Origin of the sequence: Aromatoleum aromaticum EbN1 (genome assembly GCF_000025965.1) — a bacterium.
Lineage (GTDB): Bacteria > Pseudomonadota > Gammaproteobacteria > Burkholderiales > Rhodocyclaceae > Aromatoleum > Aromatoleum aromaticum.
In genome coordinates, this window is record NC_006513.1 from 2,040,738 (window position 1) to 2,153,679 (window position 112,942).

107 protein-coding genes and 2 pseudogenes (2 of these 109 only partly in view) are annotated in these 112,942 nt (G+C 67.1%); 59 read left to right on the top strand and 50 right to left on the bottom strand.

What is annotated here, in order from left to right; genetic code table 11:
- The 8 genes from EBN1_RS09635 to EBN1_RS09670 form a co-directional block, all read left to right on the top strand.
- On the top strand, positions 1-114 hold the 3' portion of the coding sequence (locus tag EBN1_RS09635) for a hypothetical protein (RefSeq protein ID WP_041646136.1). It extends 87 nt beyond the left edge of the window; the window shows 114 of its 201 coding nt (coding positions 88-201); its start codon lies beyond the left edge, outside the window; it ends in the stop codon at positions 112-114.
- A 70-nt stretch (positions 115-184) separates the two neighbouring features.
- Positions 185-895, top strand: a complete 711-nt coding sequence (locus EBN1_RS09640; protein ID WP_011237760.1) for a CAP domain-containing protein — start codon at positions 185-187, stop codon at positions 893-895.
- Between the two features lie 184 nt (positions 896-1,079).
- Positions 1,080-1,571 carry a MarR family winged helix-turn-helix transcriptional regulator gene (locus tag EBN1_RS09645; protein WP_011237761.1) on the top strand — a complete coding sequence of 164 codons (492 nt, stop codon included), beginning with the start codon at positions 1,080-1,082 and terminating at the stop codon, positions 1,569-1,571.
- Positions 1,572-1,595: 24 nt separating this feature from the next.
- On the top strand, positions 1,596-3,023 hold the full coding sequence (locus EBN1_RS09650) for an efflux transporter outer membrane subunit (RefSeq protein ID WP_011237762.1): 1,428 nt from the start codon (positions 1,596-1,598) through the stop codon (positions 3,021-3,023).
- 22 nt (positions 3,024-3,045) lie between these two features.
- Positions 3,046-4,347, top strand: a complete 1,302-nt coding sequence (locus EBN1_RS09655) for an HlyD/EmrA/EmrK family protein (RefSeq protein ID WP_011237763.1) — start codon at positions 3,046-3,048, stop codon at positions 4,345-4,347.
- A 17-nt stretch (positions 4,348-4,364) separates the two neighbouring features.
- A complete protein-coding gene (locus EBN1_RS09660) occupies positions 4,365-5,909 on the top strand; it encodes a DHA2 family efflux MFS transporter permease subunit (protein ID WP_011237764.1) in 1,545 nt (514 codons plus the stop codon).
- Positions 5,910-6,037: 128 nt separating this feature from the next.
- A complete protein-coding gene (locus tag EBN1_RS09665; protein ID WP_041646138.1) occupies positions 6,038-6,328 on the top strand; it encodes a CopG family ribbon-helix-helix protein in 291 nt (96 codons plus the stop codon).
- Positions 6,316-6,609: a type II toxin-antitoxin system RelE/ParE family toxin gene (locus tag EBN1_RS09670; RefSeq protein WP_011237766.1), complete on the top strand. Its 294-nt coding sequence runs from the start codon at positions 6,316-6,318 to the stop codon at positions 6,607-6,609. Before EBN1_RS09665 ends, EBN1_RS09670 begins: the two co-directional genes overlap by 13 nt.
- 610 nt (positions 6,610-7,219) lie before the next feature.
- On the opposite strand, the pseudogene EBN1_RS09675 reads toward EBN1_RS09670, so the two are convergent.
- The 6 genes and pseudogenes from EBN1_RS09675 to EBN1_RS09695 form a co-directional block, all read right to left on the bottom strand.
- Positions 7,220-8,439, bottom strand: a pseudogene (locus EBN1_RS09675) (IS110 family RNA-guided transposase).
- Between the two features lie 352 nt (positions 8,440-8,791).
- A complete protein-coding gene (locus EBN1_RS09680) occupies positions 8,792-8,971 on the bottom strand; it encodes a hypothetical protein (RefSeq protein WP_049780243.1) in 180 nt (59 codons plus the stop codon).
- A gap of 35 nt (positions 8,972-9,006) precedes the next feature.
- Positions 9,007-9,207, bottom strand: a pseudogene (locus EBN1_RS22910) (PIN domain-containing protein); the annotation flags it as partial.
- Positions 9,194-9,469, bottom strand: coding sequence for a type II toxin-antitoxin system Phd/YefM family antitoxin (locus EBN1_RS09685; protein WP_041646140.1), 276 nt, complete (start codon positions 9,467-9,469; stop codon positions 9,194-9,196). The pseudogene EBN1_RS22910 and the gene EBN1_RS09685, both read right to left, overlap by 14 nt.
- A gap of 160 nt (positions 9,470-9,629) precedes the next feature.
- Positions 9,630-10,025, bottom strand: a complete 396-nt coding sequence (locus EBN1_RS09690) for a type II toxin-antitoxin system VapC family toxin (protein WP_011237771.1) — start codon at positions 10,023-10,025, stop codon at positions 9,630-9,632.
- Positions 10,022-10,264 carry a FitA-like ribbon-helix-helix domain-containing protein gene (locus tag EBN1_RS09695; RefSeq protein WP_041646142.1) on the bottom strand — a complete coding sequence of 81 codons (243 nt, stop codon included), beginning with the start codon at positions 10,262-10,264 and terminating at the stop codon, positions 10,022-10,024. Before EBN1_RS09695 ends, EBN1_RS09690 begins: the two co-directional genes overlap by 4 nt.
- A 422-nt stretch (positions 10,265-10,686) precedes the next feature.
- Between EBN1_RS09695 and ilvA the strand changes: the two genes are divergently transcribed.
- From ilvA to EBN1_RS09715, 4 genes are all read left to right on the top strand, one after another.
- Positions 10,687-11,928: a threonine ammonia-lyase gene (gene ilvA, locus EBN1_RS09700; RefSeq protein WP_011237774.1), complete on the top strand. Its 1,242-nt coding sequence runs from the start codon at positions 10,687-10,689 to the stop codon at positions 11,926-11,928.
- Positions 11,929-12,003: 75 nt separating this feature from the next.
- A complete protein-coding gene (thrH, locus tag EBN1_RS09705; RefSeq protein ID WP_011237775.1) occupies positions 12,004-12,615 on the top strand; it encodes a bifunctional phosphoserine phosphatase/homoserine phosphotransferase ThrH in 612 nt (203 codons plus the stop codon).
- Positions 12,616-12,628: 13 nt separating this feature from the next.
- Complete coding sequence (purU, locus tag EBN1_RS09710) at positions 12,629-13,504, top strand: formyltetrahydrofolate deformylase (protein ID WP_011237776.1); 876 nt, start codon at positions 12,629-12,631, stop codon at positions 13,502-13,504.
- A 98-nt stretch (positions 13,505-13,602) separates the two neighbouring features.
- Positions 13,603-14,865: an Hsp70 family protein gene (locus EBN1_RS09715; RefSeq protein ID WP_011237777.1), complete on the top strand. Its 1,263-nt coding sequence runs from the start codon at positions 13,603-13,605 to the stop codon at positions 14,863-14,865.
- Between the two features lie 111 nt (positions 14,866-14,976).
- Here EBN1_RS09715 and EBN1_RS09720 read toward each other — a convergent pair whose 3' ends face one another.
- Positions 14,977-15,180 (bottom strand): cold-shock protein, encoded by a 204-nt coding sequence (locus tag EBN1_RS09720; protein WP_011237778.1) that lies wholly within the window; start codon positions 15,178-15,180, stop codon positions 14,977-14,979.
- A 367-nt stretch (positions 15,181-15,547) separates the two neighbouring features.
- On the opposite strand from EBN1_RS09720, the gene EBN1_RS09725 reads away from it, so the two are divergent.
- Positions 15,548-16,885: an MFS transporter gene (locus EBN1_RS09725; protein ID WP_049780364.1), complete on the top strand. Its 1,338-nt coding sequence runs from the start codon at positions 15,548-15,550 to the stop codon at positions 16,883-16,885.
- Positions 16,886-16,897: 12 nt separating this feature from the next.
- On the opposite strand, the gene EBN1_RS09730 is transcribed toward EBN1_RS09725, so the two are convergent.
- From EBN1_RS09730 to EBN1_RS09760, 7 genes are all read right to left on the bottom strand, one after another.
- Positions 16,898-17,776: an alpha/beta fold hydrolase gene (locus EBN1_RS09730; protein WP_011237780.1), complete on the bottom strand. Its 879-nt coding sequence runs from the start codon at positions 17,774-17,776 to the stop codon at positions 16,898-16,900.
- Between the two features lie 64 nt (positions 17,777-17,840).
- The gene (locus EBN1_RS09735; protein ID WP_011237781.1) at positions 17,841-18,953 is read right to left on the bottom strand and encodes a transglutaminase-like domain-containing protein; all 1,113 of its coding nucleotides are present in this window, start codon (positions 18,951-18,953) and stop codon (positions 17,841-17,843) included.
- A gap of 14 nt (positions 18,954-18,967) precedes the next feature.
- The gene (locus tag EBN1_RS09740; protein WP_011237782.1) at positions 18,968-19,522 is read right to left on the bottom strand and encodes a TlpA family protein disulfide reductase; all 555 of its coding nucleotides are present in this window, start codon (positions 19,520-19,522) and stop codon (positions 18,968-18,970) included.
- Between the two features lie 260 nt (positions 19,523-19,782).
- Positions 19,783-20,289: a CreA family protein gene (locus EBN1_RS09745; RefSeq protein ID WP_011237783.1), complete on the bottom strand. Its 507-nt coding sequence runs from the start codon at positions 20,287-20,289 to the stop codon at positions 19,783-19,785.
- A gap of 37 nt (positions 20,290-20,326) precedes the next feature.
- Positions 20,327-20,752: an alternative ribosome rescue aminoacyl-tRNA hydrolase ArfB gene (arfB, locus tag EBN1_RS09750; protein WP_041646144.1), complete on the bottom strand. Its 426-nt coding sequence runs from the start codon at positions 20,750-20,752 to the stop codon at positions 20,327-20,329.
- 86 nt (positions 20,753-20,838) lie between these two features.
- On the bottom strand, positions 20,839-21,501 hold the full coding sequence (locus EBN1_RS09755; protein WP_011237785.1) for a DsbA family oxidoreductase: 663 nt from the start codon (positions 21,499-21,501) through the stop codon (positions 20,839-20,841).
- Positions 21,502-21,544: 43 nt separating this feature from the next.
- Entirely contained in the window at positions 21,545-22,588 is a 1,044-nt protein-coding gene (locus EBN1_RS09760; RefSeq protein ID WP_011237786.1) for a DnaJ C-terminal domain-containing protein, read from the bottom strand.
- A 264-nt stretch (positions 22,589-22,852) separates the two neighbouring features.
- Here EBN1_RS09760 and gmk point away from each other — a divergent pair, with 264 nt between their 5' ends.
- From gmk to EBN1_RS09785, 5 genes are all read left to right on the top strand, one after another.
- A complete protein-coding gene (gene gmk / locus EBN1_RS09765; protein ID WP_041647120.1) occupies positions 22,853-23,467 on the top strand; it encodes a guanylate kinase in 615 nt (204 codons plus the stop codon).
- 3 nt (positions 23,468-23,470) lie between these two features.
- Complete coding sequence (rpoZ, locus tag EBN1_RS09770; protein WP_011237788.1) at positions 23,471-23,686, top strand: DNA-directed RNA polymerase subunit omega; 216 nt, start codon at positions 23,471-23,473, stop codon at positions 23,684-23,686.
- 25 nt (positions 23,687-23,711) lie between these two features.
- On the top strand, positions 23,712-25,910 hold the full coding sequence (locus EBN1_RS09775; protein ID WP_011237789.1) for a RelA/SpoT family protein: 2,199 nt from the start codon (positions 23,712-23,714) through the stop codon (positions 25,908-25,910).
- Between the two features lie 102 nt (positions 25,911-26,012).
- Positions 26,013-26,201: a DUF3460 family protein gene (locus tag EBN1_RS09780; RefSeq protein WP_011237790.1), complete on the top strand. Its 189-nt coding sequence runs from the start codon at positions 26,013-26,015 to the stop codon at positions 26,199-26,201.
- 72 nt (positions 26,202-26,273) lie between these two features.
- A complete protein-coding gene (locus EBN1_RS09785) occupies positions 26,274-27,683 on the top strand; it encodes an exonuclease domain-containing protein (RefSeq protein ID WP_011237791.1) in 1,410 nt (469 codons plus the stop codon).
- A 37-nt stretch (positions 27,684-27,720) separates the two neighbouring features.
- On the opposite strand, the gene EBN1_RS09790 is transcribed toward EBN1_RS09785, so the two are convergent.
- On the bottom strand, positions 27,721-28,410 hold the full coding sequence (locus EBN1_RS09790; RefSeq protein WP_011237792.1) for a Crp/Fnr family transcriptional regulator: 690 nt from the start codon (positions 28,408-28,410) through the stop codon (positions 27,721-27,723).
- Between the two features lie 204 nt (positions 28,411-28,614).
- Here EBN1_RS09790 and EBN1_RS09795 point away from each other — a divergent pair, with 204 nt between their 5' ends.
- The 12 genes from EBN1_RS09795 (at position 28,615) to ccmI (ending at position 40,459) form a co-directional block, all read left to right on the top strand.
- A complete protein-coding gene (locus EBN1_RS09795) occupies positions 28,615-30,567 on the top strand; it encodes a histidine kinase (RefSeq protein WP_049780244.1) in 1,953 nt (650 codons plus the stop codon).
- A complete protein-coding gene (gene narL / locus EBN1_RS09800; protein WP_011237795.1) occupies positions 30,564-31,226 on the top strand; it encodes a two-component system response regulator NarL in 663 nt (220 codons plus the stop codon). Before EBN1_RS09795 ends, narL begins: the two co-directional genes overlap by 4 nt.
- Before the next feature lie 190 nt (positions 31,227-31,416).
- A complete protein-coding gene (locus EBN1_RS09805) occupies positions 31,417-33,255 on the top strand; it encodes a tetratricopeptide repeat protein (protein ID WP_011237796.1) in 1,839 nt (612 codons plus the stop codon).
- A gap of 176 nt (positions 33,256-33,431) precedes the next feature.
- Positions 33,432-34,058, top strand: a complete 627-nt coding sequence (ccmA, locus tag EBN1_RS09810; protein WP_041646146.1) for a cytochrome c biogenesis heme-transporting ATPase CcmA — start codon at positions 33,432-33,434, stop codon at positions 34,056-34,058.
- Entirely contained in the window at positions 34,055-34,732 is a 678-nt protein-coding gene (ccmB, locus tag EBN1_RS09815) for a heme exporter protein CcmB (RefSeq protein ID WP_011237798.1), read from the top strand. Before ccmA ends, ccmB begins: the two co-directional genes overlap by 4 nt.
- Positions 34,733-34,740: 8 nt before the next feature.
- On the top strand, positions 34,741-35,505 hold the full coding sequence (gene ccmC, locus EBN1_RS09820) for a heme ABC transporter permease CcmC (RefSeq protein WP_041647124.1): 765 nt from the start codon (positions 34,741-34,743) through the stop codon (positions 35,503-35,505).
- Entirely contained in the window at positions 35,505-35,714 is a 210-nt protein-coding gene (ccmD, locus tag EBN1_RS09825; RefSeq protein ID WP_011237800.1) for a heme exporter protein CcmD, read from the top strand. Before ccmC ends, ccmD begins: the two co-directional genes overlap by 1 nt.
- Positions 35,711-36,157, top strand: a complete 447-nt coding sequence (gene ccmE / locus EBN1_RS09830) for a cytochrome c maturation protein CcmE (RefSeq protein WP_011237801.1) — start codon at positions 35,711-35,713, stop codon at positions 36,155-36,157. Before ccmD ends, ccmE begins: the two co-directional genes overlap by 4 nt.
- A complete protein-coding gene (locus tag EBN1_RS09835) occupies positions 36,154-38,127 on the top strand; it encodes a heme lyase CcmF/NrfE family subunit (RefSeq protein WP_011237802.1) in 1,974 nt (657 codons plus the stop codon). The genes ccmE and EBN1_RS09835 overlap by 4 nt, the downstream gene beginning before the upstream one ends.
- Positions 38,128-38,137: 10 nt before the next feature.
- Complete coding sequence (locus EBN1_RS09840) at positions 38,138-38,671, top strand: DsbE family thiol:disulfide interchange protein (RefSeq protein WP_011237803.1); 534 nt, start codon at positions 38,138-38,140, stop codon at positions 38,669-38,671.
- Entirely contained in the window at positions 38,661-39,188 is a 528-nt protein-coding gene (locus EBN1_RS09845) for a cytochrome c-type biogenesis protein (RefSeq protein WP_011237804.1), read from the top strand. Before EBN1_RS09840 ends, EBN1_RS09845 begins: the two co-directional genes overlap by 11 nt.
- Complete coding sequence (ccmI, locus tag EBN1_RS09850; protein ID WP_011237805.1) at positions 39,185-40,459, top strand: c-type cytochrome biogenesis protein CcmI; 1,275 nt, start codon at positions 39,185-39,187, stop codon at positions 40,457-40,459. Before EBN1_RS09845 ends, ccmI begins: the two co-directional genes overlap by 4 nt.
- Before the next feature lie 138 nt (positions 40,460-40,597).
- Here ccmI and EBN1_RS09855 read toward each other — a convergent pair whose 3' ends face one another.
- Both EBN1_RS09855 and alr read right to left on the bottom strand, forming a co-directional pair.
- Positions 40,598-40,942 carry a DUF2249 domain-containing protein gene (locus EBN1_RS09855; protein ID WP_041646148.1) on the bottom strand — a complete coding sequence of 115 codons (345 nt, stop codon included), beginning with the start codon at positions 40,940-40,942 and terminating at the stop codon, positions 40,598-40,600.
- A gap of 289 nt (positions 40,943-41,231) precedes the next feature.
- Positions 41,232-42,293, bottom strand: a complete 1,062-nt coding sequence (gene alr, locus EBN1_RS09860; protein ID WP_011237807.1) for an alanine racemase — start codon at positions 42,291-42,293, stop codon at positions 41,232-41,234.
- A 229-nt stretch (positions 42,294-42,522) separates the two neighbouring features.
- Here alr and EBN1_RS09865 point away from each other — a divergent pair, with 229 nt between their 5' ends.
- The 3 genes from EBN1_RS09865 (at position 42,523) to EBN1_RS09875 (ending at position 46,347) form a co-directional block, all read left to right on the top strand.
- Positions 42,523-44,133 (top strand): sulfatase-like hydrolase/transferase, encoded by a 1,611-nt coding sequence (locus EBN1_RS09865; protein WP_011237808.1) that lies wholly within the window; start codon positions 42,523-42,525, stop codon positions 44,131-44,133.
- 190 nt (positions 44,134-44,323) lie between these two features.
- The gene (locus EBN1_RS09870) at positions 44,324-44,632 is read left to right on the top strand and encodes a DUF485 domain-containing protein (RefSeq protein WP_011237809.1); all 309 of its coding nucleotides are present in this window, start codon (positions 44,324-44,326) and stop codon (positions 44,630-44,632) included.
- Positions 44,629-46,347 carry a cation acetate symporter gene (locus tag EBN1_RS09875; protein WP_011237810.1) on the top strand — a complete coding sequence of 573 codons (1,719 nt, stop codon included), beginning with the start codon at positions 44,629-44,631 and terminating at the stop codon, positions 46,345-46,347. Before EBN1_RS09870 ends, EBN1_RS09875 begins: the two co-directional genes overlap by 4 nt.
- A 115-nt stretch (positions 46,348-46,462) precedes the next feature.
- On the opposite strand, the gene EBN1_RS09880 is transcribed toward EBN1_RS09875, so the two are convergent.
- From EBN1_RS09880 to paaN, 3 genes are all read right to left on the bottom strand, one after another.
- Positions 46,463-46,798 (bottom strand): cupin domain-containing protein, encoded by a 336-nt coding sequence (locus tag EBN1_RS09880; RefSeq protein WP_011237811.1) that lies wholly within the window; start codon positions 46,796-46,798, stop codon positions 46,463-46,465.
- Positions 46,799-46,804: 6 nt separating this feature from the next.
- Positions 46,805-47,413, bottom strand: coding sequence for a phenylacetic acid degradation protein PaaY (gene paaY / locus EBN1_RS09885; protein ID WP_011237812.1), 609 nt, complete (start codon positions 47,411-47,413; stop codon positions 46,805-46,807).
- A gap of 139 nt (positions 47,414-47,552) precedes the next feature.
- Positions 47,553-49,217 (bottom strand): phenylacetic acid degradation protein PaaN, encoded by a 1,665-nt coding sequence (paaN, locus tag EBN1_RS09890; RefSeq protein ID WP_011237813.1) that lies wholly within the window; start codon positions 49,215-49,217, stop codon positions 47,553-47,555.
- A 243-nt stretch (positions 49,218-49,460) separates the two neighbouring features.
- Here paaN and paaG point away from each other — a divergent pair, with 243 nt between their 5' ends.
- The 17 genes from paaG (at position 49,461) to EBN1_RS09975 (ending at position 66,912) form a co-directional block, all read left to right on the top strand.
- On the top strand, positions 49,461-50,279 hold the full coding sequence (gene paaG / locus EBN1_RS09895) for a 2-(1,2-epoxy-1,2-dihydrophenyl)acetyl-CoA isomerase PaaG (RefSeq protein WP_011237814.1): 819 nt from the start codon (positions 49,461-49,463) through the stop codon (positions 50,277-50,279).
- A gap of 38 nt (positions 50,280-50,317) precedes the next feature.
- Positions 50,318-51,847, top strand: a complete 1,530-nt coding sequence (paaH, locus tag EBN1_RS09900; RefSeq protein WP_011237815.1) for a 3-hydroxyacyl-CoA dehydrogenase PaaH — start codon at positions 50,318-50,320, stop codon at positions 51,845-51,847.
- On the top strand, positions 51,840-52,304 hold the full coding sequence (gene paaI, locus EBN1_RS09905; protein WP_011237816.1) for a hydroxyphenylacetyl-CoA thioesterase PaaI: 465 nt from the start codon (positions 51,840-51,842) through the stop codon (positions 52,302-52,304). Before paaH ends, paaI begins: the two co-directional genes overlap by 8 nt.
- 101 nt (positions 52,305-52,405) lie before the next feature.
- Complete coding sequence (gene paaK, locus EBN1_RS09910) at positions 52,406-53,728, top strand: phenylacetate--CoA ligase PaaK (protein WP_011237817.1); 1,323 nt, start codon at positions 52,406-52,408, stop codon at positions 53,726-53,728.
- An 81-nt stretch (positions 53,729-53,809) separates the two neighbouring features.
- Positions 53,810-54,814 carry a 1,2-phenylacetyl-CoA epoxidase subunit PaaA gene (paaA, locus tag EBN1_RS09915; protein WP_011237818.1) on the top strand — a complete coding sequence of 335 codons (1,005 nt, stop codon included), beginning with the start codon at positions 53,810-53,812 and terminating at the stop codon, positions 54,812-54,814.
- A gap of 59 nt (positions 54,815-54,873) precedes the next feature.
- The gene (gene paaB / locus EBN1_RS09920; protein ID WP_011237819.1) at positions 54,874-55,161 is read left to right on the top strand and encodes a 1,2-phenylacetyl-CoA epoxidase subunit PaaB; all 288 of its coding nucleotides are present in this window, start codon (positions 54,874-54,876) and stop codon (positions 55,159-55,161) included.
- Between the two features lie 13 nt (positions 55,162-55,174).
- On the top strand, positions 55,175-55,942 hold the full coding sequence (gene paaC, locus EBN1_RS09925) for a 1,2-phenylacetyl-CoA epoxidase subunit PaaC (protein WP_011237820.1): 768 nt from the start codon (positions 55,175-55,177) through the stop codon (positions 55,940-55,942).
- A gap of 17 nt (positions 55,943-55,959) precedes the next feature.
- A complete protein-coding gene (gene paaD / locus EBN1_RS09930; protein WP_011237821.1) occupies positions 55,960-56,448 on the top strand; it encodes a 1,2-phenylacetyl-CoA epoxidase subunit PaaD in 489 nt (162 codons plus the stop codon).
- A 30-nt stretch (positions 56,449-56,478) separates the two neighbouring features.
- Positions 56,479-57,558, top strand: coding sequence for a 1,2-phenylacetyl-CoA epoxidase subunit PaaE (gene paaE, locus EBN1_RS09935; protein ID WP_011237822.1), 1,080 nt, complete (start codon positions 56,479-56,481; stop codon positions 57,556-57,558).
- Positions 57,559-57,603: 45 nt separating this feature from the next.
- Positions 57,604-58,221, top strand: a complete 618-nt coding sequence (locus EBN1_RS09940) for a TetR/AcrR family transcriptional regulator (protein ID WP_011237823.1) — start codon at positions 57,604-57,606, stop codon at positions 58,219-58,221.
- A 272-nt stretch (positions 58,222-58,493) separates the two neighbouring features.
- Complete coding sequence (locus EBN1_RS09945) at positions 58,494-59,642, top strand: ABC transporter substrate-binding protein (RefSeq protein WP_011237825.1); 1,149 nt, start codon at positions 58,494-58,496, stop codon at positions 59,640-59,642.
- Between the two features lie 129 nt (positions 59,643-59,771).
- On the top strand, positions 59,772-60,809 hold the full coding sequence (locus EBN1_RS09950) for a branched-chain amino acid ABC transporter permease (RefSeq protein WP_011237826.1): 1,038 nt from the start codon (positions 59,772-59,774) through the stop codon (positions 60,807-60,809).
- Positions 60,810-60,814: 5 nt separating this feature from the next.
- On the top strand, positions 60,815-62,608 hold the full coding sequence (locus EBN1_RS09955) for a branched-chain amino acid ABC transporter ATP-binding protein/permease (protein ID WP_083783024.1): 1,794 nt from the start codon (positions 60,815-60,817) through the stop codon (positions 62,606-62,608).
- The gene (locus tag EBN1_RS09960) at positions 62,605-63,384 is read left to right on the top strand and encodes an ABC transporter ATP-binding protein (RefSeq protein ID WP_011237828.1); all 780 of its coding nucleotides are present in this window, start codon (positions 62,605-62,607) and stop codon (positions 63,382-63,384) included. Before EBN1_RS09955 ends, EBN1_RS09960 begins: the two co-directional genes overlap by 4 nt.
- Positions 63,385-63,563: 179 nt before the next feature.
- Positions 63,564-64,661, top strand: a complete 1,098-nt coding sequence (locus EBN1_RS09965; protein WP_011237829.1) for an alkene reductase — start codon at positions 63,564-63,566, stop codon at positions 64,659-64,661.
- A 137-nt stretch (positions 64,662-64,798) separates the two neighbouring features.
- Positions 64,799-65,077, top strand: coding sequence for an HU family DNA-binding protein (locus EBN1_RS09970; RefSeq protein ID WP_011237830.1), 279 nt, complete (start codon positions 64,799-64,801; stop codon positions 65,075-65,077).
- Between the two features lie 443 nt (positions 65,078-65,520).
- The gene (locus EBN1_RS09975) at positions 65,521-66,912 is read left to right on the top strand and encodes a DEAD/DEAH box helicase (protein WP_011237832.1); all 1,392 of its coding nucleotides are present in this window, start codon (positions 65,521-65,523) and stop codon (positions 66,910-66,912) included.
- Between the two features lie 240 nt (positions 66,913-67,152).
- Here EBN1_RS09975 and nusB read toward each other — a convergent pair whose 3' ends face one another.
- The 18 genes from nusB to EBN1_RS10065 all read right to left on the bottom strand — a co-directional run bounded on the left by nusB (position 67,153) and on the right by EBN1_RS10065 (position 81,828).
- On the bottom strand, positions 67,153-67,590 hold the full coding sequence (gene nusB / locus EBN1_RS09980) for a transcription antitermination factor NusB (RefSeq protein WP_011237833.1): 438 nt from the start codon (positions 67,588-67,590) through the stop codon (positions 67,153-67,155).
- On the bottom strand, positions 67,587-68,057 hold the full coding sequence (gene ribH / locus EBN1_RS09985; protein WP_011237834.1) for a 6,7-dimethyl-8-ribityllumazine synthase: 471 nt from the start codon (positions 68,055-68,057) through the stop codon (positions 67,587-67,589). The genes nusB and ribH overlap by 4 nt, the downstream gene beginning before the upstream one ends.
- A gap of 83 nt (positions 68,058-68,140) precedes the next feature.
- Positions 68,141-69,250: a bifunctional 3,4-dihydroxy-2-butanone-4-phosphate synthase/GTP cyclohydrolase II gene (gene ribBA, locus EBN1_RS09990; protein ID WP_011237835.1), complete on the bottom strand. Its 1,110-nt coding sequence runs from the start codon at positions 69,248-69,250 to the stop codon at positions 68,141-68,143.
- A gap of 62 nt (positions 69,251-69,312) precedes the next feature.
- Positions 69,313-69,918, bottom strand: coding sequence for a riboflavin synthase (locus EBN1_RS09995; RefSeq protein WP_011237836.1), 606 nt, complete (start codon positions 69,916-69,918; stop codon positions 69,313-69,315).
- A gap of 102 nt (positions 69,919-70,020) precedes the next feature.
- A complete protein-coding gene (gene dsbD / locus EBN1_RS10000; RefSeq protein ID WP_049780247.1) occupies positions 70,021-71,835 on the bottom strand; it encodes a protein-disulfide reductase DsbD in 1,815 nt (604 codons plus the stop codon).
- Between the two features lie 99 nt (positions 71,836-71,934).
- Complete coding sequence (gene cutA / locus EBN1_RS10005; RefSeq protein WP_041646154.1) at positions 71,935-72,282, bottom strand: divalent-cation tolerance protein CutA; 348 nt, start codon at positions 72,280-72,282, stop codon at positions 71,935-71,937.
- Between the two features lie 17 nt (positions 72,283-72,299).
- On the bottom strand, positions 72,300-72,746 hold the full coding sequence (locus EBN1_RS10010; RefSeq protein ID WP_241762841.1) for a universal stress protein: 447 nt from the start codon (positions 72,744-72,746) through the stop codon (positions 72,300-72,302).
- Between the two features lie 11 nt (positions 72,747-72,757).
- On the bottom strand, positions 72,758-73,501 hold the full coding sequence (locus EBN1_RS10015; protein ID WP_011237840.1) for a TerC family protein: 744 nt from the start codon (positions 73,499-73,501) through the stop codon (positions 72,758-72,760).
- A 228-nt stretch (positions 73,502-73,729) separates the two neighbouring features.
- Positions 73,730-74,521, bottom strand: a complete 792-nt coding sequence (locus tag EBN1_RS10020; protein ID WP_011237841.1) for an ABC transporter permease — start codon at positions 74,519-74,521, stop codon at positions 73,730-73,732.
- A gap of 13 nt (positions 74,522-74,534) precedes the next feature.
- Positions 74,535-75,512: an ATP-binding cassette domain-containing protein gene (locus EBN1_RS10025; RefSeq protein ID WP_011237842.1), complete on the bottom strand. Its 978-nt coding sequence runs from the start codon at positions 75,510-75,512 to the stop codon at positions 74,535-74,537.
- 43 nt (positions 75,513-75,555) lie between these two features.
- Positions 75,556-76,167 carry a glutathione S-transferase gene (locus EBN1_RS10030; RefSeq protein WP_011237843.1) on the bottom strand — a complete coding sequence of 204 codons (612 nt, stop codon included), beginning with the start codon at positions 76,165-76,167 and terminating at the stop codon, positions 75,556-75,558.
- 36 nt (positions 76,168-76,203) lie between these two features.
- Positions 76,204-76,851: an alpha/beta hydrolase gene (locus EBN1_RS10035; protein ID WP_011237844.1), complete on the bottom strand. Its 648-nt coding sequence runs from the start codon at positions 76,849-76,851 to the stop codon at positions 76,204-76,206.
- Positions 76,848-77,168, bottom strand: a complete 321-nt coding sequence (locus tag EBN1_RS10040; protein WP_011237845.1) for a (2Fe-2S) ferredoxin domain-containing protein — start codon at positions 77,166-77,168, stop codon at positions 76,848-76,850. Before EBN1_RS10040 ends, EBN1_RS10035 begins: the two co-directional genes overlap by 4 nt.
- Before the next feature lie 92 nt (positions 77,169-77,260).
- Positions 77,261-78,340 carry a VanZ family protein gene (locus EBN1_RS10045; protein WP_041646157.1) on the bottom strand — a complete coding sequence of 360 codons (1,080 nt, stop codon included), beginning with the start codon at positions 78,338-78,340 and terminating at the stop codon, positions 77,261-77,263.
- Positions 78,341-78,420: 80 nt separating this feature from the next.
- Positions 78,421-78,927, bottom strand: a complete 507-nt coding sequence (gene ubiT / locus EBN1_RS10050) for a ubiquinone anaerobic biosynthesis accessory factor UbiT (RefSeq protein WP_011237847.1) — start codon at positions 78,925-78,927, stop codon at positions 78,421-78,423.
- A gap of 25 nt (positions 78,928-78,952) precedes the next feature.
- Positions 78,953-79,849 (bottom strand): U32 family peptidase, encoded by an 897-nt coding sequence (locus EBN1_RS10055; RefSeq protein ID WP_041647133.1) that lies wholly within the window; start codon positions 79,847-79,849, stop codon positions 78,953-78,955.
- 14 nt (positions 79,850-79,863) lie between these two features.
- Entirely contained in the window at positions 79,864-80,877 is a 1,014-nt protein-coding gene (gene ubiU, locus EBN1_RS10060) for a ubiquinone anaerobic biosynthesis protein UbiU (RefSeq protein WP_173361274.1), read from the bottom strand.
- 129 nt (positions 80,878-81,006) lie between these two features.
- Entirely contained in the window at positions 81,007-81,828 is an 822-nt protein-coding gene (locus tag EBN1_RS10065; protein ID WP_011237850.1) for an ABC transporter substrate-binding protein, read from the bottom strand.
- Between the two features lie 354 nt (positions 81,829-82,182).
- On the opposite strand from EBN1_RS10065, the gene EBN1_RS10070 reads away from it, so the two are divergent.
- Positions 82,183-83,283, top strand: coding sequence for a substrate-binding domain-containing protein (locus tag EBN1_RS10070; RefSeq protein WP_011237851.1), 1,101 nt, complete (start codon positions 82,183-82,185; stop codon positions 83,281-83,283).
- A gap of 110 nt (positions 83,284-83,393) precedes the next feature.
- On the opposite strand, the gene EBN1_RS10075 is transcribed toward EBN1_RS10070, so the two are convergent.
- The 4 genes from EBN1_RS10075 to hcrC are packed head-to-tail and all read right to left on the bottom strand — an operon-like array spanning position 83,394 to position 88,238.
- Positions 83,394-84,389 (bottom strand): XdhC family protein, encoded by a 996-nt coding sequence (locus EBN1_RS10075; RefSeq protein WP_011237852.1) that lies wholly within the window; start codon positions 84,387-84,389, stop codon positions 83,394-83,396.
- A gap of 2 nt (positions 84,390-84,391) precedes the next feature.
- A complete protein-coding gene (hcrB, locus tag EBN1_RS10080; RefSeq protein ID WP_241762843.1) occupies positions 84,392-85,384 on the bottom strand; it encodes a 4-hydroxybenzoyl-CoA reductase subunit beta in 993 nt (330 codons plus the stop codon).
- A complete protein-coding gene (gene hcrA, locus EBN1_RS10085; protein ID WP_011237854.1) occupies positions 85,381-87,765 on the bottom strand; it encodes a 4-hydroxybenzoyl-CoA reductase subunit alpha in 2,385 nt (794 codons plus the stop codon). The genes hcrB and hcrA overlap by 4 nt, the downstream gene beginning before the upstream one ends.
- Positions 87,762-88,238 carry a 4-hydroxybenzoyl-CoA reductase subunit gamma gene (gene hcrC / locus EBN1_RS10090; protein ID WP_011237855.1) on the bottom strand — a complete coding sequence of 159 codons (477 nt, stop codon included), beginning with the start codon at positions 88,236-88,238 and terminating at the stop codon, positions 87,762-87,764. The genes hcrA and hcrC overlap by 4 nt, the downstream gene beginning before the upstream one ends.
- A 400-nt stretch (positions 88,239-88,638) precedes the next feature.
- Between hcrC and EBN1_RS10095 the strand changes: the two genes are divergently transcribed.
- Entirely contained in the window at positions 88,639-89,691 is a 1,053-nt protein-coding gene (locus EBN1_RS10095) for a type II asparaginase (protein ID WP_157866605.1), read from the top strand.
- A 24-nt stretch (positions 89,692-89,715) separates the two neighbouring features.
- On the opposite strand, the gene EBN1_RS10100 is transcribed toward EBN1_RS10095, so the two are convergent.
- From EBN1_RS10100 to ubiB, 3 genes are all read right to left on the bottom strand, one after another.
- Positions 89,716-91,182 (bottom strand): high affinity choline transporter 1, encoded by a 1,467-nt coding sequence (locus EBN1_RS10100; RefSeq protein ID WP_011237857.1) that lies wholly within the window; start codon positions 91,180-91,182, stop codon positions 89,716-89,718.
- 192 nt (positions 91,183-91,374) lie between these two features.
- Positions 91,375-93,531, bottom strand: coding sequence for an ornithine--oxo-acid transaminase (gene rocD, locus EBN1_RS10105; RefSeq protein ID WP_083782959.1), 2,157 nt, complete (start codon positions 93,529-93,531; stop codon positions 91,375-91,377).
- A 134-nt stretch (positions 93,532-93,665) separates the two neighbouring features.
- Positions 93,666-95,195 (bottom strand): ubiquinone biosynthesis regulatory protein kinase UbiB, encoded by a 1,530-nt coding sequence (gene ubiB / locus EBN1_RS10110; RefSeq protein ID WP_011237859.1) that lies wholly within the window; start codon positions 95,193-95,195, stop codon positions 93,666-93,668.
- A 155-nt stretch (positions 95,196-95,350) separates the two neighbouring features.
- Here ubiB and argS point away from each other — a divergent pair, with 155 nt between their 5' ends.
- The 4 genes from argS (at position 95,351) to EBN1_RS10130 (ending at position 103,433) form a co-directional block, all read left to right on the top strand.
- Positions 95,351-97,114 carry an arginine--tRNA ligase gene (gene argS / locus EBN1_RS10115; protein ID WP_011237860.1) on the top strand — a complete coding sequence of 588 codons (1,764 nt, stop codon included), beginning with the start codon at positions 95,351-95,353 and terminating at the stop codon, positions 97,112-97,114.
- A gap of 23 nt (positions 97,115-97,137) precedes the next feature.
- A complete protein-coding gene (locus tag EBN1_RS10120) occupies positions 97,138-97,710 on the top strand; it encodes an SPOR domain-containing protein (RefSeq protein WP_011237861.1) in 573 nt (190 codons plus the stop codon).
- 91 nt (positions 97,711-97,801) lie between these two features.
- Positions 97,802-98,446: a thiol:disulfide interchange protein DsbA/DsbL gene (locus EBN1_RS10125; RefSeq protein ID WP_011237862.1), complete on the top strand. Its 645-nt coding sequence runs from the start codon at positions 97,802-97,804 to the stop codon at positions 98,444-98,446.
- 169 nt (positions 98,447-98,615) lie between these two features.
- On the top strand, positions 98,616-103,433 hold the full coding sequence (locus EBN1_RS10130; RefSeq protein ID WP_011237863.1) for an NAD-glutamate dehydrogenase: 4,818 nt from the start codon (positions 98,616-98,618) through the stop codon (positions 103,431-103,433).
- A 25-nt stretch (positions 103,434-103,458) separates the two neighbouring features.
- Here the strand turns inward: EBN1_RS10130 and EBN1_RS10135 are convergent, their stop codons facing one another.
- Together EBN1_RS10135 and ald are read right to left on the bottom strand one after the other, a co-directional pair.
- A complete protein-coding gene (locus EBN1_RS10135; RefSeq protein ID WP_011237864.1) occupies positions 103,459-105,381 on the bottom strand; it encodes a potassium transporter Kup in 1,923 nt (640 codons plus the stop codon).
- 98 nt (positions 105,382-105,479) lie between these two features.
- Positions 105,480-106,613 carry an alanine dehydrogenase gene (gene ald / locus EBN1_RS10140; protein WP_011237865.1) on the bottom strand — a complete coding sequence of 378 codons (1,134 nt, stop codon included), beginning with the start codon at positions 106,611-106,613 and terminating at the stop codon, positions 105,480-105,482.
- A 111-nt stretch (positions 106,614-106,724) separates the two neighbouring features.
- On the opposite strand from ald, the gene EBN1_RS10145 reads away from it, so the two are divergent.
- A complete protein-coding gene (locus EBN1_RS10145) occupies positions 106,725-107,555 on the top strand; it encodes a helical backbone metal receptor (RefSeq protein WP_049780248.1) in 831 nt (276 codons plus the stop codon).
- A 35-nt stretch (positions 107,556-107,590) separates the two neighbouring features.
- Here the strand turns inward: EBN1_RS10145 and EBN1_RS10150 are convergent, their stop codons facing one another.
- The 3 genes from EBN1_RS10150 to EBN1_RS10160 form a co-directional block, all read right to left on the bottom strand.
- Positions 107,591-108,067, bottom strand: a complete 477-nt coding sequence (locus EBN1_RS10150) for a putative toxin-antitoxin system toxin component, PIN family (RefSeq protein ID WP_011237867.1) — start codon at positions 108,065-108,067, stop codon at positions 107,591-107,593.
- 76 nt (positions 108,068-108,143) lie between these two features.
- Entirely contained in the window at positions 108,144-109,967 is a 1,824-nt protein-coding gene (locus EBN1_RS10155; protein WP_011237868.1) for a PHA/PHB synthase family protein, read from the bottom strand.
- 21 nt (positions 109,968-109,988) lie between these two features.
- Positions 109,989-111,017: an MBL fold metallo-hydrolase gene (locus EBN1_RS10160; protein ID WP_011237869.1), complete on the bottom strand. Its 1,029-nt coding sequence runs from the start codon at positions 111,015-111,017 to the stop codon at positions 109,989-109,991.
- 136 nt (positions 111,018-111,153) lie between these two features.
- Here EBN1_RS10160 and EBN1_RS10165 point away from each other — a divergent pair, with 136 nt between their 5' ends.
- Together EBN1_RS10165 and can are read left to right on the top strand one after the other, a co-directional pair.
- Positions 111,154-111,591 carry a MerR family transcriptional regulator gene (locus EBN1_RS10165; protein ID WP_041646161.1) on the top strand — a complete coding sequence of 146 codons (438 nt, stop codon included), beginning with the start codon at positions 111,154-111,156 and terminating at the stop codon, positions 111,589-111,591.
- 313 nt (positions 111,592-111,904) lie between these two features.
- Positions 111,905-112,942 carry the 5' portion of a carbonate dehydratase gene (can, locus tag EBN1_RS10170; RefSeq protein WP_041647140.1) on the top strand. Its footprint extends 102 nt past the window's final position, so the window shows 1,038 of its 1,140 coding nt (coding positions 1-1,038); it begins with the start codon at positions 111,905-111,907; the stop codon falls past the right edge of the window.

Genomic DNA, 112,942 nt, shown 5'->3' on the forward strand with positions numbered 1-112,942 from the left:
GACGATGCCCGGAGCGACAAGGAAAAGCAGCGCGAGAATCAGCAGCGCATGGGCGTGACGCCCGAGCACAAGACCGAAGACATGGAGAAGAAGCACCGCGGCACGTTCCCGTGAGCGAAGACGGGGGATAGCGGGCGCCGCACGCATCCGGCATATATGGCAGCGCGCGCGAAGGCGTTGCGCAGTGAGACGGTTGCTGATAGCGATCCTCGTCGGCCCGGCGCTCTGCTTCGCTGCGGCGGACGCCCGCGAGACGGCGTCTGAGATCGTGTCGCACACGAACGTTTTTCGCCAGGAGCAGGGGCTCGCACCGGTCGAGCGTGACGCCGCGCTCGAGCGGGCCGCGCGCGACTTCGTCCGCTTCATGGCGAAGACCGGGCGCTACGGCCACACTGCTGACGGACGTCGGCCCTCGCAGCGAGCGCTGGCCGAAGGCTACGAGTACTGCATCGTCGCCGAGAACATCGGCTACCAGTACCGCTCCGACGGTTTCGGTTCGTCCGCGGAGCTTGCCGAGGCTTTCGTCGAAGGCTGGAAAAATTCGCCCGAGCACCGCAGGAACACGCTCGAGCCGGCGGTCACGCAGACCGGCGTCGGCCTCGCGCAGGGCGCAGACGGGCGCTTTTTTGGCGTGCAGATGTTCGGCCGGCCAAAAAGCGCGTCGATCCGCTTCGAGGTGCAGAACCGCAGCGGGGAACGCGTCGCTTACCGGACCGGCGAGCGCGATTTTTCGCTCCAGCCGCGCGAACTGCGAACGCACCGTGCATGCCGCCCGAGCCGACTCTCGATTGCGCGGCCGGCGGGCGACTCGCCGTTCACCACAGATATCGAGGACGGCAGGCGCTACACCGTGCGTGACGACGGGGTCGCCACGCAACCGGTTTCCGGGAACTGAGCCCGAACGGTGTTTGCTTGACCGGGTTGATAGCCCGCGAGCCGGCGGTGCCATGCGCCGACCGAAGCAATGCCGAAGTCGGTCAGCCGATCCCGGAAAAGTTTTGCCCGAATAATTGCCTTGGCAGTCATTGTCAGCGCATTCATATTGTTGCCTAAGCAATCACTTTTCAGGCGATCGATTCATGGGCGACAGCGCAAACCCCCGTTTCTACGACGGCAACAATTACCAGGTCAACGACAGCATCGGCTTCCTGATGCGCCAGATCGTCAGCATCTTCTCGACGGTGATCGACGACCGCATGGCCGCCCACGGACTCACCGACGCCCAGTGGAAGCCGCTGATCATGATCCAGCAGGGCCAGTGCCGGACGGCAGCCGAGCTGTCGCGCCTGGCCTGTTTCGATGCCGGCGCCATGACCCGGCTGATCGACCGGGTGGAGGCCAAGGGGCTGGTGCGCCGTGTCCGCTCGCAGGAGGACAGGCGGGTGGTCAACCTGGAATTGACGGACGAGGGCGAGCGCGCCACCGAGGTGGTCCCCCACGTCCTCGCCGACGTCCTCAACACCGCGCTGGACGGCTTCAGCGAGAACGAGGCGCGGCAGCTCAAGGCGCTCCTCCGGCGCATGCTCGACAACACCCGCAAACTGCGCGAAAGCGACGCGGCGCAGGCCTGACCTCACACCGCCAAGGAGCCCTCGATGGCCCTCCGCAAGCCCTTGCGTACCCGACTTGCCGTCCTCGCGGCCGCTGTGGCGCTGACCGGCTGCGCCAGCTTCGCCGGCATCGAGCCCGCTTCCAGGCCGCTGGCGCCCGCCGCTCTGGGGACGGCCTCCGACCCCGTCGACTGGCCGGCCGCCGCATGGTGGCAGGGCTTCGCCGACCCGGTCCTGGACGGCCTGATCGCGCAGGCCCTGGCCGGCAACCCCAGCCTCGCGCTCGCCGAATCCCGCCTGGCCAAGGCCCGGGCGCTGGCCGGGGTGGCCGAAAGCGCCCTGGGGCCGCAGCTGAACGCGGACATCGACAGCACGCGGCGCCGCTTCAGCGAACACGCCGACGTTCCGCCGCCGCTCGCCGGCAGCATGCAGACCATCAGCCACGCGCGCCTGAACGGCAGCTGGGAGCTGGACTTCTTCGGCCGCAACCGCGCCGCCCTCGATGCCGCCCTGGGCAGCGCCCGCGCCGCCGAAGCCGACGCCCAGGCGGCGCGGGTGCTGCTCGCGAGCGATGTCGCGCGCGCCTACTTCCGCCTCGCCGCGCTGCTCGAACAGCGCGGGGTCGCGCGGGCGACCCTGACCCAGCGCCGCGCCATCCTGCAACTGGTGGACAGCCGCGTGCAGGCGGGGCTCGATTCCAATGTCGAGGTGCGCCAGGCGGAAGGCGCGCTGCCCGAGATCCGCCGCGACCTGGAAGCCCTCGACGAGCAGATCGGCCTCGCCCGCCACGCCCTGGCGGCCCTCGCCGGCCAGGGGCCGGAGGCGGCCGCCGAGCTTGCCCCGACCCTCGCGACGGTGCGTCCGCAGGCGCTGCCCGCGACCTTGCCGGCCGACCTGGTCGGCCGCCGTGCCGATCTCGCCGCCGCGCGCTGGCGCGTGGAAGCGGCGACGCGCGGCATCGACGCTGCCAAGGCCGCCTTCTATCCCAACATCAACCTGGTCGCCCTCGCCGGCTTTTCCAGCATCGGCCTCGGCAACTGGCTCAAGAGCGGCAGCCGCGAACTGGGGCTGGGCGCCGCCGTCCACCTGCCCATCTTCGACGCCGGGCGGCTGCGCGCCGGCCTGCGCGGCACCACGGCGGACGCCGATGCAGCCGTGGACAGCTACAACGCCACCCTGCTCCAGGCGGTGCGCGAAGTCGCCGACCAGATCACCTCGCAGCAAGCCGTCGAACGCCAGGCGCGGGAGCAGCAGGCCGCTCTGGCGGCGGCGGAAAGCGCGCTCGACCTCGCGCTGCAGCGCTACCGCGCCGGGATCGGCGGCTATCTGACCGTCCTCAGCGCCGAAACCAACGTCCTGACCCAGCGGCGGACCGCCATCGACCTCAAGGCCCGCGGCATCGACACCCGCCTGCAACTGATCCGCGCCCTCGGCGGCGGCTACACGGCCGATTCGACGCCGGCCGCCGCCTGATCTGCACAAGAGAGGAAACTCCATGGACAAGCAAGACCACACCCCGGCCCCCGCACAAACGTCGAATCCGGCCCGCAAGCGCGCGCTTCTCGGCCTCACGGCCCTGTTCTCCGTGATCGGCCTGGCCTACGGCGGCTACTGGTACGGGGTGGAGCGCTTCCGCGTTGAAACCGACAACGCCTACGTCCAGGGCAACGTCGTCCAGATCACGCCGCAGGTCGCCGGCACGGTGCTGGCCATCAACGCCGACGACACCGACTACGTCGAGGCCGGCCAGTCGCTGGTCCGCCTCGACCCCGCCGACGCGCAGGTCGCCCTCGATCAGGCCGAGGCGCAGCTCGCCCAGACGGTGCGCGAAGTGCGCACGACCTACGCCAACAACAGCACGCTGACGGCCAACATCGCGATGCGCCAGGCCGAGCTCGCCCGCGTTCAGGCCGACGTCGCCCGCGCCGAGGACGATGTCGCCCGCCGCCGGCCGTTGGTGGCCACCGGCGCCGTCGGCAAGGAGGAGCTGCAGCACGCCGTCACCGCGCTGGCCAACGCCCGGGCCGCCGGTGCCGCCGCCACCGCGGCGCTGGCCGCGGCCCGGGAGCAGCTCACCAGCAACCAGTCGCTGACCGAAGGCACCACCGTCGAGAACCACCCCAACGTCCAGAAGGCCGCCGCCCGCGTGCGCGAAGCCTACCTCGCGCTCAAGCGCAGCGACCTCCCGGCGCCGGTGACCGGCTATGTCGCCAAGCGCAGCGCCCAGGTCGGCCAGCGGGTGCAGGCCGGGGCGCCGCTGATGGCCATCATTCCCCTCGAGCAGGTGTGGGTCGACGCCAATTTCAAGGAGTCCCAGCTCCAGGACATGCGCATCGGCCAGCCGGTGCGCCTGGCGGCCGACATGTACGGCAAGAAAGTGGAATACCACGGCACGGTCGCCGGCCTCGGCGCCGGCACCGGCGCCGTCTTCTCGCTGCTGCCGGCGCAGAACGCCACCGGCAACTGGATCAAGGTGGTGCAGCGGGTGCCGGTGCGGGTCGCCCTCGACGCCCGGGAACTGACTGAACACCCCCTGCGCGTCGGCCTGTCGATGACGGCCACGGTCGATGTCCACGACCAGAGCGGCAAGGCGCTCGCCGATGCGCCGCGCCACCGTCCGGTGGCCCAGACGCCCGTGTACGGCGGCCTGGAAGCGGACGCGGACGCCGCCGTGTCGGCCATCGTCGCCACCCACCTCGGCCGGAAGGCGGCCCCCGTCGCCCGGCCCGCCGCACAGGCGCCGGCATCGGATGCCGCCGTGGCGAAGAAGCCGCTGCACGTGGCCGCGGCCCGCTAGGCGACGGGAGCCGCGCCATGGCCTCCGCCCCCCCTTCACCGGCAGCCTTGCCGCCGCTCGCCGGACGGCCCCTCGTCCTCGGCACGGTGGCCCTGTCGCTGGCCACCTTCATGAACGTCCTCGACTCGTCCATCGCCAACGTGTCGATCCCCGCGATCGCCGGCGATTTCGGGGTCAGTCCCAACCAGGGGACGTGGGTCATCACCAGCTTCGCCGTGGCCAACGCCATTGCCGTGCCGCTCACCGGCTGGCTGACCCAGCGCTTCGGCACCGTGCGGCTGTTCGTCACGAGCGTGCTGCTCTTCGTCCTCACCTCGTGGCTGTGCGGCGCCGCGCCCAATCTCGAATCGCTGATCGCCTTGCGGGTGCTGCAGGGCCTCGTCGCCGGGCCGATGATTCCGCTGTCGCAGACGCTGCTGCTGCAGAGCTACCCGACGGCCAAGGCCGGCATGGCGCTGGCGATGTGGTCGATGACCACGCTGGTGGCGCCGGTGATGGGGCCGCTGCTGGGCGGCTGGATCACCGACAACATGAGCTGGCCGTGGATCTTCTACATCAACGTGCCGATCGGCGTGGCCGCGGCGGCGGTGACCTGGGGCATCTACCGCGAGCGCAACTCGCCGACCCGCAAGCTGCCCATCGACCGCATCGGCCTCGCCCTGCTGGTGCTGTGGGTCGGTGCGCTGCAGGTCATGCTCGACAAGGGCAAGGAGCTCGACTGGTTCGCCTCCGGGCAGATCGTCGCACTTGCAGTGGCGGCGGCGGTCGGGTTCGCCTTCTTCCTCGCGTGGGAATTGACCGAGAAGCACCCCATCGTGGACCTCTCGCTGTTCCGCCGCCGCAATTTCTGGACCGGCACCTTGGCGATGTCGCTCGGCTACGGCGCCTTTTTCGGCAACGTCGTGCTGCTGCCGCTGTGGCTGCAGCAGTACCTCGGCTACACCGCCACGCTGGCGGGCTTCGTGCTGGCGCCCGTCGGCCTGCTCGCGATCCTGCTTTTGCCGGTCGTCGGCAAGCAGGTGGGCCACCGGGACCCGCGCCAGCTCGCCACCCTCGCTTACCTGGTGTTCGCGCTGGTGCTGTGGATGCGCTCCGAATTCAACACCCAGGCCGACATGGCGACGCTCATGCTACCCACCCTCATCCAGGGCGCGGCCATGGCGTTCTTCTTCATCCCGCTGGTGTCCCTGACGCTCTCCGATCTCTCGCCGGACCGCGTACCGGCCGCCTCGGGCCTGTCCAATTTCGCCCGCATCACCGCCGGCGCCTTCGGCACCTCGATCGCCACCACGCTGTGGGAGGACCGCGCCGCGCTGCATCACGCCCAGCTCACCGAAGCCGTCACCGCCGGCAGCAACGCCACGGCCCAGGCGCTGGACGGCCTCGCGGCGAGCGGCTTCAGCACGCAGCAGGCGCTCGCGCAGGTGAATCGCCTCGTGGACCAGCAAGCGTTCATGCTCGGCGCCGACGACGTCTTCCGTGCCTCGGCGATACTCTTCCTGCTGCTCATCGGAGTGGTCTGGCTGGCACGGCCCGCCCGGAGTGGAGCGGCCGCCGGATGAGCGGTTCGTCGAGGCGTGCGCGGTGCTGAACCGGATCGTGCGCCTCGCGTAAGGTCGCGAGCGCGCAGTCTTGGTGAAGGGCCGCAGTGTGCTAAGGTGTTACCTGGTATCACACCTGAGAACGCGCCATGCCGACCACCGCTGCCAAGACGGTATCCGTAAAGCTCGACGACGAGATGCGGGACCGCATCAAGCATCTTGCCGAGACTCGTCATCGCACCACGCATTGGGTGATGCGGGAGGCGATCCAGCAGTACGTCGAGCGCGAGGAAAAGCGCGAGGCATTCCGGCAGGCGACCCTGGCAGCCTGGGAGGAATATCAGGAAACAGGCGTATCCGTAGCCGCGGACGAGGTCACCGCTTGGCTCGAAACCTGGGGTGAAAGCAACGAGCAAGCCGCGCCCAAATGCCGCAAGTGAGATTCGCGCCTGCGGCGCTGCGCGACCTGGAGCGGCTGCGCGACTTCCTGCGTCCGAAGAATCCCGCGGCCGCAAAGCGGGCTGCTGCGGCAATCATCAAGGCAGTTCAGGTTCTCGGACAACAACCGCACATCGGCCGCCCGGTGGCCGATCTGCCCGAGGAATTCCGGGAGTGGCCGATCGAATTCGGCGACAGCGGGTATGTGGCGAGGTATCGCTACGACGCGAACGAAGACGTGATCATCTTGGGGATTCGTCACCAGAAAGAGGCGGGTGAGTAGTGGATTTGTCGCGCCGTTTTCTCAAAGTGCGTCCGACGTTACACGTGTCGCGGCAATTCTTGTAACGGCCGGAACGGCCGTCTATACCACGCACAAGATCTGAGGGCGACAGCGGCCAGCGAACAACTGGCCGAACATCAATTCCAGCAATCCAACCGGTGGTAACAGGCCGGCCACCGGTTGGCAGCCTCAATGAAGGCACGGGGTTTGGCTTCGTACAGAAGCCGCGATTGCGTCGCGGACTTCCCGGATCTCGGGATCAGCAGCAGTATCGGCGGATCAACGGGCTCGCACCGTCACGCCGGACGAAACCGGCGGAGGCGTTCTCAGGACGCCGTTACCTGGATTGGCATTGATGTTGAGTTGCGTGGAATGATGCGTGAGTAGGGAACTGCTTTCCACTGCCGGTACCGTGCGGTCTTCGCCTGAAAGCGGGCTGCCCGGGGGTGTCAGGATTTCTGTGTGTGAGGCGTGAAGAGACTGTTCCAACGGGGCCGCCTGCAGGCGGCCCCGTTGGAACAGTCGGTAGTCATTTTAACGTGAAAGAACCTACTTCCAGGGCGGCCGACGCCCTGACCCCCGAAGATCATATTTTTGAGAAACGGGTGAATCAGGCTTCGGCGGGAATGAAACCGAAGCGAGTCAGAGCCTTGATCCAGCGAGGAGCGTTGCGTTGAACGGAGAGGGCTTCATAGTCGGTGGCGGAATCCCGATAAGGTTCGCGCCGTTTGAGCATGAAGAAGATGGTGCGCAAGATTTTGTGACCCAAAGCCACGACGGAACGTTTGTGGCCGCGTCGCACGATGAGGGACTGGAACTTCGACTGCAAGACCGACTTGGTACGGCTGGCGGCATGACGAACTCGCAGAGGAGGCGCCGGACATAGAGGTTGCCCTTGCGGAGGCGTCCGGATTTGCGTTTGCCCGCCGACTCGTTGTTGCCCGGGCAGATGCCGACCCAGGAGGCCAGGCGATCGGCGCTGCCGAAGGCCTCCATGTCGGTGCCGATTTCCACCAGCAGCATGGCCGCGCCGATCAGATCGACGCCGGGCAGGGTTTGCAGCAAGGCCAGCGCGTTTCGCTCGTCCTTGAGCCCCTCGAGAAGTCGCGCATCGAAGCGCGCAATGCGCGCTTCGATCTCCTCGACATGGTGCATCAGTTCGTCGAGCACGAAGCGATGGCTGTCGGTCAGTTCCCCCTGCAAGGCATCGAAGATTTCCTCGCGACTGGCCTTGAGTCGCCGACTGGCGAACTGGAGCACCTCGTTCGGCGAGTGCCCTTCGATGATGGCCTTGACCATGGCGCGTGCCGACTGACCATGCAGATCGCTCACCACCACGCCCAGGCGGATGCCGCCGTCGGTCAGCACCTTGTGCAGGCGGTTCTTCTCGGCGGCCAGTTGGCCCACCAGCTTCTGCCGCTGCCGCGAGATCAGGCGCAACTCGCGCAGTCTTGCCGGCGGCACGAACGAGCCGCGCAGCAATCCGGCACGCGAGAGCGTGGCCAGCCATTGGGCATCGCCGACGTCCGTCTTGCGCCCCGGGACATTCTTGACGTGACGGGCATTGACCACCTGCCCGCGAATGCCCACGGCTTCCAGGGCGGCATACGGACTCTTCCAGTAAATGCCCGTGCTCTCCATCACCACTTCGTCCGGCGAGAGGGCCGCCACCCAGTCGGCCAGTGCGCGCCGATCGCGTTTGAACGCACCGAATTGCCGCTGTTCGATACGCGTCGTGCCGTCGGCCTCTTCGAGGATCGCGCAGGCCGTAATTTGCGCCTGATGCACATCCAGTCCGATGACTCGTTTGTGTAGCGCTACCAGTTCCATGCCATCTCCCGTCGAATTACACTCAACAGTGGAAGGGGGCGGGTGCCAGAACTGAAAGTGCCTGAAGGCGACAAGTCGCCGACGGCCTGTTTAACGTGCGCTCTCTATGGAAGCAATCCGGGGTACGAGTCAGTTCGGCGGGTCACGTTAGCTTGCGGGGTCGAGCCGCCAAAAAATTGCGCGATCTCTTCCCGCCTCCTTCCACCCCGAATTCTCTTTCATCATCAGGGGTGGCGGCCATCGCAATCACCGTTAGCCGGAAGCATGCTTACCAGAACAGGCTTTCCAGTTCGTCCGTTTCCCCCAATGGCCGGCGGTGGGCGAGCGCGGCGAGGTCTTCCGCGCCCATGTGTCAGCGGATGGCGACGAAGATGGCGGCGGGCGGCAGGATGGGGATGCCGTGCCACGGGTGCAGACTGGTCAGGTGCGGGTCGCTGGCAACGATGAGTTCGGCTTCGGCGGCTTCGGCGAGGGCGAGAAATTTGTTGTCCTCAGGATCGATGCATTCGCTGACCGTATGCCTGATTTCCACCCGGATCGATCGCTCGTGAAGCCGGCCAGGAAGGCGCGGCGATCGTCGGGCGTGGCGTAGCGGTCGAATTTCGGCCGTGACAGAACCGTTTCCAGCTCGGCGAGGGTGGCTTCCGAGACGCAGACGTCGAAGTGCAGGAGCGCCTTTTCGAGCGTCAGTGCCGGGGTGGAGTCGGGCCGGATGGCGGCGCTGACCAGGACCCCAGTGTCGATGACGACGGGCCTAGCGAAGCTCATGCACGAGGCGGTTTACGTCGTCGTCGCTCAATTCCCCGGCCGTGTTGCCGGCACGTTGCGCAACTTGCTGGCGGTACTGCGCATACCAGCGCGCGGCGTCTTCCCGGCGCTTGCGCAGATCGAGCACTTCCTGCATGTCGTGCTCGGAGACGACGTAGGCGACCACGCGGCCGCGACGGGTGACCTGGACGGGTTCGCGCTGGGAGCGGTCGATCAACTCGCCGAACCGGTTCTGTGCCTCGACTGAGGTGTAGGTGATCATGGAGGACTCCATGAACTGGCTATGTCAGGTGAAACGAGCGTATCACGAAGCCGTCCGTGCCAGCACCCCGATGGTCGGCGCCCAGTCGTCGCCGGGCTTCTTCTTGCGCGTGACCAAGGGGAAATCGTGGCCTGTCCCCAATTCCCCTCCTACAACTTCGTCAGCCCGCAGTGAGCGCAACAGCGATGTCTGGGAACGCACGTAGTACTTTGCCGTCCATGGTCACAAGTTTTGTGTGCAGTCTCATCGCCAGCGCCACGAACTCGCAGTCGTATGCGGAGCATTCACTGCTGCGCACCAATTCCAGGACGCTGCGCGAGTCCACTTCGTACTCGGTCCCGCTGAGCAAGCCCTCGGCCTCGCTCTGGATATCGATCGCTTGATCGAAGCTGAGTGTTCCTCGCCTCAGATAGCCGGCCAGAATGTTTCGAAACTCGCTCCGCCAAAGGATTGGCGCAGCCCAATCCGGACTGCTTTCCAGCAACGCTTCTGCCTCTGACGTGTACTCCCCGGGAAGGTACAAGTACGCCAGAACGTTCGAGTCGACAACGATCATGGACGTCCTTGCCTCTTCAGGGCATCGATGTCGCGCGCTCGAAACGTCGCAGTGATCCCCGCCCGCAACTCGCGTGCTCGGGCAAGCCGCTCACTGGGAGCTATCCTGGTCGGCGTGAGCACCGTTTCAAGGCACACGATCGCCTCACTGTTGAGGCTGCGGCGATGCGCCTCGGCCGCCGCCTTCAGCCGCTCATATACTTGGTCCGGAATGTTCTTCAACGTCAGCGTCGTAGGCATGGCAGTCTCCAACCAGAATGGCACCGTAACGGTTACCGCAGTATATCGGGGCACCACGTGCAGGCCAATCTCGGGAACCGGGTCTTGCAACGCAACATCACCCTTCCCGGATTGTTAAACGCATCGGCAAAGCCCAGTCCCTTCCACTGCGCAGTCAGCAGCCAGCGAGCGTAGGACGGAAAAGCGCAGCGCCTTCCGCCGAATCCCGGCCGGGCACATACGGCGGATAACGCCTTCGGCTCATCCGCCCTACGCAATTCGAGGTGCCGGCACCAATCGACCCCCCCAGCAGAGCTATTCGCAGACTCTGAGCGTCACCCCGAGCGCGTTGCCAACGTCCCCGGCGTCTGCCCGCACCCCCGCTTTGCGCATACAGTAGCGATTCGAACGCCCCGTTCCAGGCGGATTGCGGAGGAATCGCCATGTCGTCCATCCCGGTGCCGCTCACATTGCCCGATCTCGTCGCCGCGCGCGAACGCATCCGCGATGCGGTCGTCCGTACCGGCCAGTGGCAGAATGACGCGCTGTCCGACGAACTCGGCGTGCCGCTGCAACTGAAGCTCGAAAACATGCAGCGCACCGGCTCGTTCAAGCTGCGCGGCGCGACGCACAAGATCGGCCGCCTGCTGGAAGCCGGTGCTCGGCCCGCCGGCGTCGTCGCGGCGTCGGCCGGCAACCACGCGCAGGGCGTTGCGCGCGCGGCTGCGCGGGTCGGCCTCGGGGCGGTCGTCGTGATGCCGGCGAACGCGCCGCTGACGAAGATCCAGGCGTGTCGCAAGCTCGGTGCCGACGTGCGCCTCGTCGGCGACACGCTCGAAGCCGCCAGCGACGAAGCGCGCCGGCTGGCCGACGGCGAAGGGCTCGCGCTGATCCATCCCTACGACGACTGGGACGTGATCGCCGGCCAGGCGAGCTGCGGCCTGGAGATGCTCGAAGACGCGCCGGACATGACCGTCGCGATCGTGCCGCTCGGCGGCGGCGGGCTGCTCTCCGGCGTCGCGCTGGCGCTGAAGCTGCAGAATCCGGCGATCCGCGTCATCGGCGTGCAGACCGACGCGGTCGCGCCGTGGCGGCATTTCTTGCGCGACGGCACCCTCGAGGCGGTGCGGCCGGACGCCCACACGATCGCCGACGGCATCAAGGTGAAACGGCCGGGAATGCTGACGCGGCAGGTGATCGCGCGCCACGTCGACGACATCGTCACCGTCGACGACAACGCGATCGCCGAGGCGATCGTCACGCTGCTCGAACGCACGCGCACGATCGGCGAAGGTGCGGGCGTGGTCGGGCTCGCGGCGCTGCTGCAGCGCAAGGTCCGCCTCGGGCCCGACGACCGCGCGGTGGTCGTGATTTCGGGCGGCAACGTCGATATGACGCTCGTCGGGCGTTCGATCGACTACGGCCTCGCGTCGAGCGGGCGGCTGATGAGCGTCGCGGTGATGATTTCCGATGCGCCGGGCCAGTTGCTCGCGCTGCTGGCGACAGTCGCCGAACTCGGCATGAACGTGCGCCATGTCGAGCACCGCCGCGGCGAACTGCACGTCGCGGTCGGCATGACCGAAGTGATCCTGCAGATCGAGACGCGCGATGCCGAGCACCAGCACGCGCTGCTGACGCACTTTGCCGCCCAGGGCCTTGCCGTGCGCAACCTGCTCGCGGGATGATCCGCATTCCCCGGCCAGGCCATCCGCGCCGCTGCTAGAATCGCGGCTTTCCCTTTGCCGCTACAGGATATTGCCGTGCAGATCGTCTGTCTCGACCTCGAAGGTGTGCTGGTCCCCGAAATCTGGATCGAATTCGCCGAGCGTACCGGCATCCCCGAGCTGCGTCGCACGACCCGCGACGAGCCGGACTACGACACGCTGATGAAGTACCGGCTGAACATTCTCGCCGAGCGCAAGCTCGGCCTGCCGGACATCCAGGAAGTCATCTCCAGCATGGGGCCGATGGCCGGCGCGCGCGAATTCCTCGACGCGCTGCGCGAGCGCTACCAGGTCGTGATCCTGTCCGACACCTTCCAGGAGTTCGCCAAGCCGCTGATGAAGCAGCTCGGCTGGCCGACGCTGCTGTGTCACCGCCTCGAAGCCGATGCGAACGGCGTGCTCGTGAACTACCACCTGCGCATGCCGGACCAGAAGCGCGAGGCGGTCAAGCGCTTCAAGGAGCTGAACCTGACGGTGGTCGCGGCCGGCGACTCGTACAACGACACCGCGATGCTGGGTGAAGCGCATGGCGGCATCCTGTTCCATCCGCCGGAGAGCGTTATCCGCGAATTCCCGCAGTTTCCGGTGACGTGCAGCTACGCCGAGCTGCGCCGCGAGATCGACAAGGCTTTCGCCCGCGTCGCCTGACCGGGGCCTCGTCATGCACCGCGATCGCCATTTCACGCTGTCCGCGTCCTGCCCCGACCGCGTCGGCATCGTCGCGCGGGTGTCGAGCTTCATCGCCGAGCATCGCGGCTGGATCCTCGAGACTTCGCTGCACGCCGAGCCTCCTGCCGAGGGCGAGGCGCTCGGGCGCTACTTCATGCGTATCGAGATCAGGACTTCGTCGCTGCCGTTTCACCTCGCCGAGTTCCGCGAGCGTTTCCGCCCGCTCGCGGACGAGCTCGAGATGGAATGGACGATCACCGATTCGGCAGTCAAGAAGCGTGTCGTCGTGCTGGTGTCGAAGCAGGAGCACTGCCTCTACGACCTGCTCGCGCGCTGGCAGTCGAAAGAGCTGGACATCGAGATCCCGTGCGTGATCTCGAACCACGACACGTTCCGCGGCCTCGTCGAGTGGCACGGCATCCCGTTCCACCACGTGCCGGTGAACGCCGACAACAAGGCGCAGGCCTACGCCGAAGTGGCGCGCATCTTCGAGGAAGTGCGCGGCGAGACGATGGTGCTCGCGCGCTACATGCAGGTGCTGTCGCCGCAGCTGTGCGCGGCCTACGCCGGGCGCATCATCAACATCCACCACAGCTTCCTGCCGAGCTTCGTCGGCGCGAAACCGTATCACCAGGCGTGGGCGAAAGGCGTCAAGCTGATCGGCGCGACCTGCCACTACGTGACCGCGGACCTCGACCAGGGGCCGATCATCGACCAGGACGTGATCCGCATCGACCATTCCGATTCGGTCGAGGACATGGTCCGCTACGGCAAGGACATCGAAAAGATGGTCCTTGCGCGCGGCCTGCGCTACCACCTCGAAGGCCGCGTGCTGGTGCATCGCAACAAGACGATCGTGTTCCGCTGACTGTTGACCACTGAACGTCGGCGGGCCGCCGTGAAGCTCGCACGGCGCGTCGCGGTGGCGTAGCATTGCGGCCCTTTTCCGACCGGCTGCATCCGCTTATGGACAAGACTTCCGCATGCGCCTGCGGCGTCGATTTCGGCACTTCCAACTCCACTGTTGGCTGGCTGCGGCCCGGTGTCCCGGCGCTGCTCGAACTCGAGGACGGCAAGCCGACGCTGCCGTCCGCGGTGTTCTTCAACGCCGACGAGGAGACGACGTGCTACGGCCGCGCCGCGCTCGCCGAATACCTCGAAGGCTACGAAGGCCGCCTGATGCGCTCGCTGAAGAGCCTCCTGGGCAGCAGCCTGATGGACGGCCAGACCGAAGTGCACGGGCGCGCGTTGCCGTTCCGCGACCTGCTCGCGAGCTTCATCGGTGAATTGAAGGCGCGCGCCGAAGCGGCAGCGGGACGAAGCTTCACGCAGGCCGTGTTCGGCCGGCCGGTGCATTTCGTCGACGATGACGAGCGCGCCGACCGCAAGGCGCAGGACACGCTCGAGGCGATCGCACGGCAGGCGGGTTTTCGCGACGTCAGCTTCCAGTTCGAGCCGATCGGCGCGGCGCTGCACTACGAGACCGGCCTCGAGCGCGAGGAGCTGGTGCTGATCGCCGACATCGGCGGGGGCACCGCGGACTTCTCGCTCGTGCGCCTGTCACCAGGGCGCGCCGGCCGCGACGATCGCCGCGAGGACCTGCTCGGCAACGCGGGGGTGCACGTCGGCGGCACCGATTTCGACCGCGCGCTGAGCCTGGAATGCGTGATGCCGCTGCTCGGCTATCGCGGCCGGATGAAGAACGGCGCGGAAGTGCCGTCGAGCCTGTTCTTCCAGCTCGCGACGTGGCATACGATCAATTTCGCCTACACGCGGCAGGCGTGGGCCGACCTGCAGCACATCTACCGCGATGCGAGCGCGCGCACGGAACTCGATCGCCTGTCGCGACTCGTCAGCCGGCGCGAAGGGCACTGGCTCGCGCTGCAGGTCGAGCAGGCGAAGATCGAGCTGTCGCAGGCGTCGGCCACGGCGCTGCAGCTCGACCGGCTCGAAGCCGGGCTCGTGCACGAGATCGGCCGCGAAGCTTTCGCCCGCGCGACGACGGCGCTCGTCGAGCGTGTCGCGGCCGCCGTGGCGGGTCTGCTGAACGATGCGGGGGTCGCGCGTGACCGGGTGGACACGATCTATTTCACGGGCGGCGCGAGCGGCGTCGCGCAGCTGCGCGCGCGCATCGCGGCTGAGCTGCCTGCCGCGCGCAGCGTCGAAGGGGACCTTTACGGCAGCATCGGCAGCGGGCTCGCGGTCGAGGCCGCACGCCGCTACGGGTGAGCGGCGGGGGTCCGGACCCGCAAAAGCAAAAAGCCCGGCAATGCCGGGCTTTGACTCGTTGCGCAGGCCGTGCGGTTTAGCGGACGGCTGCGCGCGAGATCGAATCGAGAATCAGAGCGGGCGGATGTTGCCTGCCTGCTTGCCCTTCGGGCCCGACGTCTCGTCGTACTGAACTTTCTGACCTTCGGTCAGGCTCTTGAAGCCCGAGCCCTGGATCGCGGAGAAGTGTGCGAACAGATCTTCGCCGCCGTTGTCCGGGGTGATGAAACCGAAGCCCTTGGAGTCATTGAACCACTTAACAGTACCAGTTGCCATTTCGAAAAATCCCAAATCAAAGTTAATGAAGGGCGTTTGCCCGGAAGTGCGGCAATCGAGATCGGGGAAAGACGAACTGAGTACCCAAAGGCCGTCGAGCACGAAAAACCACGCGATTGCAGATGCGCACGCGCAGTCTGGTGAAAAACGGACGCGCGGTCAAGGGGTGAAATGGATTGTCACGCTCATCCCGGGGTTTTATAGGGGATTGCCAGTATGTTCAGTGGCAATGTCATACTGTTCAGGCGGTAATTCTGCGGCGCATGAAGCTTTTCTCGGCGGCCGCCTGCGCCCCCGAAAGTTGCCGCGCCGAACGTCGCCGGTGGCAGAATCCGCCCACTCCGGATTCACGATGGTGCAGGGCGGCATGAGTTCCCAATTCAGACTGATGAGCGAACGGCGCTTCCTGCCGTTTTTCATCACGCAGTTTCTCGGCGCGTACAATGACAACCTGTACAAGAACGCCCTGGTCGTGCTGATGACGTTCGAAGCTGCGCGTTTCACGACGATTGCGCCGGGCGTGCTGGTGAACCTCGCTGCCGGGATTTTCATCCTGCCGTTCTTCCTGTTCTCGGCAACAGCGGGCCAATGCGCCGACAAGTTCGAGAAAAGCCGGCTCATCCGCTGGACGAAGCTGCTCGAAATCCTCGTCATGGCGCTCGCGGCGCTGGCGTTTGCGCTCGAATCGCTGCCGCTGATGCTCGGCGCGCTGTTCCTGATGGGCGCGCAGTCGGCACTGTTCGGGCCGGTGAAATACGCGATCCTGCCGGTGCATCTGCGCGAGGACGAACTGGTCGGCGGAAACGCGCTCGTCGAGGCGGGCACGTTCGTCGCGATCCTCGTCGGGACGATCGCCGGCGGAGTGACGATCAGCCTCCCCGGCGGCGCGCTGTGGGTGTCGGTCGCGGCGCTGTCGGTCGCAGTGCTCGGCTACGCGGCGAGCCGGGCGATTCCGACTGCGCCGGCGGCCGATCCCGGGCTGCGCATCAACTGGAACCCGCTGACCGAGACTTGGCGCAACCTCCGTTTCACCCGCGAAGACCGTACCGTGTTCCCCGCAGTGCTCGCGATCTCGTGGTTCTGGTTCTACGGCGCGCTGCTGCTGTCGCAGTTCCCCGGCTATGCGAAGGACGTCCTGGGCGGCGACGAACACGCGGTGACGCTGCTGCTCGCGGTGTTCTCGGTCGGCATCGGCATCGGTTCGCTGATGTGCGAGCGGCTCTCCGGCAAGCACCTCGAACCCGGCCTCGTGCCGCTCGGCTCGATCGGCCTGAGCCTGTTCGCGTTCGACCTGTGGTGGGCAAGCCCGATGTTTGCGGCGGGCAGTGCGCCGCTGCCGTTGACCATGGTGCTCGCCGGGGCTTCGACGTGGCGCGTGCTGTTCGATCTGCTGATGATCGCAGTGTTCGGCGGTTTTTTCATCGTGCCGCTCTACACGCTCGTCCAGGCCCGTTCCGCGGCCGCTCACCGCTCGCGCGTCATCGCCGGCCTCAATATCCTCAATGCGCTGTTCATGGTCGTCGCCGCCGGCATGGGCGCGGGGCTGCTCGCGGCCGGCCTGTCGGTGCCGCAGCTGATTCTCGTCGGCGCGCTGCTCAACGCGGCGGCGGGACTTTTTCTCTGCGTCCGGGCGCCGGAGTTCCCGCGGCGCTTCGCCGCCTGGCTGCGCGGCGCGACCGCCGATCGTCCCGGCGATGCCCGTTGACGGCCCTGCGGCTCAGTCCCGCAGCAGGAAGTTCTCGAGCGCCGCAGCGACCTGCTCCGGCTGGTCGTGCTGGAGATTGTGACCGGCGCCGGCCACGGTGGCGACGCGCAGGTCGGTGAAACACGCGAGCCGCTGCCGGTAGTCGTCCGAATCCGCGGGGAACCGGTCGACGACGTAGCCCTCCTCCGAGACCAGCAGCAGCACCGGCGCCGTGATCGCGCGCCAGCAGGCCAGCGTGTCGTCGAGGCGGTACGGCGCAGGCGCGGCGGTCTTGTGCCAGGGGTCGCAAGCCATTTCGACCTGTCCGTCAGGCAGGACGCGGCTGACGTTGCGCGCGAGGAATGCGGCACGATCTTCCGTCAGCCGCGGGTTGGCCTGCTGCAGGCGCCGCGCCAGCGCGTCGTGATCCGCATAGCGCCGCAACTGCGGGTCGGCCAGCACGGCGTCGAGCCACTGGTCGAGGCGCTTCGGCGCGTCGTCGGCGCTGCCGTCCTTGAGGCCGAGAACGTCGAGTATCGCCACCTGCGACACGCGTTGGGGCCGCGCCCCCGAATACACGCCGGCGATGTTGCCGCCCATGCTGTGGCCGACAAGGCGCGCCGGGCGGTGCGGCGAATAATGGGCGAGCAGGGCGTCGAGGTCGGCGTAGTAATCGGGAAACCAGTACGGCCTGCGCAGCCACTCGCTCGCGCCGTAACCCCGCCAGTCGGGCGCGATGACGTGCCAGTCCTGCGCGAGTGCGCCGACGACAAACTGGAACGTCGCCGAGTTGTCCATCCAGCCATGCAGGAAGAACACCGGTGGCGCGTCCGCAGCGCCCCAGTGCCGGACGTTGTAGCGCAGTCCGCGGACATCGAGCTGCTCGCATCGGGATTCGGGATTCGGTTTCATGACGGCAATGGTAGCAGCGCGCGGGCCGGGACTGGGGCAGCCCGGCGCGCTGCAGCGAGCGCCATCAGGCGAGAGCGACTTCCCGTGCCGTCAGCGAATAGCGGAAAGTCGCCGGGTCGAGGCCGTCGAAGCGCGTTTCGCCGCTTTCGCCCTGCGGATACATCAGGTACGGCGCCTGCGGTCCGCTGCTGCCCGGCAGGCGCACGTCGTGGGCGAAGTTGTAGCCGAGCCAGTTCATTTCCCACGCGCCGAACAGCACCCGGCGGGCGGCGGCGACTTTCGGGTCGTCGAGCGCGAGGCCGCCCGGCGGTTCCTCGAGCACGACCTTGCGCACGTCCGCCGGATCGACCGGCACCCAGCCGAACTGCTCGAGCCAGACTTCGGCACGACAATGCTGGGCTTTCGAGACGTCGCCGCTCTTGCCGAGGCTTTTGTAGCCGAAACGCGAGTCGGCGACGCGCACGCCATACACGTCGCGTGCCGGCAGGCCTGCGGCGCGCGCGAGCCCGACATACAGGGCGTTCAGATCCGCGCACTTGCCGGAAAGATCGCGGTTTTCGAGCATCGTGCGGATGTCGCCGAGGCCGCAGCCGCGGGTCTTTGGGTTGCGGAACGTGTTGTCGACGATCCACTCGTAGATTGCCCGCGCGCGCGCCTCGTCGCTGGTCGCGCCGCGCACGATCGACTCTGCGGTGTCGCGCACAATGCCGTCGGTCGGAATCAGCGCAGTGGGGCGGGTGTATAACGCCCGTTCGGCCGCCGGCAACTCGCGTGCGGGCCCCGGGTGGGTGAAGTCGACCGCCCGGTCGCAGGTCGCGAAGCGGCTGACGACTTCGAGCAGCGGGCTCGCGGCGCCCGGCGCCCATTCGGCCTGCAGCATCGCGGCGCCGTAATCCGTTTCGGTGACGACGCGCATCGTGTCGGCATTGCCCTGCCACAGGTTGCCCATCAGGCGCATCCATTCGGGATCGTCGATCGACGGCAACGGCACCCAGACGCGCGTCGGGTCGCCGCTCGCGGCGGGCTCGATGCGGCTCGTCAATTCGAAAACGCGCCAGCCGTTGGCGGGGTGGGGCGCGAAAGGCTGCGCTGTCGCGGACTCGGCGGCGCGGCTCCAGGCCGGGAGCGCGAAGCTGGCGGCGAGGGCGGAGGTTCTGAGGAAATTCCTGCGGTCCATGACAATCGTCCTGATCAGTGTGGTGTGGGGTCGTTCGGGGGCGCCACGAGCGTCATGACGCGCTCGCGCACGGCGGGGTCGTTCCAGTCGAGTTCGCCGCGTATGCGGTGGCGGGGCCGGTGGGAGGCGTCGAGGAGAAACGTCGTCGGGAGGAAGCGAACTGCCCAGGCGCGGGCGATCACTTGCTCGGGGTCGGCGACGACGAGCGGGTCGATGCGATGCGCGGCGAAGAAGCGGCGGACGTCACCGTCGCGGTCGGCGACTGCGACGGTGAGCAGCGCGAGGTCCGTTTCGATAGCGTCGAGATCTGCCAGAGCGGGCATTTCGGCGCGGCAGGGTTCGCACCAGGTCGCCCAGAAATTGACGAGTACCGCCCGATTTCGCAGCGGTTCCAGCGCCGCCCGCAAAGCCGCGGGCACTGCATTTGGCGCGTCCACCGCTTCGAAGCGGTCAGGCGCACCTGCGCCGCGGGTTGCGGCGACGAGCGTTTTCGGCGCGGCAGCCAGTGCGGCGACGCCCGCGAGCGACGCGAGCGTGCGCCTGCGCAAGGCGCGACGGATGTCGGACATTGTCGTCTCCCGATTCCTTTCAGCCGCTCCGGCGCGGAAGCCGCCGGAGCTTAAATCGGGCGTGCGCGTTCGCGACGCCCGTCGAAGATGGCGGTACACAGACCGCCGGCACCACGGACGCCGAAGCGTCCGCTGGCATTTTCCGGCCGATGCGCGACAACGCCCGGCCGGGCCGCGCATTATCGCTGCTGCGGCCGGATTTCAGAACCGCTCAGTGGCAGAACTTTCGAGGACGCCCGGCGGCGAGGGGAGCGTCGTCGTCAGCGACGCAGCGGAATCGGCGTCGCCCGATCGACTGCCACGGCGGTGACGCTGTTCTTCGGGCTGCCTTCGATGAGCTTGTCGGAATAGGTGAGATAAACCAGGACGTTGCGGCGCACATCGACCATGCGCACGACCTGCAGCCGCTTGAACAGCACCGACAGGCGCTCGGAGAATACTTCCTCCTGCTGGGGCAGCGGTCCGCGTGTGCGGATCGGCCCGACCTGCCGGCACGCGATCGACGCTTCCGCGAGGTCTTCGGCAAGACCCACTGCGCCCGACAGCCCGCCGGTCTTCGCGCGCGACACATAGCACGTCACGCCCTCGACGCGCGGGTCGTCGTACGCTTCGACGACGACCTTATGGTTCGGGCCGATCAGCTTCCACACCGTCGATACTTCGCCGACCGATTCCGCATGCAGCGGCAGCGGCACGGCCGCGAGCAGGACAAGGATGCCGGCGAGGCGGCGGGCGCGCAGGGCGGGGCGGGAACGGGAAGATCTCATCGGCTGCAGTCCTGTTCGGGAAAAGTAGGTTTTCGGGTCATTCGTCGATCGACGTGCGACGCGTCCGTTGCCGCTTGCGTTCGCCCTGCGTCCGCTTCGCTTCGAGCCGCCGGATCTTCGCTGCCCTGGTCGGACGCGTCGCGACCCGCGCGAGCGGTTTTTCATGGGCGCGGGCGATCAACTCCGCGAGCCGGGCGCGCGCGTCGGCGCGGTTGCGATCCTGCGTGCGGAAGCGCTGGGCGCAGATCACGATCACGCCTTCGGACGTCGCGCGGCGCCCTGCCAGTTTCAGCAGGCGGGCGCGGACATCGTCGGGCAGCGACGGCGAATGCGCGGCGTCGAAGCGCAGTTCCACTGCCGTCGAAACCTTGTTGACGTTCTGTCCGCCGGGGCCGGACGCGCGGATGAAGCGTTCTTCGAGTTCCTCTTCGGGCAGCGCCGGCAGGAGCGTGACATCGACCATGGGCGACAGTATAGACTGCGGGACCGGGCGCCCTGGGACGGCGCCCGGTCGTGCCGGTCCCCGCCCCCAGCCTCGCCCGGTTCGCCTTACGAGACGTGCAGCGACTGCAGGATCGCGGCGCCCAGCGTCGTCTGCGACTGCGCGCCCGACACCGCGAGTTTGCGGTTGAAGATGAAGAACGGAACGGCGGTGATGCCCTGCTTCTGGATCTGCTCCGCCATCCGCCTGACCGCTGCCGCATCGTCGTCGCTTTCGAGATAGGCGAAGACGGTTTCGCGATCGTCACCGGCTGCCGCAGCGATATCGGCGAGCGTGGCGTTGTCGCCGAGGTCGCGGCCGTCCTGGAAATGGGCGGCGAACAACGCGTGGCCGAGCGCGTTGACATGTTCCTGAGTGTGGCCGAGCGATTGCGCCCGGTAAGTGAGGCGATGCGCGTTCAGCGTGTTCGGACGGGTCGCGATGCGATCGAAGGCGAAAGTCACGCCATCGGGCGCGCCGGCTGCGACGATCCGGGCCAGGACTTCGTCGGCCTTGCGCCGCCCGCCGAACTTCGCGTCGAGGAACGGCCGATAAGGCACTCCGGCCACCGGGGTGTCCGGGTCGAGGAAAAACGGCAGCCGGTTCACGCGTATTTCTTCGAGATCGGCCACGCTGTGGCGGACTTCGTCAATGGCCTGGCGCAGACACTCGTTGCCGATGAAGCACCACGGGCAGACGAAGTCGGAAACGAAATCGATATCGAGAATCATGGAGGTTTTCTGTCGATTGGACCGTGCGCGACGGCCGGGGAACTCAGCGCGTTTCGGGGATGTCCGGAAGCCAGCGCTCTTCCCAGCTTGCCACATCCGGCAAGTGGCGGGACAGGGTGTTCTGCAGGCGGCTTTCGGCGATTTCGAGCAGGGCGAGGATTTCCGCGTCGGGCGCTTCGGGCAGCACCGGCACCAGGCGCACGATCAGCGCGCCGGCGCGCTGTTTGCCGCGTCCGGGAAAGCCGGCTCCCTTGACTCTCAGTTCGCGCGTCGTCGCCCGTCCGGATTCTAGCTTCAGGTGGCGAACGCCGTCCGGCAGCGGAATCGGCAATTCGCCTCCCAGCAACATCCTGAACGCGCTGACCGGTCGGCTCAGTATCAGGTCGCGACCGTCGAGCCGGTACAGCGCGTGCGGCGCCAGGACGACTCGCAGGATCAGGTCTCCCGGCTCGCCGCCGCTGCGATCGCAGTCTTCGTCGGCCCCGGCGACGCGCAGTTCGTCGCCGTCGAGCACCCCGGCCGGAATCCGGACATGGAGCTTGCGCGCTGCGCGCGCCTGTCCGCTGCCGTGACAGGCCCCGCAGGCCTGCCTGCTCAGATAGCCGCGGCCCGCGCAATCGGCGCACGCGGTAAGACTCCGGCCGTCGCGGACCCGCCCCGAGCCGTGGCAGGTGGCGCACAGCCGGGTGTGACGCAGCACTTCCTCGCCGCTGCCGCCGCAGGCGCCGCACGGGATTTCATCGGCGATCGTGAACGCTTTTTCGCCGCCGGCGAACGCTTCCTCCATGGTCAGCACAAGATCCTCGCGACGGTCGGCTCCGCGCGGCGGGGCCTCGGGAGGCGGCTCGGGCCGCGCATCGGCAGCCTGCGCATCGTGGGGTGCCGCCGCCGGCGCCGGGCAGCGCGAATATTCGGCGAGAAGATCCTCGTAAGCCGCGCGCAGGCGCTTGAAATGCTCGATCGCGGCCGGATCGGCGTTGCGGTCGGGGTGCCAGCGCATCGCGAGACGGCGAAAAGCGTGCTTGATCTCGCGTTCCCCGGCGCCCGGGGACAGGCCGAGCAGGCTATGGGGGTCGGTGGGCGACATTACACGCGAAAAAAGAGTTCATTGTCAGGATTCCGGCCCAGCAAAGTGGGACAGAGTAACGCCTGACTCGCGCTCCGTCGAATCCCGCTGCGGGCGAGGGATCGACGTCTTTGCCCGGACGCCGTCCGCCTGTGATGCGGGGACTCTTGGTGATCGGCGCCACGGGCTGGCACAATCGGCTGCGCGGATACTTTCATCCCGGTAAGCGAATCCTGCCAGAAACGACGGAGAGTGCGCCGCCTGCGGGTCGGCACGAACGAAGACATGCCCGGAACCCTGATCATCATCACTGCCCCGTCGGGTGCAGGCAAAACGACTCTCGTCAGCGGTCTGCTCGAACGCGATCCGCAGGTGAACCTGTCGGTGTCCTACACGACGCGCGAGCCGCGCCCCGGCGAGCGCGACGGACGTGAATACCACTTCGTCGATGTCGCGACGTTTCGCGCGCTGCGCGATCGCGGCGAGTTCCTCGAATGGGCCGAAGTGCATGGAAACTACTACGCCACTTCGAAGGTCTGGTTGAAGCAGCAGATCGCGACGGGGCGCGATATCCTGCTCGAAATCGACTGGCAGGGTGCGCAGCAGGTGCGCAAGAGCTTTCCCGACGCCGTCGGCGTGTTCATCCTGCCACCGTCGCTCGAGGAACTGGAAGCCCGCCTGCGCGGACGCGGCACCGACAGCGACGACGTGATCATGCGGCGGCTGCTCGGGGCACGCGGCGAGATGCGTCATGTCGGCGAATTCGACTACGTTATACTCAATAACGACTTGCAATGTGCGCTCGACGACCTCGTGGCGGTAGTGCGTGCTTCGCGCCTGCGTTATGCAAACCAGCACGAGCGCCATCTGCAGTATTTCGATTTTCTTGAACAGGACTGAACCATGGCTCGCATCACGATCGAAGATTGTCTGAAAAGGATCCCCAACCGCTTCCAGCTCACGCTGGCCGCGACCTACCGCGCGCGCCAGATCACGATCGGCTCCACGCCTCAGGTCGAGCTCGAAAAGAGCGACAAGGACAAGCCGACCGTGATCGCGCTGCGCGAAATCGCGGCCGGAAAAGTCGGCCTGGAAGTCCTCAACCGCGGGCAGGCCTGACTCTCGAGCGGGGAGGGAACAGCCGATGGACGCTGCAGCGATTCCCGCCCCGGGCCCTTTCGGTTCGCCGTCCGGTCTCCCCGTGTCTTCGGATTTCGCCGCACTCAGGCAGAAGCTCGAGACCTATCTGCGTCCCGAGGATGTGGAGAAGGTCGAAGCTGCCTACCATTTCTCCGCGAGCGCCCACGAAGGTCAGCTGCGCATCAGCGGCGACCCGTACATTTCGCATCCGGTCGCCGTCGCCGACATCGTCTCCGACTGGCACCTCGACGCCCAGGCGCTGATCGCCGCCCTCCTTCACGACGTGATGGAGGACACGCACATCTCGAAGCAGGAGATCGTCGACCGCTTCGGCCGCACCGCCGCCGAGCTCGTCGACGGCCTGTCGAAGCTCGACAAGATCGAGTTCCGCTCGCACGAGGAAGCGCAGGCGGAGAACTTTCGCAAGATGCTGCTGGCGATGGCGAGCGACCTGCGGGTGATCCTCATCAAGCTCGCCGACCGCCTGCACAACATGCGCACGCTGCAGTGCATACGGTCCGCGAAGCGACGCCGCATCGCAAGCGAGACACTGGAGATCTACGCCCCGATCGCAAACCGGCTGGGCCTCAACAATCTCTACCGCGAGCTGCAGGAACTCGCCTTCGAGCACAAGTACCCGTTGCGCTACCGCGTGCTGTCGCGCGCCATCAAGGCGGCGCGCGGCAATCGCCGCGAGGTCGTCGGCAAGGTGCTGCAGGGCATCGAGGAGCGCCTGCCGCAATGGGGCATCACGGCCGAAGTGCAGGGCCGCGAAAAGCACCTGTTCGGGATCTACCGCAAGATGGCCGAGAAGCGGTTGTCGTTTTCGCAGGTGCTCGACATCTACGGCTTTCGCGTCATCGTGCGCGACGTGCCGAGCTGTTACCTCGCGATCGGCGCGCTGCATTCGATGTACAAGCCGGTACCGGGCAAGTTCAAGGACTACCTCTCGATCCCGAAGGCCAACGGCTACCAGTCGCTGCACACGACGCTGATCGGGCCGTTCGGCACGCCGGTCGAAGTGCAGGTCCGCACTGCCGAGATGCATCACATCGCCGAAACCGGCGTCGCCTCGCACTGGCTGTACAAGGAAGACGAGAAGACGCTCACCGAGCTGCAGCAGAAGACGCACTCGTGGCTGCAGTCGCTGCTCGAACTGCAGTCGGCGTCGGGCGGCGCGACCGAGTTCCTCGAGCACGTCAAGATCGACCTGTTCCCCGGCGAGGTGTACGTGTTTACGCCGCAAGGCAGGATCCTGTCGCTGCCGAAAGGCTCGACGCCGGTCGATTTCGCCTACGCGGTGCACACCGACATCGGCAACCGCTGCGTCGCCTGCCGCGTCAACGGCGACCTGATGCCGCTGCGCACCGAACTGCACAACGGCGACCAGATCGAGATCATCACCGCCGCGCATGCGAATCCCAATCCCGCCTGGCTCGCGTACGTGCGTACCGGCAAGGCGCGCGCGCAGATCCGCCATTTCCTCAAGGGCGCGCAACAGGAAGAATCCGTCGTGCTCGGTGAGCGGCTGCTGAACCAGGCGCTGCGTCCGCACGGGCTGACGCTGGGACAGATCAGTACTTTCGCGTGGGAGCGCTTCCTGCGCGATCGCAGCATGCGCAGCAAGAAGGAAGTGTTTGCCGACATCGGCCTCGGCCGGCGCCTGCCGGTGATCGTCGCGCGCCGCGTCGCGCAGGCGCAGGACCTCGAATCGGGCCGGCCGAACGTCATCAAGCCCAAGCCCGCCGGCGCGATCCTGATCCGCGGCAGCGAAGGCATCGCGGTGCAGCTCGCGCGCTGCTGCCAGCCGATCCCGGGGGACCCGATCATCGGCATGATCCGCAAGGGCCAGGGCCTCGAAGTCCATCTGCACGACTGCGCAGTGGTGGCGAAGCTGCGCGGCGACCGCGGACGCTGGGTCGACGTCGAGTGGGAGACGGGCGAAGACCGCGTGTTCGACGTCACGATCCGCGTGTTGACGCGCAACACCCGCGGAGTCCTCGCGAAGGTCGCGAGCGCCATCTCGGAAGAGGACTGCAACATCCAGAACGTCAGCATGGACAACGAGCAGGGCATCTACACCGCGATCAACCTAGTGCTGCAGGTCCGCGACCGGATGCATCTGGCGAAGGTCATGCGCGGCGTGCGCCGGGTTCAGGAAGTCGTGCGGATCGGGCGGCTCAAGGGCGACGTGCGCAGCTGAGCGCGCGAGGAGGCAGTGCGGTGCAGCCGGCGCGATACACCGATCGCGATTGGCGCATTCGCGACGCTCGCCTACAATTGCCGATCTTTCCGGGAGCAAGGCATGGCGATCTACGAATCCGAACACACCAAATTCATGCGCGAGTGGCTGGCGAAGCATCCGCAGGAAATCGATGAGCAGCGCAAGGGCCGCGCCCTGTGGTGGGACAAGCCGCAGGACGTCGTCTCACAAGCGCGCCTCGATCAGTCGAAAGTGCCGGTCAAGGCTTATTACTACGATATCAACCACTGACGCGTACCGCACCACGCGACTTCCTGATCGTCGAGCGGGCCGGATGCACGAACGCGTCCGACCGATGCCGCCATGTCGCTTCCTGATTCGCTGGTCCTGATCGACGTCGAGACGACGGGGGCGAATCCCGTGTCCGACCGCGTCACGGAGATCGCCGTGCTGCGCATCGAGCGCGGTGAGATCGTCGGGCGCTGGGAAAGCCTCGTCAACCCGGAACGCCCGATCCCGGCGCTGATCCAGCGTCTGGTCGGCATCACCGACGAGATGGTCGCCGGGGCACCGACGTTCGCCGAACTCGCCGACAGCGTGCGCGGGCATCTCGACGGGGCGGTGTTCGTCGCCCACAACGCGCGCTTCGATTACGGTTTCATCCGCAACGAGTTCTCCCGCCTCGGCCAGCAGTTCGAGGCGTCGGTGCTGTGCACCGTCAAGCTTTCCCGCGCGCTGTACCCGGAACACCATCGTCACGGACTGGACGCGCTGATCGAGCGGCACGGTTTCACCTGCGGCGCGCGCCACCGGGCAATGGGCGATACCGACGTGCTGTGGCAGTTTGCGCGCCTGGTCTCCGGCTCCTTTTCCGCCGACGTGCTCGCGCTCGCATGCGCGCGGGCGATGAAGCTGCCGGCCCGGCCGCCCGGACTGCCCGAAGGGGCGCTCGAGGGCGTGCCGGATGCACCGGGCGTGTATTCGTTTTTCGGTGAAAACGACCGGCTGCTGTACATCGGGCGCAGCGCGAGCCTGCGGGCGCGCGTCATGGAGCATTTTTCGCCGGGCCGCGCGGACAGCGAGGCGGGACTCGCGCGCCAGGTGCGCCGCGTGGAATGGGAGGAGACTGCCGGCGAGTTTGCCGCGTCGCTGCGCGAAGCCGACCTGCTCAGGGCGCGCCGGCCGCTTCATGCCCGGCCGGCGGTAGGCGGCGAGGACGTGTTCGGCCTGCGTCTCGTGCCGCAGCGCAAGCGCGCGCCGATCTTCGAGCGCGTGCCGCTGCATGCGACCGATCCGGCAGCCTGGGAAGCGGTTCACGGCACTTTTCGCACCCGCAAGGAGGCCGACAGCCTGTTGCGGGAACTCGCCCAGCTCTACCAGCTGTGCCCGCGCCGGCTCGGTCTCGAAGGCGGCAGCGGCGCCTGCGGCGCGCACGAGGCGAGGCGCTGCGCCGGCGTGTGCACCGGCAAGGAAAGCATCGCCGCGCACGATGCGCGCCTCGCGGGAGCGCTCGGGTCGGTGACGCTGCGGGAATGGCCATGGGTGGGCGCAGTCGTGATCGAGGAGCGCTGTGCGCATTCGGGATGCGAAGCGTTCCATCTCGTCGATCACTGGTGTCATCTGGGCAGCGCGGACAGCGCCGAGGCGCTCGTGGCGCTGCTCCACAACCCGCCCGCACGGCGCTTCGACCTCGACACTTACCGCCTGCTGGTGCGCTGGTTCGCTGCAGAGGCGAACCTGGCCGCCGTGCGACCGGTCGAAGATCCCGGCTGAATCAATGCCTGGCGCTGCATGCCGGGCAGCCCCGAGGTCAGGCGGCGATCGATTGCAGGCTGCGCAAGTCGGTGAGCGTGATCGAACGCCGGCCGCGCGGCACGATGATGCCGTCGCGGGTGAGACGGTTGAGGACGCGCGAGAAAGTCTCCGGGGTCAGGTTGAGTTGCGAGGCGATCGTCTGCTTGTCGCACGACAGGCGCACTTCGGCATGCGGTGCGCTGCAGTCGGCATGCTGCACGAGGTAATGCGCGACGCGCTGGGTCGAGCTGCGCTGGATGCATTGCTCCATCCCTTCGACGAGCTCGCCCATCCGTTGCGACAGCCGCGCCATCAGCGCCTGCGTCAGTGACGGGTGCGCGGCCATCGCCGTCTGCAGTGCGGGACGCTGCAGATGCAGCACCACGCTGTCGCGCGTCGCCTGGGCGGCGAGCGTCTGCGGCGTGTCGGACAGGATGTTCTCCTCGCAGAACGACTCGCCCCGTCCGGCGAGGCGCACGATCTTCTCGGCGCCCGCGCTGGAGATCAGGAATAATTTGACTTCGCCTTCGACGACCGCGTACATGCCGGCCGGACGCGCGCCGCGGTGCATCAGCATTTCGCCGCGCGACGCACGGCAGACCCGCACTCCTCGCGAGAGGCGCTGCAGCGTTGCCGGATCGAGGCTGCTGAAAGGTTCAAGACAGGAAAGTGACTGGAACGCCGGGGGATGGATAGCGGTCGCCATATTGTCGTGCTCCTTCGGATGCTCGTGTTCAGGGATGCAGGACGCAGTCTAGACGTTCCACGTTACGATCGACCCATCCGGGGTCGGCCAGGCAAACAGGGGATACCTCCTTGGAGGTATAGGGAAATAAATGCAAATCATTGATGTAAATGGTTTACATAGGGTCATGGTAGGGATGGTCGGCAGCTCCGGGGAAAAAGGGGTATGGGGGTGAACAGTGCCGGCAATGCGGATGTCCTTGTCGGCGTCAGGGTCATGGGGCGTGTACGCGCCTCGCTCGCAGGTCGCGCGACGCAGCTGCTGCTGGTGCTGGCGTTCGTCGCCGTGGCGTTCATCAGCCTGGTCGGAATCGGCGCCTCGGTGGCCATCGTCGAAACTGTCCAGGACAGCGGCAGCGCGGTCAACGCGGCGGGTGGCCTGCGCCGTCTCGCTCATCGCGCAGCCAGCGTCGCGCTCGCAGCAGCCCTCGATGGCCGCACCGGACATGCCGACGTCGCAGCGGCGATCGGCGCGTTCGAGGCCGAGCTGGGCCATGCGACGCTGGAGAAGGTGCTCGAGCGCGAACCGGACAGCGTCGTCGCCTCGATCTACCGCGGCATCCATAGAGACTGGTATGTGAACCTCAAGCCGCGCCTGCTCGGAGCGCCGGAGCGCGCGAGCGAAAGCCCCGATGTGTTGTTCTACGAGAACCTGCTCGCCGATGTCGACGCCTTCACGGCGCAGATCGATGCGCTGGTGGCGGTGCTCGAGCGGGAAACCGAGACCGGCCTCGAGCAGCTCCGCATCACGCTGGCGGTTGCGCTGGGAATGGTGATGATCGTCATGATCGCGGCGCTTTGCGTCATCCGCCGGCGCGTGTTCAGGCCGCTGACCGAGCTGCACGCCTGTGCCGCACGCATCGCCGGCGGAGATTTCCGGGCCCACAGCCGCTACACCGGGCGCGACGAACTCGGCCGCGTGGGTTCGGCGTTCAACGCGATGGCCGACGAGCTGTCGACCGTCTATCGCGATCTCGAGCAGCGGGTCGAACAGAAGACCGCGGATCTGACGCGCAGCAACCGCGCGCTGGAGCTGCTGTATCACGTCATCGCGCGGCTCTATCACGCCCCGGCCTCCCCCGAGACGTATGTCGAGACACTCAAGGATCTCGAGCAGGTGCTCGGGCTCAAAGGCAGTTTCGTCTGCGTGCAGCCCAAGCACGGGGGCGTCGCGACAGTCCTGTCGACGACGATGGGCGACTGTCCGTCCCGCTCAGGCAGCGAGGAGGAGTGCACCCATTGCCCCGGGCGGGCGATGCCGTGGAGCTATCGCCGCGAAGATGGCTTCGATGTGTTCCTGGTGCCGCTGCGCGATGCCGATCACCTCTACGGCATGATGCGACTCGCGCTGCTACCGGGCGAGCGGCTGCGCGCGTGGCAGCACACGCTGGTCGAAGCAGTATCCCGCCACATGGGGATCGCGCTGGGCATTTCGCACCAGAGCGAGCGCGAGCGGCTCCTCGCGCTGCAGGAGGAGCGTTCGATCATCGCGCGCGAACTGCACGACTCGCTGGCGCAGTCGCTGTCGTACATGAAGATCCAGGCGAGCCTGCTGTCGTCGGCGCTGCAGCGGCCCGAGCGTCGCGACGACGCGTCCGACATCCTGGCCGACATGAAAGGCGGCATCAACGCCGCGTACCGGCAGCTGCGCGAGCTGCTGTCGACGTTCCGCCTGCAGATGGAAGGGGATTTTGCCCGTCTGCTCGGCAGCACCGTCGAGGAGTACGCCGGCCGCAGCGGCATGCCGATCGACCTGGAGATCCGCCTCGGCGGGCGTCATCTGAACCCGAACCAGGAAATCCACGTGCTGCACATCATCCGCGAGGCGTTGTCGAACGCGACACGCCATGCCCGTGCGAGCTCGATCCGCGTCGGGCTGTTCGGCCATCCGGACGGCGTCCGGGTGATCATCGAGGACGACGGCAAAGGCATCCGAGCGGCCGCTGCCACCGAACCCCACCATTACGGCCTGGCGATCATGGGCGAGCGGGCGCGCGGACTCGGCGGAGTGCTCGAGATCGTGCCCCGTCCCGACGGCGGCACGCGCGTAGCCGTGCGCTTCGATCCGGTCGCCCGGCACGAGGCTTCGTCACCCGCACCCACTCCCGAGGCGCAATGAACGACAGGAACGACACTCCCCAGTCGGTCGTCATCATCGACGACCACCCGCTATTCCGCAAAGGACTGATCCAGCTGCTGCGCACCGTGCCCGGCTTTCGCCTGGTCGCCGAAGCGGCTGACGGCAAGGAGGGCATCGCGCACATCCTGCATCTGCGCCCCGACCTGCTGTTGCTCGACCTGAACATGAAGGACATGTCCGGGCTCGAGGTGCTGAAATTCGTGCGCCAGGCCGACCTGGACACGCGCGTCGTGATGGTCACCGTCTCGGATGCCGCCGAGGACCTCGTCGCGGCGCTGCGCGCGGGCGCGGACGGTTATCTGCTCAAGGACATGGAGCCGGAGCAGATGGTCGAGGCGCTGCAGGCGGCGGCAGCGGGACGCATCGTCGTGTCCGACGCACTGACCCACCTGATGGCAGCGGCGCTGCGCCAGGAAAAGCGTCCCGACAGCGTGACCGATGCGGGCCTCACCGAGCAGGAGCAGCGCATCCTCGAGCGCATCGCGGCCGGCCTGTCGAACAAGCTGATCGCCCGCGAGCTGGGCATCGCCGAAGGCACCGTCAAGGTGCACGTCAAGCACGTGCTGCGCAAGCTCAACTTCCGTTCGCGCGTCGAGGCGGCCGTATGGGCGGTTGCCAACCAACGCGGCGAGCGCTGAGCGTCGATCGATCGCCGCATCCCGGCCGCACCTCGTGCAGCAATCTCCGGCCGACCCCCTCATTTTTCCAAGCCGTAGTCTATGTTGAAGTCAGATTGACGGCTGAGGACGCGACTCATTCAGAAGGATTCTTTTCGCCTACCGCAAGCAGGTGCTTGTCAGGTAGCGTTTTTCGCGGAGGAGCCTGACCATGTTGAAGCGCAAGCTACTCATCACTACCCTGATCGGCGCTGGCCTGATCGGTACGATGGCGTTCGACGAATACCAGGCTTGGCGTACAGCCGATGCTTCCGCGCTGCTGACGACGATCGGCGTGCCGTTTTGTGCGCCACAACGCAGCGGACCACAATACAAAACCTTCTTCCGGCTTGCCATGGCGCAAGCGGAAGGGGGCCGTGAGCCGGCGCGAACTGAAGTCGGTCCGTTCAGCAGAGCGATTCCGGAGGCGGAGTCGATCGCCGGCGCCGACGCCAACCCGCTGCTCATGAACAACCTGGGTACGCTGCACTACCCGATCACGACTTCCATACCCGCTGCGCAGCAGTTCTTCGACCAGGGCCTGCGTCTTGCCTACGCCTTCAACCACGGCGAGGCGCTGCGCGCATTTCGCAAGGCGCGCACGCTCGATCCTGAGTGCGCGATGTGTTACTGGGGCGAAGCGCTCGTGCTGGGGCCCAACATCAACGCTCCGATGGACCCTGCTGCTGCCGCGCCTGCCTTCGAGGCAGTGAACAAGGCGCAAGGGCTCTCAGCCAGGGCGAGCGCGAAAGAGCGCGCCTTGATCGAAGCGCTGACGGCGCGTTACGCGCGGGAGCCGCAGGCAGACCGCACGGCGCTCGATGCCGCCTATGCCGCCGCGATGCAGCGGGTCGCGGAGCGCTATCCCGACGACGACCAGATCACGCTGACTTACGCCGAATCGCTGATGGATCGGCAGCCTTGGGACTACTGGGAAGCGGGCGGCTTCCGACCCAAGGGGCGCACGGCCGAGATCGTCGGCCTGCTGGAGAAAGTGCTGCGCAGGACGCCGGATCATCCCGGCGCGATTCATTACTACATCCATGTCACCGAGAGCTCCAACAATCCTGCTCGCGCCGTGCCCTACGCGCAACGTCTGGGCCGGCTGATGCCGGGCGCCGGGCATGTCGTGCATATGCCGTTCCACACTTTCTTCCGTGTCGGCATGTACAAGGAGGCGATCGAGGCGAATCGGCAGGCGGTGCGTGCGGACGAAATCTACATCGCCCGTTCGGCGCCGGTCGGCATCTATCCGCAGGCCTACTATCCGCACAACGTTCACTCGCTGATGGTGTCCGCACAGATGGCCGGCGATGGCGCCACCGCCATCGAGTCCGCCGCCAAGCTGGTCCGGATCGTCTCCGATGCGGCGGCCAAGAACATCTCGTGGGTGCAGCCGATCATGGCCGCACCCTATTTTGCCCACGCGCAGTTCAGTGACGCGAAGACGATTCTCGGCCTGCCCGATCCGGGTGCGGACTTCCCGTATGTGCAGGCGATGTGGCACTACGCACGTGGTGTGGGGCTGGCCGGCGCCGGGGATGCGAGCGCGGCGCAGGCCGAAGTCGATGCGATCGTCCGCCTCGGGCAGCAAAACGGCTTTGCCGATCTGGTCGCCGGCGGCGTGCCGGCGAAGGACGTGCTGCGCCTCGCCGAACAGGTGCTGCGTGCGCGCATCGCCCAGGCGAACCGGGACCCGGTGCGCGCCGTCCGCCATTTCGAAGCGGCGGTCGCGCTCGAAGATGGGCTGGCCTACACCGAGCCGCCCTATTGGTACTATCCGACGCGCCAGTCCCTCGGGGCGGCACTGCTGCTCGCCGGGGACCTGGACAATGCGGAGAACGTGCTGCGTTCGAGCCTGGCACGCGCACCCAACAACGGCTGGGCGCTGTTCGGCTTGATGCGGCTTTACGAGCAGCGCGGCGATGCGCCGGGTGCCCGGGTTGTCAGAGGCATGCTGGACAAGGCGTGGATCGGCGACCCCCGTACCCTGGAACTTTCACGCCTGTGAGAGGCCGCGGTCGCGTGCTGTCGTGGTGGGGTGGGTCAGATGCCGGCCGCGACGAAACCGCAGTGAGCGAGTTCCGGTGATCCTGAAGCGCGGTTTCGCTTCCCGGGGCGAAACCGCGCTGTTCGACCTTCAAGCAGCCTCCCGGAGCGCTCCGCTCTGTGGTTAAATCCACGCCCATGCTTTATGCCGCCGATCTCGCCTGTCTGAAGGGTGACCGCCTGTTGTTCCGTGGCCTCTCCCTGCACGTGGCGCCCGGCGCCATGCTGCGGATCGCCGGTCCGAACGGCTTCGGCAAAACCAGCCTGCTGCGCATCCTGTGCGGGCTCGCGCATCCCGAAGCGGGCGAGATCCGCTGGAATGGCCGGCCGATCGCCGGCGACCGCGAATCCTTCCACCGCACGCTGCTCTATCTCGGCCACGCGCCGGCGCTGAACGATCTGCTCACGCCGCTCGAAAACCTGCGCTTCGCATGTGCCGCGGCGGGCGACGACGTCGATGAGGATGCTTGTGTCGACGCGCTCGTGCGCATCGGCCTCGCCGACCAGCTCGATCTGCCGGCGCGCGTGCTGTCGCAGGGCCAGCGCCGGCGTGTCGGGCTGGCGCGGCTTTTTCTCGGCATCCGCCGCAGCCTGTGGGTGCTCGACGAACCGTTCACCGCGCTCGACGCCGCAGCGGTCGCCGATCTCGCGACGACGCTGTCGGACCACTGCGCCGCGGGCGGCGTCGTGATCCTGACGACACACCAGGACGCCCCTTTTGCCGTGCCGCCGACGGTGCTCGATCTCTCCGAGGTGGCCGCTTGAGCCGTACGCTCGGTCCGTTTGCCGCAGTGCTGCGCCGCGATCTGCTGCTCGCATGGCGAGGCCGGGCCGACGTGCTGGTCACGCTCGCGTTCTTCGTCGTCGTGGTGTGCCTGTTTCCGTTCGGCGTCGGCGCCGAAACCAACCAGTTGCGTTCGATCGCGCCCGGCGTGCTGTGGGTCGCGGCGCTGCTCGCGACGCTGCTGTCGCTGCACCGCCTGTTCGCACAGGATCACGCCGACGGCACGCTCGAGCAGCTGCTGCTGTCGCCGGAGCCGACCGTGCTGTGGGTCGTCGCCAAGATCGTCGCGCACTGGATCGCCACCGGCCTGCCGCTCGTGCTCGTCGCCCCTGCGCTGGCCCTGCTGTTTGACGTGGAGCAAGGAGCGCTCGGAGTCCTCGTCCTATCGTTGGCGCTCGGCACCCCGATCCTGGCCCTGCTCGGCGCGGTCGGCGCGGCACTGACGCTCGGGCTGCGCGGCGGCGGCATGCTGCTCGCGCTGCTGGTTCTGCCGCTGTTCGTTCCGGTGCTCATTTTCGGCGCCGGCGCGGTGGATTCCCACCTTTCCGGCACCGGCGCTGACGCCCATATCCTGCTCCTCGGTGGCGGGCTGCTCGGGGCGCTGGCGCTGGCGCCGGTCGCATGCGCGGCGGCGCTCAGAATCGCAGTCGAATGATGAAAGAGATGAAAAGACCTGAACGCGGCAAGAGCCTGTTTCGCTTCGCGGCCCCCCAGCTGTTCTACCCGCTCGCGGGCGCGCTGGCGCCGTGGTTCGCCGGCGCCGCCGCGGTGCTCACGATCATCGGGCTGTGGCTCGCGTTCTTCGTTGCGCCGACCGATGCGCAGCAGGGCGAGGTGTATCGCGTGATCTTCATCCATGTACCGGCGGCGTGGATGTCGATGTTCGTGTATCTGATCATGGCGTTCTGGTCGGCGGTCGGACTGGTCATGAACACCCGCCTGTCGTTCATGATGGCCCGCGCGCTGGCGCCGACCGGGGCGATGTTCTGTGTCGTCGCGCTGGTGACCGGCGCGCTGTGGGGCAAGCCGACGTGGGGGGCGTACTGGGTGTGGGATGCGCGCCTGACGTCGCAACTGCTGCTGCTGTTCCTGTACTTCGGCTTCATGGCGCTGACCGAAGCGATCGAGGATCCACGCCGTGCCGACAAGGCGGGCGCGATCATCGCGCTGGTCGGCGCCGTCAATGTGCCGATCATCTATTTCTCCGTGAAGTGGTGGAACACGCTGCACCAGGGGGCGTCGGTGAGCCTGACGAAAGCACCTTCGATGGCCGCGACGATGCTCGCGGGCATGCTCGTGATGGCGCTGGCGTCATGGGCCTACACGATCGCCGTGACCTTGTGGCGGGTGCGCCCGCTGATTCTCGAGCGTGAACGCCACGCCGAATGGGTCGCGGCCGAACTCGACGCGCTGGAGGGCAGGATCTGATGCAGTGGGAGTCATGGAGCGCGTTCTGGCAGATGGGCGGTGCGGCGCCGTTCGTGTGGGGCAGCTACGGCATCACGGCGCTGCTGGTGGCAGGGGAACTGATCATGGTCATGCGCCGTCGTAAGGACGCCCTGCGGCGTCTGCTCAGGCTGCGTCGCGCGAGGGCGAGCGGCGGCGGGCGGCGGGCTTTTGAGGAGATCGTTGAATGAAACCCCGTAGCAAACGTCTGCTGCTCGTCGCCGGCGCTGTCGCGTTGCTGGTCGGTGCGGTGGCGCTGGTGCTGAACGCGTTCCAGCAGAACCTCGTGTTCTTCCACACGCCCACCGAAGTCGCGGAAGGCAAGGCGCCCGTCGGCCGGGCGTTTCGCATCGGCGGCATGGTCGAAACCGGCTCGATCCGCCGCGCTGCCGATGGCGTGACCGTGCAGTTCGCGATCACCGACACGGCGAAAGTGATTCCGGTTTCCTACAAAGGCTCCCTGCCCGACCTTTTCAGCGAAGGGAAGGGCGCGGTGGTGCAGGGCACGCTCGGCCCCGACGGCCAGTTCCAGGCGTCCGAAGTGCTCGCCAAGCACGACGAAAACTACATGCCGCCGGAGGCGCAGCACGCCGTCGACCAGGCCCAGAAAGCCGCACAGACGGTGCAACAATGATTCCCGAACTCGGCCATTTCTCGCTGATCCTGGCGCTGGTGCTCGCGCTCGTCCAGGCGGTCGTCCCGATGATCGGCGCCAACCGCAACCGCATCGCGCTGATGGCAGTCGGACGGCCGGCGGCGCAGGGGCAGTTCCTTGCCATCGCGTTCGCCTTCGGCTGCCTGACCTGGGCGTTCGTCACGAGCGATTTCTCGTTGCAGCTCGCGGCAGTCAACTCGCATACCGACACGCCGCTGATCTACAAGATCACCGGCGTGTGGGGCAACCACGAAGGGTCGCTGCTGCTGTGGGCGCTGTCGCTGTCGCTGTGGACGGTCGCAGTGACGGTGTTCAGCCGCAATTTGCCGGACGCCTTCATGGCGCGCGTCCTCGGCGTGCTCGGCTGGATCAGCGCGGGATTCCTGTCGTTCACGCTGGTCACGTCCAACCCTTTCGACCGCCTGCTGCCGGCGGTCGCGCAGGGACGCGACCTCAACCCGCTGCTCCAGGACGCCGGCATGATCATCCACCCGCCGCTGCTGTACATGGGCTACGTGGGCTTTTCGGTCGCGTTCGCGTTCGCGATCGCGGCGCTGCTCAGCGGCCGCATGGATGCCGCATGGGCGCGCTGGTCGCGACCATGGACGACGGTCGCGTGGGTGTTCCTCACTGCCGGCATCGCGGTCGGGTCGGGCTGGGCCTACTATGAGCTCGGTTGGGGCGGCTGGTGGTTCTGGGATCCGGTCGAAAACGCGTCCTTCATGCCGTGGCTGCTCGGCACCGCGCTGATCCATTCGCTCGCGGTCACGGAAAAACGCGGCGCGTTCCGCAGCTGGACGATCCTGCTCGCGATCAGTGCGTTCTCGCTGTCGCTGCTCGGCACTTTCCTGGTCCGCTCGGGCGTCATCACGTCGGTGCATGCGTTTGCGACCGACCCGCGCCGCGGTCTGTTCATCCTCGCGCTGCTGGTCGTCGTGATCGGCGTTTCGCTGACGCTGTTCGCATGGCGCGCGCCGAAGCTCGCCGGCGGCGGCAGCTTCGGCCTCGTGTCGCGCGACGCGACGCTGCTCGGCAACAACGTCCTGCTCGCAGTGGCGACGGGTTCGGTGCTGCTCGGAACGCTCTACCCGCTGTTCCTCGACGCGCTGAACCTCGGCAAGATCTCGGTCGGGCCGCCGTACTTCGAAGCGGTGTTCGTGCCGCTGATGACGCCGGTCGTGGTGCTGATGGTGCTCGGGCCGTTCGTCCGCTGGAAAGGGGACGGCCTCGGGCGCGTGCTGCGGCCGCTGCTGCCGGTGATGGTGGCGAGCATCGCGATCGGTCTCGGTGTCGCGTTCGCGGTCGGGCACGTCACGGTGCGCACGGTGCTCGGCCTGGTGCTGGCGTCGTGGGTGCTGCTCGGCAGCGCCCGGCTGCTGGCGAGCCGCTTCGCGGAGCGTCGCGGCGCGAGTACTGCGGCAGTGCTGCGGGGCATCCCGTTGGCGTGGTGGGGAATGTGGCTCGCGCACGCCGGCATCGGCATCTTCATCATCGGCGCGACGATGGCGGGCAGTCTCAACGAGCGCCTCGACGTCAAGATGCAGCCCGGCCAGACCGCACAACTCGCCGGCTACACGTTCACGTTCCGCGGTGTCGCCGACGCACCGGGGCCGAACTACGACGCCGCGCGGGCGACGATCGACGTGACGCGCAGCGGCATTCCGGTCGCGACGCTGCACCCGGAAAAGCGCTTCTACGTCGCGCAGCAGATGCCGATGACCGAGGCGTCGATCGACATCGGCCCGTTTCGCGATGTCTACGTCAACCTCGGCGACCGCCTCGACGACGGCAGCTGGGTTGTCGGCCTGTTCTACAAACCCTTCATCAGCTGGGTATGGCTCGGCTGCGTGCTGATGGCAATCGGGGGCGTTTTCGCGGCCTCGGATCGTCGCTACCGCCGCCTCGCCGAGCGTGAAGTCCCTGCCGGCGCGGCGCGCCGGACGACATGAGTAATCGACAATGAAAGCGAAATTTCTCGTCCCCCTCGCATTATTCCTCGTGCTGGCGGGCTTTCTCGGCTACGGGCTGCAGCTCAATCCGCGCGAAGTGCCGTCGCCGCTCGTCGACAAACCGGCGCCGCAGTTCCGCCTCGCGACACTGGCTGCCCCCGACGCCGCACTCGGCGCCGCCGACATGCGTGGCGAAGTGTGGCTGCTGAACGTCTGGGCGTCGTGGTGCGTATCGTGCCGCGAGGAGCATCCGGTGCTGATGGAACTCGCGCGCGACAAGGTCGTGCCGCTCGTCGGCCTCAATTACAAGGACACGCGCCCCGAAGCGATCGCCTGGCTCGAAGCGCACGGCGACCCCTACACCGCGTCGGTCGTCGACGCGGATGGCCGCGTCGGCATCGATTACGGCGTGTATGGCGTGCCCGAGACTTTCCTCATCGACCGGCAGGGCGTGATCCGCTACAAGCACATCGGACCGGTGACCCGGGAGGCGGTGCGCGACGTGCTGCTGCCGAAGATCGCGGAGCTGTCGCGTGCGAGCTAGGTCCTTCCGGCATCTGCTGCCTTCGGCCGTGTCGGCCCTGCTGTTCACGCTGATCCTCGCCGTCGCCGCGCCGCCGGCATTCGCCGCCGACGAAGCCGCGCCGCTCGTGACCGACCCGCAGCTCGAAGAGCGCGTCATGGATCTGTCGCACAAGCTGCGCTGCCTGGTGTGCCAGAACCAGTCGATCGCCGAATCGAACGCGCCGCTGGCGCTCGACCTGCGCAACCAGGTGCGCGAGCAGCTGGCGGCCGGCAAGAGCGAAGAGGCGGTGGTCGATTATCTCGTTGCCCGCTACGGCGATTTCGTGCTGTACCTTCCGCCGTTCAAGGGCATTACGCTGCTGCTGTGGCTGGGGCCGGCGCTGCTGCTCGTCGCCGGTGCGGGCTGGCTCGGATGGCGCCTGCGCCGCCGCGCCGAGGAAGTCCGCAGCGCGCCGCACCTGACGCGTGACGAGCGTGCCCGCGCCCGCGCCCTGCTCGACGGCACGTCCCCTTCCTCCGAGGAGCCTCGTTCGTGATTCCCTTCCTGATTCTGGCCACCGTGCTAGTGGCCGGTGCGTTGCTGCTTGTCGTTCCGCCGCTGCTCGGTGGCGGGAGCCGCGCGCGCGAACAGGCGCATCGGCAGCGCCAGGCCGAAACCGTGCTCGTCGTGCTGCGCGAGCAACTGGTTGAGCTGGAGGCCGAGCGTGCGGCCGGCCACATTGCCGAGGCCGATTATCAGCGCTCGCGCGAAGAGCTCGAACAGCGGGCGCTCGAAGAGGGGCGCGCGGCCGAAAGCGGCGCCGATCTGCGGCCGGCACGCCCATGGGCGGTTGCGATCGTCGTCGCGCTGCCGGCGCTCGCGGTGCTGTTCTACCTCGCTCTCGGCGAACCTCGCGGACTCGATCCGGCGCAGATCGCCGCGCAGCAGGAACACCAGATCACGCCCGAGCAGATGTCGGCGCTGGTCGCCCAGCTCGCGCAGCGCCTCGAACGCGAGCCGGACGATGCCGAGGGGTGGATGATGCTCGGCCGCTCCTACTCGATGACGAACGATCTCGACGGGGCCGCGGCGACCTGGCGCAAGCTCGGCGCGAAGATCCCGGACCAGGCGGACATCCTCGCCGACTGGGCCGACCTGCTCGCCGGCGCGGCGGGTGGCAGGTTCGACGGCGACCCGGATCGCCTCATCCGCCGGGCGCTCGAACTCGACCCGGCTCACCTCAAGGCGCTGGCGCTCGCCGGCACGGCGGCGTTCCAGCGCGAGGACTTCGCCGCCGCATCCGCTCACTGGGAACGCATCCTCGCGAACATGGACCCCGGCGAAGGCGTTTACGCGGCGGTCGTCGCAAGCATCAACGAGGCACGCGCGAAGGGTGGCATGCCGTTGCTGGAAGCGGCAGGCCCGGGTGCGGCGCCGACCGGCGGCAGTGCCGGGAAGGGGGCCGCGGAGGGGGCGGTGCAGGGGGCTGAAGAGGCGCTCAAGGTCAGCGGCCGGATCAGCATCTCCGCCGAGCTTGCCGCGCAGGTCGAAGCGGACGACACCGTGTTCGTCTTCGCCCGTCTGCTGGAAGGCGGGATGCCGGTGGCGGCCCTGCGCCTGCGCGCGGGCGACCTGCCCGCGTCATTCAGCTTCGAAAATGCACCGCGCATGTCGAAGGCACCCCTCCCGGCACAATTGAGCATCGGGGCGAGATTGTCGAAGCAGGGGGAGGCGACCGCCCAGGCAGGCGATCTCGAAGGGGAGCCGGTCAACGTCGCGCCGGATGCGGCGAACGTCGAGATCGTGATCGACCGGCTCCGCAACTAGCGCCGTCGTCCGCGAGAGGCGGGCGAACGGCGCTATTTCCGGGAGGACGTCACGGCGGGCGAGTGCCCGCGAGGCGGCCGCAACGGAGCGCATGGCACCCCGCGCGTCCGCTGCAATGGGACGAATTCAGGGACGAATTCAGGTCCCGGCGCAGCCGCAGCCGCCGCCACCGCCACCACATCCGCCGGCGCTGCGCGGAGCCGGTTCGACCGGTGCCGGTTCCTGCGCGTTCAGCTGGACGGTGAAATCGATGACGATATTGCCCGGTTCGCGGGCGACGTAATTGATCTTGATCTGCGAGCCATAACGCTGCTGGATCTGACCGAGCAGCGGCAGCGGGTCGTGGTCGTTCACGAAACGCATCGTTTCCCCTTCTTCGAGGGACTCGAGGGCGCCGAAGATGGCGGCGTGGCGAAAACGCTTGGCGACGCCGCGGGCGTCGAACGGGAATACGGAACGGTCGATGATCGGCAGTTCATTCATGAAAGCATCCTCCGGGGTGGGGGTGGGTGCGGCAAGTGTCCGCTGGTTGGAAATGCTAGGGAGGCGCAAGCGCTGCCGCCTTGAGCAAGAACAAGAATCGTCTGTCGTCGGTGCGTGGCGAAACCGTTGGGCAACATCGTTTTCGGTTGGTTTCTGCCCGGTCCATGAATGCCGGCCGCGGATTCGGCGCCTGAGGTGGCGGGCGCATGCGGACAGCGCGCTGCTCGCCGCGGTCAGCGCGGCGAGCGTTCGTCTCGTGCCAGTCGCCATGCAGCTCCCGGCCGTCCGTTCAGCCGGAATATTCGAAACGTACCCGCTTGACGTTGCACAGCAGCTCGTAGGAAATCGTCTTCGCGGCCTGGGCGATGCGGTTCACCGGGATGTTCGCGCCCCACAGCTCGACGCGGCTGCCGAGGCCGGCGTCGGGGAGATCGGTGAGGTCGATCGTCAGCAGGTCCATCGATACGCGCCCGATCAGGCGCGTGCGCAGGCCATCCACGGCGACCGGAGTGCCGTTGGGCACGCTGCGCGGATAGCCGTCGGCGTAGCCGAGTGCGACGAGGCCGGCGCGGGTCGCGCGCTCCGCGTGGAAGCGCGCGCCGTAGCCGAGCGGCGCGCCCGCCGGTATCTCGCGTACCGCGATCACCGCGCTCTCGAGCGTCATCACGGGGCGCAGGCCGTTCGGCTCGTCGGGCATCGGATCGGCGCCGTACAACAGGATGCCGGGGCGTGCCCAGTCGCGGTGCGCCGCAGGCCAGCCGAGGATCGCGCCGGAGTTCGCGAGGCTGCGCGGACCGGGCAGCTCGCGCGTCGCGGTGTCGAATGCTGTCAGCTGCTCGGTCGTCGCGAGGACTTGCGGCTCGTCGGCGCGCGCGAAGTGCGTCATCAGCGTGATGCCGCCGACCTTGCCGCTGTCCTTGAGGCGCTGCCAGGCCGGGCGCAGCTCGTGCGACAGGAAGCCGGCGCGGTTCATGCCGCTGTTCATCTTGAGCCAGACTTCGAGCGGCAGCGCCGGCCGTGCGTGGTCGATGATGCGCAGCTGCTCGGCATGATGGACGACGATCCAGAGGTCGTGGCGGACCACTTCATCGAGCTCGGCGGGAGCGAACACGCCTTCGAGCAGCAGGATCGGCTGATCGATGCCGGCGGCGCGCAGTTCGAGCGCCTCTTCGAGGAACCCGACTGCGAAACCGTCGGCGTCAGCGGCGAGCGCCCGTGCGCACTGCGCTGCGCCATGGCCGTACGCATTCGCCTTGACGACGGCCAGCGCGCGGCCCCCGTGCCGGCTGCGGGCGAGATGGTAGTTATGACGCAGGGCGTCGAGATCGATCAGCGCGCGGGCGGGTCTCATGCAGTGAAGGCGCGGAGCCTGGTAGGCGACAAGGCGCTACTTTGCCACAGCAGTGCCGCGTTCGGCGCTGCGCTGCGGAGTGACAGGCGCGAGCCTCTCGTCATGCCGATGGCGGCCTCCCGGCCGGCACTTCGGCCGTCGGTTCCGTGGTCGCTGCAACATTACGGTAATATTGCGCACCTTCCGGACCCTGCCTGCGCCCGGAAGCCGGCCTCCGGAGGGCCTGGTCATGCGTCTGCACCCACTCTTGAAGCCCCTCGCCTACCTTGCAGGCTGCCTCCTCTACGCTGTCCCCGGCTGGCTGACCGACGAGTTCGGGTCGGTCAGCATCGACCAGGTTCTCTATCATCTGAATCTCGGCACCGAAGGCCTGCTCTCGAGCGACCCGGAACTGCTCGTGCGCTTCCTGTGGCGCGGGGTTGCGCTGCCGGTCGCCCTCGCGCTCGTGCTGTGGACCCTCGACACGTACGTCCGTTACCTCCGCGCCCATCCCGAAGCCGTGCCGATGCGAGTGATCGGCCCGGTGATTCGCACGGCGCGCAGAGGCGGCGCGCGCGCCGGCGAGCTGTTGAAGAGGACCTTCCGGCGCGCGCTGCCGCATGCCCTGCCGCTGGTCGTGTTCGGCGCGGGGACGGCGTTCTTCATCGACAGCTTCTCGCTCGCGAGCTACGTTCGCACTTATTTCGGCGAGGATTATTTTTCCGGATCCTATGTCGACCCGCGCCACGTCACGCTGCGCAAGGAGAAGCCGAAAAGCCTGGTTCTGATCTACGTCGAAAGCCTCGAGAACACCTACTCGGATCCGGCGCTGTTCGGGCGCGACCTGCTCGAGCGCCTCAATGCCTACAAGTCGCGGGCGATCACGTTCGACGACTATCGCCAGATGCCCGGCGCCCATTTCACGATCGCGGGAATCGTCGCGACGCAGTGCGGGTTGCCGCTGAAGTCGGTGGCGCTGTTCGGCGGCAACACGCAGGGCGAGCAGATCGACCGCTTTCTGCCGCGGGCGCACTGCCTCGGCGACATCCTCGCCGGAGTGGGTTACACGAATGTGTTCCTGAACGGCTCGAGCCTCGTGTTCGGCGGGGTCGGCAACTTCTTCCGCGATCACCATTACGCGAAAGTGCTGGGCCGCGAAGAGTGGGTCGGCCTCGGCGAAAAACCCGAGACGATGAGCGGCTGGGGGCTGCACGACGACGACCTGTTTCGCCGCGCGCGCGAGGAACTGGGCATGCTGATGAAAGCGAAACGCCCGTTCAACCTGACGGTGCTGACGATCGACACCCATCACCCCTACGGGCATCTGTCGTCGCGCTGCGCGCGCGAAGGGCGGAGCGATTTCGACGGCATCGTCGAATGCACGGCCGGCCAGGTCGCCGACTTCATCGAGCATATCGCCGCGAAAGGTTGGATGGATCGTGTCGCGATCGTCGTGCAGGGTGACCACCTCGCTATGGGCAACACGTCGTACGACAAGCTGGTCCGCAACCCGCACCGCACGATCTTCAACCTGCTGATCGGCGGCGACCGGAAGCTCGTGAAGAATACCGACCAGGTCACGCATTTCGACATGCTGCCGACGATGCTCGACTTCGTCGGGCTGCGCGTCGAAGGGCAGCGCGCCGGGCTTGGCTACTCGGCGCTCGGTCCGGTCACCGTGCCCCGCCCGGCTGACCGCCTCGTGCGCATGGAAGAGCAGCTGATGAACTACAGCGCGGCCTACCGCGAACTGTGGGAACTCCCTCGGGTGCCCGACGGCGATCCGGTGCGGCTTGTCGCACCCGACCATTCGCCGGCATCGCCGCTGGCCGACCCGCGCCAGCTTGTGCGCGTCAACTGATTGCCGGGCAGGGGCAATGCCGGGCAGCGCGTGTCGCGCCACGCTCGCCTCCCGTCTCGAATCGAAAACCGGTTGATACGCATATAAAAGCAAGTTTTTGAGATGCGTAAGCCGGGCGTAAGTCTCCGGGACTACTTTTCGTCTGTCCGGATGAAAATCCGGCCTGACTACCGTACGAGTGGAGGGAGACATGCAAAACGACATGGTGGCAAGAGTCATTGCCAATCCGAAGTACCAGCGCCTGGTGAAAACGCGCACGTCATACGGCTGGCTGCTGACGGCGATCATGATGGTCGTCTACTACGGCTACATCGCGGTCATCGCGTTCGACAAGGAGCTGTTCGCGCAGCGGCTCGGCGACGGCGTCATGACGGTCGGCATTCCCGTGGGGTTCGGCGTGATCGTGTTCACGATCATCATCACCGGCATCTACGTGCGCCGCGCGAACTCCGAGTTCGACAGGCTGACCCAGGAAATCATCGAGGAGAGCGCCAAATGAGCGGCCGTTTCACGCATATCGGTGCGGGGCTCGTCCTCGCGCTGCTGTCTGCCGTCGCACTCGCCGCAGGTGGCGATCTCGGCCAGGCAGAGAAGCAGCCCACCAACTGGACCGCGATCGCGATGTTCGGCGGTTTCGTCGTCTTCACGCTGTTCATCACCAAGTGGGCGGCGGCGAAGACCAAGTCGGCGGCAGACTTCTACACTGCGGGCGGCGGCATCACCGGCTTCCAGAACGGGCTGGCGATCGCCGGCGACTACATGTCGGCGGCGTCGTTCCTGGGGATCTCCGCGGCGGTCATGGCGAACGGTTATGACGGACTGATCTACTCGATCGGCTTCCTCGTCGGCTGGCCGGTGATCACTTTCCTGATGGCTGAACGCCTGCGCAACCTCGGCAAGTTCACGTTCGCCGACGTCGCCGCGTACCGCTTCAAGCAGACGCCGATCCGCGCGTTCGCCGCGTCGGGCACGCTCGTCGTCGTCGCGTTCTACCTGATCGCGCAGATGGTCGGCGCCGGCCAGCTGATCAAGCTGTTGTTCGGCCTCGAGTACTGGATGGCCGTCGTCATCGTCGGTGCGCTGATGATGGTCTACGTGCTGTTCGGCGGCATGACCGCGACGACGTGGGTGCAGATCATCAAGGCCTGCCTGCTGCTCGCCGGTGCGTCGTTCATGGCGTTCATGGTGCTGTGGGCGTACGGCTTCTCGCCGGAGGCGCTGTTCGCCGCGTCGGTGCAGGTCAAGGCGCAGATCGCGGAAGCCGGCGGCAGGTCGCCGGAGGAGGCCGGGATCATCGGACAGGCGATCATGGGGCCGGGCTCGTTCATCAAGGACCCGATCTCGGCGATCTCGTTCGGCATGGCGCTGATGTTCGGCACCGCCGGCCTGCCGCACATCCTGATGCGCTTCTTCACCGTGCCGGACGCCAAGGAGGCGCGCAAGTCGGTGTTCTGGGCGACGACCTGGATCGGCTACTTCTACGTGCTGACGTTCATCATCGGCTTCGGCGCGATCGTGCTGGTGTCGACGAACCCCAGCTTCCTCGACGCGAACGGCGTGCTGATCGGCGGCGGCAACATGGCGGCTATCCACCTCGCCAATGCGGTCGGCGGCAACGTCTTCCTCGGCTTCATCTCGGCGGTCGCGTTCGCGACGATCCTCGCAGTGGTCGCCGGCCTGACGCTGTCGGGCGCCTCGGCGGTGTCGCACGACCTGTACGCGACGGTGTTCAAGAAAGGCAACGCGGACTCGGCCTCCGAGCTGCGCGTGTCGCGGATGACGACCGTCGTGCTCGGCATCATCGCCGTCGTGCTCGGCATCGCGTTCGAGAAGCAGAACATCGCGTTCATGGTGTCGCTGGCGTTCGCGATCGCCGCGTCGGCCAACTTCCCGGTGCTGTTCATGTCGGTGCTGTGGAAGGACTGCACGACGCGCGGCGCGACGATCGGCGGCTTCCTTGGCCTGATCACCGCGGTCGGCCTGACGGTCGTGTCGCCGTCGGTGTGGGAAGCGACGCTCGGCAATCCGAAGGGCTCGGCGCTGTTCCCCTACACGTCGCCGGCGCTGTTCTCGATGGCCGCAGGCTTCATCGGCATCTGGCTGTTCTCGATACTCGACAACAGTGCGCGTGCGAAGGAAGACCGCGCAGGTTACCTCGCGCAGAAAGTGCGCTCCGAGACGGGTATCGGCGCTGCCGGCGCCTCGGGCCACTGAGCCTGGTCCCACGCCGCCGCCTGTCACCATGACGGGCGGCGGTGAACGGCAAAACGGCGACGACCTTCCAGGCGTCGCCGTTTTGCTTTTGCATTCCGCCTGCCGCAGCGCCTTTTCAGGCGTTCCCGCGTTCGCCCGCCGCATGCACGGCGAGCCACAGCGCGTCAGGCCCGGTCGAGGCAACGCGGTGACGGCAATGTGCTCGAATCGTCACCCAGTCGCCGGCGCGCATCACGCACTGCCGGCCATCGGCGAACTCGAGCACCGCTTCCCCCCGCACAAGCATCACCCACTCGTCGCCGGGCTGGTCGTACCAGAAGCTTTCCGCGCTCGCCGCTGCATTCGACGCGATGCGCTCGATGCGTACCTGCGCATTGGCGAACAGCGGGTCGAAAATCTCCGTGCCGCCTGCGGGCGGCGGCAGGTCGAACAGGTTGCCGTGGTCGGGCATGATCCGTCACTTGCCCCGCTTCAGGTCGACGAGCGGCACGATGCCCGGCGGCAGGTCGAATTTCGGGCGGTTCGCTTCAGGCTCGGCCAGCGGCACGCATAATTTCAGCGTCGCGAGGCTGCGCACGGTGAGTTCGTGATAGCAGCGCGTGCCGTCGACTTTCCAGTCCATTTCCTGCGCAGTGAGTTCGCGGACCACTTTGGCCGGGATGCCCGCAGCGAGCATGCGCGGCGGGACGAGCATGTCGGCCTTGACGAAGGCGCAGGCGGCGACGACTGCGGAGTCGCCGACGACTGCGTTGTCCATGACGACCGCGTTCATGCCGACGAGCGCATTGCGGCCGATGCGGCAGCCGTGCAGCACCGCGGCGTGGCCGATGTGGCCGTCCTCCTCGACGATTGTGTCGAGGTTCGGAAAACCGTGCATCACGCAGTTGTCCTGCAGGTTCGACCCCTGTTCGAGGATGATCCGGCCGAAGTCGCCGCGCAGGCTCGCGAGCGGCGCGACGTAGCAGCGTGCGCCGACGATGACGTCGCCGATCAGCACCGCGTCGGGGTGGACGAAGGCGCTCGGATGGACGACCGGACGCAGGCCGTCGATTTCGTAGCAGGGCATCGTTTGAATCTCCCGGATTCGAAAAGGGGACAAGAGCGCCGGAGGACGGGCGCCGGAGCGCGGTGTGCGGCGGCGCACGGCCGGGGGTGATGCAAACGGGGCGCCGCAGCGCCCCGTTTGCACGGCGAGAGGCGTTACCTCATTCGACGTGATAGCGCCGCTGCACGACGCGGAAGCGGTTCGCGACGAAGGCGCTGTCGGCGTAGCTCGCATTGGCTGCGGGGTTCATGCCGACTCCATGATAGTCGGAGAACGCTGCCGACTGATTGACGAACACGGCGCCGGTCAGGTTGATCGACAGCGCTGCCCCGGCATGCATCGTCGCCGCAGTCATCGCGTCGAGCACCTGCGGCTTCGTCGAATACACACCGACCGTCAGCGCGCCGTGCTCGCGCACGATGCGCTCGGATAGCGCCACTGCGGCGTCGGCATCGGCGACGCGGACGACGAACGAGACCGGGCCGAAACGCTCGACCATGTAGCTTTTCTCGTCGCTCGCGTCGCAGGTCAGCAGCACCGGCGTGCGCACTTCCGCGTTCGGGAACTCGGGGTGCTCGAGCTTGCGCGATGCCAGCACCACTTTGCCGTACTCGCCGGCTTCGTCGATGCGGCGCAGCGTGTCCGCGGACTGGATCGCCCCGAGCACTGCGGTCGCGACAGCCGGGTCCGCGAGCGTCTTGTCGATCGCGGCGGCGAGGTCGGAGGCGAACTCGTCGAAGCTCTTGTGTCCCTGGTCGGTGTCGATGCCGCCAGCCGGCACGAGGATCGCCTGCGTCGTCGTGCACATCTGGCCGGAATACAGGCACAGCGTGAACGCGAGGTTGCGCAGCATCGCTTTGTACGCATCGGTCGACTCGACGACGACGTTATTGACGCCGGCAAGCTCGGCGTACACCTGCGCCTGCCGCGCGTTGTCGATCAGCCACTCGCCGAACAGGTTGCCGCCGGTGAAGTCGATCGACTTGACTGCCGGGTGGGTCGCAAGCGCCTGCGTGTCCTCGCGCTTCGTGACGACCGCGAGGCTGACGAGGTTCGGGTCGAGGCCCTGCTCGGCGAGCACTTCGCGGGCGATTCGCACGGTGATCGCCGCCGGAAGGATCGCGTGCTCGTGCGGCTTGACGATCACCGGGTTACCGGTCGCCAGCGCGGCAAAGAAGCCCGGGTAAGTGTTCCAGGTCGGGAACGTGCCGCAGCCGATCACCAGCGCGACGCCCCGGCCGACGATCTCGAAGTGCTTTTTCATCCGCAGCGGCGGATTCTTGCCCTGCGGTTTTTCCCATACCGTTTCAGCGGGGATGCGGCTCATCTCGTCCCACGCGTAGGCGACCGCTTCGAGGCCGCGATCCTGCGCATGCGGGCCGCCGGCCTGGAAAGCCATCATCCAGCCCTGGCCGCTGGTCAGCATCACTGCGTGCGCGATCTCGAAGCTGCGCTTGTTCAGCCGCTCGAGGATCTCGAGGCAGACGCCGACGCGTCCTTCCGCGCCGAGCCGCTGCCAGCCGTCCTGCGCAGCCTGCGCCGCCTCGACGAGCGCCGACGGCGAGCACACCGGATAGCGCACGCCGAGCTCAGTGCCGTAAGGCGAGCGTTCCGGAGCGAGCCGGCCGGTTTCGCCCGCCTGGTCGAGAGGGAAATCCTGGCCGAAGCAGGCTTCGACTGCGCGCTTGCCGTCTTCATTGGCCGTTTCGCCATAAACCTTCGGGCTCGGCATTTCGGGATACGGCGTCCAGAAGCCGCGCGTGCGGATCGCCTGGACGGCGGCGTCGAGTGTGGCGCGGTGTTTTTCGAACAGCGGATGGGTCATGGAACTCTCCTCTCGTCGGGATGGAATGCCGTCGCGCAGGGCTCTGCGTTCTGTGGTGCGCCGATGTTGCAGCGCGGCAAACTTGTCAAGCAAAAAACAGTTGTCTTTTGATCTGGGTCAAGATTACTATTGATTGACCGGTCGGTCAAACAACGCCAGCACCCCAATTCGACACTGGCAGGACGCGACCAGGACGCCAACAGAGTGCCACGCCGCACTCGGGCAAACAATCAGGAGACCTGAATGAGCAACGAGCTTGACATGCAGGGAGAAACGATCCGCATGGAAGTCGTCGGCGGGGTCGCGACGCTGACGCTGAACCGGCCTGACCGGCTCAACAGCTTCACGAACCGTATGCACGAAGAAGTACGCGAAGCGCTGGCCGCGGTGAAGGCCGGGCGCGACAGGGGCATCGTCCGCGTCCTCGTGATCACCGGCGCCGGGCGCGGCTTCTGCGCCGGGCAGGATCTCTCCGACCGCGCCGTCGCCCCGGGTGAAGCGCCGGTCGACCTCGGCGCATCCGTCGAGAAGAACTACAAGCCGCTGGCGATGGCGCTGCGCAACCTCGACCTGCCGGTCATCGCCGCGGTCAATGGCGTCGCGGCCGGCGCCGGGGCGAGCATCGCGCTGGCGTGCGATCTCGTGTTCGCTGCGCGTTCGGCGAGCTTCATCCAGTCGTTCAGCAAGCTCGGCGTCGTTCCCGACACCGGCGGCAGCTGGATCCTGCCGCGCCTCGTCGGTCCGGCGCGCGCGCTCGGCCTCGCGCTGCTCGGCGAGAAGCTCGGCGCCGAACAGGCTGAACAGTGGGGCCTGATCTGGAAATGCGTCGATGACGACGCGTTGATGCCGACCGTGCAGCAGGTCGCGGCGAGCCTCGCGCAGGGACCGACTTTCGGCTACGCGCAGACCAAGAAGGCGATCTGGGCGAGTTCGACGAACGACTTCGAAACCCAGCTCGACCTCGAGCGCAACATGATGACGGTGTGCGGCCAGTCGAACGACTACCGCGAAGGGGTGGCCGCGTTCATCGAAAAGCGCGCGCCGAGCTTCAAAGGGGACTAGGACATGAAACTCTCGTCATTCGCCGCAAAGGACGTCAAATGAAGGCGCTGAACAAGAACGTGAAAGTGCTCGTGATCGGCGCTGGCGCGATGGGCAGCGGCATCGCCCACGTCGCCGCACGCGCCGGCCACACCGTGTATCTGTACGACGGCCGCCCCGAGGCGGTTCAGTCGGGGTGCGCGGGCATCGACAAGGACCTGCGCTACCTCGTCGCCAAGGGGCGGCTGCCCGAAGCCGAGGCACAGGCAATCCTCGCGCGCGTGCTGCCGGTCGCCGCGCTTGACGAAGCGCGCGACGCCGGGCTCGCGATCGAGGCGATCGTCGAGAACCTCGACGTCAAGCAGGCGTTGTTCAGGGACCTCGAAGCGCTGCTCGGCGAAGACGCGATCCTCGCGAGCAACACGTCGTCGCTGTCGATCACCGCGATGGCCGCCGGACTCACGCGCCCGGGGCGCTTTGCCGGGCTGCATTTCTTCAACCCGGCGCCCCGCATGGCGCTCGTCGAAATCGTCTCTGGCCTTGCGACGGAGCGCGCGATCGCCGACACGCTGCACGCGACGGCGCGGGCGTGGGGCAAGATTCCGGTGCATGCGAAATCGACGCCGGGCTTCATCGTCAACCGCGTTGCGCGGCCGTACTACGCTGAAGCGCTGCGCGTGCTCGCCGAGAAAGCTGCCGAGCCGCAGACGCTCGACGCGATCCTGCGCGAAGGCTGCGGTTTCGCGATGGGGCCGTTCGAACTGATGGACCTGATCGGGCACGACGTGAACTTCGCCGTCACCCGCTCGGTGTTCGAGGCATATTTCAACGATCGCCGCTTCGCCCCGAGCCTGATCCAGCAGGAACTCGTCTTTGCCGGCCGACTCGGGCGCAAGAGCGGGCACGGCTTCTACGACTATGCCGAAGGCGCGGTCAAGCCGCCCGCGCGCAGCGAACCGGTGCGCAACGCCGAGGCGAAGATCGCCGTTGTCGGCGACATCGGCGCCGCGGCCCCGCTGATCGCGCGGCTCGAAGCGGGCGGCGTCGAAGTGCGGCGCGAAGCGGGCAAGGGCGGACGCGGCTGGATGAAGATCGGCGCGGCGTGCGTTGCGCTGTCCGACGGACGCACTGCGACTCGCCGTGCGGTCGAGGAGGAGTGCCCGAACCTGGTGCTGCTCGACCTGTGCCTCGACTTTGCCGCGACCGGGCGCATCACCGTCGCGCGCGCCGACCAGTGCGGGCTCGGCGCATTCCGCGCGGTCATCGGCACGCTGCAGAAAGCCGGCGTCAATGTGAGCGTCATCGACGACGTGGCCGGCCTGCTGTCGCTGCGCGTCGTCGCGATGCTCGCGAACGAAGCTGCCGACGCGGTGCTGTACGGCGTCGCCAGCGCCACCGATGTCGACACCGCGATGTGTCACGGCACGAACTACCCGAAAGGCGGGCCGCTCGCGTGGGCCGACCAGCTCGGCGCGGCGTTCATCGCCGAAGTGATCTCGAACCTTGCAGCGCATTACGGCGAAGAACGCTATCGCGTGTCGCCGTTCCTGCAACGCAAAGCCTTCAAGGGAGAGCTGGTGCATGACTGAGGCGGGATTCAGGGATCTCACCAACGGACTCGAGCCGCAGGCGCTGGCCGAACGGGTGCGCGACGGCATGTCGGAGATGGACCCGACGCTGAAGGGCTTCGGCATCGGCGTCGAAGCGATCGGGCCCGGCTACGCGAAGATGACGATGACGGTGCGCAAGGACATGCTGAACGGCTTCGGCATCTGCCACGGCGGCTTCATCACGCTGCTCGCCGATTCGGCGTTCGCGTATTCGTGCAACAGCTACAACGAAATGACCGTCGCGTCCGGCATCAGCCTCGACTTCATGGCGCCGGGCCGCCCGGGCGACGTGCTCATTGCGGAAGCGAAAGAGCTTTTCGTCGCCGGTCGCACCGGGGTCTATGACATCAGCGTCGTCAACCAGAAAGGCGAGCTGCTGGCGATGATGCGCGGCAAGTCGTATCGTTTGAAAGGCCGGGCGATCGTGGATTTGTGATCAACCTTTGACGTGGATCGGGGCACGCGAGGTCCGGTGGTGGCCACAATCGCGCTTCATCATGAAACCCACGCAGCCGAAAACCTTTGGAGGAGAGAACCATGTCAGTGAAGACGCCGTCGCCCGGTGATCTGGAGCCGATCGAGACCGCCAGCCGGGACGAACTGCGCGCGTTGCAGCTCGAGCGACTGAAATGGAGCGTGCGCCACGCGTATGAAAACGTGCCGCATTACCGCAAGAGCTTCGAGGCGAAAGGCGTCCATCCCGACGACCTGAAAACGCTCGAGGACCTCGCCCGGTTTCCGTTCACCGCGAAAGCCGACCTGCGCGACAACTACCCTTTCGGGATGTTCGCGGTGCCGCGCGGCAAGCTCGCCCGGGTCCATGCGTCGTCGGGCACGACCGGCAAGCCGACCGTCGTCGGCTACACGCTGAAGGATATCGACACCTGGGCTGGTGTCGTCGCGCGCTCGATCCGCGCCGCCGGCGGGCGGGCCGGTGACATGGTGCATGTGTCCTACGGCTACGGCCTCTTCACCGGCGGTCTCGGGGCGCATTACGGCGCCGAGCGGCTCGGTTGCGTGGTGGTGCCGATGTCCGGCGGCCAGACCGAGAAGCAGATCCAGGTGATCCAGGATTTCAAGCCCGACATCATCATGGTGACGCCGTCCTACATGCTGACGATCCTCGACGAGATGGAGCACATGGGCATCGACCCGAAGTCGACTTCGCTGAAAATCGGCATTTTCGGCGCCGAGCCCTGGACGCAGGGGATGCGCGAGGCGATGGAGGTGCGCTCGGGGCTGGACGCGGTCGACATCTACGGCCTGTCCGAAGTGATGGGGCCGGGCGTCGCGAGCGAATGCGTCGAGAGCAAGGACGGTCCGGTGGTGTGGGAAGACCATTTCTACCCCGAGATCATCGACCCGCAGACCGGCGAAGTGCTGCCGGACGGCGAGGAAGGCGAGCTCGTGTTCACGACGCTGACCAAGGAAGCGATGCCGGTGATCCGCTACCGCACGCGCGACCTGACGCGGCTGTTGCCGCCGACTTCGCGCAGCATGCGGCGCATGGCGAAGATCACCGGTCGTTCGGACGACATGCTGATCATCCGTGGCGTTAACCTTTTTCCGACGCAGATCGAGGAGCTGATCTGCCACATGCCCCAGCTCGCCGCGCAATACCTGCTGGAAGTCGACAAGAAAGGCCACATGGACACGCTGACGGTGAAGGTCGAGCTGGACCCGGAAGCGGTCGTCGGCCGGCATCCCCAGCAGAAGTCGGCAGTCGGCGAGGAGCTCGCGCATCGCATCAAGACTTTCATCGGCGTCTCAGCGAAAGTCATCGTCGGCGAGCCGTTCTCGATCGAGCGCGTGACGGTCGGCAAAGCCAGGCGCGTCGTCGACCGCCGGCCGAAGGAATGAGCGCAACAGCCCCCGTCAGAGAACCCGAATTTTCCGGCAGCGCGATCCTGCGTGGCCGGACATGAAGAAGGAGCACATTCGATGTACACACAAGCTCTGGATATTCCCCAGCAGAACACCGAAGCGAAAGGCCCGCGGACGATCGAGAACCCCGCCTATCAGGCCGAGTTCGACGCGAAGATCGACGCCGGCGGCTACATCGAAGCGAAGGACTGGATGCCCGAGTCCTATCGCAAGACGTTGGTACGGCAGATCAGCCAGCACGCGCATTCCGAGATCGTCGGCATGCTGCCCGAAGGCAACTGGATCACGCGCGCGCCGACGTTGAAGAGGAAGGCGATCCTGCTCGCGAAAGTGCAGGACGAAGGCGGCCACGGACTGTATCTGTACGCCGCGGCCGAGACGCTCGGCGTGTCGCGCGACGAGCTGCTCGACGCGCTGCACTCGGGCAAGGCGAAATACAGCTCGATCTTCAATTACCCGACGCTGACCTGGGCGGACATCGGCGTCGTCGGCTGGCTCGTCGACGGCGCGGCGATCATGAACCAGATCCCGCTGTGCAAGTGCAGCTACGGCCCGTATGCCCGCGCGATGGTGCGCATTTGCAAGGAGGAATCCTTCCACCAGCGCCAGGGCTACGACCTGCTGCTGACGATGATGAAAGGCACCCAGGAGCAGCGCGACATGGTGCAGGACGCGGTCAATCGCTGGTGGTGGCCGTCGATCATGATGTTCGGTCCGCACGACAAGGATTCGACGCACTCCGCGCAAAGCTCGCGCTGGGGCATCAAGCGCATCTCGAACGACGACCTGCGGCAGAAGTTCGTCGACGCGACGGTCGAGCAGGCCAAGGTGCTGGGCGTGACGATGCCGGACCCCGAACTGAAATGGAACGAGGCGCGCGGCCATTACGACTTCGGCGTGATCGACTGGGACGAGTTCTGGAATGTTGTGAACGGCCACGGCCAGGGCAACGTCGACCGGCTCGCGGCGCGCGTCAAGGCTTGGGACGACGGTGCCTGGGTGCGCGAAGCGGCGCTCGAATATGCGCGCAAGCACGACGCCCGCGACAGCCGTGCCGCCTGAATCCCGATAACAAACCGACCGAAGGGCGGGCTGAGCCGCTCTCAACAGAGGAGATGGACATGGAACGCAAGGAATGGCCGCTGTGGGAAGTTTTCGTCCGCAGCCGTAACGGACTCGACCACAAACACTGCGGCAGCGTGCATGCGCCGGACGCGAAGCTTGCGCTGCAGGTCGCGCGCGACGTCTACACCCGCCGCCAGGAAGGCGTGAGCCTGTGGGTCGTGCAGGCCGACCACATCGTCGCTTCCGACCCTGACGCGAAGCCGGAGCTGTTCGATCCGGCCGAAGACAAGATCTACCGGCACCCGACGTTCTACCAGCTGCCGGACGAAGTGAACCACATGTAAGAGGGCGATGACGATGACCCAACAGATGACAAGCCCCGAACATATCGAATACGTGCTGCGCCTCGGCGACAACGCGCTGATTCTTGGCCAGCGCCTGTCCGAGTGGTGCGGCCACGCGCCGGTGCTCGAAGAGGACATGGCGCTCGCGAACATGTCGCTCGACCTGATTGGCCAGGCGCGCATGCTGCTCACGCACGCCGGTCGGCTCGAAGGCCGCGGTCGCGACGAGGACCAGCTCGCGTTCCTGCGCACCGAGCCGAACTACCGCAACCTGACGCTGTGCGAGCTGCCGAACCAGGACTTCGCGCGCACGATGGTGCGCAACTTCCTCTACAGCAGCTTCCAGAAGCTGCTGTGGGAACGCCTGATGACGTCGAGCGATGCCGAACTGGCCGCGATCGCCGCGAAAAGCATCAAGGAAGCGCGCTACCACGCGCAGCACGCCGGCGACTGGGTGATCCGCCTCGGCGACGGCACGGCCGAATCGTACGCGCGGGCGCAAGGCGCGCTCGACTACCTGTGGCCCTACACGGCCGAGTTCTTCGTCGCGACACCGGTCGACGACACGGTCGCGGCGGCCGGCGTCGGCCCGGCGTGGAGCGAACTGGAAACGGCCTGGGAAGCGCTCGCCATGCCGGTGCTGGCCGAGGCGACGCTGACGGTGCCGGCACGCACGCCGTTCCGTTCGTACGGCAAGTTCGGTCGCCACAGCGAGCACATGGGCCATCTGCTCGCCGAGATGCAGATCATGCAGCGCACCTACCCCGGCGCGCAGTGGTGAGCGGGGCGACGGCCGCCATGTTGACCGAAGCCCGCGCCTGGCAGGTGCTCGAGGCCGTGCCGGACCCCGAGATCCCGGTGATCTCGGTGACCGAGCTGGGCATCGTGCGCGAAGTCGTCGCGACCGCCGCCGGCCTGCACGTCGTCGTCACGCCGACCTACTCCGGTTGCCCGGCGACCGAAGTCATCGCGCAGAGCATCCGCGATGCGCTGGTCGCTGCCGGCGGCGGCGACGTGACGGTCGAGACGCGTCTCGCCCCGGCCTGGACAACCGACTGGATCACCGAGCCGGCAAAGGAAAAACTGCGCGTCTACGGCATCGCCCCGCCCGGCGGTGACGCGCCGGTCGGTCCGCAGCCGATCCGCTTCGTGCCGAAGAAGCTCGCGTGTCCGCGCTGCGGCTCGACCGATTCGGTGCGCCTGTCCGAATTCGGCTCGACTGCATGCAAGGCACTGTACCGCTGCCGCTCGTGCCTCGAACCGTTCGAATATTTCAAACCGATCTAAGTCGCCCGAGAGCGGCCACGGAGACCCCTGATGACCCCCAGAACGCCGAAATTCCATCCCCTGAAAGTCACCGAAGTGCGGCGCGAGACGCCCGAATCGGTAAGCCTGTGTTTCGAGGTGCCGGCCGAGCTCGCCGACGACTACCGCTTCGTGCAGGGCCAGCACCTGAACCTGAAGGTGCGGGTCGGCGACGAGGAGATGCGCCGCTCGTATTCCATCTGCGCCGGTGTCGATGACGAAGAATTGCGCGTCGCGATCAAGAAGATCGCCGGCGGCGCATTCTCGACCTGGGTCAACGACAACGGCATCAAGGTCGGCGACGTGCTCGACGTGATGACGCCCGAAGGCCGCTTCCACACGCCGCTCGACCCGGTGCACGCGAAGCACTACGTTGCGTTCGCGGCGGGCAGCGGCATCACGCCGATCCTGTCGCTGATCAAGACGACGCTGCGCGCCGAGCCGAAAAGCCGCTTCACGCTGGTGTATGGCAACCGCCGCCAGGGCAGCGTGATGTTCGCCGAGGCGCTCGAGGACTTGAAGAACCGCTATCTGTCGCGCTTCACGCTGTACAACCTGTTCTCGCGCGAGGAGCAGGAAGTGCCGCTGTTCAACGGCCGGCTCGATGCCGCGCGCGTCGCCGCGTTCCTCGACACGCTGATCCCGGTCGATACCATCGACGAAGCGTTCATCTGCGGCCCCGGCGGCATGATCGACGAAGTCGAGGCGGCGCTGCACAAGGGCGGTGTCGCGCACGAGCACATCCATCTCGAGCGTTTCGGCGTGCCGGCTTCCGCGCCCGAACATCATGTCGAGCCGGGCGACGCGGCGCAGGCGAAAGTCACCGTGATCGCCGACGGTCTCAGGCGCGAGATGGAGTTCCGCGCCGAGGATACGTCGATTCTCGACGTCGCGCTCGCCGCCGGCATGGATCTGCCGTATTCGTGCAAGGGCGGCGTGTGCTGCACCTGCCGGGCGAAAGTCATCGAAGGCAAAGTGCGCATGGACAAGAACTTCACTCTCGAGCAGCCCGACATCGATGCCGGCTACATCCTCACCTGCCAGGCGCATCCGCTGACCGAGCGGGTCGTGATCACGTTCGACGAGCGCTGAGCGCCCGCCGGCGACCCGCAAACGGACGAAACGGAAAAACAGCGCATGGCTCGCGGCAAGGCACCCACATTCGAACTGCAGCGCGCGGCGATCCTCGACGCGGCGGCTGCGCTGTTCGCGCAGAAAGGCTTCCACAACGCGTCGATGTCGGCGCTCGCGGAAGCCTGTGGCGTGTCGAAGCCGCTGCTGTACCACTACTACCGCGACAAGGAACACATCCTCTTCGACATCGCGGACAGCTACATCGACCGCCTGCTGGCGATCATCGACGGCGTCGTCGCACGCGGCCTCGACGACGACGCACATCTCTCCGAGCTCGTCACACGCTTCATGGAGGAATACGAGCACGCGCACGACCAGCACATCGTGATCGTCCAGGACGTGAAATTCCTGCAGCAGGAGCAGGCGGCGAAGATCGCCGCGAAGCAGCGCAGGGTGGTTTCGGCGTTCGCCGACGCGATCGTGCGGATCGAGCCGGGCCTGAAGGGGCGCAAGCTCGAACGCCCGGTCGCGATGATCCTGTTCGGCATGATCAACTGGACTTTCACCTGGATGCGGACCGACGGGCGGCTCACGTTCCGCGACATGGCTCCGGTCGTGACCGGGATTTTCCTCAACGGCGTCAAAGGCTTCGTCGAACAGAGCGGCAGGGTCACGGCATGAGCGGCGATCCTCGCGGGCCCGCTGCTGCCGCCTTGCGGGCTGCGTCCCGCGCCATCGGGGAGCTGCGCAGCCCGAGGTGCATGTACGATGTGCAGCGGCGATTTCCCCGGCGAGCCGGCGAGCGCTGCATCAATTCGGCCAAGATGAGGAATTTTTGCTCGTCGACCAGCGATTTGATACACAATAATCAGCCTGAGCAACAAAAAGTGTTGCACGTGGCCGGAACCCAGTCCGGGGTCGGCCGCTTATAAACCGAAGAGGAGGAGACACACATGAAGCTACGCACTTCAGTAATCGCGGTTCTCGGCATGGCTTTCGCGGCAGGTGCCGCTCACGCCGACATCAATGTCGGCGTTACCGTTTCTGCCACCGGTCCGGCTGCCTCGCTCGGCATCCCGGAAAAGAACACCATCGCGCTGATGCCGACGACGATCGGCGGCGAGAAAGTCAATTACATCGTGCTCGACGACGCTTCGGACACCACCGCTGCGGTGAAGAACACGCGCAAGCTGATCTCCGAAGACAAGGTCGATGTCGTGCTCGGCTCGACGGTCTCGCCGAACTCGCTGGCGATGATCGACGTCGTCGCCGAAACCGGCACCCCGATGATCTCGATGGCCGCTTCGGCACGGATCGTCGAACCGGTCGATGACAAGAAGCGCTGGGTGTTCAAGACGCCGCAGAACGACGCACAGATGTCGACCGCGATCGTCGAGCACATGACGAACAGCGGCGTGAAGACGGTCGCTTTCATCGGCTTTGCCGACGCCTACGGCGAAGGCTGGTACGAGCAGTTCTCGAGCGTCGCGGATGCCCGCAAGCTCAAGATGGTCGCCAACGAGCGCTTCAACCGCAATGACACCTCGGTGACCGGCCAGGTGCTGAAGCTGATGTCGGCGCGCCCCGACGCGATCCTGATCGCCGGTTCGGGCACGCCGGCCGCGTTGCCGCAGAAGGCGCTGAAGGAGCGCGGCTACACCGGCAAGATCTACCAGACCCACGGCGTCGCGAACAACGACTTCCTGCGCGTCTGTGGCAAGGATTGCGAAGGCACCTTCCTGCCGGCCGGCCCGGTGCTCGTCGCGAGCCAGCTCGCCGACAGCAACCCGGTGAAGAAGAGCGCGACCGAGTACATCACGAAATACGAGGCGGCATACGGCAAGGGCAGCGTGTCGACGTTCGGTGCGCACGCCTGGGATACGGGCGTGCTGCTTGCCGCGGCGGTGCCGGAAGCGCTGAAGAAGGCGAAGCCGGGCACCAAGGAGTTCCGCACCGCGCTGCGTGACGCACTCGAGAACCTGAAGGAAGTGCCCGCTGCACACGGCATCTTCACGATGAGCCCGACCGACCACCTCGGTCTGGACCAGCGTTCGCGCGTGATGGTGCAGATCCAGAACGGCGCCTGGAAGCTCATTCAGTAATCGGTCCGAAACACGCTGAAAGAGACCGGTTCGGCGGCGTCGTCGGGCGCCGCCGAACCCGCTTTCGATGCATCGGAGACAGACCGGGTCCCGCCTTGGCAGGTTCTGGTCCGGTAACGAGGTTTGTCCATGGATTTCCAGATAGCTCTGCTGCTCGGGCAGGACGGCATCACCAACGGGGCGATCTATGCGCTGCTCGCGCTCGCGCTCGTGTTGGTGTTTGCAGTTACTCGGGTGATTTTCATTCCACAGGGTGAGTTCGTGTCGTATGGCGCGCTCACGCTGGTCATGATCCAGGCCGGCGCGATTCCCGCGACGGTATGGCTGCTGCTCGGCGCCGGGTTGCTCGCGGCGGCGCTCGACGTGCGGCTCGCGCTGCGCGCCGGTCAGCCCGGGCGGATCGTGCGGCTCGTAGGCTGGTATGTCGCTTATCCGCTGGCCCTCGTCGCGCTGCTGTACACGCTGCCCGTCAAGGACTTCCCGATGGTGGCGCAGATACTGTTCGCGCTCGCCGTCGTCGTGCCGATGGGGCCGCTGATGTACCGGCTCATCTACCAGCCGATCGCGGCCGCGCCGGTGCTGATCCTGCTGATCGTGTCGGTCGCGGTGCATGTCGCGATGGTTGGCCTGGGGCTCCTGTTCTTCGGCGCCGAAGGCTCGCGCACCCCGCCGTTCTCCGATGCGCGCTTCGAAATGGGTCCGATCATGGTTTCCGGCCAGACGCTCTGGGTCGTGCTCTCGTCGCTCGTGCTGATCGTCGCGCTCTACCAGTTCTTCGAGCGGACGCTCTACGGCAAGGCATTGCGGGCGACCGCGATCAACCGGGTCGGCGCGCGGCTGATGGGCATTTCGCCGGCGCTCGCGGGGCGCCTCACGTTCTTCCTCGCCGCGCTGATCGGGGCGCTGTCGGGCGTGCTGATCGCGCCGATCACAACGATCTATTACGACACCGGCTTCCTGATCGGCCTGAAAGGCTTCGTCGCCGCGATCGTCGGCGGGCTCGGGAGTTATCCGGTTGCCGCCGCTGGCGCATTGCTGGTCGGCCTGCTCGAAGCGTTCAGCTCGTTCTGGGCAAGTGCACACAAGGAAGTGATCGTGTTCACGTTGATCATCCCGGTTCTGTTGTGGCGTTCGCTCAGAGGCCGCCACGTGGAGGAGGAGGAATGAAACCGATGTTCTCTCCGCGCCTGATTCTCGGCGTCTTTCTCGCAGTGCTCGCGGTGGCTCCGCTGGTGCTGTCTCCGTTCTACGTCACGCTCCTGAACTACATCGGCCTGTATGCGCTCGTCGCGCTCGGGCTCGTGCTCCTGACCGGCGTCGGCGGCTTGACGAGCTTCGGCCAGGCGGCTTTCGTCGGCCTCGGCGCCTACACCACCGCAGTGCTCACGACGGCGACCGAACTGCCGGGCTGGCTCGCGTGGGCAGGCGGGTCGCCGTGGCTCGCGCTCGTCGTCGGCCTGGTCTTCACCGCGGTCGTCGCGCTGGTGCTGGGCTCGCTGACGCTCAGGCTGTCCGGGCACTACCTGCCGCTCGGGACGATCGCCTGGGGCATCAGCCTGTATTTCCTGTTCGGCACGCTCGACACGCTCGGCGGCCACACGGGGCTTACCGGCGTGCCGCCGATCACGGTGTTCGGCTTCGAACTCGACCGCGGCGAAGAGCTGTTCTACCTGATCTGGCTGTTCCTGCTGTCGGCGGTGTTCACGACCCAGAACCTTCTCGATTCGCGTGAAGGGCGGGCGATCCGGGCGCTCAAGGGCGGCATGGTGATGGCTGAGGCGATGGGCGTGAATACCGCGCGCTCGCGGATGATCATCTTCGTCATCGCCGCGCTGCACGCCTGTGCGTCCGGCTGGCTGTACGCCCACCTGCAGCGCTTCGTGAACCCGACGCCGTTCGGCCTGCACATCGGCATCGAGTACCTGTTCATGGCGGTCGTCGGGGGCGCGGGACAGGTGTGGGGCGCGCTCGTCGGCGCCGGCGTGATCACGATCGCCAAGCAGTGGCTGCAGGACGTGCTGCCGAGAATCTTCGGCCAGAGCGGCAACTTCGAGGTGATCTTCTTCGGCCTGATGATGGTCATCGTGCTGCAGCGTGCGCGTGACGGCCTGTGGCCGCTGCTCGCACGGCTCGTGCCGGTGCGCGCGACGCGCCGCGAACTGGACGCCGCCGCCGAGGCGCTGCCGAGGAAACCGCTGCCGGCCAAGGGCGAAGTGATCCTCGAGGCCAAGGAGGTCACGCGCCGCTTCGGCGGCCTGGTCGCCAACAACAACATGAGCCTGTCGGTGCGTGCCGGCGAGATCCTCGCGCTGATCGGTCCGAACGGTGCGGGCAAGAGCACGATGTTCAACCAGATCTCGGGCGTCGATACGCCGACTTCGGGCGAAGTGCTGTTCCTCGGCCGCGCGGTGGCCGGGCGCGACTCGCGCGAGATCGCGCGCATGGGCATGAGCCGCACGTTCCAGCACGTGAAGCTGCTGCCGACGATGACGGTGCTGGAGAACGTCGCGATCGGCGCCCACCTGCGTGGCGACAAAGGTGTGCTGTCGTCGGCGTGGCGGCTCGACCGCAACGAGGAAGCGCGGCTGCTGAACGAAGCCGCGCGCCAGATCGAGCGGGTCGGCCTCGCCGAGCATATGTTCGATGCGGCCGGCAGCCTCGCGCTCGGCCAGCAGCGCATCCTCGAGATCGCCCGCGCGCTCGCTGCCGACCCCTGTCTGCTGCTGCTCGACGAGCCGGCCGCGGGCCTGCGCTTCAAGGAAAAGCAGGCGCTGGCTGAATTGCTGAAGAAGCTGCGCGGGGAAGGGATCGGCATCCTGCTTGTCGAACACGACATGGACTTCGTAATGGGCCTCGTCGATCGCGTCGTCGTCATGGAATTCGGCCAGAAAATCGCCGAAGGCCTGCCGGAAGACGTGCAGCGCAATCCGGCGGTGCTCGAAGCCTATCTCGGAGGCGTCGAATGAACGCGAACGTCCACGGCAGCAACCTGACCCTGAAAACCGTGCTGGAAGTGCGCGACCTCACCGTGTCGTACGGCAAGGTCGAAGCGCTGTCGAATGCCAATATCAAGGTCGGCGAAGGCCAGATCGTCACCGTCATCGGCCCCAACGGCGCGGGCAAGACGACGATGCTGTCGGCGATCATGGGATTGCTGGAGTCGCGCGGCAAAGTCGACTTCGACGGCACGATCGAAGGCGTGCCGGTCGTCGAGCGCATGGTTGCACGCGGCATGAACCTGGTGCCGGAAAAGCGCGAGCTGTTCGGCGAGATGACTGTCGAGGACAACCTCGTCCTCGGCGCGTTCCAGCGTCATCGTGCAGGCCACCGCGACCACGCGCAGACGATGGAAGAGGTCTACCAGCTGTTCCCGCGCCTGCGGGAGCGGCGCAGCCAGCTCGCCGGCACGCTGTCCGGCGGCGAGCGCCAGATGCTCGCGGTCGGCCGCGCGCTGATGGCCAAGCCGAAGCTGCTGATGCTCGACGAACCGAGCCTGGGCCTCGCGCCGCTGATCGTGCGCGAGATCTTCCGCATCATCAGCGAGCTGCGCCGGCGCGGGGTGTCGATCCTGCTCGTCGAGCAGAACGCGCGCGCCGCGCTGCAGGTCGCCGACTACGCCTATGTGCTCGAGACTGGCGAGATCGCGATGGAAGGCCCGGCGCGGCAGCTCGCCGACGACCCGCGCGTCATCGAGGCTTATCTCGGCCTCGGCGGCAAGCATCAGGAAATGCTGTCGACCTGAGTGCGGGAGGTGCGACGGCGCCGCGACCCCGGCGCCCGTCGCACCTGTTGCCCGGCAGTCATGCTTCTGGTCATGAGTCGAAAACGGGCCTGGGGCAGCGCCTGCGCGGTGGCCCATCGCCCGTGAATGCTGGCAGAATGACCGCGTTCGAATTTTCAACTTCCGATCCAGGAGGCACCGTGAATTCCCGTTTGCTTGAACCCGTTCGCCTCGGCGCACTGGAATTGCCGAACCGTGTCGTGATGGCGCCGCTGACGCGCTGCCGCGCCGACAATCCGGAATTTGCCCCGACCGAGTCGACGGCACGCTATTACGCACAACGCGCGAGCGCCGGCCTGATCGTGTCGGAGGCGACGATCGTCTCGGCCCAGGGGCGCGGCTACCCCTATACGCCCGGCATCTGGTCCGACGCCCAGGTCACCGGCTGGCGGCGCGTGACCGACGCAGTCCATGCCGCAGGCGGGCGCATCGTGTGCCAGCTGTGGCATTGCGGTCGCCTGTCGCTGACTGAATTCCACGACGGCGAACTTCCGGTCGCGCCGTCCGCGGTCAATGCCGAATGGAAGATGTTCTCGGCGCAGGGGCTGAAGACGACCCCCACGCCGCACGCGCTGAGCCGCGACGAGATCGCCGCGATCGTCGCCGACTTCGGCCGGGCCGCCCGCAACGCGGTGCTGGCAGGCTTTGACGGCGTCGAGATCCATTCGTCGAACGGCTATCTGATCCACCAGTTCTTTTCGCCGCTCGCCAACCGGCGCGACGACGAATATGGCGGCAGCCACGCGAACCGCGCGCGCTTCTTCTTCGAAGTGCTCGATGCGGTCGCCGCCGAGTGGTCGCCGTCGCGCATCGGCTTCCGCCTCAATCCGATGATGAACCGCTTCCATGGCATGCGCGTCGACGAGGACACGCTGCCGATGTTCGAGCACGTCGTGCGCCGTACCAATGCCTATGAGCTGGCCTATCTGCACCTGACGGAACCGTATCTGCCGAACCAGCTCGACGGCGCAGTCGGTGCGATCGACGATGTGGCGCGCCATTTCCGCGACATCGCGACGATGGCGGTCATGACGAATGGCGGCTTCGACCAGACGCGTGCCGAAGCTGCGCTCGCTGCCGGAACCTGCGATGCAGTCGCGTTCGGGCGCCCGTACATCTCGAACCCCGACCTTGTCGAACGCTTCCGTGCCGGCGCGCCGCTGAACGAGTGGGATGCAGATACCTTCTATCAGGGAGGCGACCGGGGCTATATCGACTATCCTACGCTCGGTGGATGACGGTTTTATGGCGATGAAATCGCTGTTTTTCGTGTTGTATCCACGTTCCGGGCAAATCCCCGGCGACCGCGACGGTGCTAGAATCCGCGCGGTAAAGCTGCAACTCTGTACCACACACACACCAATCGAGGATAAGCATGAACAAAGGTGAATTCGTCGAGGCCCTGGCCGACCGTCTGGATGTTTCCCGGGCACAGGCCGACCGGGCCCTGTCGACCGTGCTGGATATCATCGTCGAGCGCATGGCTGCCGGCGAAAAAGTTGCCTTCACAGGCTTCGGCTCTTTCGAAGTGTCCGAGCGCGCCGAGCGCACCGGGCGGAATCCGCAGACCGGCGCCTCGATCAAGATCGCCGCGTCGCGCGTGCCGAAATTCTCCGCCGGCGCCACGCTGAAGACCGCAATCAACAGCAAGTAAGAAACGCGGCTTTTTCATGCGGAAGCAGGACCCGGCACCTCCTGGCGTCGGGTCCTTCGTTTTTCTCTTTCCGGAATAGGGAAAATCAGGTACCATTCGTGTCGTTGTGCAATGCAGCAGTCGGTATTTTTTCCGGTCTATCTCGCGGGAGCAGGATTCCGCGGACCCAGCCGAGGGACTGTATCCACAGCCCCATCGCCTCCGACCCTCCCGTCGAACTCCATTCGTTCTTCTGATCGTATGGCATCGCGAATGCCGGTTGGTGCCGATGCGCGGTCGATTTCCGTCTGTTTTCCCGGCGGAATCCGGCCGGCCCACGCCCATCGCGCGCTTGCCGCCACCGCGTCCCCCATGGGACGGTGCGATGCTTTTTCATTTGCCCGTTCACCCGGGCATCGATTCGGCACGACCATCCGTTGTGCCGGACATACAAGGAAGAACCCATGACGTTCCAGGAACTCGGCCTCCACGAAGCCCTGCTTCAAGCCATCGCAACCACCGGTTACACGGTCCCGACTTCGGTCCAGGAGCAGGCGATCCCGGCCGCGCTCGCCGGTGCCGACCTGATGGTGTCCTCGCATACCGGCAGCGGCAAGACCGCCGCTTTCACGCTTCCGAGCCTGCACCGCCTGATCGACCGCAAGCCCGCGCCCGGCGCCGGTCCGCGCGTGCTGGTGCTGACTCCGACGCGCGAGCTCGCGCAGCAGGTCGAAAAAGCGGTCAAGACTTACGCCCGTAACCTGCGTTACCTGAATACTGCGTGCCTCGTCGGCGGCGCGCCGTTCTTCGCCCAGGCGAAGCTGCTGTCGCGCCCCGTCGACGTCGTCGTCGCGACTCCGGGCCGCCTCATCGATCACCTCAATCGCCGCAAGCTCAAGCTGTCGGACATCGAAGTGCTGGTGCTCGACGAAGCCGACCGCATGCTCGACATGGGGTTCGTCGAGGACATCGAGACCATCGTCGCGGCGACGCCGGCGAGCCGTCAGACGCTGCTGTTCTCGGCAACCCTCGACGGCGTGGTCGGCAACCTCGCGCGCAAGATGACGCGCAATCCGCAGCGCATCGAGATCGCCGCGACGGTCGAGAACCGCGCGAACATCGAGCAGCGTCTGCTGATGGCCGACAACATCGTGCACAAGAACCGCCTGCTCGAATCGCTGCTCGGCGGCGATGACCTGCAGCAGGCCGTCGTCTTCACGGCGACCAAGCGCGGTGCCGAGGAAGTGTCGCTGAACCTGCAGGAAAAAGGCTTTTCGGCCGCTGCGCTGCATGGCGACATGCACCAGACGGCGCGCAACCGCACGCTGGACAAGCTGCGCCAGGGCCGCATCGGCGTGCTCGTCGCGACTGATGTCGCAGCACGCGGCATCGACGTCGCCGGCATCAGCCACGTGATCAACTTCGACGCGCCCCGTCAGGTCGAAGACTACGTGCACCGCATCGGCCGTACCGGTCGTGCCGGCCGCGACGGCATCGCGATCACGTTCTCGGGGCCGCGCGAGATGGGCATCATCCGCGCGATCGAGCGCTTCACCGGCAAACCGCTCGCGGTGCATGTGATCGAAGGCCTCGAGCCGACGCAACGCCCGTCGTCGCCCCGTCGCGCGCCGAGCGGTGGCAAGCCGGGCTTCGGCGGTCGTTCGGGCGGGTCGTCGTACGGCCGTGAAAGCCGTGACAGTCGTCCGGGGGCCGGCAAAGGCTGGTCGTCGGAGTCGCCATCCGGGAACCGGGGCGGCTATGGTCGTGACGGTGGCGCCGGTCGCAGCGAAGGGAGCCGCTTCGGCGGCGACCGTCCGGAGGGCGCCCGCCGCCCGCGCCCGACGGCGCGCGGCTGAACGATTGCTCGGGCGGCCATTCACGGGCCGTCCTGCGACGAGGTGCGGGCGGATGAGCCGCTCGCACCTCGTCGTGCACCCGGACCGGTCGCTCCCTTTGTAGGCCGGGATGAAAAAAGCGCGGAACCGCGACAATGCGGTTCCGCGCTTTTTGCTTTTTGGTGCCGCGCCGGCTTCGACGGTCGCCGTGTGCGCGTCCCGGCGGGACTGGACCCTGCTGCTGCGGCCCCGCCGCCGGCTTCAGCTGCGGCCGGCGCTGACTTCGGTGACGCGCAGCTGCGTCGCGAGCTTGTCGAGGACGCCGTTGACGAAACGGTGACCGTCGGTGCCGCCGTAGCTTTTCGCCAGCTCGATCGCCTCGTTGATGATGACGCGGTACGGCGTGTCGAGGTTGTGCTTGAGTTCGTGCGTCGCGAGCAGCAGGATTGCGCGTTCGACCGGGGACAGTTCATGCACGGCGCGATGGATGAACGGCGCGAACTCTGCCTGCAGGTCGTCGACGTTGTTCAGCGTGCCGCGCAGCAGGCTGATGAAGAGCTCGCGGTCGGCCTTGTCGAAGCCTGAGACCTGGCTGACATGCTCCTCGATGAGCAGCATCGAGTTGGCCGAAAGCAGCCATTGGTAAATCCCCTGCAGCGCGAACTCGCGCGCCCGGCGGCGGGCAGCCTTGCTGCTCATTGGAGCTGCTTCAACAGCTTGGCCATCTCGATCGCGGTGCGGGCGCAGTCGGCGCCTTTTTCCTGCATCCGCGCGAGGGCCTGGTCGTCGTCTTCGGTCGTCAGCACGCCGTTGGCGATCGGCATGCCGGTGTCGAGTCCGACACGGTTGATGCCGCTGCCCGTTTCGTTCGACACCAGCTCGAAGTGGTAAGTCTCGCCGCGGATCACCGCGCCGAGCGCGATCAGCGCATCGAAGCGGCCGCTGCGCGCCATCGTCTGCAGCGCCAGCGGGATTTCCAGTGCCCCCGGAACGGTGGCGATGCGCATCAGTTCCGGCGACACGTTCAGGCGCAGCAGCTCGGCGGTGCAGGCCGACAGCAGGCCTTCACAGACGTCCTGGTTGAAGCGGCTCATGACGATGCCGACGCGCAAGCCGCGGCCGTCGAGGTCGGTTTCGAATTCGGGAATGTTGTCGTAACGGGCCATGTTCGATTCTTCAAAGACAAAAAGGCCGGCAGCACGGCCGCGATGCGCGACGGCTCCGGCGCGAAAGGTTCAGGGTAACACCCTCAGGGGCGCTCGACGAAGCCGGTGATCTCGAGACCGAAGCCCGCCATGCTCGGGATCTTGCGCGGGCTCGCGAGGAGGCGCATCTTGCCGACCTTCAGGTCGCGCAGGATCTGCGCGCCGACGCCGAAGAGGCGCGCGTCCCACTTCGCCGCGAGCGAGGTGTCGCCACGCAGGCCGGCGAGCAGTTCGCTGCCCGATTGCGGCCGATAGAGCAGCACGATGACGCCCTGTTCGGCTTCGGCCAGGCGCGCCATCGCCTGGTTGACGGGGAAAGTGTGGCGGCCGCTCTCGGGATCGATGAAGTCGACGACCGAGATCGGCTCGTGCACGCGCACCAGGGTTTCGCGCTCGGGGCGGATTTCGCCGTGCGAGAGCGCGAAATGCACTTCGCCGCTCGTCTTGTCCTCGAACGCGGCGAGCCGGAAGCGGCCGTACGGCGTCTCGACGTCCTTCTCGGCGACGCGCTCGACGAGGTGCTCGTTCGCCGAACGGTACTCGATGAGGTCGCGGATCGCGCCGATCTTCAGGCCGTGCTCCTTCGCGAACTCGACCAGATCCGGCAGCCGCGCCATCGTGCCGTCGTCCTTGAGGATCTCGCAGATCACCGACGCCGGCTCGAGCCCGGCCAGCGCTGCGAGATCGCACCCCGCTTCGGTGTGGCCGGCGCGGATCAGCACGCCGCCTTTCTGCGCCATCAGCGGGAAGATGTGGCCGGGCTGCACGATGTCGGCCGGCTTCGCGTGCCGCGCGACGGCCGCCTGCACCGTGCGCGAGCGGTCGTGGGCGGAAATGCCGGTCGTGACGCCTTCAGCCGCCTCGATCGAGGTCGTGAAAGCGGTGCCGTGCGGCGAGCGGTTGTCGCGCACCATCAGGTGCAGGTCGAGCTGGCGGCAGCGCGCTTCGGTCAGCGTCAGGCAGATCAGCCCGCGGCCGAATTTCGCCATGAAGTTGATCGCTTCCGGCGTCACGTGTTCTGCGGCGAGCACGAGGTCGCCTTCGTTCTCGCGGTCTTCCTCGTCGACGAGCACGACCATGCGGCCGGCGCGGATGTCCTCGACGATCTCGGTGATCGGGGCGAGTGCGCTCGTGCCGGCGCCGGGCCGTCCCAAGCCGGCGCGTTCCCCCTCGGGGGGCAGCGAGCCCGATTGCGGGCGAGCGTGGGGGTTGTCGATCATTGTGCGGATTCCTCGCGCCACGCGAGCATGCGTTCGACGTAACGGGCGATGAGGTCGATCTCGAGATTGACGCGGCTGCCGGCGGCGAGCTGCTTGAGATTCGTCACGGCGACGGTGTGCGGGATCAGGTTGATCGAGAATTCGCGGGCTTCGACGCGGTTCACCGTGAGGCTCACGCCGTTGACCGTGATCGACCCTTTCTTCGCGATGTAGCCGGCGAGCGCCGCGGGGGCACGGATCACGAGGTCGTGGCTTTCGCCGACCGGCGTAAAGCTCACGACTTCACCGACGCCGTCGACGTGGCCGGTGACGAGGTGCCCGCCCAGCCGGTCCGCGAGGCACAGCGCCTTCTCGAGATTGACTTCGTTGCCGACCGTGTCGAGGCCGGTGGTGCAGTTCAGCGTTTCACGCGATACGTCGAACTGCACGCGGCTGCCGTCGAGCGCGACGACGGTCAGGCAGACGCCGCTGTTCGCGATGCTGTCGCCGATCTGCACGTCGGCGAGGTCCAGTCCGTCGGCATCCACGATAAGGCGCACGCCGTCCTGGAGAGCTTCGATACGTTCGATTCGGCCGCAGGCGGCCACGATTCCGGAAAACATGATGGAGGGACGGGCAAGTGGGGAAGCAGCGATTGTAGGCGAAAGTGGGCGAAAAACGGTGGATTGCCAATCGCTTTCCGCCGCGGCCTCTTCGCGCCGGGTTCAGCGCAGCGCGCGGTCGAGCAATTCGCCGAACGGCTCCGCGGCCATGAATCCGACGACTCGCAGGCCGTCGCGCTCCTTGCCGTCGCGATCGAAGAAGATCGTTCCCGGCGGACCGAACAGCGTGAAACGCTTCAGCAGCGCCTTGTCGTCGTCGCTGTTCGCGGTGACGTCGGCCTTCAGCAGCAGCATGCGCTCCATGCGCGCCTGCACCGCGCCGTCGCTGAACGTGAAGCGCTCCATCTCCTTGCACGACACGCACCAGTCGGCGTAGAAATCGAGCATCACCGGCCGATCGGCCGACGCGAGGCGCGCGTCGAGCTCGGCGACGGACGCGACTTTCTCGAAACGCGGCGCTGTCGCCACCGACGCCGACGCTTCGGCCCGCAGCACCGCGAGCGGCTGCAGCGGGTCGCGCGAACCCGCCAGCGCACCGACGAACATCGCCGCCCCGGCGATCAGCATGACGACGCCGGTGCCTTTCCAGAAGCGCGCCCAGCCTTTCGCGTGCGCCGGCAGCGGATCGATCGCGTGCAGGAAAATGCCCGAGAACAGCAGCAGCGCCGCCCACGCGAGCATCGTCACGAGGGCCGGGACGACCGGCGTCAGCAGCCACACCGCGACGCCGAGCAGCATCACGCCGAACGCTTTCCTGACGCCTTCCATCCACGGTCCGACTTTCGGCAGCACCGAGCGCGCGGCGACACCGACTGCGATCAGCGGCGCGCCCATGCCGAGCGCCATGACGAACAGCGCGACTCCGCCGAGCGTCGCGTTGCCGGTCTGCGCGATGTAGAGCAGCGCCCCGGCGAGCGGTGCGGCGACGCACGGCCCGACGATCAGCGCCGACAGCACGCCCATGACCGCGACGCCGCCCAGACTGCCGCCTTTCTGGTGATTCGCGGTCGAGCTCAGGCGGCTCTGCAGCGCGCTCGGCAGTTGCAGCTCGTAGAAGCCGAACATCGACAGCGCCAGCAGCACGAACACCAGCGCGAAGGCGCCGAGCACCCACGCGTTCTGCAGCGCGGCCGACAGCAGCGTGCCGGAGATGCCCGCTGCGACCCCGGCCACGGCATAGGCCGCCGCCATGCCGAGGACGTACACGAGCGACAGCGCGAAAGCGCGTCCGCGCGAGATGTGGTGGCCATGGCCGACGATGACGCCCGAGATGATCGGGATCATCGGAAAAGTGCAGGGCGTGAAAGCGAGCAGCAGGCCGAAGCCGAAGAAGCTCAACAGGATCAGCGGTACGCTCGCGTCGCGCAGCAGGCCGGCAATGCGCCCGCTTTCGTCGCCGCTCGGCGCCGTGCCCGTGCCCGCGCCTGCGGTGCTGCCGGGCGACAGGAAGCGGTCGATGAAGCTGCCGCCGGCCGCGACCGGCGTCGCTGTCAGGTCGATGTCGGTGCTCTGCTGCGTCGGCGGGTAGCAGATGCCGCCGTCCCAGCAGCCCTGGCTCGTCGCGGTCAGGCGGAACGCGGTGACGCCTTCGGCTGCGATGACCGGCAGCAGGATCCGGATCTCGTCGCGGTACGTTTCGACGTCGCCGAAGAATTCGTCGTGCCTGATCTTGCCCGGGGCGCGTTCCGGAATGCCGAGCTGCACGGTCGGCGGGTCGGCGGTGAACTTGAACTTGTCGCCGTAAAGGTAGTAGTCGTCGGCGATGTCGAACGTGATCTCGACGGTGGCCGGGTCGAGCGCGCGAGCGGCGAAGCGGAAGGCTTTTTCGGGTTCGATCGGGCTGCCTTGCGCGAATGTCGGCGGGAGCAGGGCAAGCAGGCTGGCCAGGGCGGCCAGCAGTAACAGGAGGCGGCGCATCGGTTCGGAAAAAGTGTCGGAATTAGTCGGATTCTGGGGCGTGGCCGGCAACGGAGCCTGAACCGGGATCAAGCCGTCCGAAGATGACGCACTGCGCGGTCACGGGGTCGGTCTGTGCCCGGTGGATGCCAGAGCCGTCTCTGCGGCCACCCAGTCGAGATAAGCAGGCAGACCCCGCACAACAGGGACCGCGATGATCTCCGGAAGTTCGTATGGGTGCGCGGCGCGGACCGCGGCTTCGAGCGCCGCGTAGCGGTCGGCGCTCGTCTTGATGAGCAACGGTACTTCGGCCGCTTCTTCGACCGCGTCGTGCCAGCGATAAACGGAGCGGCAGGGCGCGAGCATGTTCACGCACGCGGCGAGCCGGTTTTCAACGAGATGCGACGCGAGCGCACGGGCACTCGCCTCGTCGGGAAGATTCGTCAGGACGACAAGCACTTCGTTCATTCGCGAGCTCACCCGATTCAACTTTCGATTCCCGGCTTGACGAGCGTCACAGGGATCGCGGAGCGCTTCAGCACCTCGTGTGCCACCGAGCCGAGCACTTTCTGCAAGAGCCCGGTGCGGCCGTGGGAGCCCATGACGACCTTGTCGAAGCCGCGTTCCTTCGCGTAGCGGATGATCGTGTCCGCGACAGGGCCGACCGCGACGTGGTGGGTGTAGGGAACGTGCGCTTCGTCGAGGAGGTGGCGCGCGGGGGTGAGCGCCGCAAGCCCTTCGTCGCGATGGTAATCCTCGAGTTCCTCCGGACTGACGAACAGCCGCGCATGGCCCGAGTCGATCGGAATCTGCACGTTGAGGAGGTGGATGTCCAGCTGCGCGTCGCTGCGATAGAGCGCCAGCACGTGAGCCACGGCGCGGTTCGCGTTGTCCGATCCATCCACGGGTACGAGCACTTTCATCATCGCCATCGCAATCTCCTTTACTTGTCGCCCGGGCGCCCGGCGCGCGGGTCGTCGACCGCCAGTTCGACCAGCGGCGGCGGCGCCGCGCCACGCCTGGCGAGCCAGCTGCCGAGCACGACGACGAACGCCGCGCCGATCACCGACGTCGCATAGTGCAGCCACGACGGCATCTCTTCGACCCACGGCCTGACCGTCACGTCTCCGACCAGCATGCCACCGGCGATCCAGCCGAGCAGCGCCGCGCCGAGCGTGATGACGGCGGGGAAGCGGTCCATCAGCTTCAGCACGAACTTGCTGCCCCAGACGATGATCGGGATGCTGATGACGATACCGAACACCACCAGCTCGAGATCGCCTTTCGCCGCGCCGGCCACCGCGATGACGTTGTCGATGCTCATGACGGCATCGGCGATGACGATGGTGCGGATTGCCCCGAGCAGGTGCGGCGCGCCCTCGACGCCCGCGTGGCTGTCGCCTTCCTCGGGCTGCATCAGCTTGACGCCGATCCACAGCAGCAGCAGCGCGCCGACGATCTTCAGGAACGGCAGTTCGAGCAACTGCAGCGCGAAGAAGATCAGCACGATGCGCAGCCCGATTGCGCCGACGACTCCCCACGCGATGCCCTGATTGCGCTGGTGCTCGGGCAGCTTGCGGCACGCCAGCGCGATGACCACCGCGTTGTCGCCGCCGAGCAGGATGTCGATCGCGATGATCTGCAGCACCGACACCCAGAATGCGCCGTCGGTCATGAATTCGAACACGTGTGAACTCCTTGCTGATTGGGCCGGCCGGCGCCGGGCGTCGTTCCGTGGCCGCTATGTTCCGCAGGGTTCACGCGCTTGGCAAGCCATATATGCCGCAGGCAGGCCGCCGCTGTGCGCGGCGCAGGAAAACGCGTGGAACTTCGGCCCTGCCGGCCGTTCAGATCGTGCGGCGCTGCCGCCCCTTGCGCGGGCGGCTGGAGCCGGTCGATAAGCTGCGCCAGGTCGCTACTTGAGAAGCCGCCGTCGCGTCAGCGCGAGCGCCAGCCAGAAAGCTGCGGTGCCGTAGCCGGCAATGACGCCCAGATGCAGGGCGACGTTCTCGGGCAGCCGTCCGAGCAGCAGCGGGCGGGCGAGTTCGATCGCGTGCGTCAGCGGCAGCAGGGTCGCGGCGGTCCGCAGCGCGGGGGGGAGCTGTTCGATCGGGAAGAACACGCCCGACACCAGCGTCATCGGCGTGATGAACAGCGTGAAGTAATACATGAAGAAGTCGTAGCTCGGCGCGAGCGCCGTCATCACCAGGCCGAGCGCGGCGAACGCGAGGCCGACGAGGAAGATCAGCGGCAGCAGCCACAGCACGTAGCGGGTGTCGACGAGCCCGAAAGCCGAGATCACGAGCAGGATTGCGGCGCCCGACAGCAGCGCTTTCGACGCCGCCCACACCAGCTCGGCGAACACGACATCGTCGAGGTCGATCGGCGCGTTCATGATCGCTTCCCAGGTCTTCTGCACGTGCATGCGCGAAAAGCCGGAATACAGCACTTCGAACGACGCCGCATTCATCGTCGAATAGCACACCATGCCGGCCGCGAGAAAACTGATGTAGCGCACGCCGCCGACTTCCGGCACCAGCATGCCGATGCCGAAGCCGAGGCCGAACAGGTAGATCACCGGGTCGGCGAGGTTGCCGAGCACCGATGGCAGCGCGAGCTTGCGCCAGACGAGGAAGTTGCGCCGCCAAACCGGGATGAAGCGGCGCGAGAGTTGCGGCGCGCGCCAGGAACTCGCTGAGGTCGGCATCGATTCGCTCCGGTCAGTCCCTGAGCTCGCGCCCGGTGAGCTTGAGGAACACGTCTTCGAGGTTCGCCGGGCGGTGCAGGTAACGCAGGCCGGTCTGCGCGGACAGGTGTGCGAGCAGCGGCGCCGCGTCCTCGACGTAGCAGAAAGCGGTCTCGCCGCTGACTTCGAAGCGCCGCGCGAACGCCGCCGCATGCTGCGCGGCCCACGCTTCGGCGCCGTCTGCGCCACCGCCGCCGTTCCAGTCGCCGTAGACTTCGACGACCTGCGGCTCGATCTGCGCGGCGATGACGTCGCGCGGGCTACCTTCGGTCAGCATGCGGCCGGCGTCGAGAATCGCGAGGCGGTCGGCGAGTCGCTCGGCTTCGTCCATGAAATGAGTCGTCAGCAGGATCGTCGTGCCGGCACGGCTCAAGTGCTTGAGGCGTTCCCAGATCAGGTGGCGCGCCTGCGGGTCGAGGCCGGTGGTCGGCTCGTCGAGGATCAGCAGCTCGGGGCGGTTTACGAGCGCGCGGGCGAGCGTCAGGCGCCGCTTCATGCCGCCCGACAGCGCCTGGATGCGCGCGTCGCGCTTGCCCTGCAGGCCTGCGAATGCGAGCAGCTCCGGGATGCGTGCGCGGATCGCCGCTTCGTCGAGGCCGAAGTAGCGGCCGTAGACGATCAGGTTCTCGGCGCACGTGAAATCGGGATCGAGGCTGTCCTGCTGCGGCACGATGCCGACGCGCATGCGTGCTTCACGTGCGCGCGCCGGTACCGGCAGGCCGGCGAGGCGGATCTCGCCGGCAGACGGCGCAGTGAGCCCGAGCGCGCAGCGCAGCGTCGTCGTCTTGCCGGCGCCGTTCGGGCCGAGCAGCGTGAAGCACTCGCCGCGTCGCAGCTCGAGGTCGATGCCGGCAACGACTTCGGTGTCGCCGTAGCGCTTGCGCAGACCGCGGATCGACAACGGAGAGGCCGGCGACCGGCTCGAGAGCGTCAGGGGACGATCCGCCTGCACCGGCCCTCCGGAAAAGTCCGTCTTCGCAAGAGGCACTGCATCATCATCCTACCGGCGGCTTGGTGTCGATGAAGCTCGGGCGCGCGAACAGGCGTGCGGCCAGTGCCGCGAGCGCGGGGTGCGCGGCGCGCCAGTCGTAGTCCGGATGGCGCAGGTCGAGGTAGGCCAGCGCCGCGCCGGTCGCGATGTCGCCGATGCTCAGGCCGTCGCCGTGCAGCCAGTGACGACCGGTCGCGCGCCGCTCGAGCTCGTCCAGCGCCCGGCCGATCTTGCCCGTCTGGTGCGCGATCTCGTCGTCGCTGCGCTTCGCCTCGGGGCGGCGCGATTCGAGCACCATCGCGACAGCCGCATCGGTGATGCCGTCGGCGAGCGCCTCGATCTGCCGCACCCGCACCGCCTCGATCGGTTCGCGTGGCAGCAGGTGGGGGGAAACGTTGAGGGTTTCGAGGTAGCCGGCGATGACCGGCGAATCGAAGAACACTTCGCCGCCGTTGGTGAGCAGCGCCGGCACCTTGCCGAGCGGGTTGACGGAAGGGATGCGTGTGTTCACTTCCCACGGCGAATCGACGACGAGCTCGAACGGCAGCCCTTTCTCGGCGAGGATGATGCGGATCTTGCGCGCGTACGGGCTGGTGAGCGAGGCGAAAAGCTTCATTGCGGCGATCTCCTTGAGGGCGGGTGCGCGGACTGTTCAGCGCGGCGCCCAGGCGCGCGCGATGATGTCGCGGATCAGATGCAGCTTGCCGTGGAAGAAATGGTCGGCGCCCGGGACGACGACGATCGGGAGTTCCTGGGGGCGCGCCCAGTCGAGCACGTTCGCCAGCGCGACGTTCTCGTCCTCGGCGCCGTGGATCACCAGCGCATCCTTCGGTACCGCTTCGGTCGTGTAGCTGCGCGCACCGCGTACTTCGCCGGTCGCAGTGCCGACGAGCACGATGCGCTCGGCCGGCGTCATGCTGTCGGCGAGCCGCTTCGCGACCCGCGTCTGGACGAACGCGCCGAACGAGAATCCGCCCAGCGCGATCGGCAGGCTGCCCCAGCGCGATTGCGCCCATGCGATCACCGACAGCATGTCCTCGGTCTCGGCGCCGCCGTGGTCGTGCGCGCCTTCGCTCTTGCCGACGCCGCGGAAGTTCGGCCGTATGGCGGCGTAGCCGAGCTCGCGCAGGCTGCGGGCGAGCGTGTGGGCGATCTTGTTCGTGTTCGCCCCGCCGAACAGCGGGTGCGGATGGCACACCAGCGCGATGCCGCGGACTGTTCCGGGGACGTCGATCAGCGCTTCGATCGCGCCGTCCGGGCCGCGCAGCAGCACGCTTTCGCTCGCCTGCGGGCGGCTCATGCGGCGTCCGGCAGGCGCAGGCGGGTCACGATGCGGCCATGGACGAGATGCTCGTCGATGATCTCGTCGATGTCTTCCTTGTCGATGTACGTGTACCAGACGTTGTCGGGGTACACGACGAGCACCGGGCCTTCGTCGCAGCGGTCAAGACAGCCGGCCTTGTTGATGCGGATCTTGCCGCGGCCCTTGAGGCCGAGTGCCGCGATGCGGTCCTTCGCGTACGTCTGCATCCCGGTGGCGTTGTGGTTGTTGCAGCAGGTGTCGCCGGGTTCGCGCTGGTTGCAGCAGAAGAAAACGTGGTGCTTGAAGTAGCTCATCGACGGTCTCCGGTCGGGGAAGATGGCCGGCGTCGCAACGCCGGATCGGCTTCGGGCCGATTATAGCTGCGCGACAATCATCCCCGCGCGGTTCAGCGGCCGGCCAGGTGTTCGCCGCGCCACAGCCCGATCGCGGACAGGTAGGACAGCGCGAGAAACGGCCACAGGTTCGCCGTGAGCCGGGTCAGGCCGTGGAAGTTGAGGAAATTTCCCTGCTGCAGCGACGCCAGCCCGAGCATGAAATACGGGTTGTCGGGGAGCAGGTTCGTCAGCGTCGTCGCCGCCAGCATCGTCACGCCCGCGAGCGCGTGCTGGTGCAGGCGCGGCAGCATCAGCGCCGCCGCCAGCAGCGGCACGCCATACAGCAGCCCGCGTGTGGTGCCGGGCGTGAGCCACACCAGCGCCGCGTCGGGAGCGAAGAACGACGCGGTCGCGACGGTCTTCGCGGCAAGCCCGAGCAGCAACAGCAGCGCAACCGGCAAGGGACTGGCCGCCTGCATCATGCAGCGGAAGAAAAGGCCGACGGCGACGAGGCTCACGGCGACGACGACCGATTCGAGCAGGATGAAGCGTTCGGGATCGAAATGCAGGGGTGTCGGCAGGCCGAGCAGCTGGCGCAGGTCGCCACTGCCGAAAAGCAGGCTGTCGGGCATCAGCTGCGCGAGCAGCCACAGGCCCAGCAGCATCAGGCCGAGGTCGCCCGAGTGGCCGGGAATGATGCGTTCGGAGCGCCAGCGGTGCAGCCAGCCGCGCTCGTCGAACAGTGCATGGCCCCAGCGCACTCCGGCGAGCGCGCCGATCAGGCCGCCGAGCACGTTGAATCCCAGGTCGATGTTCGACGACACGCGGGTTGGGAGGAAATTCTGCGTGACTTCCATCGAGAAGCTCAGCACGCCGGCGATCAGCGTCGCGACCACGACTGCGCCCGCGCGCCCGAGGCGCTCGGGGAGCGCCGGTGCGAGTACGAAGCCGAACGGCACGAAGCCGAGCAGGTTGAGCGCGAGATCCGCGTAGCGGAAATATTTCGGCCACGGCGCGAACAGGAAGTCCAGCGGCGGCAGGCCCGTCGGCTTCCACCCGGCGAGCGGGTGCAGGCAGGCGTAGAGGATCAGCAGTCCGTACGCGAAGGCGAGGTGGCGCGGCAGGGTGGGGTCGGCGCGCGCGGCGGGCATCGGCAAGTCCGGGCGAAGAATCTGGGAAGTCGATTCTAGCCCGGACACCGGCGCGGGGACGTCGCCCCCGCTGCAGCGGATCAAACGGGGGTCGTCAGGCGGCTTTCCGCGCGGCGGCGGGTGAGCGGATTGAGCCGCCGCAGCACGCTCGCGGGCGCATATTCCTTCTGCAGCGCGTCCCAGTCCACCGCGTCGAGCGTGTTCTTCACCAGCAGGCCGAGGTCGGTGTCGCCTTCGGTCAGCAGCCGGCGGCCGAAGAACAGGGTATCGGCATCTTCCTCGCGCAGCGCGAGCGCAAGGTAGTCGCGCACGTTCGCGGTCAGCGTGAGATCGGGCGTGCCGCGACCGGACAGCGGGCGAAAGCCGCGCGCGTCGAGCGTGAAGTCGAGCGTCAGCCCGGCGTCGCGGACTTTGATGCGCAGGTGGCGGCCGCTCAGCGGCTCGAGGTTCTCGCGCGGCAGGATGCGCCCGAGCGCGAGGTTCAGCGCGGTGGTCAGTGCGAACGTCGGCGGGCGCTGCGGCAGGCGCGCGGCAAGGCGCGCGAGCGGCGCGGGCAGCGTGAAGGCCGGGATGCGAAGCGTGGTCATCGGGATGGACTCCAGGAAGGCGGATTCAGGATGGAACGTATTGTTCCACACCCGGACGGCCGTACCAGAAACCATTGCACGGCGCCTCGACCATCCATTCGGCGCTGCGACGGAAAGCTTCCTGCGGGGCGAGCCGCCCGTCGGCCGATTCGCGGAACAGCTCCAGCACCCGGATCGTATGCTCGCCCTGCGGACTCACCCGCACGACCTGCGCCGACTGCCGCACCGACGCCAGGTCGGCGAGCAGGTTGTGCACGCGCGCCGATTGCGTCTGCACGCCGTTGAGCGTCAGGAAAGGTTCGCCTTCGCGCGTGCGCAGCACCAGGCCGTCGCTCATGCCGAGGCAGCGGAATTCACAGGTGTCCTTCTGCAGGTTGAAGTGGCGTGCAGTGAAGCAGCGCGCCGAATGCGCGAGCGGCAGCCGGCCCCACGCAAGCACTTCGGTCTCGATTTCCGGCGCGCCCGACGCGAGCAGCTCGGCGAGCACCGCGCCGGACATCTCGGGCGGTGCGACCCAGCGCGTCGCGCCCGATTCGGCCATCATCGACAGCGTCGCCGGGTTGAAGATGTTCAGCGCCGGCCCGGCGATCCAGTCGCGTCGGCCGGCGCCGGTCAGCAGGTGCACGGCCGACATGTCGTTCGCCTCGACGCGGAAATCGGTCTGGGCGACGATGCGGCGCAACGCCTTGAGATCGGATTCGGATTCGATCAGCGACTGCGACGACAGCACGACTTCCTTGCCGGCCGCGCGCAGCATCGCGGCGACTTCGAACCAGTCGTCGAGGCGCAGCTCGTGGCGGCGCGAGCACACGGTCTCGCCGACATGGACGATGTCGGCCGGGCTGTCGGCGACCTGCGCATAGAAGTCGAGCGTCGCCTGGCGCGGCCAGTAATAAAGGAGGGGGCCGAGAGCGAGTTTCATCGCGTTCATCGCGTTCATTTCCATGGCCGGTAATACGCGCCGAGCGTATGGCTGCGGCCTTCGGAGACTTTGTCGAGCTCGGCGATCCAGGCCGGCTGGACGCGGAAGCTGTCGGCGTCGCGCATCACGCGGTCGATCGCTTCGCGCCACACGCGCGTGACCTGCGCGACGTAGGCGGGGCTCCTCTGGCGGCCTTCGATCTTGATCGCGCGCACGCCGGCGCGGGCGAGGTCGGGGAGCAGCTCGAGCGTGTTGAGGCTGGTCGGTTCCTCGATCGCGTAGTAGGTCTCGCCATTGACGTCGAAGCGGCCTTTGCACAGCGTCGGGTAGCCGGCCCGTTCGCCGTCGCCGAAGCGGTCGATGAGGATGCCGTTGAGCCGTGTTTCCATCCCGTTCGGAGTCTGTTCCCAGCGCACGTGCTTGCCCGGCGAGCACGCTCCGTTGCAGTTCGGCGATTCGCCGGTCGCGTACGCGGACAGCGCGCAACGCCCTTCGACCATCACGCACAGGCCGCCGAAGCCGAACACTTCGATCTCGACGCCGGTGTTCGCGATCACCTGCTCGACCTGCGGCAGCGACAGCACCCGCGGCAGCACCGCGCGCTGGATGCCGAAGCGTTCGGCGTAGAAGTTGATTGCCTCGTAGCTCGTCGCCGAGCCTTGCACCGACAGGTGCAGGCGCAGCTGCGGGTGGGTTTTCTGCGCATACGCCATCAGGCCCGGGTCGGCGAGGATCACCGCGTCGATGCCGAGGTCGGCGGCGCGGTCGATCGTCGCGGTCCAGGTCGCCCAGTTGCTCGCCTGCGGATAGGTGTTGAGCGCGAGCAGCACCTTGCGGCGGCGGTCATGCGCGTAGCGCACCCCTTCGCGCATCGCCTTGGCATCGAAATTGAGCCCCGTGAAGTTGCGCGCGTTGGTCGCGTCCTTGAAGCCGAGATAGACGCAATCGGCGCCGTGGTCGACGGCCGTTTTCAGCGCCGGCAGGCTTCCTGCCGGGCAGACGAGTTCTATTCTGGAATTGGAGGTCATGGAGGGGGCTGGGGAAAAAAGCTTCGCAACCATAGTGCGACTCGCTGCGCACCGCGTTGACCGCGGTCAAGGGCGCGGCCGGCGGCTGCGGGCAGGCGCCGTCGCCGTCGCCGTCGCGGCGATCGCAACCTACTTTGTCGCATTCGGGAAGAACAGCTGCTCGCCGTCGATCTTGTACGCGGCGATCGCCTGCTGGCCGGCGGGGGAGACGATCCAGTCGATGAACTGCTGGCCGAGTTCGCGCTTGACGTGCGGGTGCTTTGCCGGATTCACCAGCATCACGCCGTACTGGTTGAAGAGGCGCTGGTCGCCTTCGACGACGATCGCCAGATCCTGGCGGTTCTTGAACGCCAGCCACGTGCCCCGGTCGGCGAGGATGTACGCGCCGAGCGATGCCGCCATGTTGAGCGCCGGCCCCATGCCCGAGCCCGAGTCGCGGTACCACGGCCCTTTCGCCTGCTCGAGGGCGATGCCGGCGAGCTTCCACAGCCGCAGTTCGGCAGCGTGGGTGCCGCTCTTGTCGCCGCGCGACACGAACGGCGCCTGCGCGGCCTCGATCTTCTTCAGCGCTTCGACGATGTCGCGCCCGCCGGTGACTTGCGCCGGATCGCTTTTCGGCCCGACGAGGACGAAGTCGTTGTACATCACCTCGTGACGCTCGACGCCGTGGCCTTCGGCGACGAATTTCTCCTCGGCGACGCGGTCATGCACGAACACCACGTCCGCATCGCCGCGCCGCCCCGTATCGAGCGCCTGCCCCGTGCCGAGCGCGACGACGCGCACCTCGATGCCCGACTGCTGCTCGAACGCCGGCAGGATGTGGCCGAACAGGCCCGACTGTTCGGTCGAGGTCGTCGACGAGACGATGATGAACTTGTCGCCGGCGTGCGCGGCGGCGAGGCCGAACATGCAGACGAAAGCGGCCAGCAGGACGCGAAGCACAGTTGCCATGAAAAATCTCCGTGTGAAAAGAAACGTCGGTCAAAGTCCGGAATCGCGCGCAAAACAGCGCGCTTTTGCAAAGCGTTGTATCAAAGCTGCAGCGAGCAGGCCAGCGTCGTGCGAAGGCGCGCAGCGTCTCTTAGGCAAATCCATGCATAAGTCCATCGGCATCGCCGGCGCGACTTCGCGCTGCATTTCGACGGTTTGGCAGCGGTTTCCCGTTTCGATCCGGTGACGGCCCCGCGGCTCGGGCAAAAATGACTGTTGCTTCTTGCTACGAGGGAAAGTGTTCTCCCGCTGAGCATCAACTTTCCGCCTGTGCCGCGGGAAAGTCGCGGCAGCGTTTTCGGGTAAGCTTTTCCGATGAGCGTGAAACTCGAATACCGTTTCGTTGCCGGCGTGGCCGAGGCACCGGGAGCCCCACTGCAGCTCCACAATCCGCTGCTGGCGATGCTCGACGCGATCCGTGCGCAGGGTTCGATCGGCAAGGCCGCCACGCAACTCGGGCTGTCGTACCGCCATCTGTGGGGCGAGTTGAAGAAGCACGAGGCGGTTTTCGGCCAGACGCTGCTCGCCAGCGGCCAGGGGCGGGCGGCGCGGCTGTCGGCGTTCGGCGAACGCCTGCTGTGGGCGGAAAAGCGCATTCTCGCGCGCCTGTTGCCGCAGGCGGAGAGCCTCGCCGGGCAGCTCGACCGCGAACTGTTGCTGGCCGTCGATCCGGGGCTGGCGCTGCTGTCGGCCTGCGCGAGCCACGACCTGCTGTTCGGCGTGCTGCGGGACTCCTTGCTGCGCGACGCGCGCGTGCTGCTCGATGCCGAATATGTCGGTAGCACCCGCGCGCTCGAACGCCTCAATGCCGGAGCCTGCACCGTAGCGGGCATCCACCTGCCGCTCGATGACGATCGGCTGTGTCGGCGCGGCTCGCGGATCCACCTCGCGCTCGGACGCGAGCTGCGGCTCGGCGCGCACAAGCTGATCCGTTTCGCGCGCCGCGAGCAGGGGCTGATCGTTGCCCCCGGCAACCCGCTCGGTCTGGCCTCGCTGAACGATCTCGCCAGATCCGGCGTGGTGTTCGTCAATCGCCTGCACGGTTGCGGCACGCGGCTGATGTTCGATGAGCTGCTCGCGCGCGCGAACGTCTCCCCTGCGGCAGTCGCCGGCTATGACACCGCGGAGCCCACCCATCTGTCGGTCGCGGCGAACGTCGCCGCCGGCAGCGCGAGCTGCGGCTTCGGGCTGCGCGCCGCGGCCGCGCGCTTCGGCCTCGATTTCGTCCCGCTCGTGCACGAACAGTATTTCCTCGTTTGCCTCAAGGGCGCGCTGGACCTGCCAGCGATGCAGGCAGTCATCGGCGTGCTGCGCAGCGCGGATTTCCGGCGGCTGGCCCGCGCGGTGCCGGGCTACGATGCCGAAGCCGCAGGCGAGATCGTGTCGCTGCGGCGCACGCTGCCGTGGTACAAGTAGGGGGAAGGCGCGGCACTTTCCGCCACGAAGTCCCGGCACACGCGGCCGGCCCCGATCGACAGATACCATTCCGGTTTGTCTCCGGCGCATGACAGTCTCGGCGCCAGTCCTCACGCAAGTGCGGGGCAGGCCTCGCCGACTGACACGGGACGCTCGTCGCGCACGACGAGTTCCACCCCGTTGCGTCGCGCGGTGATGTCGGCGACGATCGCGAGCGCGATCTCCGGCGGCGTGCGGCAGCCCAGCGGCAGGCCGACCGGACCATGCAGCCTATCGACGTCGCGATCGGTGAGATCAAAGAGCTTCAGCCGCTCGCGCCGCCGCTCGCTGTTCGCCCGCGAGCCGATCGCGCCGACGTAGAACGCGTCGGTCTTCAGCGCGTCGATCAGCGCGAGGTCATCGAGCTTCGGATCGTGCGTGGCGCCGATGACCACGGTGCGGCGGTCGGGGCGCAACGCGATCACTGCGTCGTCGGGCATCTCGGTCGTCAGCGTCGCTCCTGGCACGGTCCAGCTGTCACGGTACTCCTCGCGCGGCTCGCTGATCGTCACCTGGTAATCGAGCGCGAGCGCAAATTCGGCGAGAAAGCGCGACAGCTGGCCGGCGCCGACGATCAGCATGCGCCAGCGCGGACCGAACGCGGACACGAGTGTGTGCCCGTCGAACACCACTGCGGCATCCGGGACGTCGGCGAGCAGGTCGACTTCGCCCGTCGCGAGATCGAGCCGTCGCGCGACCATCTCGCCGCGTTCGATGCCGGCGAGCGTTTCGGCGAGCTGGTGATCGGGGCCGAGCGGCTCGAGCACCAGCTCCAGCTTGCCGCCGCACGGCAGGCCAAAGCGGCGCGTCTGCTCGGCGCTGATGCCGTAGGTGACATGCTCGGGTCGCGTCGGGCGCTCGGTGCGCAGCCGGTCGAGGAGGTCGTCCTCGATGCATCCTCCAGATACCGAGCCGACCAGCCGGCCATCGCCGGCGATCGCGAGCAGTGCGCCTTCCGGGCGCGGCGACGAACCCCACGTCCGGACGACGGTCGCGAGCGTCACCGGCACGCCCGCTGCAGTCCATGCGACCGCCTGGCGCAGCACTTCGAGATTCACGCTGTCCATCGTCAGTCCTCCCGGTGCGCCTCGTCCCACAGCCTGCCGACGAGGCGCTTCGCGAGCACCGGAGTTGCGCGGCGGCGGTACGGGACGCTGACGGTCGTCGTTTCCATCGGCTGGATCGTGCGCTTGATCTGGCGCGCGATGACCGCGAACGCCGCGGCGTCGAGCGGTTGTCCGGCGAGCCAGTCGAGGCCGCCGACGAATTCGGGCCGCGACGACACGCCGGTGCAGGCGAGGCGCAGCTCGCCGATCGTGTCGCCGTCGCGGACGAGCGCGACCGCAACGCCGGCGAGCGGGAAGTCGATCGCGCCGCGCACGCGCAGCTTCTCGTAGCCGCTGACGCGGCCGGCGACGAGCGGTACGGTGACGGCGAACAGCAGCTCGTCGGCTCCCAGCGCGAGCCAGCGCATGCCATCGTCAACATAGAATTCGGCGAGCGGCAGCCGGCGGATTCCCTGCGGGCCGAGGAGCTCGATTTCGGCGTCGAGCGCGAGCAGCGCTGGCGCGACATCGCCGCTGAAAGCTGCGTAGCAGCGGCTCGACTTCGGCGCGACGCGGCAGGTGTCGCCAGCGAGCTTCATGCAGTAGTCGTTGCCCTGGCGCCAGCTCTCGCTCTGGTTGAAGTACTGGCAGCGCGTTTCGAGGCACAGGTTGCCGCCGAGCGTCGCAGAGGCGCGGTGAGTCGGCCCGGCGACTGCGGCCGCGGCCTGCGCGAGCGCCGGCAACTGTGTGCGCACGGTCGCGTCGGCCGCGAGCGTCGCGAGCGTGACGCCGGCGCCCAGGCGCAGCATGTCGCCCTGCTGCTGCAATTCGCGCATCTCGCCGACTCCGGTCAGATCGATGACGACTTCGGCGTCGACGAGGCCGCGCCGCAGGTTCGGCACGAGGTCGGTGCCGCCGGCGATGAAACGGCTGGCGGGATGTTCGCCGCGCAGGCGAACCGCGTCGGCGGCGCTCGCCGGACGCAACACACTGAATTCGGACAGGGCGGCCATCATGCGGCTCCTTTTGCAGCGGCCGCCACGTGGGCGCCGGGGCGGGGTTTGCGGTTGAGCGCGTCGAACACGCGGTCCGGGGTGAAGGGTGTCGCACGGATGCGGGTGCCGGTGGCGTCCTCGATCGCGGCGGCGATCGCGGACATCACGCCGGCGAGCGGTCCTTCGCTCGCTTCCTTCGCGCCGAACGGGCCGTTCGGGTCCAGGCTCTCGACGATATGCACTGCGATGTCGGGCGACTCGATGATCGTCGGCACACGGTAGTCGAGCAGGCTGACCGCCTTGTGGCGGCCGTTCTCATAGACGGTTTCCTCCGAGATCGCCTGCCCCATGCCCATCCAGATCGCGCCCTGGACCTGGCCTTCGACCGACATCGGGTTGATCGCGAAGCCGCAGTCGATCGCCGACCAGACTTTTTCGACGGTGACTTTGCCGAGCTCGGTGTCGACGCTGACTTCGACCGCCTGCGCGGCGTACGAGAAGCCCATCGTCGAGCCGACCGCGCCGCCGCGCTGCTTGCCACCCTGGAACTCGGGCGGGCACGTGAACGTGCCCTTGACGGTCAGCATGCCGACGTCGACGAGGGCTTCCTCGACGATGTCGTGGAACGGGATCTGGCGCGACGCATCGCCGACGACCGCGGCGGCCTCGCCGAGCCAGTCGACGTCGGCTTCGGCAACCTGCAGCCGCTTCGCCGCAGCGGCGACGAGCACTGCCTTGAGGTTGCGCGCCGCATCCGCCGCGGCGTTGCCGACCATGAAAGTGACGCGCGACGAATACGAGCCGTTGTCCTTCGGCGTCAGCGCGGAGTCGGTCGCGATGAGGCGCAGGCGGCGGTACTCGACGCCGAGGATCTCGGCGACGACCTGGGTGATGATCGTCGACGAGCCCTGGCCGATGTCGGAGGCTCCGGTCAGGATCGTGATGCCGGCGTCGAAATCGACGCGCAGCGCGATCGTCGCGTGCGGCTGGCCGGTGAAATGCACCGGCTTCGCCGAGCCGCTGACGAAGTGCGAGCACGCGATGCCGATGCCGCGCCTGATCGGGCCGTCGCTGTTGGCCTCGAGCCGCGCTGCGCGCTCGCGCCAGCCGCTCGCCTGCTCGACCCAGTCGAGGCACTCGGGCAACCCGTAGCTCATCACTTTCAGCCCGTTGATCGTCTCGGTCGGCGCCTTCAGCAGGTTGCGGCGGCGCACTGCGAAAGCGTCGAGGCCGAGCTCGGCGGCCATCATGTCGAGCAGCGACTCGAACGCGAAGCGGATGTTGACCGTGCCGTGCCCGCGCATCGCGCCGCACGGCGGCGTGTTCGTATACACGCGGTAACCGTCGTACTTGACCGCGGGCAGGTCGTAGAGGCCGTTCAATAACGCCCCCGCGTAGAGGATCGTCACCAGTCCGTAGCCGCCATACGCGCCGCCGCGCTGCACGACTTCGGCCTCGCACGCGGTCATGCGACCGTCGCGCGTGAGGCCCAGCTTCATGCGCACGTATGTCTGCGGCCGGCCACGGTGCGTGAGAAACGCTTCCTCGCGCGTCTGCAGCAGGCGCACGGTGCCGCGCGCCGCGCGGGCGAGCAGCCCGGCGATGATCTCGAAGTTCAGCGTCTCGACGCGGTGACCGAAGCCGCCGCCGACGAACGGCTTGATGACGCGGATATAGGCCGCGTCGAGCTTCATGCAGCGCGCGAGCGATTCGTGTACGTAATACGGCACCTGCGTCACCGACCACAGCGTCAGGTGCCCGCGCTCGTTGTCCCACGCTGCGAGCGATGCGTTCGGCTCCATCATCGCGTGATGGACTTCGGCGCATTCGAAGGTTTCCTCGCAAATGAGGTCGGCGGCTGCGAAACCGGCCGCAGCGTCGCCGAACTCGTTGTGCACCTCGCGCTCGATGTTGCCTTTCTTGTTGTCGTGCAGCAGCACTACGTCAGCCTTGCGCGCGTCGGCCGCGTCGAAATACGCCGGCAGTTCGCGCACTTTCAGCCGGATCAGCGCGAGCGCGGCGTCGGTGGTCGCCTCGTCGACCGCGGCAACGGCCGCGACCGGCTCGCCGACGTAGCGGATACGGCCGCGCGCGAGCGGGAATTCGTTCTGCGCAATCGGGATCACGCCGTAGGGCGTGTCGCAGTCGTTGCCGGTGACGATGCCGCGCACGCCGGGCAGCTTCAGCGCTTCGCTGATGTCGACTTCGAGCAGTTCGGCGTGCGCGTACGGGCTGCGCAGGAGCTTGCCGACCAGCGCACCCTGGGCCGGCAGGTCGGCGGTGTAGCGCGCCGTGCCGGTGACTTTCTCGACGCCGTCGATGAGCGGCAGGCGCGCGCCGACGCCGCGCGGCGCAGCGTTGGCTGCGCCGAGCTTGCGCAGTTCGCGATCGGGCGCGTTCATGCCGATACCTCGCTGCCGCAGGCGGCCGCTTCGACCGATTCGATGATCTTCACGTAGCCGGTGCAGCGGCACAGGTTGCCGGCGAGCGCGGCGCGGATCTCGTCGCGCGACGGCTGCGGGTTGCGGCGCAGCAGCGCTTCGGCCGCCATGATCATGCCCGGCGTGCAGAAACCGCACTGGCTGCCGAGATGCTCGTGGAACGCGCGCTGCAGGCGCGACAGGTTGCCTTCGTGGCTGAGGCCCTCGATCGTCTCGATCGAGTGCCCGGCCACAGAATGCGCGAGCGTGCAGCACGCCAGCCGCGGCTGGCCGTCGACGAGCACGGTGCACGCGCCGCATTCGCCGCCGTCGCAGCCCTGCTTCGTGCCGGTCAGGCCGAGCGTGTCGCGCAGGTAATCGATCAGCAACGCATTCCCGGCCACTGCGTCCTCGCGCGGCCGGCCATTCACCGAAAGTGTCAGCAGGGTCTTCATGTCGCCTCCTTGGGCGAACCGCCGCGAACGCAGGTGCGATCCTCGCCGGTCCGGCATCAATGTTTGATATCAAACAATTTAACGTGAAGCGATGCTAGCACCGGTGGAGGCAACGGAAAATATGAAGCGCAAAGCAGCGGTCGGTCGCGAGGCTGCCCATGAAAACCCATGATTTTCAAGGTATCCAAGCCGATGGTGCGAATGCTCGGTCTGCTCCGGCTGCAATAAACGGCCGCGGTTTGTGCGCTCGCCCGAAAGGCACGCAGCAGCTGGCGCAACTTTTTTGTCGGCGTCCCGTCGCAGCGCCGGGACGGACGTGCAGTCGGGGTACGGGCGTGATTTGACCTCGCCGGAGCCGGAGGGAACAATGGCCGGCATCGAAACCCGGAGAGCCTGTGCGATGAATTCCGGCAACACGGCTGGCGCAGCGGAAGGAGGATCGCGCGCCGCGACGGGCGAAGGGCAGCCGGCGCTGCCGCGCATCGCGCTGCTCGGCACCGGCGGCACGATCGCGGCGGTGGCGAGCGATGCGACGCAGCTCCACGACTACACCGTCGGCGCGACCACCGACGAACTGCTCGCCGCGGTGCCGCAACTGCGGGCGCTCGCCGAGGTGGGCGGCGAACAGCTCGCCAATGTCGACAGCCGCGACATCGACAATGCGCTGCTGCTGAAGATCGCCCGCCGCGTCGACGCGCTGCTCGGCCAGCCCGATGTCGACGGCATCGTCATCACGCACGGCACCGACACCCTCGAGGAGACGGCGTATTTCCTCAACCTCGTGCTCAAGAGCGCGAAGCCGGTCGTGCTCGCCGGCGCGATGCGTCCGGCGAGCGCGCTGAGCGCCGACGGGCCGCTGAACCTGTACAACGCTTTTCTCGTCGCCACCTGCGCGGCGGCGCACGGCAAAGGCGTGCTGGTGATGATGAACGACCGCATCGGTGCCGCGCGTTTCGTCACCAAGGCGGCGACGACCGTGCCCGACGCGTTTCGCGCGTTCGAGCAGGGCAACCTCGGCGAAGTCGCCGTGGGCAGCGTGCATTTCTTCACCGCGCCGTTATGCCGGCACACCGTCGACAGCGAGTTCTCGCTCGCTGCGATCGGCGAGCTGCCGCACGTCGACATCCTCTACGATCACCAGGGCGCGGGACTGCACCAGTATCGCGCCGCGATTTCCGCCGGCGCGCGCGGCATCGTCATCGCCGGCTGCGGCAACGGCAGCCTGTCGCCGGCGGCACGCGCCGGCGCCGAAGAGGCGGCACGCCACGGCGTCGCGGTCGTGCGCTCGAGCCGGGTCGGACAGGGCGTGGTCACGACGTCGGCCGACGACGCGCTGCTCGGCACTGTCGCGGCGAACTCGTTGAATCCGCACAAGGCGCGCATCCTGCTGATGCTCGCGCTCGGGCGTTCGCACGACGCCGGCGAGCTGCAGCGCTGTTTCGACCAGTACTGAACCGGGCGGCGCGTGCGGCGGCGCTCAGCGCCCCGCATGCGGCTGGTGCTGAGTCTGCAGGTGCGCGGCGACGTGGCCGTGGACGGGCTTGACCAGCGTCTGCGGCAGCAGCGAACCGGCGATCATGCCGGCGATGCCTGCGATCATGCCGGCGAAATGCGGCGGGAGCGTTGCATCGGGAGCGGCGATCTCGAGCAGCACCCACACGACGAGGCCGGCCAGAATCGACCCCAGCGCCCCTTGCGTGCTGGCGCGCTTCCAGTACAGGCCGAACGCGAGCGGCACGAAAGCGGTCGCGAGCGTGACCTTGTACGCGTTTTCGACCATGCCGTGGATCGTCTCCTCGGTGTGCGTCGCGTACCACGTGATCAGCAGCGCGAACACGACGACGACGATCCGCGTGAGGAGCAGGAACTGGCGATCGACCAGGTGGGGCAACGTGCCGCGCAGGATGTTCTCGGAAAAAGTCACCGAAGGCGCGAGCAGCGTGCCCGAAGCGGTGCTCATGATCGCCGACAGCAGTGCGCCGAAGAACATCACCTGAGCGAACAGCGGCGTGTGCGCGAGGATCAGCTGCGGCAGGACGTGCTGGCTGTCGCTTTGCTGGTAGCGGGCGACCAGTTCGGGGTCGATCAGCGCCGCCGAGTACGCGATGAACAGCGGCACGAATGCGAAGAGAAAGTAGCCGGAGCCGCCGAGCAGCGTGCCGCGCACGGCGATCTTCTCGTCGCGTGCCGAGTTCAGCCGCTGGAACACGTCCTGCTGCGGGATCGAGCCGAAACCCATCGTCAGGATGCCGGCGAGGAAGGCGATGATGTCGGCCGGATCGAGCGCGGGCAGGAAGTTCAGCTTGCCGGCGGCGCTCGCGTGCCCGATAACGGTGCCGACGCCGCCCGCCATGTCGCCGACCAGCCAGGCGATGTAGAACAGCCCGGCGATGATGACGATCATCTGCATGAAGTCGGTCAGCGCCACCGACCACATGCCGCCGAACAGCGTATACACCAGCACCACCGCGGCGCCGATCATCATCCCGGCTTCGTTCGAGATCGCGCCGTCGGAAAGGATATTGAACACCAGGCCGAGCGCGGTGATCTGCGCTGCGACCCAGCCGAGGTAGGAGACGACGATCGCGATCGAACACAGCACTTCGACGGTGCGCCCGTAGCGCAAGCGGTAGTAGTCGCCGAGCGTCAGCAGGTTCATGCGGTACAGCGGGCGCGCGAAGAACAGGCCGACGAGGATCAGGCACAGCGACGCGCCGAACGGATCGGACCACAGGCCGCGCAGGCCTTCGTCGATGAACGTCGCGGAAATGCCGAGCACGGTTTCCGAGCCGAACCATGTCGCGAACACCGTCGCGGTGACGATGTACAGCGGCAGGTGGCGCCCGGCGGCGACGTAGTCGGCAGTGTTCCTGACGCGCGTCGCCGCGTACAGCCCGACGCCGATCGAAACCAGCAGGTAAGCGATGACGAAGCCGATCAGCATGGGCGGATTCTTCCGGGGACGTGGATTGAGCGGGCCGAAGTTTAGCAACGAATTTCGTCGCAGGGCCGCTCGAATCGATCCGGATTCGCGCCCGCTCGCGCCGACGGACGGGCCGACGACTGTGCCGGCGATTAGGCCGACGATTGGGCCGGACTTCGTCGTCCCGTCCCGGCGTCCGGAAGTGCGCTGTGATCAGCCGTGCAACGGCCCGTGCTCGCGCCGGCGGCTCGCAGTCGCGAGCGTGTCGAGGATCACGTCGATCCCGCCGTCGAGCACGGCGTCGTCGATCACCAGCGGCGGCGCAAAGCGCAGCACGGTGTGGTGCGTGTCCTTCGTCGCGATGCCGCGCGCGAGCAGCAGTTCGGCGCCGGTCGCGGCGTCGAGGATGCGCGGGTCGAGCTCGATGCCGACCAGCAGGCCGCGCCCGCGCACCGCCTTCACGCACGGCGGCGCACCGTCGGCGAGCCGGCGCATCAGGTGTTCGCCGAGACGCGCGGCGTTTTCCCACGGCCGCGTTTCCTCGAGCAGATCGAGGACTTCGAGCGCGACAGCCGCGCCGAGCGGATTGCCGCCGAACGTCGAGCCGTGGTCGCCGGGGTGGAGCACGTCCATCACTGCGGCGTCGGCGAGGAACGCTGACACCGGCAGCAGGCCGCCGCCCAGCGCCTTGCCGAGGATCACCCCGTCCGGATGCACGCCTTCGTGTTCACACGCGAGCAGCCGGCCGGTGCGTCCGAGCCCGGTCTGCACTTCGTCGACGACCAGCAGCACATTGTTGCGGCGGCAGATTTCGGCGCAGCGCGCCAGATAGCCGTCGGGTGGCACGATGATGCCGCCTTCTCCCTGGACCGCCTCGACGAGGAAAGCTGCGGTGTCCGGCGTGATCGCCGCTTCGAGCGCGTCGGCGTCGGCGTACGGGACGAGCGTGAAGCCGGGCGGGAACGGGCCGAAGCCGTCGCGGTACTGCGCTTCCGACGACATGCCGACGATCGCGATCGAACGGCCGTGGAAGTTGCCTTCGCAAGCGATGATCCCGGCGCGGTCCGGCGCGACGCCCTTGACCTTGTACGCCCACTTGCGCACTGTCTTGAGCGCGGTTTCGACGGCTTCGAGGCCGGTGTTGACCGGCAGTGCCCGCTCGTAGCCGAACATCGTGCACAGCCGCTCGAGCAGCAGCGGCAGGCGGTCGGTCGAATACGCACGCGACGTCAGCGCGAGGCGCTGCGCCTGGTCGTTGAGCGCGCGCAGCAGGCGCGGGTGGCCGTGACCGAAGCTCACCGCGGAATACGCACTCATCATGTCGAGGTAGCGCCGCCCCTCGACATCCCACAGCCAGACGCCCTGACCACGGTGGAACACCACCGGCAGCGGCGCGTAGTTGTGCGCGCCGAAATGCTGTTCCTTTGCGCGCAGCAGCGCCGTGCCCGGGCCGAGCGCGGCGCCGGCGAATTCGGCAATCCAGGCGGCCCCTGCGCCGAGCGGATCGAGTCCGGGCACGTATTCGACGATCTCGAGCGCCGCGAAGTCGGGGCACGCGCGCAGCGCGAGCAGCGCGTCGGAAAGCTCGTCGGCCGCGAGGCCGCCGCTTTCGAGGCAGGTCACCGCCGGAAAGCTCGTCGGATCGAGCGCGTCGAGATCGAGCGTGACGCCGAACGCAGCCGTATTGCGCCGCACGACGCCGAGCGCGTCGGAGAACACTGCCGACAGCCCCCGCTCGCGGATCGTCGCCATGTCGAAGATCGTCACGCCGAGCCGCTGCAGGCGCTCGAATTCTTCCGGCTCCCATGAGCGCGCGCCGATGATGCAGACGTTGTGCGGGTCGAGGCGCGGGCCGGGAATGGCAGTCAGCAGCGAGTCGCCTTCGCCGAGCACTGCCGCGAGCGGCATGCCGTGGATGTTGCCGGAATGGGTGCTGGCGCCAGTGTGGCTGTCGAGGTGGGCGTCGATCCAGATCAGCCCGAGCGTGCCGCGCGTCGCGACGCGGCTGGCGATCGCCGGCCAGGTGCCGATCGCGATTGCATGGTCGCCTCCGAGGATCAGCGGGAAACGCGCCGGGTTGAGCGCGGCGAGCTGGTGGGCGACGCTTCGCGCGAGACCGGCGACGCTCTTCAGCCGTTCCTCCATCGACGCTCCCGGCGCCACCGAGTCGTGCGGCAGCAGCGTCTGCTCCCATGTCGCGGTGATGCCGAGGCCGCGCAGCCGCCCGACGAGGCCGGACGCCTGCAGCGCCGCCGGGCCGGCGTCGGGGCCGCTTGCGGGCGCGCCGAGCGCCGAGGCGACACCGAGGATGCTGACAGCGCCATGCGTCGCGGAGTCGTTCGAGATATGAAGCGGGGCTGAATGTGTCATGACATCCTCCCATACCGCAGCTGCGGACGAACAAGTCGAAATGCCTGACGGTTCGACGTGGGCGGCAGGGATTCGTTCAGCCGCTGCAGTGCGTGGCGCGGCGTCGACCGCGCCGCGGCTCGCGGCCGGGCTGCTCAGGCGAAGCCGCGGTACAGCTCGATCGTGACGATTGCCGTGAGCAGCAGCGCGACGACGGCGAGCAGGCGTCCCTGGAAGCGCTGCGCCGCGGTGAGGCGCTCGAGCTGCTCGCGCTGGACGGCGTGGTGCAGCGTCGGCTCGACCAGGGCCTGGTGCATCAGGCGCGGCAGCTGCGGCAGCGTGCCGGCCCACGCCGGTGCCTCGTTGCGCACGCCGTGCAGCAGCGCGCGCCAGCCCATGCGCTCATCCATCCAGCGCTCGAGGAACGGCTTCGCGGTCTTCCACAGATCGAGGTCCGGATCGAGCTGGCGGCCAAGGCCTTCGATGTTCAGCAGCGTCTTCTGCAGCAGCACGAGCTGCGGCTGCACTTCCATCTCGAAACGGCGCGCGGTCTGGAACAGGCGCAGCAAGGTCTTGCCGAACGAGATGTCCTTCAGCGGGCGGTCGAAGATCGGCTCGCAGACCGCGCGGATCGCCCCTTCGAACTCGTCGACGCGGGTGTGCGCAGGCACCCAGCCGGCTTCGATGTGCGCGCGCGCGACGCGGTTGTAGTCGCGCTTGAAGAAAGCGAGGAAGTTCTGCGCGAGGTAGTTCTTGTCGACTTCGGTCAGCGTGCCGACGATGCCGAAGTCGAGCGCGATATAGCGTCCGTCGGCATGCACGAAGATGTTGCCCGGATGCATGTCGGCGTGGAAGAAGCCGTCGCGGAACACTTGCGTGAAGAAGATCTCGACGCCGGCGCGCGACAGCCGCGACAGGTCCGTGCCCTGCGCGCGCAGCGTCGCGAGCTGCGAGATCGGCACGCCGTGCATGCGCTCCATGACCATCACCGACTTGCCGCACCAGTCCCAATAGACTTCGGGCACGACGAGGAGCAGGGAGTCCTTGAAATTGCGCCGCAGCTGCGAACAGTTGGCCGCTTCGCGCATCAGGTCGAGCTCGTCGTGCAGGTATTTGCTGAACTCGGCGACCACTTCGCGCGGCTTGAGCCGCCGGCCTTCGACCCACAGCCGGTCGAGCAGCATCGCCGCGGTCTCGAGCAGCGCGAGGTCGTGCTCGATGACGCGCTCGATGCCGGGGCGCAGGATCTTGACCGCGACTTCGGTGCCGTCGGGCAACCGGGCGAAATGCACTTGCGCGACCGAAGCGGAGGCGACCGGGGTGCGGGCGAAATCGACGAAGACGTCGTCGACCGGCCGCCCGTAGAAGTCCTCGAGGACTTTCAGTGCCTGCTCGGTCGGGAACGGCGGCACGCGGTCCTGCAGCAGCGCGAGCTCGTCGGCGAGGTCGGTCGGCAAGAGGTCGCGGCGTGTCGACAGCATCTGGCCGAACTTGACGAAAATCGGGCCGAGCGACTCGAGCGCCTGGCGCAGTCGCACGCCGCGCGGCGCCGACGGGCGGCGCCAGAAAAACACGACGTGCCACAGCCGCAGCAGCCGGCCGCTCGGATCGGCGTCGAGCACCATCTGGTCGAGGCCGAAACGCAGGCCCACGGTGACGATCTTGGCGAGGCGGAACAGGCGCACGGGAGGGGGTGAAAGAGGGAAACCGCGGACTTTAGCCCGAAAGGCGGGGCGGCGAAAGGCACAATCGGGCGCAACCGCGCGCGAACTGCGAAGCGCGGCGGGTCCGGTGGGGCCGATCCGTTATAATTCAGCCCTTTTACGATTTCCCGAGTGCCATGAGCGCCGATTCGAAAGTACAACTCACCGCCTTGCTGCGCGCCGCGCTCAAGAGCATCGCGCCGGAACTGGCCGATACGCCGATCCACCTCGAACGACCGAAACAGGCCGGCCATGGCGATTTCGCGACGAACCTCGCGCTGCAGCTCGCGAAACCGCTGCGCCGCCGCCCGCGCGAGCTCGCGGAGTTGCTGCTCGCCGAGCTGCCGCGCTCGACGCTGGTCGCGGCGACCGAAGTCGCCGGCGCCGGCTTCATCAACTTCACGCTCGCCGCCGGCGCAAAGACCGCAGCGGTCGGCACGGTGCTCGAGCGCGGCGCCGAGTTCGGCCGTGGCGCGCGCAACGGCACCAGCGTGCAGCTCGAATTCGTCTCGGCGAACCCGACCGGCCCGCTGCACGTCGGCCACGGCCGCGGAGCGGCCTACGGCGCGTCGCTCGCCGCAGTGCTCGATTTCGCCGGCTCGGACGTGACTCGCGAGTACTACATCAACGACGCGGGTCGCCAGATGGACATCCTCGCGCTGTCGACGTGGCTGCGCTATCTCGCGCTGTATGGCCTCGACATCCCGTTCCCGCCGAACGCCTACCAGGGCGACTACGTCGTCGACATGGCGCGCGCGATGCGCGAGGGGCACCAGGACCGCTTCGCCGGCTTCACAATCGAACAGGTGCTCGAGGGCGCCCCGGGGCTGCCGGTTGCCGAGCGCAAGGACGACGAAGCGAAAACGCAGCGCGAGGACCACCTCGACATGCTGATCGCGAACGCCAAGCGGCTGCTGGGCGAGGACTACCATTTCGTGCACGGCTTCGCGCTCAACGAGCAGCTCGGGGACGGGCGCGACGACCTCGAAGAGTTCGGCGTGCATTTCGACAAGTGGTTCTCGGAGAAGAGCCTGTTCGACACCGGGCTCGTGGATCGCGCGGTCGCGGAGCTCGAGAAGCGTGGCCACGTGTATCTGCAGGACGGCGCGAAGTGGTTCCGCTCGACCGCGTTCGGCGACGAGAAGGACCGCGTCGTGCAGCGCGAGAACGGGCTGTACACGTATTTCGCGTCGGACATCGCGTACCACCTGAACAAGTACGAGCGGGGCTACGACCGGATCATCGACATCTGGGGCGCCGACCACCACGGCTACATTCCGCGCGTCAAGGGAGCGATCGCCGCGCTCGGCCTGCCGCCGGAAAAACTCGAAGTCGCGCTGGTGCAGTTCGCGGTGCTGTATCGCAACGGCCAGAAAGCGTCGATGTCGACGCGCTCGGGCGAATTCGTCACGCTGCGGGAGCTGCGCCGCGAAGTCGGCAACGACGCGTGCCGCTTCTTCTACGTGCTGAGGAAGAGCGACCAGCACCTCGATTTTGACCTCGACCTGGCGAAAAGCCAGAGCAACGAGAACCCGGTGTATTACGTGCAGTACGCGCATGCGCGGGTGTGCTCGGTGCTCGAGCAGTGGGGCGGCGAGGCGGCTGAACTGCGTGCCGCGCAGCTCGATCTCCTCGGGAACGAGCGCGAGCTCGCGCTGTGCGCGCGCCTCGGCGGCTTCCCCGAGCTGATCCAGAACGCCGCGGCGGACCATGCGCCGCACCAGATCGCGTTCTACCTGAAGGACCTCGCCGCGGAGTTCCACAGCTGGTACAACGCCGAGCGCATGCTCGTCGACGATCCCGCGCTGCGCCTGGCGCGGCTCGCGCTGGCGACGGCGGTGCGGCAGGTGCTGGCGACTGCACTGGCGCTGCTCGGCGTGTCCGCCCCGCAGTCGATGTAACGCCCCAACGTCCGGAGAACCCCGTGAGCCGCGCCCCCAAGTCCCGACCGACAACCCGCCGCCCGCCCGCGAAAAGCGGCGGCGGGGTGATCGTCGGCATCTTCATCGGCCTGATCCTCGGCGCCTTGTTCGCAGCCGGTGCCGCCTGGTGGTTTACCCGCTCGTCGCCTTTCCAGACGCCGCAAGGCAGCGTGCCGAGCCGTGTGCCGTCGGCGCCGGACCAGCCGCCGGTGTCGTTGCCGGGCAAGCCCGGCGACCGCCCTGTCGTCAAGCCCGACTTCGAGTTCTACAAGATCCTGCCGCAGGGCAACGGCGCGCCTGCCGAAGTCCCGCCCGCCCCGCCCGTACCCCCCGTCGCCGAACGACTGTATCTGCAGATCGGCGCTTTCGAGAATCCCGCCGAAGCCGACAACCTCAAGGCGAGGCTCGCGCTCGCCGGCATCGAGGCGAGCGCGCAGCGCGCGCAGCTGGCTGATGGGCGCACGATGCACCGCGTGCGGATCGGCCCGTTCGCCAAGCCGGAAGACATGAATCCGGTGCGCACGCGGCTCGCCGATGCCGGCTTCACCGGGACCGTCGTGAAAGCCAGCCCCTGATTCGCGGCTTCATGCCGCCGGCACGGGCGTTCGCGGGAACGTCCGCCCGCCGCCGCCGTCCGAAACCCTGTCATCAACCCGGGAGCAATGCATGAATCGTCGTCTCGCCCTCAAGCAACTCGCCGCGCTCGGCGCGCTGTCCACGCTGGGCGCCTCCGCCTCCGTCTTCGCCCAGCGGGAGGCTTTCCAGACGCTGGGTACGAAGGTGCCCACCGAAGTCGCAGGCAAGATCGAAGTGATCGAGTTCTTTTCGTACGGCTGTCCGCACTGCCACGACTTCGAACCGCTGCTCAACGGCTGGGCGAAGAAGCTGCAGGGCGACGTGAATTTCATCAAGGTGCCGATCACGTTCAATCGTCCCGAATGGACGGCGCTGGCGCGGCTCTATTACACACTCGAAGCGATGGGCCAGGCCGAAGAGAAAGGGGCGGCGGTGTTCGCCGCGATCCATGACGAGAGGAAGCCGTTGCACCGGGAGGACGTGCTGATGCAGTGGGTCGCCGGCTCGGGACTCGACAGCAAGCAATTCAGCGACACCTACAAGTCGTTCGGCGTGCAGTCGAAAGTGCAGCGCTCGAACCAGATCGCGGCGGCCTACAAGGTCAGCGGCGTGCCGATGATGGCTGTCGACGGCCGCTACACCGTGTCCGCGAGTTCGGCGGGCGGATTCGAGCAGATGCTCAAGGAAGTCGACCAGCTGATCGCGCGCTCGCGCAGCGAGCAGAAAAAAAGCTGACTTTCGTCACGACCCGCAACCCCCCGGCCGACCCGCGCGGCCGGATAACCCTACGGGGTAAAAGCTTCTTTCGCCGCGCGTCCGATCCGGGTATCGTTTTCGACGGAAGCGGGTCGGCGCCCGTATGACGCCGCATTGCACAGCCCGTCTTCGACAAACGGAGGCAGCGATGCAGTCACTTCAGGCGGAGGTCGACGCCGCGCAATTCGACGCGGTTCTGGAACAGATCGCGAACAAGTTGCCGGCCGACCAGGCGGCGCTCATCGAGCCGTTCGCGCGGCGATGGCTCGGCCAGGTGGCCCCGGAGGATCTCGCCGACCGTTCGGTCGACGACCTGTACGGTGCCGTGGTCAGCCACTGGCAGTTCGTGCGCAAGCATCGCGGCGGCACGCGCTTGCGCGTATACAACCCGAAGCTCGAAGAGCACGGCTGGGAATCCACGCATACCGTCGTCGAAATCGTCAATGACGACATGCCGTTCCTCGTCGACTCGATCACGATGGAAGTCAACCGGCAGGGGCTCACGCTGCACCTGATCATCCATCCGGTGATGCGTATCCTGCGCGACGAAGCGGGCCAGTACCTCGGGATTGCGGAAGACGGCGACACGCACGGGCATTACGAGTCGATCATCCACGTCGAGGTCGACCGGCGCACCGAAGCGGACGACGTGGACGCGCTGCGCAGCGGGCTCGAGCGCGTGCTCGCCGATGTGCGGGCGGCAGTCACCGACTGGCCGGCGATGCAGCAGCGCGTGGTCGAGATCATCCAGGGCATCGAGCAGGACCCGCCGCCGGTCCCGCCGGACGAGATCGCGGAGACGGTGGCTTTCCTGAAGTGGCTGCTGGACGAGAACATCGTGCTGCTCGGCTGCCGCGACTACGAGCTGGTCGCCGCCAACGGCGACAGCGAACTGCACATCCGGCCCGGCTCGGGGCTGGGCTTGCTGCGAGAGCGTCCGGGAGAGAACGTGTCGCGTTCGTTCGCCGCGCTGCCGATGAACCTCAAGGCGACGCTGCCGAATCTGCCCGTGCTGCTGACCGTGACCAAGTCGAACACGCGCTCCACCGTGCATCGGCCGGGGTTCATCGACCGGTTCAGCGTCAAGGTGTTCGACGAGAACGGCCGCGCGCGCGCCGAGCGCCGCGTGATCGGGCTGCTGGCGTCGACCGCGTACAGCACCAGCCCGAGGCTGATTCCGTTCCTGCGCCGCAAGGTCGCCGCGGTCGTCGAGCAGGCGGGTTTGCTGCCGAAAAGCCATGCCGCGAAGGCGTTGCTGACGATCCTCGAGCGCTACCCGCGCGACGAGCTGTTCCAGATCTCGACGGAGGATCTGTACCACCAGGCGATGGGCATCCTGCGGCTCGGCGAGCGCCAGCGCACGCGCCTTTTCGTCCGCACCGACCCGTTCGCGCGTTTCGTCTCGTGCCTGATCTACGTGCCGCGAGAGCACTACAACACCGACCAGCGGCTGCGCATGCAGGCGGTGCTGATGGAAGCCTTCAACGGCAGCAGCGCCGAGTTCGACGTGCAGTTTTCCGAATCGGCGCTGGCGCGCGTTCTGATCATCGTGCGCACGCGCGACTCGACGATTCCGCCGTTCGATGTGCACGAACTCGAGCAGCGGCTGGTGCGGGCGACGCGGCGCTGGGAGGACGAGTTGCAGCGCGCGATCCTCGAGCACTGCGGCGAGGAGCGAGGCATGGCGCTGCTGCGCCGCTACGCCGACGGTTTTCCGGCCGGCTACCGCGAGGAATACGCGCCGCGCGTCGCGGTGTTCGACATCGAGCAGATGGAAGCGCTTGCCGATGACCGCGACCTGGCCATGAGCCTCTACATCCCGCTCGAAGCCCCGCCTGGGCGGCTGAACTTCAAGATCTACCGTGTCGGCGCGCCGGTGCCGCTGTCGCAGAGCCTGCCGATGCTCGAACGCATGGGCGTGCGCGTCATCGACGAGAAACCCTCGGAGATCGAGCGCCAGGACGGGCGCTGCGTGTGGATCCACGACTTCGGGCTGTCGTACGCGGGCGCCGAGGAGCTCAACCTGGACCGGTTGCGGGCACTGTTCCACGACGCTTTCCTGCACGCCTGGCGCGGCGAGATCGAGAGCGACGACTTCAACCGCCTGACGCTGCTCGCCGGGCTCACGTGGCGCGAGATCGTCGTGCTCCGCGCCTACGCCAAGCACATGCGCCAGGCCGCCTTCACGTTCAGCCAGGCGTACATGGAGCAGACGCTCGCGGCCCACCCGAAGCTCGCGCGGCAACTGATCGACCTGTTCGCGCTGCGCTTCGACCCGGCGCGCGGCGGCGAGCGCGAGGCGCAGGCGGCGGCGCTCGTCGCAAGCATCGAGGAGGCGCTGAACAACGTCGCCAACCTCGACGAGGACCGTATCCTGCGGCAGTTCCTCGCGATGGTGCTGGCGACGCTGCGCACGAACTACTACCAGCGCGCCGCCGACGGCGGGCCGAAGCCGTACCTGTCGCTGAAGCTCGATCCGCGGCGCATCCCGAACCTGCCGCAGCCGCTGCCGATGTTCGAGATTTCGGTCTATTCGCCGCGCTTCGAAGGCGTGCATCTGCGCGGCGGGCGCGTCGCACGCGGTGGCCTGCGCTGGTCCGACCGCATGGAGGACTTCCGCACCGAAGTGCTCGGCCTGGTGAAGGCGCAGATCGTCAAGAACGCAGTCATCGTGCCGGTCGGCTCGAAAGGCGGCTTCGTCGTCAAGAACCCGCCCGTCGGCGACCGTGAGGCGCTGCTGGCTGAAGGTGTCGAGTGCTACCGCACGTACCTGCGCGGCCTGCTCGACGTGACCGACAATCTCGTGCAGGGCCGGGTCGTGCCTCCCGTGGATGTGCTGCGCCACGACGAGGACGACCCTTACCTTGTCGTCGCCGCCGACAAGGGAACGGCGACGTTCTCCGATCACGCGAACGCAGTGGCGGCCGAATACGGCTTCTGGCTCGGCGATGCGTTCGCCTCCGGCGGCTCGGCGGGCTACGACCACAAGAAAATGGGCATCACTGCGCGCGGCGCGTGGGAGTCGGTCAAGCGCCACTTCCGCGAACTCGGGCTGAACACGCAGGAACAATCGTTCACCGTCGTCGGCATCGGCGACATGTCCGGCGACGTATTCGGCAACGGCATGCTGCGTTCGCCCAGGATCCTGCTCGTCGCCGCGTTCGACCACCGCCATATCTTCATCGACCCGACTCCGGACGCCGAAACCTCGTTTGCCGAACGCGAGCGCCTGTTCGCGCTGCCGCGCTCGTCGTGGGACGACTACGACAGGGCGTTGATCTCGGCAGGCGGCGGCGTGTGGTCGCGCCATGCGAAATCGATTCCCCTGTCGCCGCAGGTGCGCGAGGCGCTCGACATCGAAGCCGAGATACTGTCGCCCGCCGAGCTGATCCGCGCGATCCTCACCGCGCCGGTCGCTCTGCTCTACAACGGTGGCATCGGGACGTATGTCAAGGCGACCAGCGAGACTGACGCTGCGGTCGGCGACCGGGCGAACGACGCGGTGCGTGTCAATGGGGCGGCGCTGCGCTGCCGCGTCGTCGGCGAAGGCGGCAACCTCGGCGTCACGCAGCTCGGGCGCATCGAATACGCGCTGCGCGGCGGCAAGATCAACACCGATGCGATCGATAACTCCGGCGGCGTCGACTGCTCGGATCACGAGGTGAACATCAAGATCCTGCTCGACAGCGTCGTCGCCGAAGGCGACCTGACCGACAAGCAGCGCAACGCCCTGCTCGTCGAGATGACCGACGAAGTCGCCAGCCTCGTGCTGCGCGACAACTACGGCCAGACGCAGGTGCTGTCGGTGACGCGCTCGCGGGGCGGGGCGCTGCTCGGCGAACAGGCCGAATTCATCCGCCGGCTCGGCCATGCGGGGCGCCTGAACCGCAAGCTCGAGTTCCTGCCGATGGACGAGGAGATTGCCGAGCGGGCGCTCAAGCAGATCGGCCTCGTCGCGCCCGAACTCGCGGTGTTGCTCGCGTACAGCAAGATCGAGCTGTTCGATGAAGTCATCGCCTCCGACGTGCCGGAGGACCCGTACATCTCGGCCGCGCTGAAGAACTATTTCCCGAAGCCGCTGCGCGATCGCTACGCGGCGCAGATCGAGCGCCACCCGCTGCGGCGCGAGATCATCGCGACGCATGTCGTAAACAGCATGATCAACCGCGTCGGACCGACTTTCGTCAGCCGGCTGCACGGCGAACTCGGCGCGACGCCGGCGGAAGTCGTGCGGGCGTACATGGCGAGCCGCGAAGTGTATGGCCTTGTGCCGACGTGGCGCGACATCGAGTCGCTCGACAACGTCGTCGCCGACGCGGTGCAGACCGAGATGATCCTCGAGTCGGTGCGGCTGATCGAGCGCGGCGCGGTGTGGTTCCTGCGCCGCCGCAACTGGATTGCCGACCTGCGGGCGACGCTCGACTACTTCTCGGCGGGGGCCGCGGAATTGTCGGCCGGGCTGCGCGACTTCATCCAGCCGGCGTATCGCGAAGTCCTCGACGCCGTTGCCGCAGACTTCATCGAGAAAGGTGTTCCGGCGCCGCTCGCGCATCGCATCGCGTCGCTCGACGAGCTGTATTCGGCGCTCGATCTCGTCGAAGTCGCGGCGGAAACCGGGCGGCCGGAAGCGACCGTGGCGCGCGTGTATTACGCCCTCGGCGACCAGCTCGACCTGTACTGGCTCGGGCTGCAGATCTCCGCGTTGCCGGCCGAATCGCGCTGGCAGGGGCTCGCGCGCAGCGCGCTGCGCAACGAGCTGTCGAACCAGGCGCGCATCCTCGCGGCCGAAGCGCTCAGGCATTGTCCGGGCGTCGAACAGCCCGAAGTGGTGATCGCTGCATGGGAATCCCGCAACCGCAGCAACGTCGAGCGTTACCGGCATCTCCTCGCGGACGTGAAGACCGCCGCGCAGACCGACATGTCGATGCTGTCGGTGCTGTTGCGCGAGCTGCGCAACATGAGCTGAAGAGCGCCGGGCATGCGTCGCGAGTCTACAGCTCGACCTGCGTGCCGAGCTCGACGACGCGGTTCGGCGGGATGTGGAAGTAGTCGGCCGCACTGCCGGCGTTGCGGAACATGACGATGAAGAGCTTTTCGCGCCAGCGCGGCATGCCGGAACCAACGCGTGACACGAGGGTCTCGCGCCCGAGGAAGAACGACGTTTCCATCATGGCGAATTTCAGGCCGAAATCCGCGCACCGCACGAGCGCCGCCGGCAGGTCGGGGTCGTCCTTGAAGCCGTAGTTCACGCGCACGCGGTAGAAGCCGTAGTCGAGCTCCTCGACGGCCACGCGCTCGCTGTCGGGAACATGTGGCACGTCGGCGGTCTCGACGGTCAGCAGCACGACGCGATGATGCAGCACCTTGTTGTGCACGAGGTTGTGCAGCAGCGCGCGCGGCACGCCCTCGAGCCACGTCGTCAGGAACACCGCAGTGCCGTCGACGCGTGGCGAAGGGCTGTTGAACATCGACCGGATGAAAGTGTCGAGCGGTATCGTGTCGGTGCGGAGGCGGCGGTTGAGCAGTTCGCGGCCGCGCTTCCAGGTCGTCAGTAGCGTGAAGATCAGCGCCCCGACCAGCAGCGGGAACCAGCCGCCGGCGAGGATTTTCACGGTGGTCGCGGAGAAGAATGCGACGTCGACGGCGAGGAACACGCCGAGGAAGAGTCCCGCCTGCAGCCTGCCCCAGCCCCACAGCGCGCGGACGACGACGAACGCGAGCAGGGTGTCGATCATCATCGTCAGTGTGACCGCGATGCCATACGCCGACGCGAGCGCGCTCGACGAGCGGAAGCCGACGACCAGCGCGACCACCGCCCCGAGCAGCATCCAGTTGATGCTCGGCACGTAGATCTGGCCCATCTCGCGTTCCGACGTGAAGATCGTGCGCATGCGTGGCGCGTAACCGAGCTGCATCGCCTGGCGGGTCAGCGAGTAGGCGCCGGAGATCACCGCCTGGCTGGCGATGATCGTTGCCAGCGTCGCCATCGCGACCATCGGGTACACCAGCGCGTCAGGCACCAGCAGGTAGAACGGATTGCGCACGTTGTCGGGGTGATCGAGGATCAGCGCGCCCTGGCCGAGGTAGTTCAGGTACAGCGACGGAAACACGACGAGGAACCACGCGAACTTGATCGGACGGCGGCCGAAGTGGCCCATGTCCGCATACAGCGCCTCGCCGCCGGTGATCGCGAGCACGACCGCGCCGAGCGACAGCCAGCCAACCAGCGGCATGTCGGCAAAGAAGCGCAGCGCCCAGCGCGGGTCGAGCGCGCCGATGATCTCGGGATGCAGCGTGATACCCGCAATGCCGAGCACTGCGAGCAGGACGAACCACACCAGCATCACCGGCCCGAAGATCCTGCCGACACTGCCGGTGCCGTGGCGCTGAATGACGAACAGGCCGCACAGCACGGCCAGCGCGATCGGCAGCACGTACGGGCGGAACGCCGGCGTCGCGACCTCGAGGCCTTCGACTGCCGACAGCACCGAGATCGCCGGCGTGATCATGCCGTCGCCGTAGAACAGCGCGGCACCGAACACCCCCAGCGCCGACAGCACCCAGGCCTTGCGGCCGGGCGGCACCGCGCGCAGCACGAGCGAGGTCAGCGCCATGATGCCGCCTTCGCCGCGGTTGTCGGCGCGGGTGATGAACAACACGTATTTCGCCGACACCACGAGCACCAGCGCCCAGAACACCAGCGACAGGATGCCGTAGACGTTCTGGGGCGTCACCGGCACCGCATGCGGGCCGTTGAAGACTTCTTTCAGCGTGTAGAGAGGGCTTGTGCCGATGTCGCCATAGACGACGCCGACCGCGGCGACCGCGAGCCCGGCAATGCCGCGTCGCGGAGCGGGGGCGTGCGCCGCGGCAGCTGCTGCGGGTGAAGTATTCACACCCTCGAGTGCCTGCATGAATACTCCCGGGGGACTTGGCGCGAGGCGCGTAGATTAGCGCAGTGCACCATCGCCGACGAGCAGATTTTCACGCTCCGGAGAAGAATCTTCGGCCGTCAGGGGCTCATCGGCGGCACCGCTGCGAGGTCGTGCGCGTTGCCGGGCTCGACGCCCAGGGCCTCCGCGACGCCGGGATGCATGACACGACCGGCGCAGATGTTCAGCCCCCGCGCCAGATGCGGATCGTCGCGCAGGGCCTGGCGCCAGCCCTTGTCGGCAAGCGCCAGCACACAGGGCAGCGTCGCGGCGTTCAGCGCGAGCGTCGAGGTGCGGGCGACCGCACCGGGCATGTTCGCGACGCAGTAATGCACGATCTCGTCGACGATGAAAATCGGATCGGCATGAGTCGTCGGGCGTGAAGTCTCGAAACAGCCGCCCTGGTCGATCGCGACGTCGACGACCACGGCGCCGGGACGCATCCTGCGCACCATGTCGCGCGTGACGAGCTTCGGCGCAGCACCACCCGGCACCAGCACCGCTCCGATTACCAGATCGGCGTCGAGCACGGCAGCTTCGATCGCGTCGGTGCTCGCGTGCAGCGTGTGCAGCTGCGGGCCGAAGCGATCGCCGAGACGACGCAGGACTGCCACCGACCGATCGACGATGGTCACCGCGGCGCCGATGCCGAGCGCGATCAGTGCGGCGTTGCTGCCGACGACTCCGCCGCCGAGGATCACCACCCGTGCCGGTTCGACGCCCGGCACGCCGCCGAGCAGCAGTCCGCGGCCGCCGGCTTCTTTTTCCAGGCAATGGGCGCCGGCCTGCACGCTCATCCGCCCGGCGACTTCCGACATCGGCGCGAGCAGCGGCAACCCGCCGTCGACGTCGCTGACCGTCTCGTATGCAATTGCGGTGACGCCGCTCGCGAGCAGGTCGCTCGCCTGTTGCGGATCCGGCGCGAGGTGGAGATAGGCGAACAGCACCTGGCCGGCGCCAAGGCGCACGCGCTCGGCGGGCTGGGGTTCCTTGACCTTGACGATCAGTTCAGCGGCCGCATACAGCGCCGCGGCGTCGTCCTCGATGCGTGCCCCGGCGCGCCGGTAGTCGTCGTCGCCCGCGCCGATGCCGCGCCCTGCGTCGCGCTCGACGATCACCTCGTGGCCGTGCGCGACGACCTCGCGGACGCTCGCCGGCGTGAGCCCGACGCGATATTCATGGACCTTGATTTCTCTCGGTACGCCGATGAGCATGCTGAAAACCTCCCGCGAAGGTGGCCGGACGCCGGCCGGCGCGACCCCGGGCAGCGGCCCGATTGCCGCATCGCCTACAATCGCAATCTTCCCCAACGACTGCAAATCGAAATGCAAGTATCCACGATCCCGCCCGAATCCGCCGTACTGGAAGACGCCGTCGGCGTGGTGCACCGCCGTGCCGAAGGGCCGGTGCGCATCGTGTCGCTGGTGCCGTCGCTGACCGAACTGGTGTGCGAGCTCGGTCTCGCCGACCAGCTCGTCGGGCGCACCGGCTTCTGCATTCATCCGCGCGATATCGTCAGGAAGGTGGCGAAAGTCGGCGGCACGAAGGATGTCAAAATGGATGTCGTGCGTGCCCTCGAACCGACTCACCTGATCGTGAATATCGACGAGAACCGGCGCGAGACGGTCGACCTGCTCGCGGCGTTCATCCCGAATGTCATCGTCACCCACCCGTGCGCGCCCGAGGACAATTTCGGGCTGTACCGGCTCTTCGGCGGGATCTTCAATCGCGACGCCGAAGCAGCCCGGCTGGCCGCGGATCTTGCCGCCGCGCTCGATGCCGCATGTGCCGTAGCCGCGTCGCTGCCGCCGGAGCGGGTCCTGTACCTGATCTGGCGCGAGCCGTGGATGAGCGTGTCGCGCGACACCTATATCTCGGCGACGCTGCGCGCGGTCGGCTGGGAAACCCTGCCGCGTCACGCATCGAGTCGCTATCCGGAAATCGATTGGCAGGCGTCGGCGATCGCGCAGGCGCAACGGGTGCTGCTGTCGTCCGAACCCTACCGTTTCCGCGCGTTGCATCTGGACGAGGTCGAGCGGCTGTCCGGCCGGCCCGTTGTGCTGATCGACGGCGAAATGACGTCCTGGTACGGTAGCCGCGCCGCGGCGGGGCTGCGCTATCTCGTGCGGCTGCGGGAGCGGCTCGCGGTGGCGTAAGGAAAGCTCGTCGACCGCTTCCGCTGGCAGCCGATTCAGCGCGAAGCGAACGCCTGCGCGAAGTTTTCCGGCGTCAGGACCGCGAACAGCGATCGCAGCAGGCGGTGGCGGTTGAGCTTCAGCAATGCCTTGTCACGGCTGATGAGATGGCTCGCTTCGCCGTCGCGCGCGATCTCGAGAAACTTCTGGTCGTCGCGGTCGCGGCACAGCGGCAGTGCGGGCAGCGCCTGCGCCGGTGCGTCGACCAGAGCGGGGCCGTCACGGTCGGGGAGTAGCGTGACGCGTGCCGCGTAGCCAGTGAGGATCGCCGCCTGACGTTCGGCAGCGACGCCGAACTGGCGGTACGCGAGGACGTGGCGCAATTCGTCGAGCGCGTCGGCGCGCGTGACGAGGGTGAATTGGCGGACCTCGATCGCATCCCGCAAGCGCGCCAGCGCCGGGTCTTCGAAGAGCCACAGCGCCATGACGGTGTTCGTGTCGAGGACGACGCGCGGGAAGGGAAGGTTGGGCATCGGGTCTTCAGAGGGTGGTGGTCAACGGCAGCGAGGGGGCCGCAGCCCCCTCGCGATGTGCGACCGACGGCTCGCGTCAGGCCGCCTGCGTCGCGTCGAGGCGGACCTTGACGAAGGAGCCGGGAGCGTCCTCGATCGGCTTGAGCTTGCCTTTCGCCGGGTCGCGCGCGTCGACCTGCTCGGGATCCTGCGGCACCACCCATCCCTGCCAGTCGGTCCACCACGAACCTTCCTGATGCTGCGCGCCTTCGAACCACGCGTCGGCGTCCTTCGGCAGCTTTGCCGACGGATTCAGCCAGTAGCCGTACTTGTTCGACGCCGGCGGGTTGACGATGCCGGCGATGTGGCCGGAGCCGCCGAGCACGAAGCGCACCGGTCCGCCGAGCGCCTGCGCGCCCAAGTACGTGCTCTTCCATGGCGCGATGTGGTCTTCGAGCGTCGAGATGAAGTAGCACGGGATCTTGATCTTCGACAGATCGAGCGGCACGCCGTCGACGACGATGCCGCCCGGTTCGACGAGCCGGTTTTCCATGTACATCGTGCGCAGGTAATAGCTGTGCATCTTCGCCGGCATGCGTGTCGAGTCGGAGTTCCAGTACAGCAGGTCGAACGGGAACGGGTCCTTGCCCATGAGGTAGTTGTTCACGACGAAGGACCAGATCAGGTCGTTCGCCCGCATCATGTTGAACGTGCCGGCCATCTCGGAGCCTTCGAGGTAGCCGCGCTCGAACATCTTCTTCTCGAGGCTCGACACCTGGCCCTCGTCGATGAACACGCCCAGCTCGCCCGGCTCCGAGAAGTCGATCATCGTCGTGAAGAACGTCGCCGTTGCGATCCGCTTGTCCTTCTTCGCGGCGAGGTACGCGAGCGTCGTCGCCAGCAGCGTGCCGCCGAGGCAGTAGCCGCAGACGTTCATTTCCTTCTCGCCGGTCTGCTTCTCGATCGCGTCGAGCGCCGCGACGATGCCTTCGTGCACGTAGGACTCGAAGGTCTTCTCGGCCAGGCGTTCGTCGGGGTTCACCCACGACACGACGAACACCGTGTGGCCCTGGTCGACGCACCACTTGATGTATGAGTTCTTCTCGCGCAGGTCGAGGATGTAGAACTTGTTGATCCACGGCGGCACGATCAGCAGCGGGCGCTTGAGCACCTTGTCGGTGCGCGGCGTGTACTGGATCAGCTGCATCATGTCGGTCTGGAACACGACCTTGCCCGGCGTCGTCGCCACGTTGCGGCCGAGTTCGAACGCAGTGGTGTCGGTCATCTTGACGCGCAGCTGGCCACCGCCGTCTTCCATGTCGCGCAGCAGGTTGTTCAGGCCCTTGATGAGGTTCTGGCCGTTGTTCTTGACCGTCTCGCGGAACACTTCGGGATTCGTCAGCGCGAAATTCGACGGCGACAGTGCGTCGATGTACTGGCGCGTGAAGAAGTTCACCTTCTTCTGCGAGTGCTCGTCGAGCCCTTCGACGCAGCACACCGTGTCATGCACGTGGCGCGCGGTGATCAGGTAGGACTGCTTGATGAAGTCGAACAGGAAATGCTCTTCCCACTGCTCGTCCTTGAAGCGCTTGTCGGTCTTCTCGGGCTGGGCGATCGGGGCGCCGTGCATGCCCATGACGCGCAGCATCGAATGCTGCCACAGCGAGAAGTAGTCCCACACCAGGTTCATCTGCGACTGGGCGAGCTTGTAGGGATTGGCCAGCAGCTTGGCCATCATGTCCATGAACGCCTGCGCGATGCCCAGCTCGTCACTCGGCGTGGAGACGCCTTTCTTGAGCTGACGCTGGACATGTTCGCTGATCAGGTGCGAAGCACGCTGGGCGACTTCCGCGTAGGTCTTGGCGACCTCCTTCGGGTCCGGCAGCTCGGCAAATACATTCTCGGGGGTGGGTGCAGCCATCTCTCTAGTGCTCCTGTTTTTTCATGCAATGCGTTCGAATCGGATCGTGCCGTCGTCGCTGGTCAGTTTGCGAGCCTCGTTTCTTTTGACAAGGTAGTTGAGGTGAGCGATCGCTTCTCCCATCGCGAACATGACCTGGTGCGTATCCAGCTCGCGGGGAAACAGTGTCGAGAGGACGTCCGCGGCGCTGGCAGGCATTCCGATTGCGCCCAGCAGTTCGTCGCAGCGTTCACGGTGGTGCGTCTCGAGCTGTGCGATTCTTGTCCTGATGCCGCGGAATGGTTGACCGTGCGATGGTAGCACGAGCGTATCGTCGGGCAAGTCCTTGAAGCGATTCAGCGAATCGAGGAACCAGCCGAGCGGATCGTCATTCGGCGTCGCCGCATAGACGCTGACGTTCGTCGAAATGCGCGGTAGCAGCATGTCACCCGAAATGAGTACTCCGAGCTGCGCGCAGTACAGGCTCGCATGCTCGGGTGCATGACCATATCCTACGATGACGCGCCACTCGTGGCCCCCGATCGTCACGACGTCGCCGTCGAAGAGGCGGTGGTAGGCTTCGGGGAGCGTGGGCACGCCGCGGCGATAACCGTTGCCGCGATCGACGAGTGCTGCCTGGCGCGCGTCATCGAGGCCATGGCGGCGGAACTGCTCGACCATGTGGGGCACTCCCATGCCCGGGGTTTGGTGCCAGATCGCGTGTCCGGCAAGGAATTCGCCTTGTGTCATCGCGACCGGCGCGCCGCTCTTCGCGGCCAGCCAGCTCGCCAGGCCCAGGTGGTCCGGGTGGTGGTGGGTGACGACGACGCTGCCGACTGCGCGCCCGTCGTTCGCCAGGATCGTGTTCCAGTACTCGCGCACTTCGTCCAGGCCGAAGCCGGTGTCGATCGCGGCGAGCGTTTCGCCGTCGTCGAGCAGCCACAGGTTGATGTGGTCGAGGGCGAACGGTAGCGGCATCCGCACCCAGTTCACCCCCTTCGCCACGGGGAGCGTCTGTCCGTCCGTAGGGGGCTCGCTGAACGGATACTGCAGTTCCGTAAGACGATTCATCGGTTTCTCCGTTGGAGGGGGCAAGCAATCGCCGATTGCTCAAACCCCTCAATTCTGATTAACTTTTTCGCTCTCTCAGAGCGGCTGCTTGCGCTGGACGCAATCGACCAGGCCGTTTTACTTCGGGCAACGATCAATGGCAAGCGAACAAACCTACACCATTACCGAACTCGCGCGCGACTTCGACGTGACACCTCGGGCCATCCGCTTCTACGAGGACCAGGGGTTGCTGAAGCCTTCCCGCGCCGGGCGCACGCGCATCTATTCCAAGTCCGACCGTACCCGCCTCAAGCTCACGCTGCGCGGCAAGCGCCTCGGCCTGTCGCTCGCCGAAATCAAGGAATTGCTCGAGATGCACGGCGGGGTGCGCAATCCCGCCGCACAGCTGGTGCGGTTCCTCGTCGTGCTCGCCGATCGCCGCGAAGCGCTCGAACAGCAGCGCGAGGACATCGAGGCGGTGCTCGGCGAGATCGCGATGCTCGAAAAACAGTGCTCCGACCTGCTCGGCCACGATTCCCGCGGGGCCGCTGCCGCACGTGCCGAAATCGTGCGCCGGATGCGCAGCGAAGCTTGATTTTTTTTGCGATTAGTTTACGTTGACGTAAACGTAATAACAACTGGAAATTGAACGACCCGACGGTGAGGGGCGACGAGATACGATCTGTCGATTTTCCAGCCGAATGGCTCGTCGCGTGAGGCGAAATCGTCAAGCATGACCGCACGCTGCCGATAGTGCGGGGAACGGAAGTGTTTGCAGAGGCAATCGATGTAGTGCGAGGCGATGCAGCAGACCGTCATGGCGATGCATGGCAGGAAGGAAGGGATCGAGTTGTTTCGGCCGCCGCGGCGTGGCCGCGGTGTTGCAGGCAAAACTGAAGGAATTCTCTGTGCCAGTCGAACTTCGCGTATTGGGTGCCGATGACCGGGTCTGCCTCGACCACGTCCGCCAGTTCTTCCGCAACTATGCCGGATCGATCGGCGTGGACTTGTGTTTCCAGGGTTTCGGCGACGAGATGGCGTCTTTGCCTGGAGCGTACGGGGCGCCGCAGGGCAGGCTTTTTTATGCCGAAATCGATCGCCAGCCCGCGGGTTGTGTCGGAATCCGCCCGTTCTCCGATGGCATCTGCGAGATGAAGCGACTGTACGTCGAGCCGGCGCTGCGCGGGCTGGGCGTCGGTCGCGAACTGGTCCTCGCGGCGATCCGGGCGGCGAAGGAAATCGGTTACCGCCGCATCCTGCTCGACACCCTGCCGACGATGCGTATCGCCGTGAAGCTGTATCGCGAACTCGGATTTACCGAGGCGCCGGCCTACTACCCGACGCCGATCGAAGGGACGCTTTTCCTCGCGCTGGATCTGGACAACTGGTCCGAGGAGGAGGTCGCAAACGAAAACCTGTTCCACCTCTTCGATTACAACCGCGCCTGGGCGCGCCAGATGCAGCAGATCGACCCGGGTTTCTTCGAGAAGCTGTCGAAGCTGCAGTCGCCCGAATACCTGTGGATCGGCTGCTCGGATTCCCGCGTGCCGGCGAACCAGATCATCGGCCTGCTGCCGGGTGAAGTCTTCGTGCATCGCAACGTCGCGAACGTCGTCGTGCATACCGACCTCAACTGTTTGTCGGTGATCCAGTTCGCCGTCGACGTGCTGAAAGTCAGGCACATCATGGTCGTCGGCCACTACGGCTGCGGCGGTGTGAAGGCGGCGCTCGGGCGCGAGCGCATCGGCATCGTCGACCTGTGGCTGCGCCACGTGCAGGACGTGCACGTCAAGCACCGCCAGGCGGTCGATGGACTGCCGCCGGAACTCGCGCACGACCGGCTGTGCGAACTCAACGTGCTCGAACAGGTCGTCAATGTGGCCCAGACGGTGGTCGTGCAGGACGCATGGAAACGCGGCCAGCCGCTGGCGGTGCATGCGTGGATC

Bases quoted from the DNA above. Each gene is read 5' to 3' on its own strand.
- ald (WP_011237865.1), bottom strand. From the start codon at position 106,613: ATGCTCATCGGCGTACCGAGAGAAATCAAGGTCCATGAATATCGCGTC.
- EBN1_RS09945 (WP_011237825.1), top strand. From the start codon at position 58,494: ATGAAGCTACGCACTTCAGTAATCGCGGTTCTCGGCATGGCTTTCGCG.
- EBN1_RS09970 (WP_011237830.1), top strand. From the start codon at position 64,799: ATGAACAAAGGTGAATTCGTCGAGGCCCTGGCCGACCGTCTGGATGTT.
- gmk (WP_041647120.1), top strand. From the start codon at position 22,853: ATGCCCGGAACCCTGATCATCATCACTGCCCCGTCGGGTGCAGGCAAA.
- EBN1_RS10075 (WP_011237852.1), bottom strand. From the start codon at position 84,389: ATGGACAGCGTGAATCTCGAAGTGCTGCGCCAGGCGGTCGCATGGACT.
- EBN1_RS09720 (WP_011237778.1), bottom strand. From the start codon at position 15,180: ATGGCAACTGGTACTGTTAAGTGGTTCAATGACTCCAAGGGCTTCGGT.
- EBN1_RS09740 (WP_011237782.1), bottom strand. From the start codon at position 19,522: ATGTCCGACATCCGTCGCGCCTTGCGCAGGCGCACGCTCGCGTCGCTC.
- EBN1_RS09655 (WP_011237763.1), top strand. From the start codon at position 3,046: ATGGACAAGCAAGACCACACCCCGGCCCCCGCACAAACGTCGAATCCG.
- ribH (WP_011237834.1), bottom strand. From the start codon at position 68,057: ATGGCCCGTTACGACAACATTCCCGAATTCGAAACCGACCTCGACGGC.
- EBN1_RS10145 (WP_049780248.1), top strand. From the start codon at position 106,725: ATGCAAGTATCCACGATCCCGCCCGAATCCGCCGTACTGGAAGACGCC.
- EBN1_RS09725 (WP_049780364.1), top strand. From the start codon at position 15,548: ATGAGTTCCCAATTCAGACTGATGAGCGAACGGCGCTTCCTGCCGTTT.
- EBN1_RS09960 (WP_011237828.1), top strand. From the start codon at position 62,605: ATGAACGCGAACGTCCACGGCAGCAACCTGACCCTGAAAACCGTGCTG.
- EBN1_RS10020 (WP_011237841.1), bottom strand. From the start codon at position 74,521: ATGCCGACCTCAGCGAGTTCCTGGCGCGCGCCGCAACTCTCGCGCCGC.
- EBN1_RS09735 (WP_011237781.1), bottom strand. From the start codon at position 18,953: ATGGACCGCAGGAATTTCCTCAGAACCTCCGCCCTCGCCGCCAGCTTC.
- hcrA (WP_011237854.1), bottom strand. From the start codon at position 87,765: ATGAACGCGCCCGATCGCGAACTGCGCAAGCTCGGCGCAGCCAACGCT.
- EBN1_RS09880 (WP_011237811.1), bottom strand. From the start codon at position 46,798: ATGCCCGACCACGGCAACCTGTTCGACCTGCCGCCGCCCGCAGGCGGC.
- ilvA (WP_011237774.1), top strand. From the start codon at position 10,687: ATGTCGTCCATCCCGGTGCCGCTCACATTGCCCGATCTCGTCGCCGCG.
- ccmC (WP_041647124.1), top strand. From the start codon at position 34,741: ATGAAAAGACCTGAACGCGGCAAGAGCCTGTTTCGCTTCGCGGCCCCC.
- EBN1_RS09730 (WP_011237780.1), bottom strand. From the start codon at position 17,776: ATGAAACCGAATCCCGAATCCCGATGCGAGCAGCTCGATGTCCGCGGA.
- ccmA (WP_041646146.1), top strand. From the start codon at position 33,432: ATGCTTTATGCCGCCGATCTCGCCTGTCTGAAGGGTGACCGCCTGTTG.
- paaK (WP_011237817.1), top strand. From the start codon at position 52,406: ATGTCAGTGAAGACGCCGTCGCCCGGTGATCTGGAGCCGATCGAGACC.
- EBN1_RS09660 (WP_011237764.1), top strand. From the start codon at position 4,365: ATGGCCTCCGCCCCCCCTTCACCGGCAGCCTTGCCGCCGCTCGCCGGA.
- rpoZ (WP_011237788.1), top strand. From the start codon at position 23,471: ATGGCTCGCATCACGATCGAAGATTGTCTGAAAAGGATCCCCAACCGC.
- paaA (WP_011237818.1), top strand. From the start codon at position 53,810: ATGTACACACAAGCTCTGGATATTCCCCAGCAGAACACCGAAGCGAAA.
- dsbD (WP_049780247.1), bottom strand. From the start codon at position 71,835: ATGCGCCGCCTCCTGTTACTGCTGGCCGCCCTGGCCAGCCTGCTTGCC.
- narL (WP_011237795.1), top strand. From the start codon at position 30,564: ATGAACGACAGGAACGACACTCCCCAGTCGGTCGTCATCATCGACGAC.
- EBN1_RS10165 (WP_041646161.1), top strand. From the start codon at position 111,154: ATGGCAAGCGAACAAACCTACACCATTACCGAACTCGCGCGCGACTTC.
- hcrC (WP_011237855.1), bottom strand. From the start codon at position 88,238: ATGAAGACCCTGCTGACACTTTCGGTGAATGGCCGGCCGCGCGAGGAC.
- EBN1_RS10065 (WP_011237850.1), bottom strand. From the start codon at position 81,828: ATGGCAACTGTGCTTCGCGTCCTGCTGGCCGCTTTCGTCTGCATGTTC.
- EBN1_RS10045 (WP_041646157.1), bottom strand. From the start codon at position 78,340: ATGCCCGCCGCGCGCGCCGACCCCACCCTGCCGCGCCACCTCGCCTTC.
- EBN1_RS10150 (WP_011237867.1), bottom strand. From the start codon at position 108,067: ATGCCCAACCTTCCCTTCCCGCGCGTCGTCCTCGACACGAACACCGTC.
- EBN1_RS10035 (WP_011237844.1), bottom strand. From the start codon at position 76,851: ATGAGCCGCCCGCAGGCGAGCGAAAGCGTGCTGCTGCGCGGCCCGGAC.
- EBN1_RS09755 (WP_011237785.1), bottom strand. From the start codon at position 21,501: ATGATTCTCGATATCGATTTCGTTTCCGACTTCGTCTGCCCGTGGTGC.
- EBN1_RS09645 (WP_011237761.1), top strand. From the start codon at position 1,080: ATGGGCGACAGCGCAAACCCCCGTTTCTACGACGGCAACAATTACCAG.
- purU (WP_011237776.1), top strand. From the start codon at position 12,629: ATGCACCGCGATCGCCATTTCACGCTGTCCGCGTCCTGCCCCGACCGC.
- paaC (WP_011237820.1), top strand. From the start codon at position 55,175: ATGACCCAACAGATGACAAGCCCCGAACATATCGAATACGTGCTGCGC.
- alr (WP_011237807.1), bottom strand. From the start codon at position 42,293: ATGAGACCCGCCCGCGCGCTGATCGATCTCGACGCCCTGCGTCATAAC.
- arfB (WP_041646144.1), bottom strand. From the start codon at position 20,752: ATGGTCGATGTCACGCTCCTGCCGGCGCTGCCCGAAGAGGAACTCGAA.
- EBN1_RS10130 (WP_011237863.1), top strand. From the start codon at position 98,616: ATGCAGTCACTTCAGGCGGAGGTCGACGCCGCGCAATTCGACGCGGTT.
- EBN1_RS09665 (WP_041646138.1), top strand. From the start codon at position 6,038: ATGCCGACCACCGCTGCCAAGACGGTATCCGTAAAGCTCGACGACGAG.
- EBN1_RS09760 (WP_011237786.1), bottom strand. From the start codon at position 22,588: ATGTCGCCCACCGACCCCCATAGCCTGCTCGGCCTGTCCCCGGGCGCC.
- cutA (WP_041646154.1), bottom strand. From the start codon at position 72,282: ATGAACGAAGTGCTTGTCGTCCTGACGAATCTTCCCGACGAGGCGAGT.
- argS (WP_011237860.1), top strand. From the start codon at position 95,351: ATGAGCGCCGATTCGAAAGTACAACTCACCGCCTTGCTGCGCGCCGCG.
- EBN1_RS10155 (WP_011237868.1), bottom strand. From the start codon at position 109,967: ATGGCTGCACCCACCCCCGAGAATGTATTTGCCGAGCTGCCGGACCCG.
- ccmD (WP_011237800.1), top strand. From the start codon at position 35,505: ATGCAGTGGGAGTCATGGAGCGCGTTCTGGCAGATGGGCGGTGCGGCG.
- EBN1_RS09865 (WP_011237808.1), top strand. From the start codon at position 42,523: ATGCGTCTGCACCCACTCTTGAAGCCCCTCGCCTACCTTGCAGGCTGC.
- EBN1_RS09695 (WP_041646142.1), bottom strand. From the start codon at position 10,264: ATGCCTACGACGCTGACGTTGAAGAACATTCCGGACCAAGTATATGAG.
- paaE (WP_011237822.1), top strand. From the start codon at position 56,479: ATGACCCCCAGAACGCCGAAATTCCATCCCCTGAAAGTCACCGAAGTG.
- EBN1_RS09955 (WP_083783024.1), top strand. From the start codon at position 60,815: ATGTTCTCTCCGCGCCTGATTCTCGGCGTCTTTCTCGCAGTGCTCGCG.
- EBN1_RS09690 (WP_011237771.1), bottom strand. From the start codon at position 10,025: ATGATCGTTGTCGACTCGAACGTTCTGGCGTACTTGTACCTTCCCGGG.
- EBN1_RS09805 (WP_011237796.1), top strand. From the start codon at position 31,417: ATGTTGAAGCGCAAGCTACTCATCACTACCCTGATCGGCGCTGGCCTG.
- ccmE (WP_011237801.1), top strand. From the start codon at position 35,711: ATGAAACCCCGTAGCAAACGTCTGCTGCTCGTCGCCGGCGCTGTCGCG.
- EBN1_RS09785 (WP_011237791.1), top strand. From the start codon at position 26,274: ATGTCGCTTCCTGATTCGCTGGTCCTGATCGACGTCGAGACGACGGGG.
- EBN1_RS10095 (WP_157866605.1), top strand. From the start codon at position 88,639: ATGAATTCCGGCAACACGGCTGGCGCAGCGGAAGGAGGATCGCGCGCC.
- EBN1_RS09875 (WP_011237810.1), top strand. From the start codon at position 44,629: ATGAGCGGCCGTTTCACGCATATCGGTGCGGGGCTCGTCCTCGCGCTG.
- EBN1_RS09775 (WP_011237789.1), top strand. From the start codon at position 23,712: ATGGACGCTGCAGCGATTCCCGCCCCGGGCCCTTTCGGTTCGCCGTCC.
- EBN1_RS09870 (WP_011237809.1), top strand. From the start codon at position 44,324: ATGCAAAACGACATGGTGGCAAGAGTCATTGCCAATCCGAAGTACCAG.
- EBN1_RS10010 (WP_241762841.1), bottom strand. From the start codon at position 72,746: ATGGCGATGATGAAAGTGCTCGTACCCGTGGATGGATCGGACAACGCG.
- EBN1_RS09670 (WP_011237766.1), top strand. From the start codon at position 6,316: ATGCCGCAAGTGAGATTCGCGCCTGCGGCGCTGCGCGACCTGGAGCGG.
- EBN1_RS09835 (WP_011237802.1), top strand. From the start codon at position 36,154: ATGATTCCCGAACTCGGCCATTTCTCGCTGATCCTGGCGCTGGTGCTC.
- paaD (WP_011237821.1), top strand. From the start codon at position 55,960: ATGTTGACCGAAGCCCGCGCCTGGCAGGTGCTCGAGGCCGTGCCGGAC.
- EBN1_RS09940 (WP_011237823.1), top strand. From the start codon at position 57,604: ATGGCTCGCGGCAAGGCACCCACATTCGAACTGCAGCGCGCGGCGATC.
- EBN1_RS09685 (WP_041646140.1), bottom strand. From the start codon at position 9,469: ATGATCACCTACACCTCAGTCGAGGCACAGAACCGGTTCGGCGAGTTG.
- paaG (WP_011237814.1), top strand. From the start codon at position 49,461: ATGAGCAACGAGCTTGACATGCAGGGAGAAACGATCCGCATGGAAGTC.
- EBN1_RS09840 (WP_011237803.1), top strand. From the start codon at position 38,138: ATGAAAGCGAAATTTCTCGTCCCCCTCGCATTATTCCTCGTGCTGGCG.
- EBN1_RS09950 (WP_011237826.1), top strand. From the start codon at position 59,772: ATGGATTTCCAGATAGCTCTGCTGCTCGGGCAGGACGGCATCACCAAC.
- EBN1_RS10030 (WP_011237843.1), bottom strand. From the start codon at position 76,167: ATGAAGCTTTTCGCCTCGCTCACCAGCCCGTACGCGCGCAAGATCCGC.
- hcrB (WP_241762843.1), bottom strand. From the start codon at position 85,384: ATGATGGCCGCCCTGTCCGAATTCAGTGTGTTGCGTCCGGCGAGCGCC.
- rocD (WP_083782959.1), bottom strand. From the start codon at position 93,531: ATGACACATTCAGCCCCGCTTCATATCTCGAACGACTCCGCGACGCAT.
- EBN1_RS09790 (WP_011237792.1), bottom strand. From the start codon at position 28,410: ATGGCGACCGCTATCCATCCCCCGGCGTTCCAGTCACTTTCCTGTCTT.
- EBN1_RS10070 (WP_011237851.1), top strand. From the start codon at position 82,183: ATGAGCGTGAAACTCGAATACCGTTTCGTTGCCGGCGTGGCCGAGGCA.
- paaH (WP_011237815.1), top strand. From the start codon at position 50,318: ATGAAGGCGCTGAACAAGAACGTGAAAGTGCTCGTGATCGGCGCTGGC.
- EBN1_RS09650 (WP_011237762.1), top strand. From the start codon at position 1,596: ATGGCCCTCCGCAAGCCCTTGCGTACCCGACTTGCCGTCCTCGCGGCC.
- EBN1_RS10160 (WP_011237869.1), bottom strand. From the start codon at position 111,017: ATGAATCGTCTTACGGAACTGCAGTATCCGTTCAGCGAGCCCCCTACG.
- EBN1_RS10055 (WP_041647133.1), bottom strand. From the start codon at position 79,849: ATGAAACTCGCTCTCGGCCCCCTCCTTTATTACTGGCCGCGCCAGGCG.
- paaB (WP_011237819.1), top strand. From the start codon at position 54,874: ATGGAACGCAAGGAATGGCCGCTGTGGGAAGTTTTCGTCCGCAGCCGT.
- EBN1_RS09855 (WP_041646148.1), bottom strand. From the start codon at position 40,942: ATGAATGAACTGCCGATCATCGACCGTTCCGTATTCCCGTTCGACGCC.
- EBN1_RS09795 (WP_049780244.1), top strand. From the start codon at position 28,615: ATGGGGGTGAACAGTGCCGGCAATGCGGATGTCCTTGTCGGCGTCAGG.
- paaN (WP_011237813.1), bottom strand. From the start codon at position 49,217: ATGACCCATCCGCTGTTCGAAAAACACCGCGCCACACTCGACGCCGCC.
- paaY (WP_011237812.1), bottom strand. From the start codon at position 47,413: ATGCCCTGCTACGAAATCGACGGCCTGCGTCCGGTCGTCCATCCGAGC.
- EBN1_RS10040 (WP_011237845.1), bottom strand. From the start codon at position 77,168: ATGAGCTACTTCAAGCACCACGTTTTCTTCTGCTGCAACCAGCGCGAA.
- ubiU (WP_173361274.1), bottom strand. From the start codon at position 80,877: ATGACCTCCAATTCCAGAATAGAACTCGTCTGCCCGGCAGGAAGCCTG.
- ubiT (WP_011237847.1), bottom strand. From the start codon at position 78,927: ATGACCACGCTTCGCATCCCGGCCTTCACGCTGCCCGCGCCGCTCGCG.
- EBN1_RS09715 (WP_011237777.1), top strand. From the start codon at position 13,603: ATGGACAAGACTTCCGCATGCGCCTGCGGCGTCGATTTCGGCACTTCC.
- EBN1_RS09780 (WP_011237790.1), top strand. From the start codon at position 26,013: ATGGCGATCTACGAATCCGAACACACCAAATTCATGCGCGAGTGGCTG.
- EBN1_RS09745 (WP_011237783.1), bottom strand. From the start codon at position 20,289: ATGAGATCTTCCCGTTCCCGCCCCGCCCTGCGCGCCCGCCGCCTCGCC.
- EBN1_RS10100 (WP_011237857.1), bottom strand. From the start codon at position 91,182: ATGCTGATCGGCTTCGTCATCGCTTACCTGCTGGTTTCGATCGGCGTC.
- paaI (WP_011237816.1), top strand. From the start codon at position 51,840: ATGACTGAGGCGGGATTCAGGGATCTCACCAACGGACTCGAGCCGCAG.
- EBN1_RS09975 (WP_011237832.1), top strand. From the start codon at position 65,521: ATGACGTTCCAGGAACTCGGCCTCCACGAAGCCCTGCTTCAAGCCATC.
- EBN1_RS10125 (WP_011237862.1), top strand. From the start codon at position 97,802: ATGAATCGTCGTCTCGCCCTCAAGCAACTCGCCGCGCTCGGCGCGCTG.
- EBN1_RS09995 (WP_011237836.1), bottom strand. From the start codon at position 69,918: ATGTTTTCCGGAATCGTGGCCGCCTGCGGCCGAATCGAACGTATCGAA.
- EBN1_RS10135 (WP_011237864.1), bottom strand. From the start codon at position 105,381: ATGCAGGCACTCGAGGGTGTGAATACTTCACCCGCAGCAGCTGCCGCG.
- nusB (WP_011237833.1), bottom strand. From the start codon at position 67,590: ATGAGCAGCAAGGCTGCCCGCCGCCGGGCGCGCGAGTTCGCGCTGCAG.